The sequence below is a fragment of the Mesorhizobium sp. B2-3-10 genome (assembly GCF_006442275.1).
Taxonomy (GTDB): Bacteria; Pseudomonadota; Alphaproteobacteria; order Rhizobiales; family Rhizobiaceae; genus Mesorhizobium; species Mesorhizobium australicum.
In genome coordinates this window covers 274365-386163 of sequence record NZ_VFVT01000002.1, presented here as the reverse complement: position 1 = coordinate 386163, position 111799 = coordinate 274365, and the positions used below count along the sequence as shown (strand labels likewise).

Below are 111799 nucleotides of genomic sequence, written 5' to 3'. Positions count from 1 at the left end.
TAGCCGAAATGCTGCGCTCAACTTCTTGTCTTCGTAAGTCGATCCGCAACTATTTCGGCGATAGCGAGGGACGGCATAGACTGGGCCTTGCAGAGCGAATCCTCGAATGGGCTTTTGGAACACGTGCGCGAACAACCTACCACACCGCTTGCTGCGATAGCTGCGACGCCGCAACCATCAAAAAACATGGCGCGATAGCTTATGTTACGCACATCGTGGGAGGCGAATTTCGACGGGGCTAAAATTGAGCATGATTGCGCCCCCACCGGACTGACTTTATTGAATCTTCTCGCTTGCGCGAATTGTAGCAAGGCGGTCGAATTTCCATTCGTCCGGAATAAAACCGACTTGCTGATCCAATTCAACGACGAAATCCAAGAATCGCTTGTTGATCTGGAGAACACCAAACTTGTCTTGATACATTCGCCGCACGTCAGAATCGTCACGGGGGAAAACCGCGTACCACGGCACGTTACGCTTTCTGCGAAGCCTGAATAACTCCGAACAAATGTCCATGTCACCAAATGAATATCCTATAAATAATACGCAGCTCTGATCAAAATCTAATAGAAATTTCTCAATCATATCTCGGTAGTCGCCAATCATCTCGAAATAGTCAAACATACTTATGACAAGTCCACCAGACCCAATTGATCTATTTGCGTGCTGCAACGTTCCATGGGGCTTGAATAATGGTGTGTGAGGGGCGCTCGTATCCGCCTTCGAGTTATACCTAAGATTTAGTTCCTCAACCCCAAAGCTGCCGGATTGCAATCTCCAACCCTTCTCGACCAGTTCATCAAAGTTGACAGTAAAAACAGCTTTTGGACGTAAAAACGGAGTGACCGCGTGCTGCCAAAGTGGCCTTGCGCAATCGAATGTTGACACAACTTGCTCTATAACCGCACTCCGTCCCGTACGGGACTCGGCAATCGCAGCCGCGTGCTCAAGTGTCATGCCTTTGAGTGCTGTCGGGTCGAAAGACTCTTTGTCGGCATCATCCAACATGAATTGTCGCCAGACATCGTTGCGCAAATCAAAAGCGGTCGGCAAGTATTGGCCGTCTCGATTTTTTGCCCCTACTGACGCCCCCGCGCCTAGAAATATCGTCAATCTGGACCGAAGGCGCTTCCAATTGGAAACAAAGTTCTCGAAATTGGGGTCAGCAGCCGATGGGCTGCGGAGGTACGGGTCGACGGCGTCAGGCTTGGCTGCATGGTCTTGCGTCAAAAACATCCCCCCCGGTGGCGCTGGAACCTCAGTTATGAGTAATGATATTTAACTTAGATAGCTACAGCAACTTGCACAGTTTCTTACGGGAGGGGTCTCTGAATACCAACGCATCCAAAGCCGGACGCTACCGTCTTGAGCGACAGGTTATAAAGGGTAATCGCTCGGGGTTACTCCCGTCGCTGTGGGAAGCCTCCGATGAAAGCATGTATCTCTATGCGCGCACGTGGACCAAAAAGGGCGAATCTCGCGACCTTCGGGCATTGTGGAACCATGAAATACGCAGTCTGCTGCGGCTAAGTTCTTATCCTCGAGCGTCTGAGTACTTTGTTAGGCTACGTGATCTCGGTTCGGATAGTCGCCGGTACTACGTGATTCTGGATGCCGGAGAGCGAGTTTTGCTTTCCTCTCTTCTGCAGGAAAGAGGCAGGAACAGATGGCTGCAAGAGATTGCTTCTCCGTCGGTCCGTCGCCGTGTCTGGGACGGAATGACGCGCGTTGCCACCGCCTTAAGCATACTCCACGCTGAAGGTTCGATTCACAGGTCGCTCGGCCCCGAATCAATCTTCACGGATTCCAAGGGTGAATGCGATTTCAGGCTCAGCGGGTTCGAATGGTCCCTACAGATATCTGCATCTCCGCCGGTCGCAGGCAAGGCAGAACGAAGTGATGCGGCACGTCTGCGAGCTCCTGAGCTTTTTGGAAATGATGGTCGTTATTCCTTCGCTACCGACTGGTTCGACTTCGGATTGCTCGCCTGCGAAATTTTTGGATTGAGCGTAGCAGGCCGGACTAACAAGCACCTACTCAAGCTACGGGAGGCGATAGCAGAACACAGTCACTTGAGTCTCTCAGAACGAGCTCTTCTTCACGATTTGCTTGAAGCCGACCCAGACCAGAGAATGGCTCAGAGCGCTGCCGTCCTGCAGGGGTTAGCAGCGGCATCGGCCTCTGTTCACAATCGCAATCTTGCAAAAGGTAAGCCGCTTTACATCGGTTTCAACCTTGGTGTCGGTTCTCGGGTTTCCGAGGCGATCTATGAGCGTACTAAGCAAGGCGTCCCCATCCAGCCATCGGATATACCCGCGCAAATTGGCTTTTTGACACGTGATTTGTCTTCGGCGCCGCGGATTACGGCCCGATCTCAACCAGCGCCGCACTATATTGTATCTGGAAAATTACTTGATTATCACGTCACTCAATGGACCGGCAGGCAAACCGAAAAGACGTGGGATGCGGGATACTGCGCTAGAATTGCAAATCCGAGAACCGATCCAACGGACAAGTCGGCAACGCTCGAAGACCGGGTAATCGCTGTTCGCACGATGCGACAGATCGGTGACAACCTGAAGCGCATTCGGTCAGAAGGCATAGCATGGGACTCTGCCTGTCCATTTGACAAAATAGTGGAGCCCTTGGACGAAAGGCAACAGTCAGTTTTCGAGTTCTTTCACCTGTCCAACCAGCTTGATGCGCTTCTGGCCGCTGCACAACTTTGGCCGGTCCAAGTCGTGTCAGTGCAACGCTCAGGCGACCGGATTGACCTCAACGTCACCCCGGTGAGCGATCCAGATCGAAATGCGTTGGCACAAAACCTAGATCTTTCCCCGACAGATCAACAAATGAAGGATTTTCTCACAGGGGATCCCACCATTCGCTTGTCCGAAGACGCGGAGTTTTCATTTTCGGATGTTGGTTTTTTGAGCCGCAAGGAAGAGCAAACGTCAGCAGGTAGGTGGCGCTATAGAAGCTGTGTGCAGCACCCCAAGGGGGTTAAGTATCTGTTTTCGCAGGAAGACATTGGCCTACAACTGCCGTCGGTTGGTGCAAAACTATATCTGACGCCACGCGATCTAGGTGGAACTGTCGCTCAGTTGTACCGCCGCAATCAAGCCATCGACGCGCTGAGAAGCCACGCCGGTCTTCTTGACACCATTTCGGACCCAGCCCGCACGCGTCGAGACACCGAGAGCGGTCCCGACCCCAAAATAGCCGCCGCTGGGCTCGATGATTCCAAAAGCGACGCCCTTGCGGCAATTCTCGGGACCCAGCCTCTCTATGCGCTACAGGGGCCACCGGGAACCGGCAAGACTAGACTCATCGCTTCCCTCGCCAGCGGGCTGCTGGCACATGATCCAGCTGCTCAGATATTGATCACAGCACACTCTCACGAAGCCGTTAGAAACGCCCGGAGAGCACTCCCGAGATGGCTCAGAGACATTTCTGAGCTCGCCGAGCGGCCAATAATTATTCGCACGATGAAAACGACGACGACCACGTTGGCAGGTGGGCGTCAGAATATTCTCGATTGCTCGCGGAAAGTGAGTTAGCAGCGACTGCCCCGGAATACCTTCAGAGCCGAACCAGCAGCAGCGCGACATCAACAGCATCTTCGCTTGAGAGAAGAAGCTTCGAGACTTTGATCCGGCAGGCGGCAAACGTCGTTTTTGCGACATCTAATTCAGGTGAATTAGCAAGAATGCTTGAGGACGGTCGCCGGTTCGACTGGTCAATTATTGAAGAGGCTGGGAAGGCTCACGGATTTGACCTAGCTCTGGCATTGCAGGCCAGCCATCGGCTCCTGCTTATTGGCGATCAAAGCCAACTGCCTCCGTACAATTTCGAGCGATTTGAAACGCTGTTTAGAGAGCCGCCGCGAATTCTCAATGCGTTGAAAATGGGGGCGCAGTTTGCTCCGGGTCTCATTGACAGAGCATTCATGAACCTCGACGCCAATGGCCAGATCAAGTTCTCTGATAGCTGCTCAGAGTGGCTTCCAATGGTGCAATTCTTTGCCGAGCTCTTTTTACGTGCGACAAAGAGCACAGTGGCTGGGGTCTCTATCGCGCAGCAGCTTAAGTTTCAGCATCGGATGCACCCAGAGATAGCCAAGCTCGTGTCGGAGTGTTTCTATAAAGGACGACTTAAAACACACCCGGATGCAATCAAGCGCTTTTCTGAGGAACCGCCGCCTTATAGCATCGTGGCCGGAAGCTGGCTTCCCGCGGCGCCCGTAGTTTTCATAGACATGCCATGGGTTCAGCAAGAGAAATTTGCGGGGGGCGAAGAAGGAGGAGACGGCGCGCCTCGCTACTCCAATCCTACCGAAATTGAGGCTGTCGGAAGGGTGCTATCGACAATTCGCTCGGTAGACGGAGTGTCTTGTCATGTCCAAGTTATCTCGCCTTATCGGGCGCAGGTGCGACGGATCGCATCGGCTATCGGCGATAGGATGCGTTTGGGTGCTGACCTTGAGAATTTACTCGCACCTGAATTCGACATGGATGTTGGAAAGCGCAAGGGAGCCACGGTAGATGAATTTCAGGGTAGTGAAGCCGACATTATTATAGCTTCACTAGTAAGGAACAATGACGAGAAACCGGGGAAAGGGCTTGGCTTTCTGGCTGATCCTCGGCGCGTAAACGTCCTAGTAAGCCGAGCTCGACACAAGCTGGTCCTTATCGGAAGTTGGAACTTTATGGAGAGTCGAATTGACTGCTCCGTCGAGCCAAACGGTGAAGAAGAACTCGCTCACATAGCACGCCTGATTAGGTTCCTAAAACATGGCAGGCAGACCGGAAGCGTTGCGGTAGTACCCTACAGCTTGACTAAGGGATCTCTATTTTGACCAGCACTGTATGTATCCCCATCTTCAAAGTTTCCACAAAATACATGGTACGTCGTGGGAGAATCTGGACTCCGCTGGAGCATCTCGTTCTTTACCGTCTTGCGCAGTCGCCTACGACCTCTATCGGCCTCGCCCAATCCGCGAAGTTGCCGGTGAATCTAGTGATACAGGCGCTTATTGAACTCATGGGCGCAAGATGGGTTCAACTCAACTCCACGGCCGACGGTGTGATGTTCGAGGCCACCCATTCTGGAAAAGAGGTATTGAAGGACCCGGTACTCCCACAAGACTGGACTACATTGAAGCGCGGTACCATTCTATGTATGGACCGCATTGCGGCAGGCTTCTTCAAGCCAGATGATTTGACCCTTATCCACCGCGACAATATTCCTGCCAATGCGATAGTTTTGCCCTCGCGAGAGCACCGTTTGGCCATGTCTCCCGCGAGTAGCCTTGATAGGCTCTATATGCTCGAGGACGAAACGTTCGAAGAATGGGTGGATTATCGCATCACCTCTCAGAACCTACTTGCCGTCGCAACTGTGGCAGATGGTGGTAAAATCGAGGGACTCCCAAGTTATGCCCCGCCCTTGCTCATCGAAGCAATTCGTTCTGAGGTAAACTTAGCTCACCCTAATCGGCCGAGCGTGGTCGCCGACGATGGCGTCAATCCAAGGACGCAGCCGGACGACCGCCATTGCTTTGCCGACGTCTGCGAAGATGATTTGATAGTCGGTGGGAAAGAGCATTTCGAGGTCATTAAAGGCCTTCTTCGAGACGCAAAAACATTTGCGGTTGTGCACAGCTGCTTTTTAGGTCCGAGCGCAGTCGGTAATCTCATGCCGCACTTCAAGAAGGCCGCAGCCAGAGGTGTTGTGATCGAGGTTCTATGGGGCCAGCGAAGCAAGGAGCTTGCGGATTGGTCAAGGAAAGCTTTCTCCGATGTAAAGGCTATGTTTGATGCTCTGAGCCCGTCCCTCCAAACAAAGATACGGTTTGCGAAGAATGAGACCGGTTCGCACTGCAAGATATTGCTCTCCGATTGCGGGAAAGATGGCGCGGTGGAAGCCTATGTGGGGTCCTGCAATTGGCTTTCAACGCGCTATGATGCGGTCGAAGTTAGCATTCGCGTCCGAGAAATGTGGTTGATAGGATATCTAGCAGCCCAGTTGGCCTCTCTGCGAACTCCAGCTTCCGGGCCTTGGAGTGCTGACGTTCATAGGCTCGTTGAAATTTACAACCAATGTCGGGCTAGTGCGAAACGGGTAGACGGTCCCAACACCTTGTCGGTAATCATTGATCGCGAGCATTTGGCTATTGTTCGAGAGGCCCGAGATGAGGCTAAGCAGGACATCGTCGCTGGATGCGACCTGCTTGGTCCAGCAGGCGAAACATCGGTGTTTGTACCGATGAGAACATCTGCGTCGTCGGGAACAACTGTTTCCCTCTATTTTCAGAATCAAACCGATTCGATTTCGGACGCACAGAAAGACGCAGCTCTGAAAGAGCTACAGGAGAGGGGCGTCAAAGTATCTTCTGTTGATAAACTTCACGGGAAATTCCTTGTCTGGGACCGGGATACGATTGTGATCACAAGTTTCAATTGGCTGGCAACAACAGCTGATCCTTGGAAGCCAAGCGGAGCAGAAGTGGGTGTTGTCGCGCGAGGGAACGGCATCGGAGACGCTCTCAGGAAAAAGGTTACGACGGCCATCGACCTCGCTCGAAATAGAAACACCTTGGCAACGGCCGACCTGTGAGTTCTATGCGGTCTCACAAGATACTTCTCGAGAATTCCTGATCTCAGAATAGCATTGACCCGTGAGCGTCAACATTATGTGCTTGGCTTGCCGCAATGCGGTTTCTTCGTAAGGCGCCTGAAGGGGCTGACGGAACTTGCCTACTTGGCCGAAAGTGTCGACCCTCTTATGGGGTTTGGGGAACCTTCGCGTGCTTGGAGGGAGAGACGTACGTGTTACAGATAGGGGGCGGCCTAGTTAGTTCCCTCTTTGAATGAAGATATCGGCATAGCTATTGGCGTCGCAATATACCCACAGCCTGCTAAGCCGAGCGGCACGTCAGGGTATACCCTGAAGTGAGGTAACGAGGCTGTGGTTCCGAGACGTAACATCGGGCCGATGACCATTTTTTGTGACAAACGGCGAAAAGGTCTAAACCGTGATGTGACAAACCTATGCGCGAAATTGTCAGCAACCCTTGGCGCCCCGCCGCGAACCTTGGATATATCAGCGAGGGCGGATTAGTAGGTTCGCGCTGGCCAGACCGTATGCCTCGACTTAGACAGAAGACATTAATTCGCGATAAGGGCCACAGATTATAGGATTAGCGCTCAGGACAGCATGGCAGCGAGCGTCTCAATGCCATATCCACCATTCTATCGTCCCCTACCGCTTCTACTTTAGGCGTAAGGTATTTAAAGGCTAGCTGGTAGAGCGGCATTGGCACCGCAAAAGAGATTCTTCCTTCGCCCGCCTCTTTAACGAATGCCTCCAGAGTTCCTTCATCCCTCATTATATTAATGGCAGCAACAACTTCCTCAACACTGTACGGAAGTCTAACACGAGCAGCCATGAATCCCTCCCTTGTTTTCCTATCATTGCCTATTGAACGAATACCGTAGTTCTCTGCTCGAAGTTTCGCCGCTCGGTCTGGTCGAGATTGTCATCGGCTTGCTTCTTTGCAGCGGCGGCGGATTTTGGATCGATCAACCTGCCGAAATTGTCGTACACGGGTTGCCCTGTTTTGTCAGGCGGCAATGACAAGTCTACTATTATGGTGTGCTTGTCCGTTCGGTAGTTGTCGGCCTTGAGGCCCAAACTGATTACATCCCATCCCGGATTAAGAGGGGTGTATGTAGATGTGGGATTGAGATTCCCTGATACCTTGGTGGTCATCGTGATCGTGTCAGTCATGTTTGGCTGCTTCCAGCCTCCAGCCTTTGGGTCAGAGCCCAGATTCCCTTCAATGTCCTGTATGATAAAATCGTGAACTAGCGTCTCAATCCTCAACATGCCCGTGCTGGGATAGAGATAATGGTTCTTAGTCGTGAAGGATTTGTCCGGAAGCTTCGAGCTCTTGTCGAACATATTGAAGTTATGGCAGAACTTTTCAGTCATTCCCATAACGAGACTGTTAAAAGTATCGTAGACCCTATAGTGGCGACTAACCTCGCGTGTCCGGTCATTGCCTAAACCGAAACCAAGGTTGTGCTTTCGTGGCGAAAAATCACCTAACACAGTTCCCGAGAATCCGAGTGCGTTGTTCTCGGTTCCGTCCAAAGTGAAATCGTAGCTCACCATGGTCGATCCGAGATCTTCTAACGTCTCGCTAAAATCATCATGGCCTTCCCATTTAAACTTTTTCCATGATAGATTGTGAAATTGCGTTCGGTCGGAGTCGAGCGCAGCCGAGGCTGCTGAGCCAACCTTGCCATCGTAGTAAACGTTGTCGCCATCACTCGTAAGCATATCCAATATTTGCTGCTGCAGCGCGTACCGAGTCTCGCACCGAACTTGGGTGGCAATATCACGACTGCTGTAGGCCATGATGTCGTCGGGAAGAGGATAAATTGAGCAGCTCGCGAGTAAAATCGTCGGCAACAGAGTCAATTTCCGCATTCAAACCTCCAGACAATGACGAAGTAACTCTGGACGCATGGATTACGCGGAAGCGACATCATCAACGCTGTTCGGCGAAAATAAAGCTGGGACTAGGCGCTGCAGATGCTGATTTGTATAGCGGTGCACCTCCTCTGGGAATGCTGAACGAGGCGATTTCCACAACTTGCTGCGTGAAGCTCAAATACTCTATCGCGGCTCACTATGAATAGAACTTCGGTTGGCACTCAAAGGCAGGGTTGTCGCCATGTTGACAGCGCCTATTTGCGGCAGGGTAGCTTGGGCCTTTTCGACCTCAAGGTGACAGGCTATGGCTCGCATTGGTTACGCTCGCGTCAGCACCGCTGACCAAGACCTCGAAACACAGCTCGCAAAGCTGAAAGCTGAGGGCTGCAGCATCATCCGATCAGAGAAGGTCTCTGGGGCCAGCAGGGACGGTCGCGCCGAATTAGCAACCGTATTGGATTTCCTGCGTCCGGGCGACGAGCTAGTGACAACACGCCTCGACCGGCTTGGTCGCGACACGCGTGACGTTCTCAACCTAATCTACGAATGCGAGCAAAAGGGCGCATTCGTAACGGTGCTAGACCCGCACGTTTCGACACGGGGCGAGATGGGCCACATCGTGCTCACCGTGCTTGGCATGGTCGCGCAGATGGAGCGCCGGTTTATCAAGGAGCGTCAGCGTGAAGGAATTGAAAAGGCAAAGAGCTCGGGAGTATACGGCGGAGGCAAGCGTCGGATCGACCGAAACAGCATTGCAATTTTGCGCCACGACGGCGTGAGCCCTACCGAGATTGCGAGGCGTGTCGGCTGCTCGAGAATGCAGGTTTATCGCGTCCTAGCCGAGCTATCAGCCTAGCTAAGCTGCTTAGAGTGAATGCCCAGCTACTATTTGATCGGCTTTTTCTTCGCGACATCCAATCAGTTATAAAATAACAAAGTCGACGAGGTCAGGCCGCATTCCTCCGAAACCATCGTTTGAAGCCAAACGTTACCTGCATATAACCCTGATAATTGAATATCCACACTTGTTCCCGCCATATTTACTGGTCTCAACCAAATTGTGTTTTCCCGACATGCCAGACTGCTGACACAAATTTGTGGCCACCTTTTCAGGATCAACGTAACAGTATTGGTAGTTGTCGTGGGCCTTGCAATTTGCTTCGTACTCCCCAAAGCAAATTACATACACCTGCTGGGCCAAGCTTGGGACAGAGCCCGAAATCATAAGAAGCATCGTTAGTATTGCTATCCGAACACGCATTTTAGCACTCCTCCAGTGAAAGATTGTTGCAATACGCAAATAGCCAAACACAGCAGAAAGAGACAGCCATACTGTCTCTTTTTTCACAAAAATCGATACTGAACTCGCGATCTAGATCGGCGAGATCTCTTTCAACAACACTCAAGGCAATCAATTAGCTCTTGCTCATGATACGATAGATCACCATACTAGGCAAGTGGATACTACCGACTGGCTTCTCCAGAAGGAGCTTTGCTATGGCGAACTCGTCCCAGATTGACGCAATCCGTGCAAGAATTCGGGATACATACAATGTCGACTTGTCTGCTATAGTCGAAGACGACAATAAGATCAGGAGGAAGATAGGCGATGATACAGTAGTTCCTATCGAGATATATGAGGACGGTACCTCCTACTCTTACAATGGTAGCTCTGCAGTCGTACCCGACCTCGAGACTTTTTCATTCGGTGACGTGGCGCTTGACCAGAGGCTATACACTCGAAGAGTCGAACAAAACCTCGAGGAGGCGCTGCGCTTCAGCCAGTCATGTTTGGAGGTGCGCCAAACATATATGGAGCTTGCGAAACTTCGCAATGATACACGCTTTAAGCTCGAAGAGTTCATAAGACTTGATCTCATTCACCTCCAAGAGGTGGCGGCGAAGCTCTATGAGCTGCCGTGGCTGGAAGCCGTCGATGAAGTGGGTGCTCTTACATCTGCGTCTGCTGAAGGGCAGTCGCGCCAGGACGTAGTCACTTCAATGATGGCAGAAGGTGGAACCGGAACTGCATATTCGGGAATTTTGTCGAACAAAAGCGTTGACGCATACATCTCTACGGCCGCTCAGCTGGCACAGGACTCGGCAAGCTTCAATCAAGCTGCGATTGAGGCAGGAACCAAAGCCGAAACGACCTATCGCGCTGGATTCGACTTAGCTACTTGGATTGTAGCTCTCGCATCGACGAAGGGAGAGCTAGCGCAACTTCAAGGGCGGCTCGCCAGCGCCAAACGGAAGGCTGACTATCTTAAAAAGGATAAGGGCTTTCGCTCGCACCGCGCTGCCGTTAGCAGACAGATTGCTTATGCGCAGGCAGATGAACTTACTCGCTCCCATTCGATAATAAATTACAACGAGCGGCTGAATAGCAGTGGGGATCTCTTTCGCCGCTATTTGCGCTGTCTTATCGAGCGTGTTTTGGTCGTGAAAATGGGCCTGAAGGACAGCTATAAGCTCGATATTCCTTTGTCTAACCCGCCAACCGGTGACATATTGGATTTGCTATCCACGTGGCTTGTGGATGTTCAGAACGAGCTGTCGAAATACAAGAGGAGCCAACGAACGGTGGTTCGTTCGGTGAAAAGCAAAGCCATTACTGTGTCCGGAAAGGGTGGTTTTGGGGGGGCGTTGGACATTCTCCATACGGAGTTCACAATCGATACCTCGACCATCCCGGATCCAAACTCACTCTTAAGAGGCATAGCCTTTGAATACGTTGGCAACCAGCAGAACCCAATCTCGCTGACGGCGCTACCTCCGGCTGGTGCCTACATTCCTGTCGACCGAGGTGGCTCGCCGGATACACTTCAGTTTGGGCGCGTTTTTCCCCTGACAGCGGCATTGGACTTGAAACCTCAACATGCTGACGTCTTCTGGAATGGCAACCCAAGCGGCGATTGGAAGGTTGACGGTCTATTTGAACAAAATGCTGGGACCTTAGATGCGATTGTGATGCACCTCTGGCTCGCTGAGTTGTGAGGTGATGCAGACAGGTGGGACTATCATGAACAGAAACCTCAGTAACCTGTTCGGAAAGCGGCTTTATTGTTTGATATTCTTATTCGCAGCGATATCACTCACGGCGGGTTTAGAGCAAGCGAGCGCTAAGGAAGTGCGTGTCTTACAACTCAAGTACGCAGGTCAGGATGGCTCGGGCGATTTTACAGCTCATATGGTGTCCAAATGTAGAGGAAAGGAACTTTGCGAGTTTCGTTGTAACAACGGCGAATTTAGCGACGTTGACGAACATCATTCTAAATATTGCTATATACGATACTCTTGCGACAATGGCCCGTCGCAGGAACTAACTTATTCAGAAGGGGACGCCATTATTAAGCTAGATTGTAGGTAAGAAGGAAGGACTTTATGGATTACCCGTACAAAGTCACGCGCAGCTTTTTGACTCTGAATCGAAGGGACTTTGTAACCTTTCTTGCTGATACACTGATTTTAAGTATCCCTTCGTATGCTTGGTCTCAGGAAGGCGGGGAAATTGATACCGCTACGCCAAATAGCGTTCTGATTGATAGTGAAACCTACTACTATGATCGTAACGAAGTTTATATCAATGGTGAATTCTCGGGCGGATCTGAAGATATCGGGCCTCAGTTAGGAATTTCGAGCCGCGCTCCGGACAACTTCAGTACCATCGATGTTATTCAACGCATGGCGGTTGGCCAAGCACAGGTTGATGCGGCCCCGTCGGGTTCAGACCCTCGCTCGTATTCTTCTGCAACGTTTAGCAGGCAGATCCAAAGCGAGGCGGGCAGCCCACTCGAAAGAGCAGCCGATGGTTTGTCTAGGTCCAGTAGACAGTATCATTTGTATGACAGACCCATTGATTTACCGCCTGGACAGTCCGTTGAAGCAAATTTGCGGCGGCTAATTCCTGACCCATCATCGGTTCCGGCATCTGCGATGCGAGATGCTCAAATACTTCTGAGAAGGGGCGGTGATTGGGACTACAAGCGCAATGGTCACCCAGAATGGGAAGATGCTGGGAATTTTAATTTTGGGTATATCGCCGCTGGACTTGGAATTCCTGAGGACGCCGTTTTGAGATTCGCTGGTTGGTATCAACAATATTACGGGGCCAAAAACGAAAAATTCGGACATTGGTACGATGCGTCCGGCTCATATGGCGACGATCCGCATGATCAAGAGATGATAAAAAGAGGATATCGTCATCACGAAGTAGCAGACTGGATATACAGGAATGAGCCGCCGCAATACAGGTTGTTTCCAGGCAATTAATTATAGCGATCTGAAGGCAATTCATCCTAGATTTGTTTGATTCGCGAACACCCTACTGTCACTTAGGGGACACGGTTGCTCCACTTCAGCAGCTACGCGGCGACACCCTCGACATGACTGACCCTGAAGCGAAGGCCGGGGCGGTCCGTCCTGACGTAAACCGGAGGGTTGAACCAAAGGAGAGCCATGGCGGCTATTCGCGACCATCCAAACACAACGAAAGGGCTCAACGCGGTCACCACCGTCACACTTTGGCCTTCCGCCAACCGGCCCACCATGCTTCCCATTCGGAGCAAAACCATCTCTCGCCTCGGGCCGAGTTGACGCGTGTCGCCGAGTAATATTCTTGACCGGGCACGTGATAGATATGCTCGCCGCGATCATTGATGTTTCCCTTGATGTCACAGCCTACTCTGCGCACGGCGAGGGAGGTCGATGACGTGCCAGGATAGAGAATACTTGGAAGCACGTGTTGGGTATTTATCACGACATAAGCGAGGGACGTCGTGCCAAGCAGCGCCAGAGAAATAGGGAGGCGAGCTCGCAGAAGCGAACGCCACCAAGGCCTTCGCCGTCTAACCCACCGCTGAATAGGCTTCCCCATCACCCACGTCTCCCGGTCCGAGGATGCGTCGAGTTGAACAAAAACTCAAGAAGATGGGAGAAGGGGGCTGCGAGCGTCTGTTGTCTAAGCCGACTACGGGATTGGTATTTCAAGGCAAAGCGGGTAAAGGAATTTCATAAGCTACGCACCTTAGGAGCTATGAGTGGCAAGACATTTCAAATCCTAAAATCCATTTGATCGAGCTTACCGCAGATATTGTCTCTGCCTACGTCAGCAAGAATGCTGTGCCTGTCGCATCGCTGCCTGAGCTGATTCAAAGTGTGAATTCGTCACTGTCGAAGATCGGCGGCCCTGCTGAACCGGAGAGGCCAGCGCTTACGCCTGCAGTCAGCCCGAAGCGGTCGGTGTTTCCCGACTACATCATCTGTCTTGAAGATGGGAAGAAGTTCAAATCGCTTAAGCGCCACCTGAGTGTGCACTACGACCTGACGCCCGATGAGTACCGGGCCAAGTGGGGATTGAAGTCGGACTATCCTATGGTAGCGCCAAACTACGCGGCCCAGCGGTCGGCGATGGCCAAGTCCAGCGGGCTTGGACGAAAAGCAGCGGCTAAGCCAGCCAAGCGTCGAAGCAAGGCGCAGGTCTGATTGGGGGCAAAGGAAAATGCCAATCCTGCCATTAGTTCCGCACGTGAGTTCGAGCTCGCCCTCGACTATGGTGCGCCGCACCATTTCGTGTTGCGGATGCGAAGGGTCTCATCTAGAATTGCTTCTATGCGAGGCTGGAGCTCAACATGACCAATCGCGAGGTTTGGCTCGATGCTGCAAAAGGTGTGGGCATACTGCTTGTGGTGTCCGCCCACATTGCAGGGGCTGGTAGCAGTTGGTGGGACGGCGCTTTCGCAAACGCGGTATTGCTTTTTCACATGCCGCTATTTTTCGTGATATCCGGCTACGTCTATAAGCCTGCAGACCGCAGCCAGCTCTTTTGGAAGAAAGTCACGAGCCTTCTCGTCCCATACGTGGCTTTTTTGTCGTTTTTGACGATAGCAGTAATCGCTCGTAACATCTTACTGCACGAGGCTCCTGCGCCTTGGGAACTTCGAGAAATGGTGGTCAACGACCTCCTTGGCGGTATGCGCCTATGGCAGGACTTCGGCGTATTCTGGTTCGTGACCTGTTTGTTTCTTACCCAGATCGTCTACAATGAAGCTGCGACTTGGGCAAAGGGTCCAGGCACTTTGCGGATGGTCGGATTTATCGCGGTCTGCATCGTGCTTGGCTACGCAATTCAGACCCACTGGCCCATGAACCGTTCACCTTGGGCAGTCGCGGCGGTGCCCATAGCGTTGTGCTGCTACTGGTTTGGTGATCTGCTTCGAACGCACCAATTCCGTCTTCGCACCTTGTCCCTTTTCGTCGCAACGGTTGGCGTTGTCGCGCTCGCCGTAGCAGCGAACGGGGCCGACATTCAGTTCAACATGAAGTATTCAATCTTCGGCCCTCCTGTCGTGGGTCTCCTGATAGCGCTGGCCTTGTCGGTTACGGTACTCATGTTGGTGCGGAGAGCAGCGGCGATAGCTGCCATTTCAGCGCCAATGGCCAAGCTCGGAGAGGCGTCGTTGGTCATTATGTTCTTGCATCAATTTTTCCATTTCTCTCTTCGCAGCGTGGGAGTGGCCAACGAGGCCGTCATCTTGCTCGCGGCGGTATTTGGCCCTTACGTGATATACCTACTGTTAAAACGGTCTGCATGGCTTTCCCCTTGGTTCCTAGGGACCGGCACCGGTGCACCCGCCCGTGCTATCGCGTGGATCCGCAATGGGCTCGGCTGGCGGCTCGAACAATATCGAGCCGACGCGGTCCGTTCACTGAAGCCAGAAGTCGCGAAAGCTTTGATCGCCCTAAGATGGCCGCTCAGGCGTAAAGGGAGGCCCCATTCTCTGTCTGCGGATTTGATCGTCTCGCTAACGTCGTATCCGAAGCGCTTTTCGACCTTGCATTTGACGCTGCGTTGTCTTCTCACTCAGACGGTTGCACCGGACCGCATCATCCTTTGGGTTACTGCCGAGGATGCGGGCCAATTGCCCGCGTCAGTAACAGACCTGAAATCTCATGGGCTCGAAATTCGATTTTGCAGGGACATCCGATCTTACAAAAAGATCGTTCCAGCGCTGCTGGCTTTCCCGACGGCCTACATCGTCACGGCAGATGACGATGTCTATTATTCCGCAAAGTGGCTCGAGGAACTCGTTGAGCACGCGGACGAGCGAACTGTAGTCTTCCACCGAGGCCACGCAGTGGCGTTCGACGATGGCGGGCAAATTGCACCGTACAATAAGTGGAAGTATGACGTTGCCGACACGGCTGGGATGCTTTTCCCGACCGGCGTAGGGGGAGTGCTCTACGGGCCTAAATCGCTATCGCCAGAAGCCGTGGACGAAGAGATGTTCACGAAGCTCTGTCCCCAAGGCGACGATCTCTGGCTGTTCTGGATGGGGCGTCGCGTAGGGAGCACTTACGTCAAAACGCCGGGGCGATGGATTGAATTTCCGTGGAAAGGGTCGCAGGACTCGGCTCTGCACTTGAGCAATGTCGGCGCTGGCAGAAATGACCATCAGATCAGCGAACTCGCCAGCCACTTTGGTGTCCCTCATATCAATGGACTGTCTCGGGAGGATCTTGCGCGGCTACCCTTCAGCGGGGAGCAAATGCTCGCCACCATCCAAAAGGCTGTCGATAAAAAAGGCGTACTCACCCCAGAAGAAAGCAGGCAGTTGTGGACCACAGGCAGCTTGGATTCCCCTGAGGCTTAGCTAAGGCTGCGGTCTTTAACACGGCTCGACTCTCGCATTGGACGGCATAGGCGCTATGCAATCTACCTTGCGTCAAATTCGGATTCCATGCAACTCCAGACCGGTTCCGAATTGTTCGTAGGTTAGCCGGATTACATGTATTGATGAAGCAGGCAGCGAAACGCTTTATTGTGCGCCGCCAAACCGGCATACGTCGAACTCAGACCCACTAATGCGCAGCAACACCGTTAATCGATGAGGCGGGGTTCCCTTAGGCTGCGATTTGACTGATTTTCGATTGGCGATGGTGAGGGGTGGCCCGACGAACGCGTCGGCTCGACCGACCGAAGCAACCCCGCTTGGCGTGTTCGCCCGCTGGCGGCCCCTGTGCGGCCTGTAAAACAGCTATCGAGGCTTTACGCCGGGTTGATTTTTCGTACTTTCAGCACTTGCAACTTACGCGCGCTAAAAGTGCGAATTGCAACCTAGTTGTCAGCCGCCCGCGATGAGGTCGCGCAGGCGCTCGAACTGCGCCCTATCGATGGCCCCGTCGTCGAGAAGCTTTTTCAGTCGCTCAAGCTTTTCAACTGCGTCCTGCGGCGAGGACGGTGCGGATGGTGGTTGCAACAGGGCCGCTGGATTCTCAATCCGAATCCGCTGAACGTCATTGGCGAGAAGGTTCAGCCCAGACTCACCGCCGTTCGTTCCACCGGGATCGTTAGTAATGTGGATCGCCTTGAAGGACCAGACCAGACAGCCAAGCCAAACGATGCCGGTGCCAGAGAGCGTTGTGCAGAGGACTAGGATCAGCCACCTATTCGGGTGGCCCCGCACGAACGCGATGATCGCTGGTAGCTCATAAACGATTGCCAGTATGAGGAAGAAAATGACAAACGCGATTCCTGCATCGAGGTTGTCGGCGGCCGCGTAGACGGGGGTCGATGTTGCGACCGCTAGGACAACAGCGGGCAGGACTGCCTTGCGCGGGAAGATACCTCTGAAGTTCATGATCCCATCAGCGCCCTAGTGACGCCAAGCAAAACCACGAAACTGCCCAGCCAAATCCAAAGGGGTGTCCAAGACAGGCGCATCACGAAACTGCGATGAAGCAAATAGCCCGCTGGGATCAGGAGCAGAAATGGGACCATAACCTTGGTAGGGCTGACGATGTTGACCCCCCGCAGCTCTTTGGCGTCGAGGAAAACCAGAAGCAGCGACACTATCAAAATAGCAAATCGGACTACGTTGATCATCCTAGGCAGGTCACCGGAGCCACCTGCGACGGCCATCGCGGTGACTAGGACCGCGCCTAGGAGGGGAAGAAACGCCAAGAGGTAAGCATAGGCCTCGGATGGCTCTGGTATTGCCGATGCACTAGGCCCTGCACGTCTCTTTTCGGCCGTGCCCGGCAATTGAGGCGGCCTCGAGACCGGCGGGAGCGGCGGTGGCGGAGTCGGCTGGGGTGTCTGCAATTGCGTCTCATTCGCGGGCTTCCACTGCTGCCCAAAACTCGCCGTCCAAACTCTCGTACCTGCATCGATCAACCGGTTCGCAAGCATCAGGTTGAGGTCTGTCTCGCTCACCGGCCCAACATGAGTGCCGTCCTGCTCATAGTACCATTCAGTCATTCCCATCCCCGTACTGTGCCCTCGGTCCATTTACATATTATAATTGATAAACTCAACGCTCGAATTCCTCGATTGGTGGCCGCATGGAGATGCGAAAACTGGTCGGGGAGAATTTTGCGCGCCTGCGCGCAGCCAATGGCCTCACGCAGGAGCAGGTTGCTGAGCGCGCCAATGTCAGCCAGCAGTATGTGAGCGGCCTCGAACGGGGTGAGCGGAACCCGACCATCGAAACCCTGCAGGCCATCGCGAGCGCGCTTGGCGTTAGCCATGTCGAACTCGTCAGACCGATTGATCAGGCCGGTTCGTTGACCGAGCCGCCTCCCGAGTCATCGACCAAAGAATAGCCGTCACCAAGTCGGCCTCAGGCGCGTTGCCGTCGAAAACCCCGAGCAAGTATGTCGCCTTGTCGTGTTGCTCGGCGTCGTTACCAGCTGGATACCGACAAACTGCCAGCAACAGTTTTCCCTCAAGATCGCTTGCTGCATCCAAGCGCCGGATTTCATCCAAGGTGGCAGCGCGCCGGAGTTTGACAGGGTCGGTTTCACGGCTGACTCGGCCGAGGTCGGAGAAAGCGGCGCAGTGCTCGCACATGGCTTTCATTAGGGCCGGAGCCACATCTTGCCAGCGTTCCTCGAAGGTGCTGGTAGCAGCTTCGCTTGCTTGGCGGCGCATCAAGGGCAGAGCGGGCGCGAGCCCCAGTGCCGATAATGCTCTGATTAACGCCCGACGTGACAACAGGCGGCTGCGCATCAGTATTCCTCCGAGAGCATGATGGTCAAAACGCGAGTGGTGACTGCCGGGTCGGCTGGGTCATCCGAGCCGAACTGCATGGATTTATCGTAGTAGTCGATCTTCCAGATGACCGTCTTGCCGCCGACTTCGATCACGGCGCAGTCGTGCTCGCCGTGGGGGTCGTTGTCCTGGTCGAAGTGATCAAAGCTGGCGACCGCCGCGATGATGGCGGCACGGATCTCTGCGGGAAGGCCGGTGATGCCGACGGTCAACACGACGCGACCGCCTTGCCCTGTTTTACGCAGGCTGTCGTTCAAGCCAGCGATACGCTGTTGCCGGTTGCCCCGTCCACATGTCCCGCTGAAATTGCATTCCGCTGCCATCAAGCCAATCCTTCATCCTGGCCGCTGCCGCGACCGTGTTCCTGCCAATGAATGTTGGGAGGGTGGGCGGCAGCCTAAGCGATGCCGCCCGGTCGATAGCTCAATCCCGGTGATCTGGGTGAAGCAAGGCGATGTGGTTCAGCTTGCGGGTGAAGGCAGGCATTTCGAGCCAATCGCGCCAGCGCAGCGTGAGATCTTCGGGGCTGATCTTGGTGACGGTGGCCTCGTACCATCCCTGAAACGCGCCCTCGGTGGCTAGGACAAGGCTGCCGACCTCGATCTTGTCCCAGTCGGTCGGCCGATGCGGTTCGGGTCGCTTTGGGCCGCCCTCTGGCGCGGCTCCGCCGGAGGCCTTCTTCGATTTGCCGGGCGCGGGCCGATCATCGGCGGCGCGGGTTGGAAAGCGGTAGCCGGGCGGCAGGTGCGTAGCGATGGCGTCATACACCGTGCGCTTCACGAACGGCACAAAGGCTCGGCCGCTCTCGAACACGCGGCCCTGCGGCAAGCGCTCAGCCAGACCTTTCAGGTCGCTGGCCTCGGCGACAGGCAGCGCCGCCATGCCCATCATCCCCGCGGCCCTCTCTGCCACAACGACTTCTGCCTCGCCAAACCATGAGGCGTGCGCCTTGCCCCCATCATCGAGGCCTAGCACGATAAGGGCGGGCAAAGCGGCAGCGGGCGCGCCGGTGGAACCTGCGAAATGAGTCATTCAATTCTCCAAAATGAAAGAGGCCCCCGAAGGAGCCTCATGGTTTGATTTTCAGATGATGGTCGGCGGTGTCGGCGCAGGGCCGCTGGCGGCAACAACCGGGCATAACGCCCTATGACTAAAGTGCCCAACAGCTCACCTTTCGGCGGTTTTAAGGGTCAAAATTGCCCGACCGAATGCGGCATATCATATAGGACTATATACCTATTGTCAAGACCCCCGCTTTAAAACAGCCACCTGCGGCAGCGTGACGTCCCGCCGATGCCCCCATTTTCAAAAGCTAGAAAGCAGTGGGCTGCAGCCAGTGTCGATGCCCACCGAGCGTTCTTTGGCCGCTCGGTGGAGCCCTGAACGTCAGTGTCGCGCTCCTGGTCGAAGCGCTAAAGCTCCTGCAGCCAACGGGAAGTTATTTTAGCGGCGCGGGATTTGGGCTCCCTGACGATCACTCGAACTTTGAATCCGTGCTCAAGATCGAACATCTCAGAGCTCGAAACCTTGACCTGCCCGTTCTGCCTCGTGATATCGACTGCTCCCCTCGGCAGAACCTGCAATACCAACTCCTTTATAAAATAGTCGGGTTCGAGCCGTGCGCGGCGGTTGACGAGTTCTCCATAATACTCAGAGATCAACCAGCGGACCCTTTCTGAGCACCGCTCGCAGTTGGGGTCGTACATGGATGGCAGCACTTCTGCGAACCACTCTGCCCAACTCATCGGCGGGTATACCGCACCCCATTCTGCGAACTCGCCGATCAGAGCGTCGAATAGCCGGATCAGGCCCTTTGGAACGTCGCCCTGTGGGGAACTCTCTTTGGCTTCCTTCGCCAGCCATAGGACAAGGGCGCGTTGATCGGTAACGGTTTTGATCTTGTCGCGGGATATCTGGGGCGTCTTTTCAGTCATTGTCTTCTCCATCGAGGGTGTGTGACCGCTGGCCACATCACCCTTTACCCGCCGCTCCCTTGAATCATTTAGGCCGTGACCCGGAGCGCAGTCGCTCCGGGTCTACCGAAACGATGTCGCTGAGGTAGGCCTTCTCGGCTCGGCGTCCTTCCATTTCCGAATGTGTTCTAGGAAGGATGAACATCGCATCCACCCCGGCGCGAGGCGTCTTTATGCCTTTCACACCGTAGTCCACGACGAAGGGAAGATTGTCTTGGATGGGCCATGCATCGATGTGCCAAAGTGGGCGATCACGTCCGGTGTATCGAATTTGTTCGTGGTCGAAATGGTTGTCGAGCGTGGTTCTCATATTCGTACCCGGGGGCATGAGTGCGATAGCGTGGACATGTCGCCCGCCGTTGAGCGCGATGTCGCGAAAGTTTTGCTTGTGATATTTGTGAACGGGGTAGTCAGGAGTGCAGATCCATAGCGGCATCGCCGTGACCGGCACATTCCTCGGCTTTCGAAAACACCACCGTAGAATCTTCGCGTATACCGCCTCTATCGTCTCCTGCATCTGCTGCTCAACGTTGCTTGGCGATCCCCTGAGTTGGTTAAACATGAAGGTGAGCAGTGTCGGCTCCCAACCCCATTGCATGCGGTCTGTAGCCATTTGGGTGTAGCCGGTAATCAGGTCTCTGATCATTGAAGGTGGCACCGTGTTGTCCATAACCAAGGTTCTCCCGTAGTGCTGTGGGTTTGCTTTGAGTGGTTTAGGCGTGGCGGTGAGGGTGTTTGCCCTGTGGGAAGGTCTTCCCCGTCAGGGTGGGGTTGTGAGGTGGTCTCCTTCGTCACACCCTCGAAGGCTGCCCGGCCACTCCCACGCCCGAACCCGCCCATATGCGTTGCCTTCTGAGCAACGACACTGGCAGGCTCGAAGAACAGGTCACTCTGCGTGGCGACTCCACGGCAGGCGTTGCTGTTCGATGCTTTGAATTGGGATTGCGCCGAAGCGACCTCAGCCCTTTACGGGCGAGATGGCGACCAGAATCGAAGTAGGGTCACCATCTCGGCTGCATGTTGGCTAGTCGCTGAGAGTGCGGTCGCTCGTCTCGACCTCGGCGACCTTCACCGCGACAAACCTGCGAAATCCATCGTGAAGGGTACCGGCAGATTCGAACCAAAGAGACAGTAGCTGGTGCTCAGGCGACTCAAGGATCGTTGAGAGCTGCTCGTCGGTAACTTCAATATAAAGCACATTGGCCCCGTCACGCTTCAACTCAGATTTCGTTGAGGCAGAAATAGGCTCTGCTCCGTTTTTGCTGTTTGAGCCGTCATCAAGATCGGCGAAAGGATCGTCGGCGGCCGCTGGCTCGTAATCCATGCGCAAAAGAGCCTTCTCTTTGGCTGTCTTGCCAAGATATGGCAGTTCTTTGCATGCTGTGCGATAGAGCTTGTCGATGCCTTTGCGCTCGAGTTCCTGAAGGATGTTTTCGGGCCGGACCTTTCTGAGTTGACACAGTTCCAGACCGCGCGCGAGCTTGTAGGCGCGGTCATAGTCGTGGGACCAGCCAAAGACAAACCTCATGACCAAAAGCAGGGCCTTAGGGCGGTCTTTCCCTGTTCGGATAGAGTGCTTAGTAGCTTGCGACGCATTTGCTACCTCAACAAAGTCCTTCCAGAGGGCGTATCTGCGCTCAATTTCGTAGTAGGCTGCATACGCCGCTGCAGCGGTCGCGTGTAACTTTGCTCTGTATTTCTTCTCTCGGGGTGGGGTCTGAGCGCGGCACGTCAGCAGAACTGAGATAGGCGAAGTGCGTGCCTCTTCCACGGAAGGCACATCGATGGCTTTGATCCGATCTTTACCGCCTGCGTGCTCTTTGGAGATAGCGTGCAAAGTTTGCGTTACGCAAGGTTCTGAGGTGGATGAAGGCGGGGCGATCAAAACGTTATGGACTGAGTCGCCATCAACAGGCGCTGTGGCAAACGCACCAGCGGCAAGGGGCATCGCAGGCGAGATGATGCTCTCGCGAATAAGCTCCTCAAACCTACGTCTGCGTTCAGCTGGGTTGGGTACCCGAACTGAGTTGTTGCGGGTCGGAGCCTTCATGGTGCGCTCCTCTCGCTGGTGGAAGCGGACGTATTCTGCCGAACGAAGGCCAACAGATCGGCGTAGCGATAGCTGACTGAAGCGCCCACTTTCACGAACTTTGGGCCAACTCCTGTGACACGCCAATTCTGCAGGGTCTTTAAGCTAACATTCAGAACGACTGCCGCCTCCTTGGTGCGCAGCAGGTCGTCGAGGCGGTGCCGCCGGGAAGGCGTGGCAGTGCCATACTGCGGGAGGAATTCGCTCGCGTCAGTTCCCGCTTGGGTGGCCGCCACAAATGCTAGTCGCATGAGGCCCGCGCGGAATGCGGCGGTGGGGTCTTTCTTCGGGGATTTCATGCATGCAGCTCCTTGCGATAGGAGCCGAGCTGGGGGCAGCAACGTACAAAATGCCGTCCGCCAGCCCGACTCAATTTGAATTCGGACTTAGCGAGACGGCCGTCCGGTCATCCGGTGGTGCTAGTTAGGCACCATGACCTTGCCGCAGCTGACCGGGCTGTAGCGACAAGGCTCGCTGTCTCCAAGTTGCGCCACAAGGCCCAACAAATGCCCCGTAGGGCAAGCGGGATCCGATGGCGGACCCGTGTGGAGGTACTTAGGAAGGCCGGTTTTCAGTTTCAAGATCCACATTAGAAATGGCGCTTGAAACTGAGCGTTCGACAGGCTCAAGCTTGCGCTTCGCCGGATCGAGTAAGATGTTGATCTCTTCGCTCACCGCCTGTGCAGCGGAGGCCAACGCCTGATCGGGGCGATGAACATACCGGGAAGTCACCCCTCTGCCTTTGTGCCCGAGCAAACCGGCGATTGTACCGTCAGAATACCCAAGGCCCGACGCCGTGGAGGCAAAGGTGTGACGCAGCGTGTGGGGAGTCGCCCCGGCGATTCCTGCCGCTTTGAATATTCGTCGCGCCTCCTTGGCCATACCTTGATACGGGACTTTGCGCCTGCTTCCGGTAAAGGCAAACGGACTGCCAGCAACGCGGTTCTGAGCCCTCAAAACCATAACGGCTGAATCTCCGATTGGTCGAAGACTTTTCCCGATCTTGGTGTCTTCTAGGCGAAGGCACTTCAGTTCGAAGTCGATTTCCGTCCAGCGAAGCCCGGTGATTTCGCCGATCCGGCACCCAGTCAAGCAGAGCAGCCTCACTATGTTGACCGCGTGAGGGTGAAACGGCTTTTCTTTGTCGTCCTTGCCTGCGACGAGGACAGCCCCCAGTCGCCCTAGTTCTTCGTTGCTCAGAAATCGTTGGCGGGCTTCGCTTCGAAACCGGCGTACCCGATGAACGGGGTTGTGCTGGATTATCCCTTCATCAACTGCCCATGTCATGATTCCGGACAATAAGTCGGCAACGCGGGCAGCCGTCGCTGGGCCACCCCTGACATTGGCTCGGCCACGTAGCTTAGTCTTTACCACCTTGGCCGTCTTGCCGGTAGTGATGTCGCTGATGAGTCGTTTAACGGCTCTGCTGTCGATCTCCTCCACGGCCTTCTTGCCCATGAGCGGTTTTATGTGGCGGCTAATACGGCCTTTGTCTGTAGCGAGTGTCGATGCCTTCTTAGGCCGGTTGAAGCGGGTTAGAATCGCTCCAGCCTCTGCCGCCAACATGTAGCGGTCGCAAAGGTCCGAAACGTTCATCGGTGGCGGTCTGTCTCGCTCAATAGCGGGATCCTGCCCAGCGGCGACCAGTCCAAACAACCTCTTTGCCTCTGAACGGGCCGTCTCAACCGTCCACGGTGCTCCAAGGCGGCCGATAGTGAACCAGCGCTGCCTGCCTTTGGTAGAATACTTGATGCAAAAACTGGGGTGCTTGGATTGGCGGCGCACACCAAAACCGGGAACTGAACCGCGGCCAGAGTCCCAGATTGTCGAGTTCGGCTGCATTCGCTCGACATCAGTCTTGGTTAGGGGCATGACGATAATAGCTACAGATCAGCAACAGTGATGGCGGGAACTCTAAGGAACTGTAGGGTACCTGATAGCCGAAAAAAACAACAAAATCAATTGACCAGTGAAACCGACGGTGGTACCGGGAATGAGGCGTGGTTCGTTTACACCGAAGATGTCGGCGGTTCGAGCCCGTCATCGCCCACCATTCAAACTCACATTTCAAGTCAGCTGAGAGCCGGCCGCTGGCGCGTCGCGGTATCACGGCGGCACCATACGGAAATCCTTGCCCTCGGGCAGCAATTGCCCGCCATCGACCACGATGGTCGTTCCCGTGATGTAGCTCGCATCGTCCGAGGCGAGGAACAGGAAGGCGTTGGCCACGTCGCGTGGGCTGCCGAGCCGGCCGAGCGGGATCGAATCTTCCATGTTCTTGATATAGGCGGCGCCGCGATGTTCCTGGATGGCTTCGGTGAGGATATTGCCGGGTTCGACGCCGTTGACGGTGATGCCGTAGCCGGAGAATTCCAGCGCTGCGGCGCGAATGAAGCCGTTGATGCCTGCTTTCGTCGCCGAATAGTGGCCATGGCCGGGGCTGGTGACATGCGGGCCGGTGATGGAGGAGGTGTAGAGCATGCGGCCAAAGCGCTGCGCCTTCATCGGCACCAGGGCCGCGCGGCTGGCGTTGAAGGTGCCGCGCAAATTGACCGCCATGACGCGGTCCCAGTCGTCGGCGCTGGTGTTCTCGATCAACTGCCAGGGATAGATGCCGGCATTCTGGACGATGACGTCGAGGCGGCCATGGTGTTTCAGCGAAAGCGCCACGGCGGCCTCGGCGTCGCTCATTTGCGAGATGTCGGTGCGGATGAAGGGGACGCCAAGCTCATCCGCACTTGCCCGCCCGGCCTCGGTCTCGGAGTCGGCGAGCACCAGCCTTGCACCTTCCTCGGCGAAGCGCAGCGCGATGCCCTTGCCGATGCCGCGCGCGCCGCCGACGATCAGCGCCACCTTGCCTTCCAGTCGTCCTGTCATGCGAGCCGTCCTGTCACGCCAATCCCCGTCTCACGCCAATCTTTGGCGAATGGTTTGCTTGAATGCATCGAGCAGCACGGCCGCCAGCACCAGCAGGCCATGGATGACCTGGGTGAAGTTGGCGGGCAGGCCCATCAGGTTAATCGCCGTGTTGATGGCCGAAAGCAGGAGCACGCCGGCGTACACGCCGGGCAAGGTGCCGACGCCGCCCTTCAGGCTGACGCCGCCGATAACCACGGCCGCGAAGGCGTTGAACAGAAGGCCGACGCCCAGATTGGCGGTGGCGCCCGAGGTGCGGATCGCCAGCAGCCAGCCGGCCAGCCCTGCGATGGCGCCGGCGAGTACGAAGGCGATGATCAGGTTGCGGTTCACCCGGATGCCGGCACGGAAGGTCGCGGTTTCATTGCCGCCGATCATCACCAGGTGCCTGCCGAACGGGGTCTTGGCCATGATCAGCGAGAACACGACGAAACAGGCCACCGCGATCCAGGCGGTAAGCGGCAGACCGATCAGGCGCTGGATGCCGAACCAGCGGATGGCGGGTGCCAGATCCTGCGCCGAGCGGCCGCCCGAAATGACCAGCACCAGGCCGCGCACCCAGATGTAGGAGGCGAGCGTGATGATAAAGGCGCTCATCTTGACCTTGACCACGAGATAGCCGTTGAAGGCGCCGATGAGGCCGCCGACGGCCAGCGCCAGCAGCAGCGAGACCGGAACCATCAGCCATCCCGGGTGCAACTGCACGCCGAGGCCAATGCCCGAGGAACAAAACAGGATGCCCACCGCCATGGCGCTGAGAGCGGCGACGGATTCGACCGACAGGTCCATGTGCCCGGCAATGATGACCAGCGCCAGGCCGATCGACATCACGCCGAGCACGCTCGACGCCTCGATGATGTTTGCGAAGATGCCGAGCTGGAAATAGTTCGGGATGAACAGCGAGAAGACGACCAGGACAAAAAGCAGCATGAACCAGACGAGGTTGTCGAGGACGAACTCCAGGGCGTGGCGTGTGCGAGGGTTCATGTGTCGATCCGGTTGGCGTGCGGGATCAAGGCCGCGGCAGGTTGCCTGCGTCTCGTTTCATGCGGGCAGGGCAGGGCTCCGGGCCTGGTATGGCCCGGAGCGGTCGGGCCGTCTGTCTATTCGACCGGCTTGACGGTATCCGTCGGCGGCTTCTGGTTGCCCCAGAAAGCCGGGTTGTCGACGTTTTCCTTGGTGATGGCGGCACCCGGGATCTTGATGTTGGGGCCCCAGGCTTCCTTGGTGAGGGTCGATTTCAGGCCAAGCACATCGTATTCGCCGGGCTTGATCTCTTCCTTCTTGACGACCTTGTCCATGAACATGGCGACGGCGGCGGCCTGTGCGTAAAGCGGCTGCTCGACTTCGACGTTGAGCCAGCCCTTGCGGATCAGGTCGAGGCCGACCGGTGCGCCGTTCGAGCTCATCAGCATGACGTCGCCCGGCTTCTTGCCGGCGGCCTCGAGCGAGGCGACGGCGGCGACCGACAGGTGTGCGGCATGGCTGAAGATCAGGTCGATGTCGGGGTTGGCCAGCATCTGGTCGGCAACGATGGTGCCGGCGTTGCTGGCCTCCCACTGCATGGCCGGCAGCGAGATGATCTTGACGTCTGGGAACGCCTTCATCTTCTCCTCGAAACCCTTCTGGATGTCGAGCGTGTAGGGATCGCCGGGATCGCCAAGCACCTGCAGGACCTTGCCCTTCACCGAGCCGTTCTTGGCTTTCAGAAGCTTTTCGGCCTGCTCGGCGGCGACGTAGCCGATCTCGACGGTGCCCGCGACCGACGTGAAGTCGGACGGTGTCGACGTGATCTGGCGGTCGAACTCGACCACCGGAATGCCGGCCGCGCGCGCTGCCTCGATCGATGGTTTCAGCGCATTGAAATCGACGGCGGCCAGGATGATCGCCGCCGGCTTCAGCGCGATGACGTCGTTCATCTGCGATTGCTGCGCGTCGGTCTTGTTGTCGGCGTTCAGCGTCTTCATCTCGTAGCCGGTCTGTTTCAGGAACAGCTCCAGCGCGCTCACCGAGCCGGTCTGGAATTCGTCGAGCAATGTCGGCACCATGTAGTAGACGATACCCTTGGACTGGGCGAATGCCGGCGTAAGCGTGGCAAAGGCCAGTGCCAGGATACCGAAGACAGCAAGAAGTATTCGCTTCATGTCGTTGGCTCCCTGTTAAGCCGGACCCCTCTTTGTCCCTCAGCCCGCCGGTCCGGCACCGGCAAGCGTCTCTCCGGTGATCATGTTGATCACCGCATCGGGACTTGTCTTGTTGCGGGCGACATCGCCCGCCACGACGCCTTGCCGGATGACCACGATCCGGTCGGCGACCTGAAAAGCCTGCTGCATGATATGGGTGATGATGACGACGCCGATGCCCTGGCTCGCCACCTGGCGGATCATTTCGAGACCGCGCCGGGTTTGCTCGACGCCAAGTGCGGCGAACGGCTCGTCGAGAAGCACCAGCTTGCCGCCCCAATGCACGAAGCGGTTCAGCTCGATGGCCTGCCGCTGGCCGCCCGAGAGATGCTCGACATTGGTGCGCAGTGAAGGAATGCGGGTCCCGGCGCTGGCCAGCGCCTTGCCGACGACGGCTTCCATGGCGCGCTCGTCGAGCACCGGAATGCCGAGCACCTTCCTGGTGATCTCGCGGCCCATGAAGAAATTGGCCACCACATCGACATTGGTGCACAGCGACAGGTCCTGGTAGACGGTCTCGATGCCTGCCGCCTTGGCTTCCGCCGGGGACCGGGCCAGGAATTCCTTGCCCTCGAACAGCATGCGGCCGGAGGTCGGTTCGAGACCGCCAGCTATGATCTTGACCAGCGTCGACTTGCCGGCGCCGTTGTCGCCGAGCAGCGCCACCACTTCGCCTTTGCCGATGGAAAAGCTGATCCCCTTCAGCGCTTCGATCGCGCCGTAGTTCTTGGTCACGTTGTCGAGCACCAGCAGGGGTTCGCTCATGCGGCAATCTCCCTGCCCGAAAGTATGTCGCGGCCGCGCTCGCGTTCGGCGGCGAACATCTGCCCGAAGCGTGGCGACAACACCCCTGAAACGGCGAGCGCCGCCGCGCCGCGCAGCACGGCATGCTGGCCGCCGCTGGCGACGATGACGCGCGGCGTCTTGCGGTCCGCGCGGGCCGAAACCGAATTGTGCAGCGGTTCGGCCGCGTCCGCCAGGCGCTCGAGCAGTTCCGATGCCGCCAGGCCGCCGAGCACGACCGTCTCTGGATCGAAGAGGTTTTCGATGATGGCGATGGTGTTGCGGAAGATCGGGCCGACTTGCGCCACCCAATCGGCGTCGCTGCCGGCCCGGCGGCCCCGCGCCTCGAGCGAGAGATAGCGCTCGAGGCAGCCTCGGTTGCCGCAGGGGCAAAGCTCGCCATCGGGGACCACGGGAATGTGGCCGATCTCGCCCGCATTGCCCCAGGCGCCGCGCAGAACGCTGCCGTCATGCATCATCGCGCCGCCAAGCCCGACGCCGAAATAGAGATAGTAATAGTCGGAATGGCGGGCTCCGATGCCATAGAGCCGCTCGCCCATCGCGGCCGCGGCCATGTCGCTCTCGAAGAACGCCGGCAATCCTGTCGCGGCCGTCAGCCGCTCACGCAGCGCCACATGCTTCCAGCCGGTCATCGTGGTCGGGCCGACAAAGCTCATGGAGTCCACATCGAACGGGCCGGGAAGCGCCATGCCGACGCCGATGACGCGGCCGCCGGGCCGCTTGCCCGTCAGGTCGCGGACCATGGCGCCGATCTGGTCGAACGCGTGATCGGGCGTCGCGTTGGACGCTTCGCGGCGTGAACTCTCGATAACGTCGCCGCTGAGATTGATCAGCGCGGCGTCTATTCCAAGCGGCGTCAGGTGGATGCCGACGGCATAGCCGCCTTCCGGGTTGATGCGCAGCGTCGCCGGTGGCAGGCCACGCCCCTTCGGCTCTTCGCGCACGGACAGGATGTAGCCCTGTTCCTCCAGTTCGCGAACGATGGTCGACACGGTCTGCACGGTGAGCCCGACGTGCCTGGCGATGTCGCCACGTGCAATCGGGCCATGACGGCGGATGGACTCAAGCACGATGCGCCGGTTGTATGGCCGCCCGAACTCCTGATTGGTCCCCCGCAATGCCATGCCTTGCGCCCCCACTTGACGTAAGGTTCGCATCAAACATTTATTCAGTCAAATGGAATTCAAAAATAATCCGGAAGCTGAGGAGCCGCGATCCTATGGCGGTTTACGGGGTGCGGGATACCGCATGACGAGGAGAGGTGTGCTCGACCGGGACCGACGGCTCCGGATTCAGCAAGCGAGCGGCTGATCTTGCTAGAGATACTGGGCGACTTTCTTGCCGACGGTCAGGAAGCGCAGCGGATCGATCGCCTCGCCATTGTGACGCACTTCATAGTGCAGATGCGGGCCGGTCGAGCGCCCACTGCTGCCGGTCTTGCCGATGACGGCGCCGGCGTCCACTTTCTCGCCTACCGTCACGTCGATCTCGCTGAGATGTCCGTAGCGCGTGGCAAAGCCATTGCCATGGTCGATCTCGACCATGCGGCCATAGCCGCCATTCCAGCCGGCCTTGGTGACGATGCCGGGCGCGGTGACCTTGGCCGCCATGCCGATCGGCGCCCTGAAATCCATGCCCGAATGCAACGCGGCCGTGCCGAGAATGGGATCGGTGCGCACGCCGAACGGACTGGTGACGGAGTGGCCAGGGGCAGGGTTCGCAAGCGGTAACCGGCGCGCTTCCTTCTTGAGATGATCGAGCGTATCCAGCGCCTCGTCCAGTTCCTTGACCTTGCTGTCGAAGATCATCGACGAGTCGAGCGGAATCAGCGGTCCGCCGACATCGCTTTCGTTCTTGCCGAAATCACTGTCGACCGGCAGTCCGGCCGTCTGCAGCGCCTGCTGGATGGCATCGGCGCTTTTGTAGGCGTTGTCCGCGAGCGTGTTGATGCGGCTGAGCTGTTCATTCTCGATGGATTTCAGCGACTGGTTGATCGAGACGAACAACCTGTCGGCGCGATCGGCGGCTGAGTCGCTGGGCAGCGGATCGGTGCGGGTCGACCACAAGGAGAAGGGCCTTGTGTCGGCGGTGCCGAGGTCCGCGCCCAGGCTGGCAACCGCGTAGTTCCGCGCTGGCTGGCTGATGCCGCCGGTCACCTCGGCGCGCTTGTCCGGCTTGGCGGGCGCGGCCGGATCTTCGGCGGGCACCGTTCCAACGTCACTTTCGGCGCGTTCGAGCAGTGGGCCGAGACGGCCATGCCGCTGGCTGAGCTGCGTCTGGCGCTCGAGCAATTCGCTGACTTTGGTCTCCATCAGTTGCTGGTCGAGCAACTGCCTGCTGGTGATGCGGTCGACCTGGGCGCGAAGCGCCGAAATGCGGTCCTCGTAGGCCTGCTGCATGCGCGCCTGGCGCGCCGTGGTGGCGCCGATCAGGTCGTCGCGCAGCACGAGATAGGATGTGGCCAGGAGGTAGCCGATGGCAATGGCGGCGAGTGCTGAACCGATGAATGCCGCCAGCCAGGGACGGATCGTGAAGTGCCTGATCTCGTTGCCCCGGGCGATGATGATCGTGTGCGGTTCCTTGCGCCTGCCGAAGACTGCGGACTGACCGGTTGCGTTCACGGGACCAAGCTTTCGTTACGACACCACGACCGCCTGATTACACATTATTAGGGTTAACAAAGGCTTGCCGTATCGGCAGCGCGACGCCGAATGCACGCAATGCAGGCGAGAGGTTGCATGGAAATCGCCAGCTACGGCCGCTACGTCGCGAAATCGTTGGCCAGGAGCACCAATGTTCCGCCAGCAGCGGTCAGTCACGCGCTGAGCAAGCTCCAGGTTTCTTAACTGTATTCGATTGCATTTAATTGACTCTTTTCGAGTAAAGACCTGCTGGTATTTCGGATTCACCGTGGCGGTAGGAATGCTGGACGACCTGGTTGGCAAGATCCTCGACAAGATTTCGGGCACCAGTCTGCTGGCGACCGGGCTTTTGCTGCTGACGGCCCTTGTCAGCGCGCTCGTGGCTTATTGGCGCACGGTCGAGGAGAAGAGCTGGAAGGAATTTTTCGAGTTCGTCGTCCCCCATGAGGTCATCACCCATCCCTCCGCGAAGGCCGACCTGCTGTTCTGGATCACCAGGAAGGCCCTGATGCCTTTCCTGATGCTGCCCGCCGGAATTGTCTTCGTCACGGCGGTGGGCTACGGGACCAACTGGCTGTTTTCGACACTGTTCCAGTTTCAGCCGCCTCTGATCGAGGGGCCGGCAGGACCGGTGACGGTGCTGATCTTCACCATCAGCATGCTGCTCGCCTACGACATTTCCTATTATCTCTATCACGTCGCCCAGCATCGCTACCCCCTGCTTTGGGAACTGCACAAGGTGCATCACTCGGCCGAGGTGCTGGTCGGGATCACCAAGGACCGGGTCCATCCGCTCGACGAGTTGATGAACCGAGCCTGGGACGGGCTCATCGTGGGGCTGTGCTTCGGCATTTGGTCGCTGATTTCGCTGAACCTTGTCGAACTGACCGTCTTTGGCGTCAACGTCTATGTCATGCGGAACATCCTGATGATGGATTTCGTCAGGCACACGCATTTCAAGATCTCGTTTGGCCCGCTCAACAACTTGATCCTGTGTCCTCATTGGCACCAGCTGCATCACAGCGTCGATCCGCGCCACTACGACAAGAATTTCGGACTGCTCTTCTCGTTCTGGGACCGGCTCTTCGGAACATTGTGCGTGCCGAGGCCCGACGAGGACTTCAAGTTCGGACTGGTCGACCGCGATGTGCGCGACTACCAGTCGCTCGCCGGCCTTTATGTCATGCCGCTGAAGCGGATGTGGGGCCATGTTGCCAGGCGCATCCGGCCTGGAAAGCGACAGCCACGGACCGAGCGACCATCGGAAGGGACACGGCCATGAACGCTCCCGTCACGCTCTCCATCCCGCGGACACGCACCTTCGAAATCGTGACATCGGCGGTGCGCCTGGCCGAGATCGCACCGGCCTGGAGCGCGCTCTGGCAGCGGGCTGGCGGGCTTGTCTTCCAGCATCCCGACTGGATCGCGGCCTGGTGGCGCACCACCCCGCATCAGGAGCGGCGTGCCCTCAGGATTGGGCTTGCCTGGAACGGCGACCGGCTCGAGGGCGTGATAGCGCTCGCGACCTTCAGGCGCTCCGGCATCCGCATGCTCGAATGGGCGGCGAAGGATCACAGTGACTATGGCGACGCGCTGGTTGCACCCGACAGCGACCCGCAGGCGATCTCCCGCCTTTGGCAGCATGTCTTCGATCAGGGCGGCTTCGACCTGATCTACCTCAATCGTCTGCTGCCGGATGCCGGTGTTCATGCCCTGCTGTGCCCGACCCATGGCAAAGCGCTTCGGCCCAACCACCGCGGTGAAATCAGCTATCGTGTCACTGGTCCCTGGCAGAGTGGGGCGGAATGGTTCGAGACGTTGTCGAAAAAGGGTCGGCAGAACTATCGTCGTGGCCGCAAGTTCATGGAAGAGAGCGGCGCATTGCGTTTCCGCCTCCTGGATGCGGACGACCCGCGCGAGCCGGTGCTCGAGCGGGTCGCGACGCTGAAGCGGCTCTGGCTCGTTCGGCATGGCCGCGCTTCGGATCTGTTCGATGAGGGCTCGCCGGTTCTCGCCGCGCTTATTTCCGTGCTGGCCGACCTCGGGCTGTTGCGCATTTTCGTGCTGGAGCTTGACGACACGATCATCGGGGTCTCGATCAACTTCGAGCAGCACGGCACGATGATGGCTTTCGTCACCACCTACGATCCCGAACACGAGCGCGCCTCGCCGGGTATGGTGCTGATGATGGACTATATCCAGTGGTCGCTCGACCGTGGCCTTGCCACGATTGATTTTCTCTGCGGCGGCGAGGATTTCAAGCGCCGCTTCGCCACGCAATCAGTCGCGCTGTCGTCGATGATGGGCGCCCGCGGCTTGCGCGGTCATCTCGCCGCACTGGCCGATCATGTGGACCATGTTTCGAAATCCTGGAGGACGCGGCGGCAGCCGAAAGCCGACGCGGTGCCTGACGAATAACGCCACGATCGTCGTTCGCGTCGTGGGCTTTGGCGACGCTCAAAGCGCGCGAACGGCTTCCAGAACGGCCTCGGCATGGCCCTTGACCCGGACCTTGCGCCAGATCTTGGCGATCCGTCCGTCACGGCCGATCAAGAATGTCGCGCGCTCGACGCCCATGTATTTGCGGCCATACATCGATTTCTCGACCCACAGGCGGTAGGCCTCAATCACCTTGCGCTCCTCGTCGGCGGCAAGATCGATGGTTAGATCGTATTTCGATTTGAACTTGTCGTGTTTCTTGGCGCTGTCGGGCGACAGGCCGATGACGACAGCGCCGGCCTTCTCGAATTCCGGCTTCAGCCGCGAGAAGCTGATCGCCTCTTGCGTGCAGCTTGTCGTGTCATCCTGAGGATAGAAATAGAGCACGACTGGCTTGCCGGCGGATGCGGCCAGGCTGAGCGATCCGCCGCCGTCCCGCGGCAGATCGAATTGCGGCGCGGGATCGCCTACTTCGAGGTCAGCCATATCGATGCCCTTGTTTGAGGTTACGCGCGAAGCCACACCGATATAGTGTCGACCGGGGATTCGTCCACGAGCGAGTTTGTACAACGGAAGATTGCGTGGATCAGGAGCAACCGCAGCACGAGAAGATCCGGTTCAGGCGGGACGAAATCACCGACCTGGGGGCCCTGCCGTCCGCGTGCCGCGTCCCGCCTCTTGGCCAGGCGGCGATCGGCCGCGGCTTTCGCATCCTTTCGCGAGTGTTTGCCGGCGTGGTCGCGTTCATGCTGCTGGCCGCGACGGCGGTCTATCTCATCGGCCTTTCCGGCATTGGTTCTGACCGGCTGCGCGTCGAGGCGGAGAGCGCCATCGAGAGGCTGGCGGGCGTCGACGTCAATGTCGCGGTCGGGCCCGCCCGCATTACACTCGACAGTTCGAGCTTCGTGGCGCTGCAGGTGAGCGATGTCAGCCTGAAGACATCGGACGGCAAACCCATGGCCGATGCCGGGCGTGTGCGCTTCGGCATCCGCCTGGTGCCGCTTTTGTGGGGCGAGGTGCGGCTGACCAGCGCCAGGATCTCCGATGCCCGCATCGTCATGGCGGCGATGCCGTCCGGCGGCGACTGGACGGCGGCACTGCGCAACGAGAACGGCCTGGTCGATCCGGAGAAGCTGTCGGACGCGGTGTTCGGCTACATCCATCGTGCGCTCGACGCCGTGCGGGAAGATTCGATGCGCCGGATCGATCTCAGCAATGTCGAGTTCGTGTTGCCCGACGCTGGATCGATCAAGCTGGTCAAGATCGCCGACGCCACCGTGGTTCAGTCGGGGCCGGGCGGCATCGAGTTCACCTCCGACGCGGACGTCGACGGCAGGACAGTCACCGTTGTAGCTTCCGCCACCCGTAACATCGCGGCGCATCGGGTGACGGCGTTGGATGCCAGCATCAATCTGGCGGATGCCGGCGCCACCGCTGCCGGCTCCGGCAAGCTTGGTGCCGTCGCGCTGAAGTTGACAGGATCGGAAGGGTCAGGTGCCACCGCATCACGCTTGACCGCCGCCCTTTCGTCCACCGGGTCCGTGCTGGATCTTGGCACACGCGGGCTGCTGCCGGCGGATGCCGATCTCAATGCGACGCTTGTCTATGGCTCCAACAAGATCCAGGTGGACAGGCTGCTCTTGAAAACCGGCAGGTCTTCATTCGATTTCGGCGGCTCGATCGGGCCAAAACCAGCAACCGGGGTGGCTGGTGAGGAACCCTCCTACCGTTACGATCTGACCAGCGACGGTTCGACCCTGGCGCCATCGGAATCGCCTGAGCCCGCGCTGATGTTCCTGGCGCGCATCGCCGGCGTCTACCAGCCGCAAAGCCATAAACTGGTGGCCGAGCAGATCGCGGTTCGGTCCGCCGGGAGCAGCGAGGTGCTTGGCACCGCGGCTGTGGAATTCGTCGAGGGCAAGGCTCCCGGGATCAATCTGGCGCTCAACATCCATGACATGCCGGTCTCGCACGTCAAACAGCTGTGGCCGTGGTTTTCGGCGCGCAATGCGCGGCTCTGGGTGCTGAACAATCTGTTCGGCGGCCGCGTGGTCGATGCCAGCCTCCAGTTCCAGGTGGTGCCGGATCGCCTCGGCAATGGCGTGCCGCTTTCCGCCGACGAGGTCTTCGGCCGCTTCCAGATCGAAGGCGCGCGTTTCGACACTGCCGGCCGCATCCCGCCGATCCGCGACGCGGTGGGCGTGGTCGGATTCCACGGCAACGACGTCGACGTCTCCTTGTCGTCGGGCACCGTCTTCATGCCTAGCGGCCGCACGGTGGCGGCCAGCAATGGCACGCTGACGGTCAAGGCCGCCAACCGTCCGCCGGTCATCGGCGCACTCGACATCGATGTCGAGGGGGAGGCGCCGGCCGTCGCCGAGCTTGCCTCCTACGAACCGATCAACGCCATGCGCCATGTCGGCATCCTGCCTGAGGATCTTTCCGGCAGCGTCACCGGCCACGTCAAGGCGGACATTCCGCTGCAGTCGGGCGTCGATACGGCGAAGCTCGATTGGCTGGTGTCGCTCGACTACACCGGCCTGTCCCTGGCCAAGCCCTTCGAGGGGCAGGCCGTGACGGACGCGGACGGCTCGATCACGGTCGACCCGCAAAAGGCTGTCATTTCGGCCAAGGCATCGCTGAACGGCATTCCGGCCGAACTCGATCTCGTCGAGCCTTTGGCGGACGACGGGCCGGCGCGCAGCCGCAAAGTCGCCCTTGTGCTCGACGACAAGATCCGCGCTGCCGCCATGCCCGGCCTGACGCCGCTGCTTGGTGGAACGGTGAAGGTCGCGATCGACAAGAGTGGCAGCGGCAACCAGAACGTTTCGGTCGACCTGACCAATGCCCGGCTGGACATTCCCTGGGCTGGCTGGAGCAAGGGGGCGGGGGTTCCCGCCAGCGCCACCTTCGTCATGACCAAGGCCGGCGACACCACGACGCTGTCCGACTTCGACCTCGGTGGCAAGACATTCTCCATCGATGGCGGCATCGTACTGGTCAACGGCGCGCTGTCGTCGGCCAAATTCAGCAGGGTCACCCTGAACCGGGGCGATGATGTTTCCGTGTCGGTGAAGCGATCGGGCAAGGGCTATGCGGTCGGCATCAATGGCAATGCGCTTGATGCTCGTTCGCTGATCAAGCAGTTCACGTCCGATGTGGACACCGCGACCAAAACGACAGGAACAGACAATATTTCAGTCAGTGCGGACGTCAATCAGCTCACCGGTTTTCACGACGAGCAACTCTCCAACCTGAAGCTCGACTACAGTGCGGCCGGTTCGCGGGTGAACGGACTGAAGGTCAGCGCGACGGCGAGTTCGGGTGCCGCCATCGCCATCAGCAACACCACCGGCGACGGCAGGCGTTCGCTCAATGTGCAGTCGGCGGACGCCGGCGCCATCCTGCGGTTCCTCAACATCTATGAGCACATGGAAGGCGGATCGATCACGCTGGCGCTGACCGGGGCCAACGACGGGCCGATGAAGGGCAAGGTCGACACCAGCAACTTCTTCATCGTCAACGAACCCAAGCTCGCCTCCATCGTCTCGACCACGCCGGCCGGCGACAGCCGCAGCCTCAACCAGGCGGTGAAGGGCAAGCTCGACACGTCGCGGGTGAAGTTCGAGCGCGGCTACGCCGAAATCGACAAGGGCAGCGGTTATCTCCGGCTGACCAATGGCGTGCTGCGCGGTCCGCGCATCGGCACGACCTTCCAGGGCATCCTCTACGACCAGAACAACAATATGGATATGACCGGCACCTTCATGCCGGCCTACGGCCTCAATCGCATCTTTGGCGAACTGCCCATCGTCGGCGCGCTTCTGGGCAATGGCCGCGACCGCGGCCTGATCGGCGTCACCTACCGCCTCAGGGGCAATGCCAACAAGCCCGTGCTCGACGTCAATCCGCTGTCGGTGATCGCTCCGGGGATATTCAGGTCGATCTTCGAGTACCGCTAGAGCGAAACGGTTTTCCGCCCGGAATTGCCTCAAGACACATAGTTGGAGCCGTTTCCGGGAAACGGCTCCAAGGGCCTTAGGCCGGCCTGACCAGGATGTGTTTTTTCCTGCCCAATGAAAGCTTTATGACGTTTTCCGGACTCAAATCCTGAAGCGTCACCAGTCGGCGGTCGTCGCTGACCGGCTGGTCGTTCAGGCGCACGGCGCCGCCCTGGATGTGCCGCCGTGCCTCGCCATTGGATGATGCCAGCCCGGCGCTGACCAATAGCGACAGGATGCCGACACCGGCTTCGAGCGCGGCCTTGTCCGCCTCGACGGCCGGCAAAGTGTCGGCGAGAGCGCCTTCCTCGAAAGTCTTTCGCGCCGTCTCGCTGGCCTGTTCGGCGGCCGCGCGGCCATGCAGATGGGCGGTAATCTCGGTCGCGAGGATCTTCTTTGCCTCGTTGATCTCGGAGCCGCCCAGCCGCTCGAGCCGTGCGACCTCGTCCAGCGGCAATGTGGTGTAGAGTTTCAGGAACCGGGCAACGTCGGCATCCTCGGTGTTGCGCCAGTACTGCCAGAACTCGTAAGGGCTCAGCATCTGCGGATCGAGCCAGACCGCCCCCGACGCCGACTTGCCCATCTTGGCGCCGGACGAGGTGGTGAGCAGCGGCGTGGTCAGCGCATAGAGTTGCGCATCTTCCATACGGCGGCCGAGATCGATGCCGTTGATGATGTTGCCCCATTGGTCGGAGCCGCCCATCTGCAGGCGGCAGCCGAGGCGCTTGTAGAGTTCGACGAAATCATAGGCCTGCAGGATCATGTAGTTGAATTCGAGGAACGAAAGCGATTGCTCGCGATCGAGCCGCAACTTGACGGAATCGAACGCAAGCATGCGGTTGACGGAAAAGTGCCGGCCGACATCACGCAGGAAATTGACGTAGTTGATCTCCATCAGCCAGTCGGCATTGTTGACCATGACCGCGTCGTTCGGACCACTGCCGAATTTGAGGTAGGGCATGAAGTTGCGGCGGATGCCGGCAAGATTGCCGTCGATGTCTTGCGGCGTGAGCAGCTTGCGCGCCTCGTCCTTGAAGGAGGGGTCGCCGATCATCGAGGTGCCGCCGCCCATCAGCGCGATCGGCCGATGGCCGGTCTGCTGCAGCCAGTGCAGCATCATGATCTGGATCAGCGAGCCGGCATGCAGGCTCCTGGCGGTGGCGTCGAAGCCGATATAGGCCGTCACCGTCTCCTTGGCGAAGAGTTGATCGAGACCGGCATCATCCGAGGTCTGGTGGATGAAACCGCGCTCGCTCATCGTGCGCAGGAAATCGGATTTGAAGGCAGGCATGGTTTTTTCCCGAAAGCGTGTGCCCGTCCAGCGCGAGCAATGTGAACGCGCGCGTTTAGCACCCAAGGGCGATCAGCAAAAGTGGAATCCGGTTTTGCGCCTGATCGCGCGCCAACAAGGAGTCCGCGATCAGCAAAAGTGGAATCCGGTTTGCGCCCGATCGCGCGCCAAAGAGGAGTCTACGATCAGCAAAAGTGGAATCCGGTTTTGCGGCCGGCGCGGATGGCATTTGCGAATCCTTGCCTCATCCATGCCGCTGGCGTAATGAGGCGCCGCGCAAGGGCAGCGCCCGCACGCCGCGACGGGGTCGTCCCGCAGATCAGATCCGGAAAGCTCCCGCGATGAACAGAAACTACCTCTTCCTCTTTCTGTTCAGCTTGGTCATGAGTTTCAGCGGCTTGGCGAGCCTTCCGCCGATCGACCGCGACGAGTCCCGCTTTGTCCAGGCGACCAAGCAGATGGTCGAAACCGGCGACTATATCGACATCCGCTTCCAGGATGTCTCGCGCTACAAGAAGCCGATCGGCATCTACTGGCTGCAATCGGCTGCCGTCGCATTGAGCGGCGAGGGCGCGGCCGCACCGATCTGGGTGTACCGCCTTGTCTCGATGCTCGGAATCGCGCTCGCTGTCCTGGGCATCGGCTGGACGGGCACAAAATTGTTCGGCGCCAATGCCGGCCTTGCCGCCGGCCTGATGATGGCGGCGATCTTCGCAACCGCCTTCGAGGGACGCGACGCCAAAACCGACGCCATGCTTCTGGCCTGCTGCGTGGCCGCGCAGGGCGCGCTGGCGCAAGTCTACCTGGCGTCGCGCCGCAACGAGCCGGTGGCCGGCCATCTGCCGTGGATATTCTGGTTCGCGCAAGGCGTCGGGATCCTCATCAAGGGACCCGTGGCCCCGCTTCTGTCGCTGCTGACGGCGGCCGCGCTGTTTGCTTTCGAACGCGACTGGCGCTGGCTTTTGAAGCTGAAGCTCGTGCGCGGCGTCGCGCTCGTTTTGCTCATCGTGCTGCCCTGGGTCGCTTTTATCGGCTGGAAGAGCGGCGGCGCCTTTTTTCAGGAAGCCGTCGGCAAGGATATGCTGAACAAGGTCGCGTCCGGAGAGGAATCGCACGGCCTGCCGCCCGGCTTCTACATGCTGACCTATTCGCTGTTCATGTGGCCGTTCGGCCTGATCGCGGTCGGCGCCGGCCTGCAGGCCCTCAATCGTGTGCGCGACGATTTCAGGCTGCGCTTGTGCCTGGCATGGTACATTCCGTTCTGGCTGGTGTTCGAACTCATCCCGACCAAACTGCCGCATTACGTCCTGCCGGCCTATCCCGGCATGGCGCTGCTGATCGGCTGGCTGCTGACGTTGTCGCCGCAGGAGGCCAATGCGCCGCTCAAGCGCTGGCAGCAGTGGTTGTGGTGGTCGACCGCGTTCGGCCTGGTGGTGGTCAGCCTCGGGCTGGCGGCGGTCTGTATCGGGGCGCCGATCTACCTTACACACAGTTTCTCGTGGTGGAGCATTCCTGCGGCAGCGTCGGCGCTGGGCGCCGGCTATCTCGCATTCTCCAGGCAGTTGCAGGTGCCGCTGCCTCGCATTGGAGCCACCGCCGCCTGCGCGGGCATCACCTATGCCTTGCTGTTCGGGGTCATCGCGCCGTCGCTGAAGCCGATGTGGCTGAGCCCGACGATCAGGCAAGCCGTGCTTGCCAACCAGGCATGCGACACAACGGTGCTGGCCTCGGCGCGGTATCAGGAGCCGAGCCTGGTGTTTCTGGTCGGCACGAAAACGGTGCTGACCGATGTCGGAGGCGTGGCGGAGCACCTGCTCGCCGATCCTGCCTGTGCCTTGGGGCTGGCCCCGATCGGGGATGAGCAGAAGCTGAATGGCATGCTGTCGGCCCGAGGCAAATCGGTGAGCCGCGTCGCTGAAATCGATGGCCTCAACTATTCGTCGGGAGACAAACTGTCGCTCGGCCTTTATCGTGTGGCCCAATGACGGCTGGGTCGATGACAGAGTCCAGTTTCCAATGCTCGTGAAATCACGCCCGCCAGTTACCAGCTCCCCCCTCGGGATAGGACGCCGGTCCCTCGGCAATTTTCGCGACACCCTGCGGATCGCCAGGCGGCGCCTCGCCGTTCGGCCCGCTCGCTATCCCAACATCTCATGGTGGGCTTGGGGACTGGTCTGGGTCTTTCTGACGGCAGCCGCCTTTGTTCGTCTCGATACGCCGGCGGGGGTAGCTCATGGCCAATGGTCGGCGGGTGCTGCCAGGCTTGCCGAATTCTTCACGCAGTTCGGACTGGGCGGCTGGTATCTCATCCCGTCCGCGCTTCTGCTTGTCGCGGCCAATCTGACAGATTGGCGAAGCCTTTCACGGCGCGCGCTGATGCTGGTCTACAGTTGGACTTGTCTGGCTTTTCTGGTACTGAGCGCCGTTGGCCTGTCGGGCCTGACCGTCAATGTCTTGAAATACGCCATTGGCAGGGCGCGCCCGCTCTACTTCCAGGATTTTGGCGTCCTTGCACTGCACCCCTTTGCCTTCGATGCGCGCTTTGCCGGCTTTCCGTCCGGCCACGCCACGACGATGGGCGCCGTGTTCGGTATCCTGCTGCTTTTGTTTCCGCGGCGTTGGTATATCGCCCTTGTGGTGACGGGCTGCATCGCCTCGACCAGGGTCTTCGTCGGCGCGCACTATCCAAGCGACACCGTCGCCGGCTTCGGCCTTGGCTGTGCCTTCGCGCTGGCGTGCGGACTGGTCTTTGCCAGGCTCGGTTTCATCTTCCGGTCGGCAGCTTCAGGATTGCCGGTCCGCAAATCATCGTTCCGGCTTATCGCCCCGGAAAAATAAGCTGCCGGACCGTACCGCAGCATATGGCGAGGCGGACATTGCCCGCCCGCTCATAGCCCCGCGAACACGTCTGGCCTGATGTCTTAACGCAGCCGCTTCGGCCTCGGATCGGACAATTCTCCCGCCAGCCGTCGATCGAGATAATCGGAGCATTCCTCGATCAAGAGATCGGCGTCGTTGGCGAAAAAGTGGTTGGCGCCGGGCAGGGTCTTCTGCGTGATGGTGATGCCCTTCTGCGTATGCAGCTTGTCGACCAGGCCTTGCACATCCTTCGGCGGCGCCACCTTGTCGGCGTCGCCATGAATGATCAGGCCCGAAGACGGGCAGGGCGCCAGGAAGGAAAAATCATAGGTGTTGGGCTGCGGTGCGATCGAGATGAAGCCCTCGATCTCGGGCCGGCGCATCAGCAGCTGCATGCCGATCCACGAACCGAAGGAATAGCCGGCGACCCAGCAGCTCTTGGAATCCGGATGCAGCGACTGCACCCAGTCGAGTGCCGCCGCCGCGTCCGACAACTCGCCGGTTCCATGGTCGAACTCGCCCTGGCTGCGGCCGATGCCGCGAAAATTGAAGCGCAGCGTGGTGAAATCACGCTTCTGGAACATGTAGAAGAGGTCGTAGACGATCTTGTTGTTCATCGTGCCGCCGAACTGCGGGTGCGGATGCAACACGATGGCAATTGGCGCGCTCTTTTCCCGCGAGGGCTGGTAGCGTCCCTCCAGGCGGCCGGCCGGACCGGTGAAAATGACCTCAGGCATGAAATACTCCACGTGACATACAAGTGCGCGGTGCCCGGAAAACTGTTCCTCTGGCCCCGCTTCCACAGACCTTGACGCAGGGCGAGCGTCTTCATAGAAGCTAGTTTAGAATTGTTCAAAACTGGGTGACCGAAACGCAATCGCCCGGTCGCCCTCGCCGCAAGCCGCGTAAATAGGACGGCTTGCCTTGGAATTTCAAGGAAATAACGCCATACGTCGGCGGAATGGCTTCTGACGGGAAGAACTGGACAAAAATGGCCGCGAGACGCGCCTATCTCGACTATAATGCCAGTGCGCCGCTGCTTTCAGCGGCGCGCGAGGCCATGGTCGCGGCGTTTGATGCGGCCAACCCTTCTTCGGTCCATGCCGAGGGGCGCGCCGCGCGCAGGCTCGTCGACAATGCCAGGCGCGACGTGGCGGCACTGGTCAACGGCAAGGCCGAACATGTCGTCTTCACTTCGGGTGCGACCGAGGCCGCCTCGGCGCTTCTGACGCCGGACTGGCGGATGGGGCGCGGCGCCATTCGCATGAGCCGGCTCTACGTGTGCGAGGCCGACCATCCGTGCCTGCTGAATGGCGGACGTTTCCCGGCAAGCCAGGTAACGCGGATCGGTGTCGACGCCGATGGCATCGTCAACCTCGACGCCTTGACCGCGGCGCTCGCCGGCCACGACAAGGCCGACGGTCTGCCGCTGGTGGCGATCCATGCCGCCAACAACGAAACCGGCGTCATCCAGCCGATCGATCGCATTGCCGAAATCGTCAAGGCGGAGGGCGGCATTCTTGTCGTCGATGCCGTGCAGGCCGCTGGCCGCGTCTCGATCGACATGGCGGCTGGATACGCCGACTATGCAATTCTATCCTCACACAAGATCGGCGGCCCCCAGGGCGCCGGTGCCATCGTCGCCGCGGCCGACCTGATGATGCCGACGCCGCTGATCAATGGCGGCGGCCAGGAAAAAGGCCACCGTGGCGGCACCGAGAACCTGCCTGGCATTGCCGGGTTTGGCGCCGCTGCACGAGAAGCCCTGGCCGGACTGAAGGCCGTCGGTGCCGTGCGGCAGCGTCGCGATGAGGCCGAAGCCATCCTGAAGACGCTGGTGCCGGACGTGGAAATCTTCGGAACGGGCGCGCCAAGGCTTGCCAACACGACATTCTTCGCTATTCCCGGCGTGAAAGCCGAAACCGCCCAGATCGCCTTCGATCTGGCAGGCGTGGCGCTTTCCGCCGGATCCGCCTGCTCGTCGGGCAAGGTCGGGCCGAGCCATGTGCTGAAAGCCATGGGGCACGGCGACAGCCTTGGCGCCCTGCGCGTCTCGGTCGGTGCCGCGACCGCCGCCGAGGACATCGAACTGTTCCGCACCGCGCTGGCAAGCATTGCCGCGCGTCGGGCGAGTAGAGAGAAGGCCGCCTAGCGGTTGGAGCATCGGACCGGAGAATCCGATGCTTGAGAAAAACGGATTTGGGCCTTTCGGCCTGGTAGAGCCGTGCGTTTCATGCTGGCCGGGTGAATTTCCGGTGGAGGCGCACTATATTGAACTTACGCTGCCGCGGATGCTGCTCGGGCGTCCATTTGGCGGTGCCATAGTTTGAAAACTGTCGGGCCTTGACCCCGGCGTGGATGGAGAACGCTTATGCCTGCTGTGCAGGACACGATCGATCGGGTCCGAAAGATCGACGTCGACCAATACAAATACGGATTCCAGACCGAGATCGCCGTCGACAAGGCTCCCAAGGGCCTGAGCGAAGACATTATCCGTTTCATCTCGGCCAAGAAGGACGAACCGTCCTGGATGCTGGAATGGCGCCTCGAAGCCTATCGGCGCTGGCTGACGCTGGAAGAGCCGACCTGGGCGCGCGTCAACTACCCCAAGATCGACTTCCAGGACATCTACTATTACGCGGCGCCCAAGAGCACGCCCGGACCGACTTCGCTCAGCGACGTCGATCCTGAGATCTTGAAAGTCTACGAGAAACTCGGCATTCCGTTGAAGGAGCAGGAGATCCTCGCAGGCGTCCAGAAGACCGACGCCTCGGAGTTCCAGGAAGCCAGCGACAACGTCTACAAGTCGGGCCGCGTCGCCGTCGACGCCGTGTTCGATTCTGTGTCCGTCGTTACCACCTTCAAAAAGGAACTGGCGCAGGCCGGAGTCATCTTCTGCTCGATCTCCGAAGCCATCCGCGAGCATCCCGAACTGGTGCAGAAATATCTCGGTTCGGTCGTGCCGACCTCCGACAATTACTACGCCACACTGAATTCGGCCGTATTCACGGACGGGTCCTTCGTCTTCGTGCCGAAGGGGGTGCGCTGCCCGATGGAGCTGTCGACCTATTTCCGCATGAACGAGAAGAACACCGGACAGTTCGAGCGCACGCTGATCATCGCCGAGGAGGGGGCCTACGTCTCCTATCTCGAGGGCTGCACGGCGCCGCAACGCGACGAGAACCAGCTTCATGCGGCGGTGGTCGAACTGGTCGCGCTCGACGATGCCGAGATCAAATATTCGACGGTACAGAACTGGTACCCCGGCGACGCCGAGGGCAAGGGCGGCATCTACAATTTCGTGACCAAGCGCGGCGACTGCCGTGGCGACCGTTCGAAGATTTCGTGGACCCAGGTCGAGACCGGCTCGGCAATCACCTGGAAATATCCAAGCTGCATCCTGCGCGGCGACGATTCCTCTGGCGAGTTTTATTCGATCGCCGTCTCGAACGGCTATCAGCAGGTCGACAGCGGCACCAAGATGATCCATCTCGGCAAGAACACGTCGAGCCGCATCATCTCCAAGGGCATCGCCGCCGGATTCTCGCAGAACACCTATCGCGGCCAGGTCTCGGCGCACCGCAAGGCGACCAATGCCCGCAATTTCACCAACTGCGACAGCCTGCTGATCGGCGACCAGTGCGGCGCCCACACCGTGCCCTACATGGAAGCCAAGAACTCGACGGCGCAGTTCGAGCATGAGGCGACCACGTCGAAGATTTCCGAGGACCAGAAATTCTACGTCATGCAGCGCGGCATCCCCGAGGAGGAAGCCATCGCGCTGATCGTCAACGGCTTCGTCAAGGACGTCATCCAGCAACTGCCGATGGAGTTCGCCGTCGAGGCGCAGAAGCTGATCGGCATCTCGTTGGAAGGCTCGGTGGGCTGACCAGCCCAGATAAATATTCAGGAAACAAAGAATGCTTGAGATCAAGAACCTGCATGCCCGCATCGTCGATGACGGCACCGAGATCATCCGCGGCCTGAACCTGACGGTGAAAGCCGGCGAGGTCGCCGCGATCATGGGCCCGAACGGCTCGGGCAAGTCGACCCTGTCCTACATCCTTGCCGGCCGCGAGGACTATGAGGTGACCGAGGGCGACATCCTCTACAACGGCCAGTCGATCCTCGAAATGGATCCGGCCGAGCGCGCTACGTCAGGAATTTTCCTCGCTTTCCAGTATCCGATGGAGATACCGGGCGTCGCGACCATGGAATTTCTCAAGGTGGCCATGAACGAGCAGCGCAAGGCGCGTGGTGAAGAGCCGCTGAAAATCCCGGAATTCCTCAAGCGCGTGAAGGAAGCCGCCGCCTCGCTCAGCATGGACATGGCGATGCTGAAGCGGCCGCTCAATGTCGGTTTTTCCGGCGGCGAGAAGAAGCGTGCCGAGATCCTGCAGATGAAGCTTCTGGAGCCGAAACTCTGCGTGCTCGACGAGACCGATTCCGGCCTCGACATCGATGCGCTGAAGATCGTCTCCGACGGCGTCAACGCACTGCGGGCGCCGGACCGGGCATTCCTGGTCATCACCCACTATCAGCGCCTGCTCGAGCACATCGTGCCCGACAGCGTGCACGTGCTCTACAAGGGCCAGGTCATCAAGTCGGGCGACAAGTCCCTGGCGCTCGACCTTGAAGCCAATGGCTATGCCGGCGTGATCGGCGAAGCCGCGTGAGATGCCAGGTCATTTTGTGCCAAAAGACGGGGCAAAGCTGATGAATATGCACACACAACCGCAGCGCACACCGGCCGAGACCGCGTTGATCGACGCGTTCGGCGACCGGCTGTCGCTGTTGCCGGGCGACGGCGCGGTGATGCTGAAGCGCGACGATGCCATCGAAGCGATCAAGCACGGCTTGCCGACGCGACGCATCGAATCCTGGCATTATACCGACCTGCGCCGCCTTTTGAACGCGGTGCCGGAGTTCGACCCGGCCGCCGCGGCGAAAGCCATCGCGCCAATCGTCGACGGTTCGACGGTTCTGAGCCTGTTGAACGGCGTATCGAGTGCCAAGGCGCCGGTTGTCGAGGGCGTCAGCGTCCAGCGCCTGTCGGAAAAACTGACCGACGGCAGCATCGCGCCGGGGCTCGATCCCTATGGCAATGACGATGCCATCGGTGCGCTGAACACGGCTTTCGTTGCCGACGGCTACTTTGTCGACATCGCCGATGGCGCCGAACTGGAAAAGCCGATCGAGCTGCAGAATTTGCAGGCCGGCGGCCAGACCCATGTGCGCTTGGCCGTTCGCGTCGGCACCGGCGCCAAGGCGGTCATCGTCGAGCGTCAGGCGGGCGAGGGCGCGGCGCTGACCAGTTCGGTCAGCCAACTCGTGCTCGGCGAAGGTGCTGAGGTAACGTGGCTGATCGTGCAGGAGCAGCCGGAGACGGCGACCCATCTGGCACAGTTAAAGGCCCATATCGGCAAGAACGCGAAACTGACGCTGTTCGTCATGAACGCCGGCGGCAAGCTTGTGCGCCAGGAGATCATGGTCAGGACGACAGGTGAGGGCGCCGACTTCCAATTGCGCGGCATCAACCTGCTCGCCGGCGACACCCACACCGACGTGACCATGGTGCTCGACCACGCCGTGCCGCACACGACCTCGACGGAGATCGTCCGCAACGTGGTGACGGGCAAGGCACGTGGCGTGTTCCAGGGCCGCATCAACGTCCATCAATATGCGCAGAAGACCAACGCCAAGATGGCGTGCAACACGCTGTTGCTATCGGATGACGGCGAGTTCTCGACCAAGCCCGAGCTCGAAATCTTCGCCGACGATGTCGTCTGCGGCCACGGCGCGACGGTTACCGAGATCGACCACGACCATCTGTTCTACCTGATGGCGCGCGGTGTCGACGAAAAGAGCGCGCGCGGTCTGCTGGTCAAAGCCTTCGTCGCCGAGGTGATCGAGGAACTGGACGACGAGACGATTGTCGAGGCGCTGGAAGCGAAGCTCGACGAGTGGTTTGTGACGCACGGATGAAGCTGATGAACGCACCGGGCAAGATTGGAGATTTCTACGACGTCGAGGCGATCCGCCGCGATTTCCCGATCCTGTCGCGCGAAGTCTATGGCAACCCGCTGGTCTATTTCGACAATGGCGCCTCGGCGCAGAAGCCGCGGGTGGTGCTGGACACGATCCAGCACGCCTACAGCCAGGAATACGCCAACGTCCATCGTGGCCTGCATTTCCTTTCCAATGCCGCCACCGACGCTTACGAAAAGGCGCGGGAAACGGTGCGCCGTTTCCTCAACGCGCCAAGCACCGACAACATCGTCTTCACCTCCAACACCACCTCGGCGATCAACACCGTCGCCTATGGCTATGGCATGCCCAATATCGGCGAGGGCGACGAGATCGTGCTGTCGATCATGGAGCACCACTCCAACATCGTGCCCTGGCACTTCATCCGCGAGCGGCAGGGCGCCAAGCTGGTCTGGGTGCCGGTCGACGATCTCGGCGTCTTCCACATCGAGGAATTCGAAAAGCGGCTGACCGATCGCACTAAACTCGTGGCCATCACGCAAATGTCGAACGCGCTGGGCACGGTGACACCGATCAAGGAGATCGTGCGCATCGCGCATTCGCGTGGAATTCCCGTGCTCGTCGACGGCAGCCAGAGCGCGGTGCACATGCCGATCGACGTGCAGGATCTCGACTGCGATTTCTTCGTCTTCACCGGCCACAAGGTCTATGGTCCCTCGGGCATCGGTGTCCTCTACGGCAAGAAGGATAGTCTCGCCGGCATGCGGCCTTTCATGGGCGGCGGCGAGATGATCGAGGAGGTGACGGAAGACATCGTCACCTACAACGAGCCGCCGCATCGCTTCGAGGCCGGCACGCCGCCGATCGTCCAGGCGATCGGACTGGGCGCCGCGCTCGACTATATGGACTCTGTCGGTCGTGAGCGCATCGCCGCGCATGAGGAAGACTTGAAGACCTACGCCCACGAGCGCCTGCGCGCCATCAACTCGCTGCGCATCTTCGGCGATGCGCCCGGCAAGGGCGCCATCATCTCCTTCGAGCTGCAAGGCATTCATGCCCATGACGTGTCGATGGTGATAGACAGGCAAGGCGTGGCGGTCCGTGCCGGCACTCATTGCGCCCAGCCGCTGTTGAAACGTTTCGGCGTAACCTCCACATGCAGGGCATCGTTCGGCATGTATAATACCAGGGCAGAAGTCGACGCTTTGGCCGAGGCGCTTGAAAAAGCGCGCAAATTCTTCGGATGACGATTTTTTTCGGGTGACGACCATGGATGATGTGAGCACCACCACCGAAGCTACGCCGGAAAACTCCGGCAACAGCGTCGTTTCCGCCTCGGCCATCCCCGCCGATGAACTGGCGCGGCTGACCGACGATATCGTCTTGGCGCTGAAGACGGTCTACGATCCGGAAATCCCGGCCGATATCTACGAGCTTGGCCTCGTCTACAAGATCGACGTCGAGGACGACCGCTCGGTCAAGATCGACATGACGCTGACCGCGCCTGGCTGCCCGGTGGCCGGCGAAATGCCCGGCTGGGTGGAAAATGCCGTCGGCGCCGTCGAGGGCGTCTCCGGCGTCGAAGTCAACATGACTTTCGACCCACCCTGGACGCCCGACCGCATGTCGGAAGAGGCGCAGGTGGCGGTGGGCTGGTACTAGCGCCGCACCTGGCACACTTGCGCCGGTGGTAAAACTTCACCATTTTAGGTGAGGAATCATTCGGCAGGCCTTGAACCTGCATGGAATGGAGAAGGAAAAACATGGGACGCTTTGCCGTCATCACGATGACCGAAAAGGCCGCTGACCGGGTGCGCGAGATCGTCGCCACGCGCGAAAACGCGCATGGCATCCGCCTTGGCATTAAGAAGGGCGGCTGCGCCGGCATGGAATACACGGTCGATCTGGTGACCGAGCCCAACACCAAGGACGACCATATCGAGCGCGATGGCGCCCATGTCTATGTCGCGCCGGAAGCCGCCCTGTTCCTGTTCGGCACCGAGATGGATTTCGAGCAGACGACGCTGCGCACCGGTTTCACCTTCCACAACCCGAACCAGAGTTCGGCCTGCGGCTGCGGCGAATCCGTCGAACTGAAGCCGGCCGATCTCAAGGCGCTGGCCGAGGCGCGCGCCACGGCCTGATCTTCCTTCGCCCCGTTTACGGGGCGAAGAAAGCTAATCCACCCACATCCCCGTCCGCTTATGCCAATCGGCGATCGATTCCTCGGGATAGACGTCGAATGTCTTGTCGCCCTTGCCGATCTCAGGCTCGACCCAGTTGGCCTTGTATTTCAGCATCAGATGCACTTTTTCAGGCGGCGTTGGCAGATCGCTGTCGATCGCCGAGGCGAAGGGATGCACCAGGTCCGGCCAGGTTGGGTCGTAGAGCCAGAGCGCCGACCCGCATTTGCGGCAGAAATTGCGCTCCCCGGTCGAGATCTCGCAGTGGGGATGCTCGTCATCCTCGATCTCGGCGCGATAGACGCCGAGATTGCTCTTGCCCCTGATGTTCAGCGTCTCGTAGGCGGCGCCGAGATTGATGGCGAAACCGCCGCCGCCCTGCTGCTTGCGGCAGATCGAGCAGTAGCACAGCATGAACGGCACAGGCGTGTGGCTTTCCACCTCGAAACGCACGGCGTTGCAGCGACAGGACCCCTTGAGCAGCACAGGCATGGCAAAAACTCCGACAGGATAGCCACAACCTGTCAGCATGATTTTGGTTGCGGCGATGACAAGGCCAAATGCCGGTGACATGATCGCGGCATGGACAATGAGCGCATCGCGGAACTGTTCGAGGGCCTCGGTCCGGTCAGCATCCGAAAACTATTCGGCGGCAAAGGCATCTATTTCGATGGCGTCATCGTCGCCATCGTGCTGCGCGGCGAATTGCTGCTGAAAGCCGACGCGCAGAGCGCATCGGAGTTCGAAGCCGCGGGCTGCCGGCAATGGACCTACACCGGCTCTCGCCACGGCAAGCTTGTCGCCATGCCCTATTGGAGCATTCCCGACAGCGCTTTCGACGATCCCGACGAAATGACGGTGTGGGCGCGACGCGCCTACGAAGCTGGGCTGCGGGCGGGGAAGTAGGCTCCCGCCGGCGCGAGGCCACCCCTCATCCGGCCGCTTCGCGGCCGCCTTCTCCCCGGCGGGGAGAAGAGGTTTGCGTTGAGGCCGCAAGTTCCTCTCCCCTCGGGGAGAGGTCGGATTGCCCCGAATTGCTCTTTGCAATTCGGTCTTGGTAATCCGGGTGAGGGGGACTTTCTTGGCAGTCCCTACAGCGCCTTGGCGATCTCAGCCGCCAGCCTTGCATTGTTCTCGACCAGCGCGATGTTGGTCTTCAGGCTGCGGCCGCCGGTGAGTTCGAGGATTTTTCCCAGCAGGAACGGCGTCACGGCCTTGCCGGTGACGTTGAGGGCTTCGGCCGCCTTTTGGGCGGCTTCGATGTAGCCCGCCATTTCTTCAGCGGGGATTTCGTGGGATTCCGGCACGGGATTGGCAATCAGCATGCCGCCGCCCAAGCCCAGAGCCAGGCGTGTCCGGTAGAAATGCGCGATATCTTCCGGTCCGTGCAAGGTCAATGGCGCCCGGAACGGTGACTGCCGCGACCAGAAGGCCGGCATCGTCTCGCAGCCATGGCCGACCACGGGCACGCCGCGCGTCTCCAGCACTTCCAGCGTCTTTTCGATATCGAGGATCGCCTTGGCGCCGGCCGAGACGACGATCACCGGTGTACGCGCCAATTCATCGAGGTCGGCCGAGATGTCGAAGCTCTTTTCCGCCCCCTTGTGCACGCCGCCAATGCCGCCGGTGGCGAACACCTTTATCCCGACCATGTCAGCCGCGATCATGGTGGCGGCGACCGTGGTGCCACCGGTGCGGCCCTGCGCGACGGCGAAGCCGAGATCGGCGCGCGACAGCTTCATGGCGTCACCGGTCATCGCCAGCGATTCGCGTTCGCCGTCCGAAAGCCCGATCTTGATGCGGCCGTTGACCACCGCGATGGTTGCCGGCACGGCGCCGCCGTCAGCGATGATCTTTTCGACGTTGGCCGCCATGGCGCCATTGTCGGGATAGGGCATGCCATGGGTGATGATGGTGCTTTCGAGCGCCACCACCGGGCGCCCGGCGGCCAGGGCCTGCGCCACCGGTGCGTGGACATCGATGAAGGGGCGGGCGGTCTCTGGCGTCATCTCTGATCTCCAATCCGGAGTGCGGCGCATCCATCAGGAAAGCGTAGCTTCACCGCGCGTTATGAACTTGCCGGGTCTCATGCCACTTCCCTGGCATCCGGTACAAGGGCCAGCGCTTCCGCGAAGCTCGCCGCGGTGAATTCGGGCACCGCGTCGGCGCTTTCGATGGCCAGCGTTGCCGCGGCGACGCCCTCGCGCACGGCGTGGCGCAGCGGCTGGCCCCGCAGCAGTGCTGCGACCGTCGCACCTGCCAGCGCGTCGCCGGCGCCGGTGACATCGGCGACTTTTCTGGGGGCAGGCGGCAGGATCGAAAAGGCGCCTGTCTCATCGAAACCCAGCACAGGGCCGCTGCCGGCCGTGACCACGCCGCTGGCAAGGCCGCTGCACCGCAACCCGTCGACCATTTCCCGCTCGGCGGCCGCTGCATTGACACCGGCCAGCAGGACGGCCTCTCGCCGGTTCATGAAGAGCTGGGCCAGCCCGCCGAGAACCGGTATCAGCCGCGTTACCTTCGCCGGCGAAATCGCGATGGCGAAAACCGGTTTACCGGCGGCGAGCGACAGCAGCCGCTCCAGGGCGGCCGACGGCAGATTGGCGTCGCACAGGATGGCATCGGCGGCGGCCACCTCCTGGCGTATCTTGGAACGCCTGATCTGCTTGGGAAAAGCCAGGTCGTACAGTGCCATGTCGGCAAAGCCGACGATCAATTCGCCCTCGCGATCGATCAATGCCGTGTAGCTCGGCGTGGTACGGTCGAGGAACACCGCCGAAAGATCGGCGATGCCTGCCTCGGCGATGGCCCGTGAAACCGTATCGGCCGACGCATCGCCGCCCCGCATCGACACCAGGGAGGCCGACACGCCGCGCCGCACCATGCTGCGCAACGCATTGAAGACGCCCCCGCCGACATCCTCGCGCATCGTGCCGGGATTGGAGGCTGCCGGCACATAGGGACCGTACACCTGGCCACGCCGGTCGATATGGGCGCCGCCCATGGCCAGGATCTTCGGGGATTCCACCATGGTGGCGATATGACCTTTGTTGTTGCGGCCGCACAAGCGCTAGAGTGCGCGACAGAGCTTCGCATGCTGGTCGGCGATTCGGTCGGGCGATACGATCGAGCCGTCTGGCCCAATGCGGAGCCCGTTCGTGCCAGGGTTTGCGAGACAAAAAAAGAACAAATCGCGATATCGCTTGTTTTTCAGTTGGTTGTCACCCCTTGCCAAATGAGAACAAAAAAGGTACAAAATGGCAGGGATCACGGATTGTCCGGCCTTCATTGACGACCAAGGGGTGATGTATCATGGCTCAGAATTCTTTGCGGCTGGTAGAGGATAAGGCAGTGGACAAATCAAAGGCTCTGGATGCGGCGCTGTCGCAAATCGAGCGGGCTTTCGGCAAGGGCTCGATCATGCGGCTCGGCGCCAACGAGCAGGTCGTCGAGATCGAAACGGTGCCGACCGGCTCGCTCGGCCTCGACATCGCGCTCGGCGTCGGTGGCTTGCCGCGCGGCCGTATCATCGAGATCTATGGGCCGGAAAGCTCCGGTAAGACGACCCTGGCCCTGCACACCGTGGCTGAAGCCCAGAAGAAGGGCGGCATCTGCGCCTTCGTCGATGCCGAACACGCGCTCGATCCGGTCTACGCCCGCAAGCTCGGCGTCGATCTTGAAAACCTGCTGATCTCGCAGCCCGACACCGGCGAGCAGGCGCTCGAGATTTGCGACACGCTGGTGCGTTCCGGCGCCATCGACGTGCTGGTGGTCGATTCGGTGGCGGCGCTGACGCCGCGTGCCGAGATCGAGGGCGAGATGGGCGATTCGCTGCCGGGCCTGCAGGCCCGCCTGATGAGCCAGGCGCTGCGCAAGCTGACCGCGTCGATCTCGCGCTCCAACACCATGGTCATCTTCATCAACCAGATCCGCATGAAGATCGGCGTCATGTTCGGTTCGCCCGAAACCACGACCGGCGGCAACGCGCTGAAATTCTACGCTTCGGTTCGCCTCGACATCCGCCGTATCGGCTCGGTCAAGGATCGTGACGAGGTCGTCGGCAACCAGACCCGCGTCAAGGTGGTCAAGAACAAGTTGGCGCCGCCCTTCAAGGTGGTCGAGTTCGACATCATGTATGGCGAGGGCGTCTCCAAGACCGGCGAACTGGTCGACCTCGGCGTCAAGGCCGGCGTGGTCGAGAAATCGGGCGCCTGGTTCTCCTATAATTCGCAGCGTCTCGGCCAGGGCCGCGAGAATGCGAAACTGTTCCTGCGCGACAATCCCGATACCGCGCGCGAGATCGAGCTGGCGCTCAGGCAGAATGCCGGATTGATCGCCGAAAAGTTTCTCGAAAATGGTGGCTCCGAGGGCAATGGCGACGACGGTTTTGAGGACGAAGCCGGCGCGATGTAGGCAACGGTCAGAATTTGGCCATAAATCCAGACTATTAGTCAATGCTTAAGTAACAGAGTTCTGTAGTACCGCGTTCCAAACCGCCGGCCTTCGCGCCGGCGGTTTTCGTTTGGGCGGCCCCGCAAGTGCCGGTGCAAAGCGCGAATTGGCCCAATTCCGTGTTTCTGGACAGGGTCAAGAGCTACGGCTAAAAGGCCAGCTCCATCTTCTAGAAAATACAGAGCCATCTCCCGCCGGTCCGGCCGGCGGCTCTCTTGAAAAGGCAGTATCCATGAGTGGCGTCAACGAGATCCGGTCGACCTTTCTCGACTATTTCCGCAAGGAGGGCCACGAGGTCGTGGCCTCAAGCCCGCTCGTGCCGCGCAACGATCCGACATTGATGTTCACCAATGCCGGCATGGTGCAGTTCAAGAATGTCTTCACCGGTTTGGAGAAGCGGCCCTATTCGCGCGCCACCACAGCCCAGAAAAGCGTCCGCGCCGGCGGCAAGCACAACGATCTCGACAATGTCGGCTATACCGCGCGCCACCTGACCTTTTTCGAGATGCTCGGCAATTTCTCCTTCGGTGACTATTTCAAGGAGCGCGCCATCGAGCTTGCCTGGAACCTCATCACCAGGGAGTTCGGGCTGAAGAAGGACAAGCTGCTGGTCACCGTCTATCACACGGACGACGAGGCGGCTGGCTTCTGGAAGAAGATCGCCGGTTTCTCCGACGATCGCATCATCCGCATCCCGACCTCGGACAATTTCTGGGCGATGGGCGACACCGGTCCTTGCGGACCATGCTCGGAAATCTTCATCGATCGTGGCGAGCACATCTGGGGTGGACCTCCCGGCAGTCCCGAGGAAGACGGCGATCGCTTCCTCGAATTCTGGAACCTGGTGTTCATGCAGTATGAGCAGGTGACGAAAGAGGAGCGCGTCGACCTGCCGCGCCCGTCGATCGACACCGGCATGGGCCTGGAGCGCATGGCGTCCATCCTGCAAGGGGTGGAGAGCGTCTTCGAGACCGACCTGTTCCGTCATCTGATCGATGCGGCGTCCTCGGCACTTGGGCGCGCGCCCGACGCCGAAACGGTTGCGTCCTATCGCGTCATTGCCGATCATCTGCGCTCGTCCTCCTTCCTGGTCGCCGACGGCGTGCTGCCGTCGAACGAAGGCCGCGGCTATGTGCTGCGCCGCATCATGCGCCGCGCCATGCGTCATGCGCAGTTGCTGGGGGCGAACGAGCCGCTGATGTGGAAGCTGGTGCCGGCGCTGGTGCGCGAGATGGGCCAGGCCTATCCCGAACTGGCACGCGGCGAAACGATGATCGCCGAGACCCTGAAACTCGAGGAGACCCGTTTCCGCAAGACGCTGGTGCGCGGCCTCGGGCTGCTGTCCGAGGCGACGGAGAAGCTCGGCGCCGGCGACATGCTCGATGGCGAAACGGCATTCAAGCTCTACGACACCTATGGCTTCCCGCTCGACCTGACGCAGGACGCGCTGCGGCAGCGCAGCATCTCGGTCGACCTTGCCGGCTTCACCAATGCGATGGAGCAGCAGAAGGCGGAGGCGCGCAAGCACTGGGCCGGGTCCGGCGAGGCCGCCACCGAGACGGTTTGGTTCTCCGTGCGTGAAAAGACCGGCGCCACCGAATTCCTCGGCTACGAAACCGAGCAGGCGGAAGGCCTCATCGAGGCGCTGGTCAAGGACGGCAAGACCGTCGACAGCGCCGGCAAGGGCGATGCGGTCGCCGTGGTCGTCAACCAGACGCCGTTCTACGGCGAGTCCGGCGGCCAGATGGGTGACACCGGCATAATCTCGGGCGAGGGCTTCTCGATCGAGATTTCCGACACGCAGAAGAAGGCCGATGGCCTCTTCGTGCATCTCGGCAAGGTGGTCGCCGGCACGGTCAGGCCGGGTGCCGCGGTCGAACTTAAGGTCGATCATGCCAGGCGCTCCCGGCTGCGCGCCAACCACTCGGCGACGCACCTGATCCACGAGGCGTTGCGCGAGGTGCTGGGCACCCATGTCGCGCAGAAGGGTTCGCTGGTCGCCCCCGAGCGTCTGCGCTTCGACATCTCGCACAACAAGCCGATCTCCGCGCAGGAGCTCGAAGAGGTCGAGCGCATGGCCAACGAGATCGTCGTGCAGAACGGCCCGGTGACCACGCGCCTGATGTCGGTCGACGACGCCATTGCCGAGGGCGCGATGGCGCTGTTCGGCGAGAAATATGGCGATGAGGTGCGCGTCGTGTCGATGGGCACCGGCTTGCATGGCGCCAAGGCCAACCGGCCCTATTCGGTCGAGCTCTGCGGCGGCACGCATGTCAGGGCGACCGGCGATATCGGCCTGGTGCGCATCGTCTCGGATGGTGCTGTCGCCGCCGGCGTGCGCCGCATCGAGGCATTGACCGGCGAGGCCGCGCGCAGGCATCTCGATGAGCAGGACCGACGCCTGAAGACCACGGCGGCGACGCTTAAGATTTCGCCCGCAGATGTGCCAGCGCGCGTCGAAGCGCTGCTCGAAGAGCGCAAGAAGCTCGAAAAGGACCTGGCCGAAGCGCGCAAGAAACTGGCGCTGGGCGGTGGGTCGCCTGCTGATGCTCCTGCCGCCAACGAGATCGTCGCTGGCGTCGGCTTTCTCGGCAAGGCGGTGTCAGGTGTCTCGCCAAAGGACCTGAAGCCGCTGGCCGATGCCGGCAAGACTTCGTTGGGTTCTGGCGTCGTCGTGTTCGTTGGCGCCGGAGAAGACAACAAGGCGAGCGTCGTGGTCGCTGTCACCGATGATCTCGTCGGCCGTTTCAGCGCTGTCGACCTTGTTCGCGTGGCCTCCGCCGCATTGGGCGGGCAGGGCGGCGGCGGCCGCCCCGACATGGCGCAGGCCGGCGGCCCGGATGCGTCGAGGGCCGATGATGCGATCGCGGCAGTGAGGGCGGCGCTCGAGGCAGCGTAGCTACCATGCGTGGGGCCAGGCGGGATCCCTTCTCTTGGGGCAGCGCTGCCCCTCATCTGGCTGCCGCCATTTTCTCCCCGTAGAACGGGGAGAAATGCCCGCCAGGGCAGGGGCGGCGCGACGTCGAGGAAGCTCACCTCGAGTTATACGCTTTTTCGGTACGCAGGAAGCTCGGGCGGCCAGCCATTCGCAAATACAAATCCCAGATGCCTGCAAACTGCGCCAGCAATCCCCGTCCTTCTGGAACCTTGACGAAGTAGCCGATGATCGGCGCGGCGTGCAGATCGGCCAGGGTCAGCTGGTCGCCGAGCAGCCAGGGCCCATCTTGCTTCAGCGAAGTCAGCGCCTTCAGCACCGTCTCGGCCTGCCGCAGGCCATCCACGATCAAGCTCTCGTCGGGCACTTCTTTCTCCAGACGCTCGACCGCGACATCCCAGACCATCGCACGGTAGGCGTAGGCGTCTAGCATGCCGATGATCTGGTTCATCCTTGCGCGGCCGCGTGTGTCGGCGGGCTGCAGCGCCGGCCCGTCGAAAGCCTCGTCGACGTAGCGAGCGATCGCGCTCGCCTCGAACAGGCGGAAATTGTCATGCTCGAAGGCCGGGATGCGGCCGAAGGGATGGTGTTTGCCGTACCATGCCGGCGCGCCACCTTCTGTAAAGATGTCGACCGGGACGAGATCGTAGGCGATGCCTTTCTCCTCGAGCGCAAGCCGGACGATGCGTACATAGACGCTGTAATCCGCGCCGTAGACGACCGGCTTGCCCATTGTCCTCGAGGCGGGTTACGCCATCGCCTTCTGCAAATTCTCGTCGATCTTGTCGAGGAAGCCGGTGGTCGAGAGCCAGGGCTGGTCGGGGCCGATCAAGAGCGACAGGTCCTTGGTCATGAAGCCGCTCTCGACAGTCTGGATGCAGACCTTTTCCAGCGTCTCGGAAAAACGCTTCAGTTCGGCATTCTCGTCGAGCTTGGCACGGTGCGCGAGGCCTCGCGTCCAGGCGAAGATCGACGCGATCGAATTCGTCGAGGTTTCCTCGCCCTTCTGATGCTGGCGATAGTGGCGGGTGACGGTGCCGTGCGCGGCTTCCGCTTCGACGGTCTTGCCATCCGGCGTCATCAGCACCGAGGTCATCAGGCCGAGCGAACCGAACCCTTGCGCCACCGTGTCGGACTGGACGTCGCCGTCATAGTTCTTGCAGGCCCAGACATAGCCGCCCGACCATTTCAGGCTCGAGGCCACCATGTCGTCGATCAGGCGGTGCTCGTACCAAAGCTTCTTCGACTTGAACTCGGCCTCGAATTCAGCCTCGTAGACTTCCTGGAAAATATCCTTGAAGCGGCCGTCATAGGCCTTGAGGATGGTGTTCTTGGTCGACAGGTAGACCGGATAGTTGCGCAGCAGGCCGTAGTTCAGCGACGCCCGGGCGAATTCGCGGATGGACTCGTCGAGATTGTACATGGCCATGGCGACACCGGCGCCGGGCGCGTCGAACACGTCGTGCTCGATGACTTGGCCGTCCTCGCCGACGAACTTGATCGTCAGCTTGCCCTTGCCGGGAAAGCGGAAATCGGTGGCGCGATACTGGTCGCCGAAGGCGTGGCGACCGACGATGATTGGCTTGGTCCAGCCGGGCACCAGGCGCGGCACGTTCTTCATGATGATCGGCTCGCGAAAGATGGTGCCGCCCAAAATGTTGCGGATGGTGCCGTTCGGCGATTTCCACATCTTCTTCAGCTTGAATTCCTCGACGCGCTGCTCGTCGGGGGTGATGGTCGCGCATTTCACGCCAACACCGTATTTCTTGATGGCGTTGGCCGAATCGATGGTCACCTGGTCGTTGGTGGCGTCGCGATGCTCGATGCCCAGGTCGTAATATTCGAGCTTGAGGTCGAGATAAGGGTGGATCAGCTTGTCCTTGATGAACTGCCAGATGATGCGGGTCATCTCGTCGCCGTCGAGTTCGACGACCGGGTTCGCCACCTTGATCTTCGCCATGGAAAGAATGCCTCGTTGCTGGGAATGGGACGGCCTTGCCCGCGTGGCGTCGGCCGGGGATGCCGCCCGTATATCAAAGCGCTTTTGGCCACGCAAACGGCGATCGGTCACGAATGTGAGCCCACGGCGCCGTCATTTGCGAATGCTTCATTTTCGCGGCCGAATATGGCAGGGGACGCTGAAATGCCGCAAACAGCAGTTCATTGACAATCATGCCCATTACCAAAGATCCCGATAACACCGCAGCCGGCCCGGCGATCATCCTTGTCGAGCCGCAGCTCGGCGAGAATATCGGCATGGTCGCCCGCGCCATGGCCAATTTCGGACTGTCGGAACTGCGTCTGGTCAATCCGCGCGATGGCTGGCCGAGCGAGAAGGCGCGTGCCGCCGCCAGCCGTGCCGACCACGTCATCGATGCCGTCAAGGTTTTCGACGATCTGGCCTCGGCACTTGCCGACCTGAACTTCGTCTTCGCCACCACCGCAAGGCAGCGCGACGGTTTCAAATCCGTGCGTGGACCGGTGGAGGCGGGCAGGATGCTGCGCGCCCGTCACGCAATGGGGCAACGCACCGGTATCCTGTTCGGTCGCGAGCGCTTCGGCCTCTACAATGACGAGGTCGGCCTCGCCGACGAGATCGTCACTTTCCCGGTCGATCCTGATTTCTCCTCGCTCAACATCGCCCAGGCGGCCTTGCTGATGTCCTACGAGTGGATGAAGTCGGGCCTGGAGGACGAGACCAGGACCAATTTTTCGGGGCCGGAGATGAAGCCTGCAAGCAAGGAAGAATTGCACGGCCTGTTCACCTATCTCGAAGGCGCGCTCGAGGCGCGCGGCTATTTCAGGCCGGCGCCGAAGAAGCCGAAAATGGTCGACAATCTCCGCGCCGTGCTGACGCGGGCAGGCTTTGCAGAACCGGAGCTCAAGGTGCTGCGCGGCATCATCTCTTCGCTCGACCGGTTCTCGCCGGCGATGCCGCGCGGCGATGGGTCACCTGGCGATGACCCGAGGCGTTTGCCCGCGGCGGCGGCGCGCGCCCGCAAGGCGGAGGCGACTGGCCGGGCGCCGGACGCTAGCGGCGACGACACGGACACGCCACCGCTCGGCGGCAGGGGAACCGACAATGACTGACCAGCCGATCCTGATGTTCGATTCCGGCGTCGGCGGTCTGACCGTGTTGCGCGAGGCACGCGTCCTGATGCCCGACCGGCGCTTTATCTATGTCGCCGACGATGCCGCTTTTCCTTTTGGCGCCTGGGAGGAGCCGGCCCTAAGAGAGCATATACTAGGATTATTCGCCAAACTGCTCGACCGCTTCGCGCCGGCCATCTCCGTTATCGCCTGCAACACCGCCTCGACACTGGTGATCGACGCGCTGCGCGAAAGATTTCCCGGCCATCCCTTCGTCGGCACGGTGCCGGCGGTCAAGCCGGCGGCCGAGCGCACGCGCTCCGGGCTGGTCTCGGTGCTGGCGACGCCGGGCACGGTGAAGCGCCAGTACACGCGCGACCTGATCAGCAAATGGGCGCAGAAATGCCATGTCCGCCTGGTCGGCAGCGACAGGCTGGCTGGCCTGTCCGAAGCCTATATGCGCCAGGGCTTCGTCGACGAAGAGGCCGTGCGCGCCGAGATCGAGCCATGCTTCATCGAGCGCGACGGCATGCGCACCGACATCGTCGTGCTGGCCTGCACGCACTATCCCTTTCTGGTCAATCGCATGCGCAAGACCGCTCCCTGGCCGGTCGACTGGATCGATCCGGCCGAGGCGATCGCACGGCGCGCCCTTTCGCTGCTGCCGCCGATCAATGGGGCGCTGCCGCAAGCCGAGCCTGATATCGCGGTCTTCACCTCGGGCAAGGCGGATTTCGCCGTCAGCCGCCTGATGCAGGGGTTCGGGCTGACCGTTCACTTGGACAGCGGCAAAGCCGCCCGCCACTCAAACAGGTTCGAAGACGATGCTGCGTTGATCCGGATCGGCCAGGACTAGCCTAAGCGTCAGACCATCACCCTGTCTGAGCCCCGAGGCCTTCACGGTGGCAACGACAGCCATGTCGGCAAGCTGAATGCGCACGCCATGGTCGACGAAGTCGGTGACGACGGCTTTGAACGTCTCGCCCTCGCGCCCCTCCAGCATTACCGCCTCGGCAAGGTCGATGGCCGCGTGGTTGATCTGCGAAGCGCGGCTATCCGCGCGTCCCATCGCCTTCGGCAACCTGGCAAACGCGTCGGTAACAGCCTGGGGCACGGGCTGGCCGTTGGCGATAGCCAGCGCGCAGCGCACGACATAACGATCGGCAAGGCGCCTCAGTGGGGCGGTTGCATGGGCATAGGTCGCGGCCATCGCCTCATGCCATGGGACAACGCCGTCCTGATACGGTTGATAGGATGCGCCGGGGCTTGCATGGCGGATTTCCAGCATCAGCGCCGCCTGATGCGGATCGGTCGGATCGAGGGTTCGCTGATAGTCCCGCAAGCTGGTCGAGGCCGGCCAGGACAGTCCGAGAGCCTGTGCCGCGTTGCGCAGCCTTTGAACCTTGAAGGCATCCGGCCCCGACATCACCCGAAAAAGGCCGGTATGATGCGCAAGCATGGCATCGGCGATCGCCATGTTGGCGGCCAGCGAAAGCGCGGCGTTGTCCTGCTCGGATTGCAGAAGCGGCCTGAACGAAAGCCGGAATGTGCCGTCGGCAAGCCTTTCCACCTCCTGCTCGGGTGGGTCGACGCGGGAAGCCCCACGGCGCCGCTCATTCGCCGCCATGCGCCGCGCCATTTCGGCGAAGCCGGCCGGGACATCGGAGGCCTTCACGCTGTCATAGGCGAGCTTCGCGCGGCTTTGAATGATTGCCCGCTCCGCGCCGTCCAACTTCGTCGCGCCGTCCTGCGCAACCCGAACCGTGAAGATAGCAGCTGGACGGGGTCCATCCGGCAACAGGCTCGCCGCACCCTCGGCAATTACCGGCGGATAGAGCCCGGCCTTGCCGTCCGGCAAGTAAAGCGTCTCGCCCCGCGTCCAGGCTTCGCGATCGATCGCGTCGCCGTCCTCGACGAACCAGGCCACGTCGGCGATGGCGTAATGAAGCAGAAGATCGCCACCGCTGGCCTCGATCGAGAACGCCTGATCGAGATCGGTGGAAGCAGCCGGATCGAGCGTGACGAACGGCATATCAGTTCGATCGGCATGCTGGTTGGGCACACGTTTGGCCGCCGCCTCCGCCGCGGCAAGTACATCGGCCGGAAATCCGTCCGGCACGTGGAATTCGGCGCGGATTTTCGCCAGTCCCGCGGAGAGAACCTGTGAGGGATCGGTCAGGGATTTCATTCAGCCGTCCTACACTGGGGTTCCGGACACGAGAAGGCTGCCGACGAAAATCGCCGAGCGCGGCCAAGGGTTGGCACCAGGCGGACCGGGAGCCGCGCTACCGGCGCTGGAACCGGCGCCGAAGCGTGGCGTTTCTCCTGACAGCAAAGGAGACCCGCCATGCCAGCCACTTCTAAAGCCCAGCAGAAAGCCGCCGGCGCCGCACTCTCCGCCAAACGCGGCGAGACCAAGAAAAGCGAACTCAAGGGCGCCTCCAAGGGCATGTATGAATCGATGAATGAAAAGCAGCTCGAGGAATTCGCCGAGACGAAGCGCAAGGGATTGCCGGAGAAAAAATCCTAAGGATTGAGCGCTCGAGCCAGACTACCTTGGAATGAAAAAGGGCCAGCGACGTTCGCTGGCCCGGGAATTGTGGCGTTGAACAGTCTTACCAGCGGCAGCGCCGTACTCTCTCGACGATCACCCTGCGATGGCCATGCCGCCACACCACTCGCTTCTTCACGACGATGCGGCAGACCTGCTTGTGGCCGTGCCAATGACGCGCCATGGCCGGCTCAGGGGCCACCGCCATCGACCCGGCAAGCACCGCGGCCCCTGCCAGGGTAAGGAAAAACTTCTTCATGCAATTAAGCTCCTCTAGCTCCAGTCCCTTCCTGGTGCCGCTGGCGCAAACCTCCCGCCACATCGGCATCGCATCAACGCCTTGGACGCTATACGGTTGCGTTGCGCCGCGCCACTCACAAGCTTGACACCGGTTAAATCTCGGTTTAACCAGCCGCCAACGCCGGGCAGCGATGTCCGGTGTTTGTTTTATATACGCAAGATCTGTCACGACAATCGTTTCCGATCTTGTTTGAACTGACGTGTCCCGTGGGTTTTCCGCCGCGTTGCGTGGGAAAACCCTGTCAGGTCTCGAAAACGGAGGCCAGAGGAGGGCGCGTTTCCTTCACCCGGACCAAGAGGTGCCGGGTGTGTTGTCTTTGAAAGGGAATGCGATGAGCAAGCGCGAATCCGCGAAATACAAGATCGACCGCCGTCTCGGCGAAAATATCTGGGGCCGCCCTAAGTCCCCGGTCAACAAGCGTGAATACGGCCCCGGCCAGCATGGCCAGCGCCGCAAGGGCAAGCTTTCCGACTTCGGCCTGCAGCTCCGTGCCAAGCAGAAGCTGAAGGGCCACTACGGCGACGTGTCGGAAAAGCAGTTCCGCAAGGTCTATGAAGAGGCCGATCGCCGCAAGGGCGACACCTCGGAGAACCTGATCGGCCTGCTCGAATCGCGTCTCGACGCGGTTGTCTACCGCTCCAAGTTCGTGCCGACCATTTTCGCCGCCCGTCAGTTCGTCAACCACGGCCACGTCAACGTCAACGGCAAGCGCGTCAACATCGGCTCGTATCGCTGCAAGCCGGGCGATGTCGTCGAAGTGCGCGAAAAGTCGAAGCAGCTGGTGATCGTCCTGGAATCGGTTGGCCTCGCCGAGCGCGACGTGCCCGACTACATCGAAGCCGATCACAACAAGATGACCGCGACCTTCTCGCGCATCCCGGGCCTGGCGGACGTTCCGTTCGCCGTGCAGATGGAACCGAACCTGGTCGTCGAATTCTACTCGCGCTAAGCGAACGCTTTTTTTGCGATACCGGAAAGGCCGCCCTCGAGGCGGCCTTTTTTGTTTCGGGCACCCGTTTTGCGGCGTGTCGCTAAAATCAATTTCGATTTTCCAGACAATGCGCTAAGCCGGGCGGAAGTCACATCCGGGGCCGTCGCGCCATGAACATGCAGCCAGACATCGAAACACTAGAACCGGCCGCCGAAGGCGGCTCTCACCCGCTGTTCGCCGATGTACCGTCCTCGGTCGAGTTCAACAAGCTGCGCAAGCGACTGCTACGGCTGACCCGCCAGGCGATCGAGGATTTTTCGATGGTGAAGCCGGGCGAGCGCTGGCTGGTCGCGCTATCGGGCGGCAAGGATTCCTACGGTCTGCTGGCCATGTTGCTTGATCTCAAATGGCGCGGGATGCTGCCAGTCGAGTTGCTGGCCTGCAATCTCGACCAGGGCCAGCCGAATTTCCCCAAACATATCCTGCCCGACTATCTCGACACCAACGGCATAGCGCACCGTATCGAATACCGGGACACCTATTCGGTCGTCACCGACAAGCTCCCCGAAGGCAGCACCTATTGCTCACTCTGCTCGCGGCTGCGGCGCGGCCATCTCTACAGGATCGCGCGCGAGGAAGGCTGCTCGGCCCTGGTCCTCGGCCATCATCGCGAGGACATCCTCGAAACCTTCTTCATGAACCTGTTCCACGGCGGGCGGCTTGCCGCCATGCCGCCAAAACTGCTCAACGACGAAGGCGACGTCATGGTGTTGCGGCCGCTGAGCTACTGTGCCGAAATCGATCTGGAGAAATTCGCTGCCGCGATGCGGTTCCCGATCATCCCTTGCGATCTCTGCGGCAGCCAGGAAGGGCTGCAGCGCAACGCCATGAAAGCGATGCTCGAGGACATCGAAAAGCGCATGCCCGGCCGCAAGGACACCATGATTCGCGCTCTGTCCAACACCAGGCCGTCGCATTTGCTCGACCGAAAGCTGTTCGATTTCGCCGCCCTCAATGAAACCCTCGCGATCAGGCAAGACATTTCCGATGACATTTGACGACACCGCGATCGACTGGCTGGCCGGCATTCTGGCCGAGGCAGCCCAAGCCGAAATCATGCCGCGCTTTCGCCGACTGGGCGAGGGCGACGTCAGGCAGAAGACTTCCGCCGCCGACCTGGTGACGGAGGCCGATGTCAACGCCGAGCGGCTGATCGCCGCCAGGCTGCGCGAGCGCTATCCCTCTGCCATGGTGGTGGGCGAGGAGGCCTGCTCCGAAAATCCGGCGCTGCTCGACGGCTTGGGCGATGCCGAACTGGCGTTCACCGTCGATCCGGCAAGGACTGGCTCATCGCCGCCAGGGGTGCCGGCAGTCATATCAGGCATGCCCATGGCAGCCTGGAGAAAGTGCGTGTGGCGGCGCCAGTGCCGATCTCGCAGATGACCGGCGCGGTGTCCTGGCAATATCTCGACGAACCGGAGCGCTCACGCTTGGCGCGCAACCAGACCAAGGCACTGTCGCAGTTCGCCTATCGCTGCGCTGCTCACGAATATCGCCTGCTGGCGAGCGGGCATGCGCATTTTGTCGTCTACAACAAGCTGATGCCCTGGGATCATCTGCCCGGCGTGCTGATCCATCAGGAGGCCGGCGGCCATGCCGCTCGGATCGACGGCAGCGCCTATCTGCCTTCGCATGTCGATGGCGGCCTGCTTGTCGCGCCGGACCAGGACAGCTGGCAGGAACTGCGCCGCGAGCTGTGGGCGGAATAGGACCAATTCCTGTGGCTTGAACCGTTGTATGATCGAGTCGGGCGTTTTGGCGGAGGCTCTCGGATGAAACCTCGGTTCGCAATTTTTGCGGCGGCTCTTGCCGTGGTGCCGTTTGCGAACGCGGCAATCGCGCAAGAACGCCCCTGTCACAGTCCCGATCCTATCGACACCATCAAGGAGATGTCGGACGCTATCTATGCCTGCTGGAAGCCGCCACCCGGAACCGCGGGCATGTCCTTGACCATCCAGTTCTCGCTTCGTCGCAACGGGACGCTGATCGGGACGCCTCGCGCCACCTATTCCGATCTGGGGGTCGATCCGCGGCTCAGCCGAGCCTTCGTGGCGTCCATTCTCAAGGCGCTCGACGACGCTCTTCCATTGCCCTTTTCAAATGGCATGGGCGGAGCGATCGCGGGGCGGATGCTCTCTCCTCGCTTCACGGCGGCGCTTGAACGCGCATCCTGACGCCACCAGCAGACGACAATCAATGCAGGTCGGTGACGTGGCCTGAAACGGGGGCGTTCTGCGGCTGGAACATCTTGCCGCGTTCCGCAAACAGGATCATCAGCAGCGCGGCCACCGAGACGCTGCAGAAACCGGCGGCTAGCGGCGTCACCGTGCCGTTGAAAGCCTGACCGATCAGCGTGCCGAGAATGCCGCCGAGAAAAGTCTGCATGAAACCCAGGATGGACGACGCCGTGCCGGCCAGCTGGCCAAGCGGCTCCATGGCCAACGCATTGAAATTGGCTCCAAGACAGCCAAACGGCAGCATGGCACTGGCAAAGAAGGTGATGAACAGCCAGAGCGGCATCTTCGTTTCCAGTGAAACCACCAGCCAAGCCAGGCTGATCACCAGAAACAGCAACAGCGCGCTTTGCGACAGGCGGCGCATGCCGACGCGGCCGACGAGGCGCGAGTTCAGATAGTTGGAGAAGGCGAGTACGCCCGCGACACCGGCGAAAATGACGGGAAACATCTCGCCGACGTCGAAGATGTTGACGTAGATTTGCTGCGCCGAGGCGATGAAGCCGAACATGGCGCCGAAGATGAAGGTGCTGGCGAAGGCATAGCAGAGCGCGATGCGGTTGGTGAGCACGATGCGGAAGCCGCCGAGGATGGATGAAAACGTCAGTGGCCGGCGATATTCGGGATGCAGCGTCTCGGGCAGGCGCAGCAGCGACCACGCCGAGACGATCATGGCTCCGACGGCCATGGTGACGAATATCCAATGCCAGGTCGCGAACAGCATGATGAACTGGCCGATGCCTGGAGCCACGACCGGGATCGCCATGAACACCATGAAGATCAGCGACATGACTTCGGCCATACGCCGGCCGTCGAATGTATCGCGCACGATCGAGACCGCTATGACGCGCGTGGCAGCCGCGCCAAGGCCTTGCACGGCGCGGCATATCAAGAGCGTTTCAAAGCTCGGCGCGATAGCGGCCGCGGCGGCCGCCGCCACATAGATGATCAGGCCGGCGACGAGCGGCGATCGGCGCCCGAACCGGTCCGAGATCGGCCCGAAGAACAGTTGGCCGCCGCCGAAACCCAGTATGTAGGCGGTGACCACATATTGCCGATGATTTTCGTTCTCGACCCCGAGCGAGGCACCGATCTGCTGCAGCGCCGGCAGCATGATGTCGATGGCCAGCGAATTGAGCGCCATCAGCGCCGCGCAGAGCGCGATGAACTCCCAGCGCGGAATCGGCAATTGGCTTGCCCGAGGCGAGTTGCTTGCCCCTTGCGGCGCTGATTTCTGCTGGTCCACGGCAAGTCCGATCTCTCAAACGAAAACGCGCCGGCGGGCCGGCGCATTTGGCTCGTCCTGGTCCCGGGATCCGGGCTTGTAAAATTGCCGAGGTGGGGCCGCCCCGGTGGCTTGGGCATGTCGATACCGACACGCCCAAAACTGAAGTCAAGCGGCGCCTTTGACGCTCACGCCCTTCTCGACCAGAAAGGTCTGCAATTCGCCGGCCTGGAACATTTCGCGGATGATATCGCAGCCGCCGACGAATTCGCCCTTGACGTAGAGCTGCGGGATCGTCGGCCAGTTGGAATAGTCCTTGATGCCCTGGCGCAGTTCGGCGGAGTCCAGAACGTCCACGCCTTTGTAGTCGGCGCCGATATAGTCGAGGATCTGGACGACCTGGCCGGAAAATCCGCATTGCGGGAAGCCGGGCGTGCCCTTCATGAAAAGGACGACGTCGTTGCCCTTCACTTCATTGTCGATGTAGTCGTTGATGCCGCTCATGGAATATCCTTTCACGCCTGTGGGAGTCAGGCTCGAAACATGTCCCTCAAATAAACCCATAGGTTGCCCGAAACAAGACTTTAGCCATGCCATCACCCGATGGCGCAAAGAATGGGCGGCTTTGGGCCAAGCGTGTCGGGTGGAATGCCTCAGTCGGGAACGCTGGTCTGCAGCGCCAGCGCGTGCAGCACGCCGCCCATATTGCCCTTCAGCGCGTCATAGACCATCTGATGCTGCTGGACCCGGCTTTTTCCGCGAAAGCTCTCGGCCACGACCTCAGCGGCGTAGTGGTCGCCGTCACCGGCGAGGTCGCGAATCGTCACACGGGCATCCGGTATGCCGTCCTTGATCAGTTTTTCGATGTCGTGGGCGTCCATTGCCATTGTGGAAATTCCTGTTTCGGAAGGGCGGCGGCGCGGCAGCCTATGTGATGAGAGTCGGGCAAGCCTAAAGCCTTTCCAATCCGGATTGAAGCGGTTCTGTCCAGTGTCCTTTCTGTTGGTGTTCAGGCGATGGGTTCACCCGGCCCCTGCGCCGGCTCATCCTCGCGCATCGAGAAGGCGCGGCCAAGGCTGAAGATCAGCACGTAGAGCGGGAGGTTGATCGCCATGTTGGCGATCGGCAGATAGCTGGTCATTCGCCAGGCGGGCGAGAAGAACGGCTGGCCGTAACCATCGCAGACAAGCGAAGAGCCGTACTCCCAAAAGGCCCCCAAGACGGCCGAGACGGCGAAAAGCTTGATGCAGGTGACGACGTGTCTTGTCCGCGCCTGGTCCGGCAGAAGCCGGTTCCAGAGCACCACGCAGACGATCGGAACCGCATAGATGAGGTTCTGCAGGACAAGCATGGGAAGCGTGCCGTTGGCCGCGGCGAGGAACTCTCCGCGCGTTTCCAGCCTGGGGCAAACCTCGCTCGATGTCGTCGAGAGCAGGAAGAAGACGAACGGCCCGAGGCACCAGAAGAAGAACAGCGACGGCCAGAAGACGACTGCAAGCAGCGCCCGGACGGCCAGTTTCTTATGATTGAGCAGGATCTCTGGACAAAACGGTTTTCCCTTTGTCCAAGAAAACCGGTTTCCACCTTTCAGGATCATGCCCTGGTCAACTGGCCTGATCCATGAAGCGCGGGAACCAGCCTTCATGGGCGGCGGTCAAGTCGCTGACCGGGATTGCCCTGGCATCGCCGAGCTTCAACGCGGCGCCGCCGGTCGAGCCGATCCACGGCGCGAAAATGCCGAGTTCGCCCTGCTGCTTGCGGATGGCGTCCCATTCATCGCCATGCGGATCGATCGACAACGTCAGGAGATAGCGGCCCTGGTCTTCGCCGAACCAGACCGGGATCGGATCGGTACCGACAAGCCCGGGAACGGTCGCGCCGATGCCCGACGCCATCGCCATTTCGGCCAGCGCCACCGCAATGCCGCCATCGGAGACGTCATGCGCGGCCGTGACGATGCCGGCAGCGATCAACGAGCGTACGTGGTCGCCGACGCGCTTCTCGTGGTCGAGGTCGACCGGCGGCGGCGGGCCGTCGCTGCGGCCGTGGATATCCCTGAAATAGACGGACTGGCCAAGATGCGTTCCCCAGGAAGCCGGTGCGCCGACCAGCAGGATCATCTGGCCTTCCGCGGCGAAACCGATCCGCGCCATCTTCGACCAGTCTGATATCAGGCCGACGCCGCCGATGGTCGGTGTCGGCAGGATGCCCCGGCCGTTGGTCTCGTTGTAGAGCGAGACATTGCCCGACACGATCGGGAAACCAAGCGCCCGGCAGGCGTCGCCGATGCCTTTCACCGCGCCGACCAGTTGGCCCATGATCTCTGGCCGTTCGGGATTGCCGAAATTGAGATTGTCGGTAGCGGCGAGCGGCAGCGCGCCGGTGGCAGTCAGGTTGCGCCAGCATTCGGCCACCGCCTGCTTGCCGCCCTCGTAGGGGTCGGCTTCGCAATAGCGCGGCGTCACATCGGAGGAGAAGGCCAGCGCCTTGGTCGGATGGCCCTCGACCCGCACCACGCCGGCATCACCGCCCGGAAGCTGCAGCGAATTACCCTGGATCAGCGTGTCGTACTGTTCCCACACCCAGCGGCGCGAAGACAGGTCCGGTCCGCCAAGCAGCTTCAGCAGCGCATCGGCGAGGTCGGCCTGCGGGATATCGTTGGCGGCAAGCGGCGCCGGCTTCTTCGGCTCGACCCAAGGGCGATCGTATTCGGGAGCCTTGTCGCCGAGATCCTTGATCGGCAGGTTGGCGACCTCGTTCCCCTGGTGCCGCACGCGGAAGCGCAGATCGTCGGTGGTCTTGCCGACGATGGCGAAGTCGAGGCCCCATTTGTGAAAGATCGCCTCGGCCTCCTTCTCTTTTTCAGGGCGCAGCACCATCAGCATGCGCTCCTGGCTTTCCGACAGCATCATCTCGTAGGCGCTCATGCGCTCCTCGCGCACCGGCACCTTGTCGAGGTCGAGTTCGATGCCGAGGTCGCCCTTGGCGCCCATTTCGACCGCCGAACAGGTGAGGCCGGCAGCACCCATGTCCTGGATGGCGATCACGGCGCCCGAAGCCATCAGTTCGAGAGAGGCCTCCAGCAGGCATTTTTCGGTGAAGGGATCGCCGACCTGCACGGTCGGGCGCTTCTCGTCGATCTTGTCGTCGAATTCGGCCGAGGCCATGGTGGCGCCGCCGACGCCGTCGCGGCCGGTCTTGGCGCCCAGATAGACGACCGGCAGGCCGACGCCCTTTGCCTCGGACAGGAAGATGGCATCGGTCTTGGCAAGGCCCGCGGCAAAGGCATTGACCAGGATGTTGCCGTTGTAGCGGGCGTCGAAATTGACCTCGCCGCCGACCGTCGGCACGCCGAAGGCATTGCCGTAGCCGCCGACGCCGGAAACCACGCCCGCGACCAGATGCCTGGTCTTGGGATGGTCGGGCGCGCCGAAGCGCAGCGCGTTCATCGCCGCGATCGGCCGCGCGCCCATGGTGAAGACGTCGCGCAAGATGCCGCCGACGCCCGTCGCCGCACCCTGGTAGGGCTCGATGAAGGAGGGATGGTTGTGGCTTTCCATCTTGAAGACGACGCAGTCGCCGTCACCGATGTCGACCACGCCGGCATTCTCGCCCGGGCCCTGGATGACTTGCGGGCCGGTGGTCGGCAAGGTGCGCAGCCATTTCTTCGAGGATTTGTAGGAGCAGTGCTCGTTCCACATCGCCGAGAAGATGCCGAGTTCGGTGAAGCTCGGCTCGCGACCGACCAGGTCCAATATGCGCTGATACTCATCGGGCTTCAGCCCATGCGAGGCGATGAGGTCTGATGTGATCGGGACGGAATTGGAAGTGGTCATGGGCGGCGATTTATGTCCATGGAGCAGGGATTTTGAGTCTCCTCTTATCGCAAGCCTTGCGGTCGATACACCCGCCGGCTGAGGAAAAAGGCAGAAAGCAACAGGGCGATAGATCGCGGCAGGCCTTTTGGTGAGCAGCGAAAGGCGTCCACCCAGCTTTCAAGTCCCCGCAAAACCAAAATGGGGAACGCTCCGATGCCCCGGTCGTTAGGTCCCTATCACCGAGGAGACAGAATCATGGCTACCAAGCAAGGCAAGAACGACAATCGCCTCTCGGACAAGGAAGCTCTCCATATCGCGGAGACCACCGACGTTTCGCCGCGGCAGGCCAAGGAATTGGCTGAGAAGCACGGCAAGGAAAAAGCCGAGAAGGAAGCCAAGAACTTCAAGGCCGAAGGTTGATCCGGGTCTGGTTCTGACAAGTCCAGTGTCGCAAGTCGACGTCTCGAGGCAGCAGGGCGGGTGGCCGCGAACGGTTCAGGAAAAGCTGTCGTAGCCCGCGCGGCCCTCGTCCAGCAGCCGCCTGATCACCGCGACGCCGCCGGCAACATCCTCGCGCCCGCTCGGCTGCGAAACACCGAAGCGCACCCCATGGAAAACCCGCTCCGAGCGCCCCGCCTTGAATTCATCCTCATCGTCGATCAGCACGCCATGCTCCAGGCAGGCATTCTTGAACGTGCCGGAAAGCCAGGGATCGGGCAGGGTGAGCCAGACGAACGGCACCTTGTCGTGCGATCTGAATGAGAAGCCCGCCAAACTTTCGCGCACTATGGACATGCGGGCGCTGATCTCCGCGATGCTGCGCTTGCGGATTTCGCTGGCCTGGCCGGAAAGCACCAGCCGGGCATTCACCTCCGCCAGCAGGAATGGCATGCCGCCGGTCATCATCTTGTGGGCGACCCGGATGCGATGGCGATAGGCGGGCGGGCAGGAGAGCCAGCCGCCGCGCAGTCCGGCGGCGACCGACTTCGACAGGCCGCCGGCGATGATGGTGCGCTCGGGCGCGAATTCGGCAAGCAGCGGTGTCGGGTCGTCGGTCAAATGGCCGTAGAGGTCATCCTCGATCAGGATGACGTTGTAATCACGGGCGATACGCGCGATCGCCTCGCGTCGCGCCGACGACAAGGTCACCAGGGTCGGATTCTGCGCCGTCGGTATCAGGAAGATCATCTTGGGGTGCTTTTGCGCGCAGACGCGTTCGAAATCCGCCGGATCGAGGCCTTCATCGTCCGAGGCAACCAGCGCGGTGCGCCGGCCGATCAGGCCGGCGCTGCGGGAAATCTGGGAGTAGGTGAGGTGCTCGAAGGCGACATAGTCGCCGGGCGTGGTCAGGGCCGCGATCGCGGCCATCACCGCGGCGTGGGTACCGAGGGTAGGCACAATTGTATCGATCGTTGGCCGGAAGGCATTCCGGGACAGCCAACGGGCGCCGGCTTCGTACCAGCGATCCGGGAAGTCGCGCGTGTAACTTGAGATCTCATGCGGATGGTCCTGTGCGGTGCGCGACAGGACGTCGGCTACAACGGCGCCCTGGCCGATATCAGGGGCTGCCGTGCTGTCGAACCGCAACTTGCCCTTGGGAGCATCGACATAGCGCGTGCCCTCCACGCTGGTGTCGGGCGCCTCCGGCTTCGTAACCCCGATGTTCTGGCTAAGCACATAGGTCCCGCGTCCGACTTCGCCGCTGACGAGACCGCGCTCGCGCAGCAATTGATAGGCCCGCCCGACGGTGCCGACCGTGGCACCGATGTCGTAGGCAAGGTCGCGCTGTGGCGGCAGTTTTGCCCCCGCGCCGATCACTCCTCGGTCGATATCCGCCTCGATGGAATCCGCGAGACGCTGATACAGCGGGCCTGAGCCGGTGAGATCTGGAACCCAATTTGTCATGGTGACAATTTTCTATATTGCACCGTTTTGGGAGTCAATACATATCGGCAGTGCACCAACCAAGGGTGCAATTGACATTTGGCAGAAAGAAAATGAATACAATCGGAACATTCCGCCACTCGGCAACCCAATTGCTCGGTCAGCCTGCTCGCCCGTCCGGGCAGCGCGGCTTCGCCGGCCGAATTGTGCATGTGGTCAGTTCGCTGGCGAAATGGATCGACCGCCTGCTGGAGCGCCGGCGCGGCCGACTGGCGCTGCTGGAGATGACCGACGATCAACTCAAGGACATCGGCATCTCACGCTGCGACGCTCACCGCGAAGGCATCAAGCCGCTCTGGGAATAGCGGCCCGTCTACCGGGTGCCTTTGCTCCCGAGGCGCCCGATAGCGTGGTCGACGAAAACGGCGACGACGCATATCACCAGGAAAAGTGTGGTTATGGCGAGCGCGGCCACGGCGACGCTCTCAACGCCGTTCCTGGCGACATCGAGGAAGGGATAGGGCACTTCGCCCGCCAGCGGCGCGCGCGCCAGCGCATAGGCCAGATAGGCGATGGGATAGAGCACCCACCAGGAGATGTCGCTCCATCGCGTCCTGCCATCGGCGCCCGATATCAGCCACCACAGCACGAACAGCACCGGCGTCACGTAGTGCAGCAGGATGTCGCAGAGCAGGAACAGGCCTTGCGGCTGCCAGAGCCGCGCCAGAACCGTGGCATAGACGATGAACACCAGGGTGATCGAAGCCGCGACGCCCGCGCGCATCCGTGGTCCGGCAAAGGCCGGCAGCCACGCATAGAAGCTGGATGACAACAGCGAGGCGTGGACCAGCACGGCGCCAATGTTGGTCAGGATGGTGAAGAAGCTGAAATAGAACACGATCGAGCCGAGCAGGCCGCGGCCCGCTACCATCGAAGCCGGAATGGTGATCGAGAACTGCAAAGCGAGCGCTATCAGGCCAACAACCAATCCCGCGATCTGCAGGAACCGGCCCATGGCTGGCTCAGGCGGTGGCTGCGCAGGCCGGATTGCCCGCTTGCCAGCGCGCGACATCGGAGCTGATGCGTGCGCCAAGCGGGTCGTTCATCAACGGTCCGAAGACGTCGACACGGCTTGAATTGCCCTGTGCCTGCACGACCAGCAACGGTTTGCCGCCATAGTGCTTGGCCGGCACCAGAAGGAAGCGCGGCGTGCCGCTGAACGAGTTCAGTTCATTGGCCATCTGATACTGCCTGAAGGCCGGATCCTTGCTGGCGATCCAGCATTTGTGGGCCGATATCGCCACCTGTTCCATGGAGAGCAGCGCGGCGCTCTTGCCCGACGGCACGGGCGTGCTCTTGGGGCTCGATTGGCAAGATGCCAAGGCAAAGCCTGACACGGCGATCAGGGCGATCGTCCTGTTCTTGATCAAGCGGCACCCATTTCGAGTTCGGACAGAGAGATCTTCAGGCCATCGGCCATCTCGCCCCACACCCTGGACAATGCCGGATGCTGCGAAGCGATCTGCTCATAGGCATCGAATCTGGGATAGGCGTCGAGCAGGTCGTGGCGGCCGGTCATGGCGCGGAAATTGTTGAAGATGAACCGCGTCGGCGTCAGCCAGGCATCGGCGAAACTGATGTCGCTGCCGAGCGCGAAGGGGCCTTGCGCCATGCGTGCCTCGATGGCGGCCAGCCCATGGTGCAGACGGGCGAATTGGGCGTCGATCTCGGCAGTGTCGCGCTTCGGCACGAAATGCAGTTCGAAAAGCTTCATCGTCGGTGTGAGTACGTCGAGATCGACGATGCGGGCAAACATGCGCACCAGCGCGCGGTCCTTCGAATCGGGCGGCAACAGAGCCGGTTCGGGAAACCGTTCCTCGAGATATTCGGCGATCACCACCGATTCGACGATCGTTTCGCCCGAGCCGGTGATCAGAACCGGAATCCGGTTCATCGGCGAGATGGCGCGAAACGCCTCGGGGATCGGAAAACCGGGCGGCGGCGCGATGATCTTGATCGGCACGTCCTTGATATAGGCCAGCGCCCGCACGATCGAAGAGTAGGGCGACAACGGCCGCGAATAGAGTTTCATGACCGTCTCTCCCTCACGCTATGATCTTGAATTGCCGCAATTCTTAAGGTTGCGGTTGCAAACTTCAAGCGGCAATGCCCAAGGCGCCTTCGAACAGCGCTCTGCCGTCATTGCCGCCATGCGCTGCTTCTATCAGATTCTCGGGATGCGGCATCAGGCCGAGCACATTGCCTTGTTCGTTGACGATGCCGGCAATGTCGTTGATCGAGCCGTTCGGGTTGGTGCCTTCGGCATAGCGGAACACCACCTGGCCTTCGCCCTCGAGACGGGCAAGTGTGTCGGCGTCGGCAAAGTAATTCCCGTCGTGATGCGCCACCGGCGAGCGGATGATCTGGCCCGGCTGGTAGCGACGCGTGAACATGGTGTTGGCGTTGGCGATCTCGAGCTTGACCTGCCGGCAGACGAATTTCAGCGAGGTGTTGCGCATCAGCGCACCTGGCAGCAGACCGGCCTCGACGAGAATCTGGAAACCGTTGCAAACGCCGATGACCATGACGCCCTTGGCCGCCTTTTCGGCGACCGCCCGCATGACCGGCATGCGTGCCGCGATCGCGCCGCAGCGCAGATAGTCGCCAAAGGAAAAACCGCCTGGGATGGCGATCAGGTCGACATCGGGAATTTCGGTGTCGGTCTGCCAGACGGTTGCCGGCGCCTGTCCGGAAATCTTGGTCAGCGCCGCGATCATGTCGCGGTCGCGGTTGAGGCCAGGGAGAAGGACGACGGCTGATTTCATTTTGGTTCGTAAGGCCTTTGTGCTTCGGCAAGTTCGCGCGGGTCGAGACGGCGCTCGATATGTTCTAGCCAATCATCCCGGCGAGCGAGCACGCCATAGATGTTCTTCACGTCACTCTCGGTGGCTATCAGATGACCGCGGATGGAGCCAAGCTCGGATTTTACCTCTCCGAGCGTCAAATCCATCCTGTCCAACCGTGATTGAATGGACTTGCGGCCTTCAAATATCAAGCTTCCATCGCGCTCGGCCATCAGTTCCTCCGGCACAACTTCAGGTAAGCGTCACACTATAATTCTCAATTACAGTGTTCGCCAGCAGCTTGTCGCACATGGCCTTGAGATCGGCCTCGGCCTTGCCCTTGTCGCTTTCCGAAAGCTCGACGTCGAACACCTTGCCCTGCCGCACTTGGCCGACGCCATCGAAGCCCAGCCCCGACAGCGCGTGTTCGATCGCCTTGCCTTGCGGGTCGAGCACACCATTCTTGAGGGTGACGGTAATGCGGGCCTTGATCACGCTGGACATGCTCCTGTTCTGAACGTTGGGCGCAAGCCGCTGTCAGTGCGGCTTGCCTTTGAGGCCATCGGTCGAGGCGACAAGCACCGGACCGGTAGGACGCGGCGGCTCGTTCTCGTTCATGATGCCGAGGCGGCGGGCGACTTCCTGATAGGCCTCGACGAGGCCGCCCATGTCGCGGCGGAAACGGTCCTTATCGAGCTTGTCCTGCGTCGCCACGTCCCACAGGCGGCAGGAATCCGGCGAAATCTCGTCGGCCACGACGATGCGCATCATGTCGCCCTCGAACAGGCGACCGCACTCGATCTTGAAGTCGACGAGCTGGATGCCGACCCCCATGAACAGGCCGGAGAGGAAATCGTTGACGCGGATGGCCAGCGCCATGACGTCGTCGATCTCCTGCGGGCTTGCCCAGCCGAACGCCGTGATGTGCTCTTCCGAAACCATCGGATCGTCGAGTGCGTCGGCCTTGTAATAGAATTCGATGATCGAGCGCGGCAGGACGGTGCCTTCCTCGATGCCGAGCCGCTTGGACAGCGAACCGGCGGCGACATTGCGCACCACCACCTCGAGCGGGATGATCTCGACTTCCTTGATCAGCTGCTCGCGCATGTTGAGCCGGCGGATGAAGTGGGTCGGGATGCCCATGCGGTTCAAATGATTGAAGATGTATTCGGAAATGCGGTTGTTGAGCACACCCTTGCCGTCGATGACCTCGTGCTTCTTCTTGTTGAACGCGGTTGCGTCGTCCTTGAAGAACTGGATCAGCGTGCCCGGCTCGGGTCCCTCATAGAGGATCTTGGCCTTGCCTTCATAAATGCGGCGGCGATTTTTCATTTGAATTTTTCTCTGGATTTGCGGACAGGCGGCAAGCGACCACTTCCTGTCCGTCCGCCTGAATTAATGCGGCGACGGTGACGTTCAATGCCGGGTCTATCCCAATCACACCGTTTGCTCAATCGGCAAATCCTTTCAATCAACCGCTTTCGAGACTGAAATGCCGCAGCGCAGCATATGACGAAGCATATTGACCGGCCCGCGACCTTTTGGTTTGTGCTTCGGCAACACACATATCCATTGCCAACGAATCGGATTTGACCGGAGGGACGCCATGAGCAGCATGAAAGACCGCGAAGAGGGCTTCGAGCGCAAATTCGCATTCGACGAGGAGCTTCGGTTCAAGGCTTCGGCGCGGCGCAACAAGGCGCTTGGTCTGTGGGCAGCCGAAAAGCTCGGAAAGTCCGGCGCCGATGCCGACGCCTACGCCAAGGAAGTCGTTGTTTCCGACATCGAGGAAGCCGGCGACCACGACGTGTTCCGCAAGATCCGCAAGGATTTCGATGCCGCCGGCGTCGAGCAGTCCGATCACCAGATCCGCCGCACCATGGACGAAATGATGGCGCAGGCGATCGAGCAGATCAAGAACACCTGATCCGGCCGCTTTCTGGCCCAATCGACCGCCCGGCCGATCCGGGCGGTTTTTCTTTGCCTTTGCGGCGGTTTCCGGCTGAAACTGCCGACGTTAACGAGGAAAGAGATTAGATGTCCCTGAAGTCCCGTCTTGCCGCAGATGAAACGCTGGTAACCGCCTGGTCGGGCGTGCCGGACGCCTTGACCGTGGAGATCCTCGCCAGGCAGGACTTCGATGCCGTGACACTCGACATGCAGCATGGCGGCCATCACGAGGACAGCGTCCTGCGCGGCCTGGCACCCGTGCTGGCCCTGGGCAAGCCGGCGCTGGTGCGCATTCCCGTTGGCCGTTTCGACATGGCCAGCCGTGCTCTCGATTTTGGCGCCGAAGCAGTCATTGCGCCGATGGTCAACTCGGTGGCCGATGCAAAGCTGTTCGCCGCGGCCATGAAGTATCCCCCGCTCGGCGAGCGCTCGTGGGGTCCGACCTATGCCTTTCCCCGCTATGGCAAGGGCGACTATGCCGAATGGCTGCGCGACACCAATCAGCGCACCATGGCTTTTGCCATGGTCGAGACGCGCGCCGCGCTCGATGCGCTTGACGGTATCCTCGACACGCCGGGCATCGACGGCATTTTCCTCGGGCCGTCCGACTTCTCGATCGCCTGGACCAACGGCACCACGGTCAATTCGACGCTGGAAAGCATGATGGAGACGGTGGCTTCGGTTGCCGAGCGCACCCGCAAGGCCGGCAAGCATGCGGCGATCTATGTCGTCGAACCGGCTATCGCCGGCCGCGTCGTGTCGATGGGCTATCGCCTGCTCGCCACGGGTTCCGAGCACGCGCTGATTTCATTGGGAGCAAGGACCTTGCTCAAGGACATGCGGGACTCGATCGGATCCTGAACCAGCGGACTGCTGTCGCCAGCGTGTTGCTCAGGCCTTTGCACCGCGAGCGCCGTGGCGGCCGATCCGCCGCGTCTGATCCTGTCGAACAAAGCGCCGAGCGCCTGGACCCACCAGTTGTTGAAAGCCATCAGCGGCAATGCCGCGAGGATCGACCCAGATATCGCGGCGGCAGCGCCGAGTGCGGCGGAGTCGCTTGCCAACAGCGCCCATGATCCCAACGAGCAGATAACGGGTACATGCACGAGGTAGAGCGGGAAAGACAGGTCGCCCAGGAAACGTGCGGCCTTGCCGGAGAGCCATGACGGTGGGTCATCCATGCTCAGCACGGCGTAAACCAGCGTGATGCTTGCCGGGATGGCCACGCAAGCTTGCCGCAAACCGATATCGGAAGCTGCAATATCGAGCACGGCGAAGGGCCGGTATATTCCGACAGCATCTCCTGCATAACCCAGCAGCACCAGCGAAATAATCGCCATGGCCCCTCTCACCCATCGATTCGGGCGAAATCCCATGGCGAGAAGCGGATAGAGTAGGAGGCTGGCCGGAAAGGCACAAAAAAAGAAGCTGACTTGCACCGCCAAGAATACGCCTGTTGCTATGCAAAGCCAGGACAATAGCGCCCAGCGGCCTTGGAAGAAAAAGGCGATCGGGGCGAGGGCGAAGGTCAGCATGCTGCCCCAGAACTCGATCGTCATGGTCCACAGGCTGCTGTCGTAATATTTGTCGCCGTAAATGAATGTCCGCCACGCTCCTTGCAGGAATGCGTCGGAGAAACTCGCTGTCTCCCGCGACAGTACCTTTGAAGCATTGCCGAATCTGCCGAGCCACTCAGATTGAGCGACCGCCGCTGCATCCTCGAAGAAATACAGATCGAGCTTGAAGATGACACAGGACGATAGAACCACAACAAGCACGGGTCCAGCCAGACGAGGCAAACGTTTGATCGCACCCAGCCGAAGGTCTTGTGCGTCGCGGGACTGGAAATAACGCTTCACAAGCACATAGGAAGAGAGGACGAAAAACAAGTAGACGGCAGAGCCGCCATTGAAAGCGATGAAAGCCAGACTTGTCTTGAGCGATTGCGCAGCCTCCTCTTCGCCCGCCGCGGACGGCGCAAAAGCACACAAGATATGCCAATTGAGAACGATAAGCGCTGCGGCACCTCTCAAGAATTCGAGTGAAGCGTCCTTGCGCAAGCATTGACCTCTGTTTCAAGGGCGAAGAATTGGCAGCCCGGTTCAAGCACGGATGATCATCCAGAAAGCAATTTCCACTGCTTCTGAATAGTTAACGCTGGCCCTCTTAAATTATTATTTATTCGAGTCCTGCAGTTTGATCGAATGCCATCGTGCGTTGATTTTGGCGCGCCTCAGAGGTCCGTCAGGAACTTGGCGAAGGTCATCGATCCCTCGGGCCAGGGGCCAAAGCCTGAATCCTCGCTGAGATGGCCGGTTTCTCCGGCATCGATGAACAGCGAGCCCCAGGCGCCGGCGATGTCCTCGGCGACATCGAAAGGGCAGAAGGGGTCGTTGCGGCTGGCGATCACGATGGAGGGAAACGGCAGCGGTTCGCGAGGATAAGGGCCGAAGGTCATCAGATGTCTTGGCTTGATCTTGGGATTCGCGACGTCCGGCGGTGCCACGAAGAAGGCGCCGGCGACCGGCTTCCGGAACTGCGGAATGGCTTGTACGGCCGCGGCCACTCCAAGTGAGTGAGCGACGAGAACGACAGGTCTCTCGGCCTCGTTGACCGCCTTGGCCACACTCGCCGTCCAGTCCTCGCGCACCGGCTTCGACCATTCCGCTTGCTCGACGCGGCGCGCCGTCGACAGTTTCGATTGCCAGCGGGTCTGCCAATGCTCAGGCCCCGAATTGGTGTATCCGGGAATGATCAGAATATCTGCGTCCTTGACTTTCATGGCGCTCAGATAGCGAGCGCGATTGCCTCATGCAACCGTTGATGGACAGGCTTCCGGTCGCAACGGTGAACACCATGTTCGCTTTTCGCTGTCTTGTGTGAACGATGAAGATCGACGATCTCTGTCGGGAGAGAAACAGCCGTGGAGGACCGGGATTTTGGCGCTGACACGACGTAGAGTGATCGGCGCCGCCGGACTCCTTGCTTTGGGAGCTTCGCGAGACGTCGCCGCAACGGAGACAATGATGAGCGAATTGCCATTTGCCGCCACCACGCCGGTGAGCGTCGCCCGCGTCGGCCTGAAGGCGCGTGATGCAGAGAGTCTTGCCGCCTATTATCGTAAAGTCGTCGGACTGCAGGAATTGAGCCGCGCCGACGGCGCGATCACGCTCGGCGCCGGCAGCCGTCCGCTGATGGTGCTTGAGCCGGACAGCTCCGCCAAACCGGACGATCCGCGCAGCGCCGGCCTGTTCCATACGGCTTTCCTGCTGCCCAGCCGTGCCGATCTCGGACGCTGGATCAACCACGCCATCTCAGACAAGATCGCTATCGAGGGCGCTTCGGACCATCTGGTCAGCGAAGCGCTCTACCTGACCGACCCCGAGGGCAACGGCATCGAAATCTATGCCGACCGCCGCCCGCAGGATTGGAAATGGAACGGCGACAAGATCGCCATGGCGACCGAGCGGATGAACATTCCGTCTGTCGTTGCCGAAGTGCCGGCCGGCGATGCGGGATGGCAAGGCGCGCCGGAAAACAGCGTTGTCGGCCATGTCCACCTGCGCGTCGGCAGACCGGAAGAGGCCGAAGCCTGGTGGAACCAGGAATTCGGCTTCGACACGGTCGCCAAATATGGCGGCCAGGCGGTGTTCCTGTCGTCGGGGCATTATCACCACCACATCGGCGCCAATGCCTGGCAAAGCGCCGGCGCCGGCCGCCGCGACCCCTCCCGCTCGGGCCTTGCCTGGGTCGAGATGCGTTCGGACAATGTGAGCAGCGAAACGACCCGTGAGGATCCTTGGGGCACGGTGATCAGGACCGTGCCAGGTAAGGCTTGACTGGACGTCACCACGGCTTTTTCTCCGTAAACGGGGGAAGGAAAGCTCATGCCCCTCCGAAAACCCGCTTGAAGATCGTGTCGACGTGCTTGGTGTGGTAGCCCAAGTCGAATTTCTCGCGGATTTGCGCCTCCGGCAGCGCGGCTGTCACTTCCTTGTCGGCCAGAAGTTCCTCAAGAAAATCAGCGCCTTGTTCCCACACCTTCATGGCGTTGCGCTGCACCAGCCGGTAGGAATCCTCGCGTGACAGGCCGGCCTGCGTCAGCGCCAGCATGACGCGTTGCGAATGCACAAGGCCGCGAAACTTGTTCATGTTGTTCAGCATGTTGTCGGGATAGACGACCAGCTTGTCGACGACGCTGGTCAGGCGTGACAGCGCGAAATCAAGCGTCACGGTGGCGTCCGGGCCGATCATGCGCTCGACCGAGGAGTGCGAGATGTCGCGCTCATGCCAGAGCGCCACGTTCTCCATCGCCGGCAGCGCCATGGAACGCACCATGCGGGCAAGGCCGGTGAGGTTTTCGGTCAGCACCGGGTTGCGTTTGTGCGGCATCGCCGACGAGCCTTTCTGGCCCGGCGAAAAATACTCTTCCGCTTCCAGCACTTCGGTGCGCTGCAGATGCCGGACCTCGATCGCCAGCCGCTCGATCGAGGAGGCGATAACGCCGAGGGTCGCGAAGAACATGGCGTGGCGGTCGCGCGGAATCACCTGCGTCGACACCGGTTCCGGCTTCAGTCCGAGCTTTGCCGCCACATGTTCCTCGACATAGGGCTCGATGTTGGCGAAGGTGCCGACCGCGCCCGAAATCGCACAGGTGGCAATGTCTTCGCGCGCGTGCACCAGCCGCTCGCGGCAGCGCGAGAATTCGGCATAAGCCTGCGAAAGCTTTATGCCGAAGGTCGTCGGCTCGGCATGGATACCGTGGCTGCGGCCGATGGTGACGGTGTCCTTGTGCTCGAAGGCGCGGCGCTTGAGCGCTGCAAGCAACGTATCGATGTCGGCCAGCAGAATGTCGCTGGCGCGGGTGAGTTGCACCGCAAAGCAGGTGTCGAGCACGTCCGAAGACGTCATGCCCTGATGGATGAAGCGCGCGTCGGGCCCGACGAATTCGGCAAGATGGGTGAGGAAGGCGATAACGTCATGCTTGGTGACGCGCTCGATCGCGTCGATCTTCTCGACGTCGAATTCGGCCGCGCTTCCCTTTTCCCAGATGGTTTTGGCCGCTTCCTTGGGGATGACCCCCAGTTCGGCCAGCGCGTCGCAGGCATGGGCCTCGATTTCGAACCAGATGCGAAACCGGGTTTCGGGCGACCAGATGGCGACCATTTCCGGCCGGGAATAGCGAGGGATCATCGGTCATTCCTGATGTGTCGGAGGGATTTGTCCGCGTCCTAACAGAGGCGGCCCAAATGCTCAACGCTGCTGCCGTGCAAACCAGAGGCTGACGGCGAACAAGGCGACGAAACCAAGCGGGAAATAGAGCCGGATGCCCAGCACCACGAACTGGTAGGACGCCACCGCCATCGTGAAGGCGAGCTGAAAGCCCCAGGTGAAGGTGAATACGGGCGCATGCCATTCGGCATAGTAGGAGCGGTATTGCAGGGCATACAGCAGGGCGGTGAGGCCGATCGTTGCGGCAGCAAGCCCTACGAATATCGCCGCGAAGGCGACCTCCCGGCCCCTTCCGAGCGAAACCAGCCGTGCGGCAAAGAGGCCAACCGGAAAGGCCAGGGCGCCGCCGACGGCAAACAGCAGGGACACGGTGCGGATCTTGCCCGGCGTCACCCAATTGTCCAGCAACAGGTTGACGAGTGCGCTGGCGCCCATGGCGGCGGCCCACAGCAGCGCACCGAGAAGCGCTGCACGCAGTGTCGGCATGGCGCCGCGAAGGTGGTGCAGGGCGCGATTGCGCCTGACGGGTTGGACAAGCTCTGTCACAGGTGGCCGGTCACGGCGATCCAGCGAAAGTCCGGCCCTTCGAAGCCATACTGGCGCACCGCGATCAGCACCGCATAAGCGCTGAGGCTGTCCATCGAGAACGTCTGCACCGCGCCGATGCGGTAGCCGTTCGGGCAGCCCCGGCTCTTGGGGATCGCTTTGTCCTCGTGCAGCAATTTGGTGGCGCCGCCATCCCGCGCCTCGATACGCAGCAACCGGAAGCCATTGATCTCGCCCTGGCTGGCGCAACTTTCGGTGTCATTCATGCCGATCTCGTCGAGCCGGAACTCGAGCGGCTGGTCGACAGGGGAAAAGATCGGTCGCGGATTGACCACTATGCGATGTGGATCGGCCGAAAGCTCGGTCACCGGGTTGGAGCCGGCGGTGATGCCGCGGTTGGCACTCAGCTCGGCCTGGCTGACAATGGCCTCGCCCTTTTGCCGGGCCTGAAGGCGGGCAGCGTCGAGCGTTGCCTTCTCGTCGTCGAGCCGGACCCTGACCGGCGTGCCCTTGAGAAAGCTGTCGTTGCTCGTGTCGATGTAATACCGGTTGGCATAGGGAAAGCCCGACCCGTCCTGGATGCCGTACTCCTCGAAGGCGAACACGCCGCCATCCCGGGTGAAGCCCAGGATTTCGAGCTCCGCGACATCGCCGGCCTGGGCAATCGACGCCGCGAACTGCGTGGCCAGGCAAACGGCAAACAGGAAAAGCGTCCGCATTGTCATCGCTCCTTCGGCCTGATCGCTTCAATCCCTAGCACGACGAGATCAAAACGTCATGCGGACCAGGGCCGATGCATCCAAACCGCTCGTCATTTGTTATTGTCGGCAGTCCCAAGGGAAACCCACCCCAATGGAGAAGCTAACATGACCGACACCAGCAAAATTCGTGAGCACATGGAAGTCGTCGGCGCCGACGGCGTGCATATCGGCACCGTCGACAAGGTCGATGGTCAGCGCATCAAGCTGACCAAGGCCGACAGTGGCGAGGGGGCTCACAAGGGCCATCACCACTATATTTCCCTGGCCCTGGTTGCCGAAGTCGATGGCAAGAAGGTGTGGCTGTCCGCGAATTCCGATGTCGCGGTGACGTTCGAGGAAGAAAAATCCGATCCGGTTTGATCGACGGCTTTAGCCAGCCTAGTGACGTGACGACCAGACGGGAAACAGGTCGTTGTCGGCTGGCGTCGCGGTAAACACGCCACGGCTGATGGCGCGCGCCATAGTGGCGCCGGCGGCGGCGTAGAGGTCGATTGCCGCGTCGGCGGTCAGTTCGACCCCGCTCTTGCCGGTGGCCAGCGCGAACACCAGGTCGCCGTCGGCCGGCGTATGGGTCGGCCAGATGGCGCGTACGAAGCCGTCATGCGCCGAAATTGCCAGGCGTTTGGCGGCGGCCTTGGTGAGAACCGCGTCCGTGGCAATGACCGCGATGGTCGTGTTGCCGCCGCTGTCCATCTGCCGTCCGTGATCCTTGTCCCGGTATTTCAGCAAAATCCGCTTCGCGTCCTCGGGCATGGGCGAGGGATAACCAAGCCCGCCGAATTCATCGCCGATTTCGAAGGGTGCCGCCCAGAAATGGCGGGTGCGGCCGACGGTCACCGAGCCGGTCGGGTTGACGGCGGCCAGCGCGCCGATGGTGATCCCATTGTCCAGCAGTGTCGAGGCGGAACCCAGGCCACCCTTCAGCCCCGACGTCAGTGCACCGGTTCCGGCGCCCGCCGTGCCAAATTGGAAATCGACAGCGGCAGTCTGCACCGACTCGTAGCCGAGGTCGCGATAGGGGGGATAGCGGCCCCAGTCCTTGTCGCCGCCATTGCGCAGATCGAAGAGGATCGCCGCCGGCACGATCGGTACGCGGAAGCCGCCAACCTCGAAGCCGATGCCGCGTTCGCGCAATGCGGCCTGCACGCCGGAGGCAGCATCGAGGCCGAAAGCCGAACCGCCTGACAGCACCACGGCATGGATCGTCTCCACCAAATTGTGCGGTTCCAGCAGATCCGTCTCGCGGGTGCCAGGCGCGCCGCCAAGAATCTGGACTCCCGCGACCGGCGGCTCGTCGCAAAGGACGGTCGTCACGCCGGACTTCAGCCTGGCGTCGGAAGCATTGCCGACGCGCAGGCCCATGACATCGGTGATGAGATTGCGTGGACCGGTGCGGAACATCAGTTGTTTTCCAAGGGCACGAAGCGGGTGCCGTCGAAGCGGAAGACACGGTAGAGGCTCTGGCTGAGGTCGCCCTTCTCGTCGAAGCGGACCGGTCCGATCGCCGTGGTGAAATCACGCCCGGTGAGTGCCTCGGCCAGCGGCCCGCCGGAGCCTGCTGCGTCCGACGATGCGGCCTTGGCGATCTCGACCGCAGCATAAGCCGGCAGGGCGTAGCCGTCCGGCACGATCTTGTGCGCGGAGAAGCTTTCCAGCACTTTGGGATCCGCGACATCGGCCCATTCGGGTGGCGCGATCATCAGCGTGCCGGTCGCGTAAGGCACGTCGCCGGGCGGCGTGCGCAGGTTTTCGCCGCCGGCAAAGACGATGCCCGTCTGGAGCTGGGCGGCATCGCGCCCCATGATGGCGATGTCGTCGCCGTCGCCGCCGGCAAAGACATGCGTGGCGCCGGCCTTTTTCAGCCGTCCCACCAGGCCGATCTGGTTGTCGAGCTGCGGCCGGAACGTGTCGACGAAGACCGGTTTCAGTGCCGCCTGCTCGGCAGCAGCACGAAATGTCTGCGCCATCTCACGGCCATAGATGGTGCCGTCGTCGATGATCGCGAACAGCTCGTTCCGCCATAGCCGGGTGAGGTTAGCGGCAACGGCGTTGCGCTCGTCGTCGCCGCGCGGGCCGAGGCGATAAACCGGCCAGCCGGTCTTGGCGCGGCGGTCGGTCAGGCTTTCGGTTCGCACACCAACGGTGATGACAGGAATATTGGCGTCCTTAAGGACAGGCATCGCCGCCTCGATCGCCTCCGTGCAGAGGAAGCCGATCACGACATTGACCTTGGCTGCCACGAATTCCCTGGCCGCCGCGGCGCCGCCATCGCCGGTGCAGGCGTCATCAACAGTCTTGAGTTGGATGCCGTCCACCTCTGCCGCGAGCCCGGCGCCAGCCTCGATCTGCCTGCCGAGGATGGCCGATGGTCCCGACAGGGGTGCTGCGACACCAATCGTGAGCGTCTGTGCGCTGGCGGCGCCGGCCATGAACAGCCAGGCCAGCGCTGCGGTTATGGTTGCCCCGGATCGCATGCTGCCGAAGAATTCCTCCAAGCCCGCGACGTCGCGCAGGCGTCAAATTCCCGCCAAGACCTAAAGGCTGCCCGGCCTTGGTGCAACACGCGAATTCGGGATATGGGCCAAGCACTTCGCTTGTGGCATGTGATGTCTGGCCATATATGTCAGGTGAACAATGGCCATGGAATCTTCCAGTGCTGAAGAAGAACGATATTGGACCGCAGGCCTATCGCGACGCGATGAGTCATTTTGCCGGTCATGTCCATGTGGTGACCACCGACGGACCCGCCGGAAAGCGGGGGACGACGGTGATCGCGGCATGTTCTGTGTCGGATACGCCGCCGACCATCCTGGTCTGCCTCAATCGTGAAAATGCCAAGAATGAGCTGTTCGTGAAGAACGGCAAATTTGCCCTGAACACGCTGGCTTCGCACCAGGAGCCGCTGTCGATTGGATTTTCCGGCATGACTGGCCTGCCGGTCGAAGAGCGCTTCGCGCTCGGCGAATGGGATGTGATTTCCACCGGCGCGCCGACGCTGAAGGGCGCGCTAGCCGTGTTCGACTGCGAACTGATCGACACCAAGGACCTGGCCACCCATCGTGTGCTTTTTGGCAAGGTGACAGGTCTGCGTATGGGCGATAATTTGCGGCCGCTGATCTATCACGCCCGCGGCTACCACGTCCTGGAAAGTGGGGCCGCCGCACCCGCGGAGAAGGAATGAGCGACTTGAAACCGCGCCCCGTGCCGCGGACGATCGACGAAACGCTCGATCTCCTGACCGGCGCGGACTATGTCGCGGACCGGTCGCTGGCAACGGTGCTTTTCCTGTCTCTGCGCATGAGGCGGCCGCTTTTCCTCGAAGGCGAGGCCGGCGTCGGCAAGACCGAGATCGCCAAGGTGTTGGCCGAGGCGCTTGGCCGCCGGCTGATCCGCCTGCAGTGTTATGAGGGGCTCGACGTCTCCTCGGCCGTTTATGAGTGGAATTACGCCGCGCAGATGATCGAAATCCGCATGGAGGAGGCCGCCGGCAAGGTCGACCGCTCCGCCATGGAGCGTAACGTTTTCTCCGAAAAGTACCTGATCCGCCGGCCGGTGCTCGATGCGCTGACCGGCAAGACGGGCGCAGCCCCGGTTTTCCTGATCGACGAACTCGACCGCACCGATGAAGCCTTCGAAGCCTTCCTGCTCGAAATCCTCTCCGACTTCCAGGTGACTGTGCCTGAACTCGGCACGATCAAGGCGGAAGAGCCGCCGATCGTCATCATCACCACCAACCGCACCCGCGAAATCCACGATGCGCTGAAGCGGCGCTGCCTTTATCACTGGGTCGACTATCCCAGTGCCGAGCGCGAACTGGAGATCGTGCGCCGCAAGGTGCCTCGGGCCAACCAGCGGCTTTCGGCCGAAGTGGTGTCCTTCATCCAGAAGCTGCGCCAGATCGAGCTGTTCAAGGTGCCGGGCGTCGCCGAAACCATCGACTGGGCCGGCGCGCTGACCGAACTCGACAAGGTGGCGCTCGATCCGGAGACGGTGTCCGACACGGTCGGGGTGCTGCTGAAATACCAGGACGACATTGCCCGCATCGGCGCGGGCGAGGGCCGGCGCATCCTCGATGAGGTCAAGGCCGAGCTCGCGGCGGCGGAGTAGGGTGGTGAAGGCATCCCGACCCGACCCTGGAGAGGCGACGGCGGACGGCCGGATCGCAGACAACATCGTCTATTTCGCCCGCACCTTGCGCAAGGCCGGCATGCGGGTCGGGCCCGCTTCGGTCAAGGACGCGATCGAGGCGGTGCTCGTCGCCGGCATCGGCTCGCGTGATGACTTTTACTGGACCCTGCACGCCGTTCTGGTCTCGCGGCATGAGGATCATGCCACCTTCGACGAAGCTTTCCGACTGTTCTGGAAATCGCGCGAATTGATCGAGAAGCTGCTGGCGATGTTTTCGCCGGTGGCGCCTGACGTCAGGCAGAAGCAGAAACCGCGCGCGGCTGAAAATCGCGTCAGCCAGGCGATGTTCGAGGGTCATCGGAAAAACCAGACGCCTCAGGAAGTCCCTGAGATCGAGGTCGACGCCCGCTTCACCTTTTCCGGCAACGAGCTGTTGCGGGGCAAGGATTTCGCGCAGATGAACGCAGTCGAGATGGCTGACGCCAGGAAGGCGATCGCGGCGTTGCGGCTGCCTGTCGACATGGTGCGGACCAGACGCTTCAAGGCCGATGCGCATGGCCGCCGCATCGATCCACGTGCCATGATGCGCTCGTCGGCGCGCACCGGCGGTGAATTGATCCTGCCGAAATTCCGCTCGGTCCGCGAAGTTCATCCGCCCCTGGTGGTGCTGGCCGATATTTCCGGTTCGATGAGCCAATACACGCGCATCTTCCTGCATTTCCTGCATGCGCTGACGGAAAAGCGCCGGCGCGTGCACACTTTCGTCTTCGGCACGCGGCTGACCAACCTGACCCGGCAGATGCGCCACCGCGATCCCGATGCCGCCCTTGCCGATTGCTCGGCGGCGGTCAAGGACTGGTCGGGTGGCACGCGCATCGGCGATACGCTAGCCGAGTTCAACCTTGTATGGTCGCGACGTGTGCTGGGACAGGGCGCGGTGGTGCTTCTGATCACCGACGGGCTGGAGCGCGACGATATAGGGGGCTTGGCGGAAGAAATGGAACGGCTGCACAAATCCTGCCGGCGGCTGATCTGGCTCAATCCGTTGTTGCGCTTCGATGGTTTTCAGGCGCGCGCCCGCGGCGTCAAGGCGATGCTGCCGCATGTCGACGAATTCCGCTCGGTGCACAATCTCGACGCGCTCGCCGATCTCTGCGCCTCGCTGGACAAGAAATCGGTTCTTTCCGTCGATCCACGGCGGTGGATGGATGCTGGCGCAAGGCGCGCAGCATAGCCATATATTTCCCGGCTTTTGGAAAAACAGACCCTGAGAGAAGCAACGATGAGTGACAGTCTTTATCTCGATGAGGCCCGCGACCCGCTGATCATCGCGGAAGCCTGGATGAAGGACGGCAAGGATGTCGCGGTCGCGACCGTGGTCGAGACCTGGGGTTCAGCGCCGCGCCCGGTCGGCAGCCACCTTGTCATCGATGCCGATGGCAATTTCCACGGCTCTGTTTCGGGCGGTTGCGTCGAGGGCGCTGTCGTGACCGAGGCGGTCGACGTCATCGGCTCCGGCAAAGCCAGGATGCTGGAGTTCGGTGTTGCCGATGAGACCGCCTGGCAAGTCGGCCTGTCCTGCGGCGGCCGCATCAAGGTTTATGTTGAGCGATTGGGCTGACCTCCGATGGATCCTTATGCGCTGAAGACGCTCAATGCCGAGCGGCGCGCCCGCCGCGCGGCGATCCTCGTCACTGATCTCGGTGATGGTCGCGACCGTATCGTGCGGGAGGGCGATCAGGTCGCCGGCGATCTCGGTGCGGCGATCGCCAAGGCGTTTCGATCCGGCAATTCGGGGTCCGTCGAGGCGGAAGGGCGGACCTTCTTCCTCAATGCGCATCTGCCGCGGCCGCGTCTGGTGGTGATCGGCGCCGTGCATATCAGTCAGGCGCTCGCGCCGATGGCCCGGATCGCAGGCTATCCCTTGGAGATCATCGATCCGCGCACCGCCTTTGCCACATCGGACCGCTTTCCCGATGTCGCCTTGCATGCCGACTGGCCGCAGGATGTGCTGGAACGCCAGCCGCTCGACGCTTACACCGCGCTCGCCGCCGTCACCCATGACCCGAAGATCGACGATTTCGCGCTGAAGGCGGCACTCGACGCCAACTGTTTCTATGTCGGAGCGCTCGGCAGCCGAAAGACGCATGCCAGGCGCGTCGAGCGCCTGCTGGCGCTGGGCGCGAGTGCGGACCAGATCGCGCGTATCCACGCGCCGATCGGGCTGGACATCGGGGCGGCAAGCCCCGCCGAGATCGCCGTCGCCATTCTCGCGCAGACCATTCTTGCCTTCCGCTCGCGCGGCCTCGACGCGAAGGGCGCGCTGGCGTGAAATTCGGTCCGATCCTGATCGACGCGGCCGAAGGGGCGGTGCTGGCGCATGCGACCGCGGCCGGCGAAAAGCGATTTCGCAAGGCGCACAGGCTGAGCGCCGAAGATGTCTCCACGCTCAAGGGGGCAGGTGTTTCGCAGGTCGTTGCGGCCGTGCTGGCGCCGGACGATCTCGGCGAGGACGCCGCGGCGCAAAAAATTGCCGAAGGCATGACCCTAGGCGGCATCGAGGCGAAGCCCGCCGCTACCGGCCGGGTCAATCTCCACGCCAAGGCGGCTGGCATCTTCACCGTCAATGCCGCTGTCATCGATGCGATCAATGCGGTCGATCCCGCTATCACCATCGCCACGCTTGGCCAGCACGCGCCGGTCGAAAAGGGCCAGATGGTCGCGACGGTGAAGATCATCCCCTTCGCGGTCTCTTCCTCGTTGGTGGCCGCCGTGACGGAAATCTGTACCAGCGGCGAAATTTTTGCCGTCAACGCCTATCGGCCGATGCGTGTCGGCGTCGTCCAGACGGTGCTGCCGGGCACCAAACCAACCGTGCTCGACAAGACGCTGCGCGTCACCGAAGCCCGGCTGGCGCGCTCCGGCGGCAGGCTGACGGCGGAGCGCCGTACGCCGCATGAGATCGCCCCTGTCGCCGAGGCTGCCATCGCGCTTGCGCGCGACAACGACATGGTGGTGATCTTCGGGGCTTCCGCGATGAGCGATTTCGCCGACGTCGTTCCGGCGGCGATCGAGAGGGCGGGCGGTACCGTCATCCGCGCGGGCATGCCGGTCGATCCCGGCAATCTGCTGGTGCTCGGCACACTCGGCGGCAAGCGCATCATCGGCGCGCCTGGCTGCGCCCGCAGCCCCAAGGAGAACGGCTTCGACTGGGTGCTCGACCGATTGATTGCCGGCCTGGACGTCACCGCGCGCGACATCGCCGGCATGGGCGTCGGCGGCCTGCTGATGGAGATACCGACGCGGCCGCAGCCGCGCGAGCCGCTGCCGGCCAAAAGTCGGCTCAAGGTCGGGATCGTGCTTCTGGCGGCGGGCCGGTCGAGCCGCATGGGCGGGCCGAACAAGCTGATGGCGCTGTTCGACGGCCAGCCGCTGGTGCGCCGCACCGCCGAACGCGCTCTCGCCTCGAAGGCTTCGGGCACGATCGTCGTCACCGGTCATCAGCGCGAGCGGGTGCGCGCGGCATTGTCGGGCCTCGACGTCACCCTCGCCGACAATCCCGATTTTGCCGATGGCCTGTCGACCTCGCTTAGGGCCGGCACTGCTTATCTGCCCGAAGACGCCGCTGGTGCGATGATCGTTCTGGGGGACATGCCGGGTGTCGCATCCGACGATCTCGACAGGCTTATCGATGCCTTCCGCAGGGCCGGCGGCAACTCGGTGGTCCGTGCCACGCACCAAGGCAAACGCGGCAACCCGGTGCTTTTGCCGCGCTCGTTATTCGCGGCAATCGCCCATCTCGAAGGCGACACCGGCGCTCGCCATCTGGTCGAGGCCGAAGGGCTCGATGTCATCGATGTCGAGATCGGGGAGGGCGCGTCCGTCGATGTCGACACCCGAGAGGCACTGGAAGGCGCGGGCGGCGTGCTGCAGGATTGACAAACAGAGGCGGCATTAGCATGCCTGCGGTATGGCTATTCGTACCGTCGCGTGCCGCGCTTTCGTCACGGCAATGCTTTTCTTGTTTTCCTCGGCCGCCAGTGCCGACACATTGTCCCTGAAACCCTTCAAGGACGATCTCTTCGCCTATCCGGCGACGCTGTCATCCGACAGCAACGGCGCCTACACGGTCCTCGACTACCGCGAGATGCGCGACATCAACCAGCGCGACGAGGTGCCGGAAAAGCGCGTGCATGCCCAGTACACCGACACCGGCGTACGCAAGGTGCAGCAGGATCTGATGCTGAAGACCGACGCCGGCGATGTCAGGCATGTCGCCGTCGGCAAGACGCAAGGAGCCGCCATCATCGTGCTTTACCTGCATGGGCAGGGCGGCAGCCGCAAGCAAGGCGTCGACGATTTCACCTTCGGCGGCAATTTCAACCGGCTTAAGAACCTGATGGCCGGCAATGGCGGGCTCTATATTTCTCCGGATTTTCCTGATTTCGGCGACAAGGGCGCGGCACTGGTCGCGGCCCTGATCGACCATTATGCCGAACAGTCTCCGGGCGCGAAAATCTTCGTCGCCTGCGGCTCGATGGGCGGCGCGCTGTGCTGGAAACTTGCCGCACGCAGGGATACTGGTGGCCGCGTGAATGGACTGCTGCTGCTCGGATCGCTGTGGGACGAGGGCTTTCTCGGCAGTCCAGCCTTCAAGCGTCGCGTGCCAGTGTTCTTCGGCCAGGGCAGCCACGACGTGGTCTTTCCGGTGGCCAACCAGGAAGCGTTCTTCCGCTCCATCCTTGCCAAATCAAAAAACTATCCGACCCGCTTCGTGCGCTTCGAGACCGGCACGCACGGCACGCCGATCCGCATGGTAGACTGGCGCGGCACGCTCGACTGGATGCTGTCGAAGGCACCATAAGCCTGATGCGCTAGAGGATCTAAGGCGCGGTGTTGTAGTCGACGACCGTCTGCGGGTTCTCCTCGCCGTCATAGGACGCGTCGACGTCATACTGGACCAGCGAGAAATCGCCGTTCCGGAACAGATATGTCCCGGCATCCGAAGCATCGCCGACGCCGCGCCATTTGTTGAACGTGGTGATGGTGTGAGCGTTCTGGTCATAGTCGGAATTGACCGCCCACCCTGTGGTCCGGAAGCCGACCACCGTTACACTCAACAGCTTGCCGTCGCTGTCGTTGTTCTCGTAGCGTATATCGGTCTCCGGCTCGGCGAACTCCAATTGCCTGACACCGTCCACCTCGTCGGTCATGTAGTAGACCGAGCTTTCATTGTAGGCGGCGGCCGAGCAGGAGAAGTGGAACAGCCGGGTCTCCTTGTCAGGATCGTTCGGCTGAGCATTCCTGTCCTTGTATTTGATCGAAAAGACCTCTGGCTCATTGGCCAGGCGGTCCTTGTCGCATTGGTCGCCATAGGTCGCCAGGAAGGCCTTCTTGGCCTGTTCCAGTGCGGTGTCCTTTTTCGGCGGCGGCGGGCCGTCGCCGCAGCTTGGCGGCAAAGCCTCCCCGAAGTCGGCTGTGGAGGGCTTCAGCGCTCCCTTGTCGATGAAGATAGGCTGGAACGGCGGCGCCTGGATCTGGGCGTTGACCTGGCGCAGCGTATAGCAGCCGGCGAAAACCTTCGCCTCGCCCTTCTTGTCGGTTGCCTGGATGGCGACCGGGACGTTGTAATAGATGCTGCCCGCCGCGCCCTCGTCCGAAATCGGACCGGTCTTGACCTCCACCTTGTCGGTGCCGTCATAGCCTTTGACGAATGTGTCGAAATCCTTTGCCGGCTTTGTATCACCGAAGTAGCCCCAGGCGCGGGCGAATTCATGCCGGTTGATGGCGCTGTAGAGTGAGCGCACGACCGCATCCGCGCTCGACCGATCATCGACGTAAGGCGCTTCGGGCGTATCGGCTGCGGCCAATGCCGCGTGGCCTGTCGTGGCAAGGGAGAGAAGGGCAGTCGCTGCGAAAAGGGCGCGTCTCATCGGGAATCTCCGCTCGATAACGAAGATTCTACCACGGCGATTGCGGCGACGTGGTGACGCCATGCGCCCGCCGCTTGAAGAATCGCGCCTGAGAGCGCTACGTCCTCCCGCCGGCGTTCCTGCCGGACAGGAGATCCGACGTGACGATATCGATGTATGAGGCATCCGTGCCCGTGTTTTCAGCCAGGCTGAAAGCACTTTCCAGTGTGCTGGCTGCAGCCGAACAGAATGCGCTTGACCGCAAGATCGACCCGCAGGTGTTTTTGACGGCGCGGCTGGCGCCCGACATGTTCGCACTTGCCAGGCAGGTGCAGATCGCAACCGACCATGCCAAGGGCGCGCCTTCACGGCTGGCCGGCCGCGAAGTGCCTAAATATGAGGACAATGAAGCAAGCTTCGCCGATCTCGAAGCGAGGCTCGCCAAGACGGTCGCCTACCTGGCGACTTTTTCCGCAGCCGATATCGACGGGTCGGATGACCGGATGATCGAACTGAAGCTGGGGGGCCGGGAAACGACGCTGAGCGGCATGCAATATCTGCTGCATGTGGCCATGCCCAATTTCTATTTCCACCTGACCACCGCCTACGACATCCTGCGCCACAATGGCGTGCCGTTGGGCAAGGCGACATTCCTCGGATCGCGTTGAGAAATCGGACTTTGAGATGTCCCGGGTCGATCCGGGACATCTCGCACCTGCTTAGCGGATGGACATTTCGCGGGCGATGCGCGGGAAATCGGCGGGCTTGATGCCGATGTCGGCGCGCTCGGCATTGCTCATCGAATAAAGGAGCGCGAGCGCCGCGCGATATCTCAGATGTTCCTGCGGGCGCGGCCGGGCGAACATTTCCGTGAAGAAACCCATGATTCAGGCTCCTGGTTGGTCCTCCACGTCAGGCAATATAGGTGAATCGTGAAGATTGTGCAGTGCAGCATACGCATGCCTGCCATGTCCGGATGGTTTGTAAAATTTTTTTGCAGCAAGGTGAAACTCTTGCGCCGCGCCCAACGTAGGCTTCGAAGCTGGTACATGGCCAGTTTTCCTCGCCGCTCCTGGCGAATTTCCGGACTGCATGAACATGCGGGCCGGCTTTTGCCGGCGCCTCCGGCAACGATCCCCTGAAGGGAAATTAGTTAAGACCGGCGGCATTTATTTTTAACGAGCTGGTTCTATGGTCTGAAACTCGAACTGTCGGGCATGGGGGAGGCTGATATCGCTACTGGCGCCAAGCGGGATTTTGCGTCACTGCTCGACGACCTCTTCGTTGCCACCGACAAGGGCAACGGCGGTGAGGGCGTAGAGACCGGCGCGCGCCCATCCATCCCGTTCGACTATCTCTCGGTCGCCGATGAACTCCATTCCGGCCGCATCAAGGTATCCGCCGCGGAATATCGCGAGGCCGGCGCTGATCTGGCCAGCGAATTTGCCGCCGTGCTTGAACAGGCAAGGCTGGCGCTGGCTGGCGAAGAGCCGAAGCCGGAAGAAACATTGCCGCCAATCGATCCTGAATCGATTGCGGTCGAACTGGGTCTGGAGCAGTCCAAGAGCGCCGCCGACTTCGGCCGCATGCGCCGCAGCTTTGCTTTCGCCAACCATCCCGATCGCGTCGCCCCGCATTTGCGCCAGCGCGCCATGATCCGCATGCAGGTGGCCAACATGCTGATCGACGAGGCCAAGCGCCGCGCCGTGGCCGCCGCACGACGCTAACCCCGCTTTGCTCACGCAAAAGTCGGCCTGGCAAGGCTTGGAGAGCGCTTCTGCTTTTCCTATAAGATGCGAACTCCTCCCCGCGCAGCCGCGCATACATGCCCTCCGGAGCAGAATTCCATGCACAAACGCCGTCTCGGTCGGACCGATCTTCTTGTTACCCAGATCTGCCTTGGTTCGATGACCTGGGGCCAGCAGAACACCGAGGCCGAGGGCCATGCCCAGATGGACCTGGCCTTCTCGCGCGGCGTCAATTTCATCGACACCGCCGAACTCTATCCGATCCCGCCCAAGGCGGAGACGCAAGGACGGACCGAGAAGATCATCGGCAGTTGGATGAAGGCCAAGGGCAACCGCGACAAGGTGATCCTGGCCTCCAAGGTCGTCGGCCGCACGGCCAACAGCTGGTTTCGCGGAGACCGGCCCTCGCAATTGGTGCGGGCCGATATCTTCGATGCCATCGACAAGTCGCTGGCCAAGCTTGGCACTGATTATCTCGACCTTTATCAAATCCATTGGCCGGAACGGGACATCCCCTGGGGCGCCAACCCGACGCGCGTCGGCGCCGTGGCGCGGCGTGCCGATTCTGTCGGCGCACCGGTCGGTGAAACGCCGATCGCCGAGACGCTCGCGGTGTTCGATGACCTGGTGAAGGCAGGAAAAATCCGCCATTTCGGTCTCTCCAACGAGAGTTCCTGGGGCGTGATGCGCTTCCTTGCAGAGGCCGATAAAGGGATTGGCCCCCGCGTCGCTTCGATCCAGAACGCCTACAATCTCGTCAACCGTACTTTTGAGGTGAACCTCGCCGAGGTCTGCGAGCGCGAAGGGGTGTCGCTGCTTGCCTATTCGCCGTTGGCCCAGGGTTATCTGACCGGCAAATACGATCATGGCGCCCGCCCGCAGGGCTCGCGCTCGCAGCTGTTCAACCGCGGCCAGCGTTACGAGACGCCCAATGCCGCCGAAGCGCAGCTCGAATACAATGAGCTGGCGCGCTCTTTCGGCCTGGAGCCGGCGCTGTTTGCCAATGCCTATGTCTCGAGCCGGTCCTTCGTGACCTCCAGCATCATCGGTGCGACAACCATTTCCCAACTGGAGATGGCGCTGTCTTCGGTGGATGTCGTCTGGACTGAAGAAATGCAGAAGGCGGTGGATGCCGTTCACCAGAGGGTCGGCAATCCCTGCCCGTGACCGAGCCCGGAATTGTCGTGTAGCAGCAAAGGGATGGAGACGATGGTGGATTTTTCGATCGAGGCCGTGCGTGGAAAATTCCCCGCTCTCTCGCTGACAGACAACGGACGCCGGCGCATCTATCTCGACAATCCTGCCGGCACGCAGGTGCCGCAGGCCGTGGCCGACGCGGTGTCGCGCTGCCTGCTTACGACCAACGCCAATCTGGGCGGTTATTTTGAAACGACGATCGCGGCGCAGCAGGTCGTTGACGAGGCGCACCTGGCGATGGCCGACTTCCTCGGCGCGGCGAGCCGGCACGAGATTGTCATCGGCGCCAACATGACGACGTTGACCTATCATATGTCACGTACGCTCGGCCGCACGATGAAATCAGGCGACGAGATCATCCTCACCCGCATGGATCATGAGGGCAATGTGTCGCCCTGGCTGCAACTGGCCGAGGACCTCGGCCTCGTCGTGCGCTGGCTGCCGTTCGACGAAAAGACCTGGCAGGTCGAGGAGGCGACGCTCGCCGGTCTGCTGTCCGGGAAGACAAGGCTGGTGGCATTGAACTACGCCAGCAATCTCACCGGCTCGATCAACCGGGTCAGGTCCTTGACCCAACTTGCAAAACGGGCCGGCGCGCTGGTTTATGTCGATGCGGTGCAATTCGCACCGCATGGGCTGATCGATGTGCAGGAGCTCGGCTGCGATTTCCTGATCTGCTCGGCCTATAAATTCTTCGGTCCGCATATGGGTATCTTGTGGGGCCGGCGCGACGTCATCGACGGTCTGCAAGCCTATAAGTGCCGTTGCTCCTCGAACGGCTTGCCCGAGCGGTTCGAACTCGGCACGCCGCAGATCGAACTGATGGCCGGCTTGACCGCCGCGGTCGACTATTTCGCCGAGCTCGGCGCGGCGGCAGGTGAGGGTGGTTCAAGAAGGCAGAAGATCGCCAAGGCGTTCCAGGTCTCCATTGCCCATGAAAACCCGCTGGCGCAAAGGCTGATCGATGGCTTGTCCGACATTTCCGGGCTGACGGTCCGAGGCATCACCGATCCGAAACGGCTCGGCGATCGTGTGCCGACTGTCTCCTTCACCGTCGATGGCATTGTCCCCGAAACGATCGTGCGGCAGATGAACGCCGAGAACATCTTCGTGTGGTCGGGCCACAACTATGCCTGGGAGATCGTCCATCAGCTCGGCATTCCGGCCGAGCAAGGCGTCGTGCGCATCGGCATCGCCCATTACAACACCGCGTCCGAAATCGACGAGACGCTGGAGAGCGTGCACCGGGTGATTGCCATGCTCAGGCAGCAACGCTCCTGACTTGGGTTTGAACTCTCACCGCGCCTTGCCGCCAAAGCCGGTGAGGAATGCGGTGAGATTGTCGCCGAGTTCGTCGCAGAGATAGCCGCCTTCCTGGACGATGACCGCCGGTAGGCCGAGCCCGGCGATGGCCTCGCTGATGCGCGAGAAGCCCGGCGTCGTCACCGAAAGCCCGCCGAACGGATCGCCCTCGAACGCGTCGAGGCCGAGCGCCACGACCAGCGCATCGGGGGAGAAGGCGCGGATACGCTGGAACGCCACGCCGAGCGCTTCCAGAAACGCCGCATCCGCGGATTTGCGCGGCAGCGGCAGGTTGAAATTATAGCCAAGCCCGGGACCTTCGCCGCGCTCGTCGGCATGGCCCCAGAAGAACGGGTAGAACCGCACCGGATCGGCGTGCAGCGACACCGTCAGCACGTCAGGTCGCGCATAGAAAATGCCTTGCGTCCCGTTGCCGTGATGCAGGTCGACATCGAGGATCGCCACGCGGGCCGCCTGCCTGCGCAGCACTTGCGCCGCCACGGCTGAGTTGTTGATGAAGCAGAAGCCGCCGGCGACATCGGCGAAGGCGTGGTGGCCGGGCGGGCGGCACAGCGCATAGGCGGCCGACGCTCCGGCCATGACGGTTTCGGCGGCCTCGACCGCGCTCCAGGCGCTCCACAGCGCGCTCTGCCATGTCTCGCCCGAGATCGGGCAGGCGGTGTCGGCCATGTGGTAGCCGGCTTGGCCCACTGCTGAGGCCGGATAGGAGCCGTTGCGGGCGATCGGGTGGATGTTGGGAATGACCTCGGCCGACGCCCCTTCGATCCGTTGCCAGCGTTCGAAAATATGTTCGAGGAAGTCGAGATACTCGGGTGTGTGCACCGCCGAGATCGGACCGAGGCCGTGATCGCGCGGTCGCTCGACCGTGCAACCAGCTGATTTTGCGCCGGCTAACAATCTTTCGACGCGCTCCGGCTGTTCAGGGTTGGGCTGCGCCGCGCCACTGGAAAGAAAGGCCCTGGGATCGTGGCGCTTCTGCTCCTGCGCATAGAAGGCCTTCATTGCTGCTCCCCATTTTCCGGCGCGTCGGCGAAGGCGAAAAATGCCTCACCGATGATTTTCTGCGTCTGCTCGTAGCTCGACCAGGCAATGCCCAGCCGTTCGTAAAAGGACTTGGCACCCTCATTGTCGGTGTCGACCGACAGCCTCAGATACACGCCGCCCTCTTTGCGGCACTCGGCAGCCACGCGTCGCAGCAGGCGTTCGCCGATCTTGCGGCCGCGAAACCGGTCCTCGACATAGAGGTCCTGCACATAGACGCCAGGCCGTCCCATCCAGGTCGAGAAGATCGGGAAATGCAGGCACAGCCCGGCGAATTCGCCGTCGACTTCTGCGATGAGGGTCGAGAAGGCGGGTTTTTCGCCAAAGCCCCAGCTTCTGAGATCGTCCGCCGTCGAGATGATTTCCTCGGGCGCCCCGATATGAGTGCCAAGCTTCAGGATCGCCGCGTGAATGGTTTCGACGTCATCGATGGTGCCGGGGCGAAGGATAACCGCACGCGTGACAGGTACAGTGGCAGGAGCGGGCGCTGTCATCTCGTCAAAAAGCCACCCTGTCGCCGCCCTTGAGCGCCAGCATGTCACGCGCTTCGGCCGGCGTGGCGACCTCCAGCGACAGTCCATCGAGAATGCCACGGATGCGCCGCACCTGGTCGGCGTTGGACTTCGCCAGCTGGCGGCCATCATAGAGGCTGTCCTCCAGTCCGACCCGGACATTGCCGCCCATGGCTGCGGCGATCGAGATCAGCGGCATCTGGTTGCGGCCGGCGGCCAGCACCGAAAACTGGTAGCTGTCGCCGAACAATTTGTCGGCGATGCGCTTCATATGGATGAGGTTGTCCGGGTCGGCGCCGATGCCGCCCAGGATGCCCAGCACGAATTGGATGAACAGCGGCCCCGAAACCAGCCCCCGATCGCGGAAATGCGCCAGCGAATAGAGGTGGCCGACATCGTAGCACTCGAACTCGAAGCGGGTGCCGCAGCCCTTGCCCAGCCGCTCGATCACGCCTTCCATGTCGGCGAAGGTGTTCTTGAAGATAGTGTCGCGGGTGGCTTCGAGCAGCTTCGGTTCCCACTCGTGCTGCCAGTCCCTTGGCTTGTCGAGCATCGGGAACAGCGCGAAATTCATCGAGCCCATATTGAGCGAGCACATTTCGGGCTGGGCCCGAAGCGGCGCCGCCAGCCGCTGGTCCAGCGTCATCAGCGAGGAGCCGCCTGTCGTGATGTTGATCACCGCATCGGTCGCCTGCTTGATGCGCGGCAGGAACTGCATGAACACTTCGGGATCGGCGGTCGGGCGGCCATCTTTGGGATCGCGGGCGTGCAGATGCAGGATCGAGGCGCCGGCCTCGGCCGCGGCGATAGCGTCCGCGGCGATCTGGTCCGGCGTCACCGGCAGATAGGGCGACATCGACGGCGTGTGTACCGAGCCTGTAACGGCGCAGGTGATGATGACTTTTCGCGGCGCCATTTCCGCTACCCCCGGCCTTCGACCGGCAGGTCGAATTCGCCCGCCAGAGCCTCAAGCGAGTCGCCGATGATGGAGATGATCTCGCCGACCTGCTCGCCGGTGACGATCATCGGCGGCGCGACCATGAAATTGTCGCCGTCAACGCCGCCCTTGACCCTGCGGCCATAGATGATCAGCCCGCGCTCATAGGCGAGATCAAGCAGGCGCTGCGTGGCTTTTTTGCCCTGCTCGATCGGTTTCAGCGTATCGGGATCGGCGACCATTTCGGCGCCCGTAAGCAGCCCCTTGCCACGCACATCGGCAATGAAGGGGAACCGCTTCGCAAGTTCCTTCAATCCGTCCATCAGCACGTTGCCCATGGCAGCCGCATTGGCAATCAGGTCGAGCCGGTCCATTTCGCCCAGCACTGCAAGCCCGGCGGCGCAGGCGAGCGGATTGCCGGCATAGGTGTGGCCATGCTGGAAGCCGCCGGAAGCGAGCAGCGGCTCGACCAGTCGCATCGGTGCGGCCAGCGCGCCGAGCGGCGCATAGCCCGAGCCGAGCCCCTTCGACAGCGCGACGATATCAGGCTTGCAGTTCCAGTGGTCGCCGCCGAGGAATTTGCCGGTGCGGCCGGCACCGCTCATCACCTCGTCGTGGATGAGCAGAATGCCGTAGCGATCGCAGATCTCGCGAATGCGCGCATAATAGCTGTCGGGTGCCACCAGGGCCGCGGTCGCAGCACCCCCGATCGGCTCCATGATGAAGGCGACGACGCTTTCGGGACCTTCGGCGAGGATCTTCTCCTCCAGCATGTCGGCGTAGCGGACGCCGCGCTGCTCCATCGAGAGATTGTCGCGGTCGCGCCAGGCGGTCGGTGCCGGCACGGTCGGCATCACCCGCATCATCGGCGTAAAAGTTTCGGCCAGCGCGTCGTCGCCGGTGATCGAAAGCGAACCGAGCGTGCCGCCGTGGTAGGAAGGAAACCGCGTGATCACCTTCCAGCGGCTGGCCTGGCCGGTGGCCACGGCCCATTGCCGCGCCAGCTTGATGCAGGATTCCGTCGCTTCCGAGCCGCCGGACACGAAAAAGATGCGGTCCATGCCTTCCGGCAACTTTCCAGCCAGTTCGCGCGCCAATTCTTCCGCCGGCTCGTTCTCGAAATGCAGCCGGTAGGCGAAGGTGGCGCGGTCCATCTGCCGCTTCATCGCATCGAGCACATTGCGGTTGGAATGGCCGATATTGGCGACCATTGGGCCGCTCGATCCGTCGATGAAACGGCGGCCGTCCTGCGTCCACATGTAAATGCCTTCGGCGCGGTCGATCAGCGGCCGGCGCAGGCTGGAGAGGTAGAACAAATGCGATTGGCGCCGGGCATCAGTGTCTTGAACGGCGGTCTGGGCTTTCGACATGTCAGGACTTTCCGATATAGCGGTCGAGGACATTCTGAGTGACCCGTTCGACCATCGGGTCTTGTCTTAGCAGGCCGGCGACCCATTCGCAGCTTCCGGCATGGAACACCTCGCCCTTGCCGCGCGGGAAGTTGACGATCATGCCATTGCCGCGTTTGACCTTTTCGAGATTGGCGTCGCTTGCCTCGCCAAACAAGGTCTCGGCGGTGAAGCGGCCATCCTCGTCGGTTAGGAACTGGTCCTCGATCGGAATGTCGGCGCTTTCCTCGACCTGGCTAGCCATGCCGACGGCCAGCACTTGCAGGCCGTCAGGCGCGCCGCTGTCTGGCGTGGGGTAGGGCAGCCCGCCACGGATCTCGAAATCGAGCCCGTCGACCTCATAGCCATAGACATGGCTGTCGGCGCCCAGCAGGTCACCATAGTAGATGCCGGTGCCGGCAAAGGCCCAGTGCTCCGGCCGATAGACCGGAAAGCCGCGTACGCCACGTGGCGCGCAGCCACCCCAGCCGGCATAGACGCCCCGTGTCGCATTGAGCCCGAAGGTCGCCGAACCCGGCCGGCCGATTTCCGGTGCTTCCCAGGAATTGGTGGCGCGGGTCACGTCGCCGCCGCGATAGGCCGGGTCCTCGGTGCGGGCGCGATATTTGTAGCAGACCTGCCGGCGGCCCTCATCTTCCAGCCGCGTCTGCCACATGAAATTGCCGGCAAAACGCGCCGCATGGCCGCCGCGTTCGACATAGAAGTCGACCGCGTCGCGCATCTCCCAAGTCCAGTATTCGTCATGGCCGACGAAGACCGCGCAGTCATAACCGTCGAGAATCTCGGGCGAGAAGTGGAGGTCATGCTGACTGGCGAGGTCGACGCCGTAGCCTGATCGTTCGGCGAAGCGAAAAAAATGACTGTCGTAGCTGGCCCAGCCCGACGAGGCGTATTTCTTCGAATGGCCGGTGGCGAGCGCCCATTCCATGTGCGGATAACGCGGCACGGTCTTCGGCGGCACCGCCACCTCCAACGGCACGCGCGGTGCATCCCCGGGCAACACGACGAAGCCGCGGCACCAGGGGCGCTGCGTTGACACGATGGGCGAGTACTGGTCGCGGTCGGGCCCGGTGATGCCCTGATAATGGTTGGAGCCGCCCCAGGTGTTGTAGGCAAGCCAGGTGCCCGTCGCCGCCACCTGCAGCACACGGCCAGGTTTCTTGCCGGGCTGGGGAGAGACGATGAAAATGTGGTGACTTTGGATCGGCTTGCCGTCGCGTCCGTCGGCGGTCAGCGTTATCAGGTAGGCGCCGGAGGGCCAGTCGCTCTCCACGCGAAATTCGAAGGAGGCTTCCCAGCCGCAGCCTTCGACCGAGCATTGCTCCGGACTCTCCTGCCAGCGCGCCGCAATGTCCGATTTCTCGAATACTCTCGTTTCGGTGCCGCCATCGCGGATGATCCTCATGCCGAAGGACGGAGCGGTCGAGCTGACATGCAGCGTAACTGTCTCGCCGGCGCGATAGGAAAACCGGTCGCTGTAGCACCAGATTTCGCCGCGCTCGCCATCCATGCCCGGCCACTCGTAATAGTGGCCGCGCACCGCGTGGCGGCGCTGCTCGGCTGTCAGCCCGAAATCGGGAAATTCGGTCGGCGGATTGATCATGAAGCCCTGGCCCATCTGAGGCGCCATTTCGGCGATCCGCCCGCCAGGCGTCAAATGGAAACGATCATGCCAGCATTCGTTAGCCGCACCCTTGGCCGCCTTCGCCAAACCGACTATCTCAGGAAGACGGCGGCAGTTCCGCCATGGGGACAGGGCATGCTCAGGGTTCAACAGGTCAAGGTCGACGACATCTACGTGCCCACGGCGCGGAAGAAGACGCTGCACCCCGAGACCGTCCGGCATCTGGCCGAGGACATACTCGAGAACGGCATGAAGACGCCGATCCAGGTCCGCCACGATGGCAAGCGGCACATACTTGTCGAAGGCCTGCACCGGCTCGAAGCCGCCAAATGGCTGGGCGAGACCGTAATCGACGCCTACCTGGTGCAAGCCAAGCGCCACTGACACGCGCTCCGCTCGCGGTTTTCAGCCTGCGTTTCCAGAATTTTTCGCGGGCGATGTCGGTTTGCTTTACGTCGGCTCGTCCTTGGGACGGAAGCCAGATCAAACCGAGGAGACCACCGTGGCCACCAAGCTCGACATCGCCCCCGCCGACCGCGAACTGGTTCTCGCCCGCATCATCGATGCACCGCGCGGGGAGGTCTATCGCTGCTGGACCGAACCGAAATTGATCACGCAATGGTTCGCGCCAAAGCCGTGGACGACGCCACGTGCCGAGATGGATGTGCGCACCGGTGGCAACAGCCTGGTCGTCATGGCAGGGCCCGACGGCAATGAGTTCCCCAACCCCGGCGTCTTCCTCGAGGTCGTTCCCGGCGAGAAGATCGTCTTGACCGATGCTTATACCCAGTCATGGGTGCCATCGGAAAAACCGTTCATGACAGTCGTACTGACCTTCGAGGACGAGGGCGAGGGCAAGACCCGCTACATCGCGCGCGTCCGGCACTGGAGCGTCGCCGACCGCGAGCAGCACGAGGCCATGGGCTTTCACGCCGGTTGGGGCCAGTGCACCGATCAGCTCGAAGATCTCGCCAGGACGCTCTGACAGAGCCACACCGGAGGAGTTCGATATGTCCAAAGTTCTGTTTTTTGCCATTTTTGCCTCGGCCGCTGCGTTTCTCGCTTGCCTGGGCACCATCAATGCAGAGGAGACAAAGCCTGCCATGACGACCGAAACGAAAACACTGCCGAAGCCGCAAAAGTCCGGCCTGCTGCCGATCAATGGCGTGAATTACTATTACGCCGTCTATGGCAAGGGTGAGCCGCTGCTTCTGCTGCATGGCGGCCTCGGTTCCACCGACATGTTCGCGCCGATCCTGCCCAAGCTAGCCGAAAACCGCACCGTCATCGGGGTCGACCTGCAGGGGCATGGCCGCACCGCCCTTGGCGACCGGCCATTCAGCCTGCAGGCGATCGGCGACGACATGGCTGGTATCGTCAAGACACTCGGCTACGACAAGGTCGACGTCATGGGCTATTCGCTGGGCGGCGGGGTTGCCTTCCGCATGGCGGTCCAGCATCCCGAGGCCGTGCGCCGGCTGGTCCTTGTTTCGACCGGTTATGCCGCCGACGGCTTCTACGACGAGATGCGTCCGCAGCAGGCACAGGTGAGTGCCGCCGCCGCGACGTACATGAAAGACACGCCGATGTACAAATCCTACGTCGCCGTCGCCCCGCATCCGGAGGACTTCCCGAAACTGCTCGACGCGCTCGGCAATTTCATGCGCCAGAACTACGACTTCTCGGCCGACGTTCCCAAGCTGAAGATGCCCGTGATGCTCGCCTATGGCGACAGCGACATGTACAAGCCCGAGCACGAGATCAAGTTCTACCAGATGCTCGGCGGCGGCCTGAAAGATGCCGGCTGGATGCGCGAGAACCTGTCGCGGAACCGGCTGGCCATCCTGCCCAACCGCACCCACTACGATGTCTTCTTCGCTCCGGAACTGACGGCCGCCGCATTGCCGTTCCTCGACGGCGAGACCAGGGTGAAGAGCTGGGACGAGGTGGTCGGCGAAGCCGAATGACCCCTGCCTTCTCCGCCGGCCGTCTCCTGCGAGACAGCCGGCGTGCTGTTTAGGAAGCCTTGGCCCGGCGCGGCTGCCTCAGATGCTTGATGCCGCTCATTTCGACGAAGTTCGTCGCCGACTCCCAGAGATAGTCGCCGTAAAGAAACGGCGCGAAGGGTTCGGCGCCGTCCAGCGGCAAAGGCGAGATTTCCGCGTCGACGCGTGGCTCGTAGAAGAACGGGATCGAGAACCGCACCGTTTTTGGCGCAATGACCCGGTGCCGTGTCGCCCGCACGCGGCCGCCGGTCCAGCGTTCCAGCAACTGGCCGAAATTGACCGCCAGCGTGCCATCGGCTGGAGGCACGTCGATCCATTCGCCGGCGAGGTTCTTCGCCTGCAAGCCCTCGACGCCGTCCTGCGCCAGCAAGGTGACGAAGCCTGAATCTGCATGTTCGCGGCCGATGATGGTGCGCGTCTCGCCTTTGTGGGTCACCGAATACTCCGGTCCGCTGGTGTCGACGCCGGCATTGGCGTCGCGCAGGGGATAGCGGATCAGGCGCAGCGTCGAGATGCCACCGTCGAAATAGGTATCGAAGGTCATCTCAGGCAGGCCAAGCCCGCGGGCGATCGACCGCATCAGCATGGTGCCGACCATTTCCATCACGCGATAGTAGTCGGCTGCGGCAGCGCGCCAGCCCGGCAGGGCATGCTCGTCCGGCAAGGGTGTCGGCTCGCACAAGGGATCGTCGGAAGCCGTGACCCGCGCCCCATCGGCAAGATCCGGCCCCATGTCGATGCCTTCCTTGTAGGAAACGGCTTGCGGCTGCAGCGGAAACCAGCCGCGGTAGAAATTTTTCTTGGTGTGATCGAAATTCCAGCGCAGCAATTCCTGCTTCTTGGCGTCAGGAAGCGCGAAGATGCGCAGCAATTGCGCGCGCTTGTCGGGCGTCAGCCAGTCATCGCCGGGAAAATCCCGGACCGCCAGGAAGCCGATGCCGGCCGCCGCGGCCATGATCCCGGCGTCGGCGCGGTCGCGCGCGGGCGAGGGCGACCCGAACAGGGCCGCGATGCCGATCGTTTCGATGTCGGGTGTCATGACAATCCTGCTGCATCACGATAATCGATGACCTTGTATCAAAGCTTTTCAATTGACCCAATCGACCTCGCCGTTACTTTTGCCGCCTGTTCACTCCACCAATGGATCCAGGCGATGGCAAAATACGAGGGCGGATGCCTGTGCAGGGCCGTGCGCTATCGCACCGATGCCGCCCCCATCAACGAGCGCATCTGCCATTGCCGGCTTTGCCAGAAGGCGATCGGCGCGGCGTTCAATGCGCGTGTTCTTTTCCGCATCGACGATGTGACGGTCGAGGGCCCGTCGGCCACGGTCAACACCTCGCCGGACCTCAAGCGCGGGTTTTGTCCGGCCTGCGGCACGACGCTGTTTTCGCGGCGCGATTCCGCCGGCATCATCGGCGTGACGACCGGTTCGCTTGACGACCCGTCGCTGTTCAGGCCCCAGATGCACATCTGGACCGTCTCGAAACAGCCCTGGGTGATGCTGGATGACGGCCTGCCGCAATTTGAAGGCGCTCCGCCGGCCTAGCTTCCTTCTTCCCCGTGAAGGGAAAGGACGTGCCCCAGGATGACCAAAAATTAATCCAAAGAGACACGTGATAGCCGGCAAAGCGTCATTGGCGGGCCATCTTTGTCTCCCTATCTAAGCGTCGCGGGCCGGCATTCGAGGAGACGACGGATGAACGACAGCATCAGCACCCTGGACGAGCTTTTGAGCGATCCTATGGTCCTGCTCGTGATGGAACGTGACCGTGTGCGCCCGGAACAGGTGCGCATGCTGCTCGAGCGGGCTCGCCGGCCCTCCGCAGGGGAGCCTGTCGTGCCGCCCGCGCATGTTATTGCCAGGACCTGCCAGAAACTTTGGCTTTGCCCGTAGTCGTCTTGCCACCCTCCACCCATGGGAGCATCGCCGGCCCTTCGGGCCGGTTTGAACCGTGCGCGTCCGACGCGGCGGTGCCAGCTTACAAATCCGTAAATTGATTATCCGCCGCATGACGGTATGCCTTGCCGGGCACCGATCTCCTCCGATGGTGCCTTCGCAACTCCGATCTCTCCCGGATGGAACCCGACATGGCTGATATCTGCACGCAAGGCGTCGACACGGGCTTTGTCGGCCTTGGATTTGCCAAGGTCGCATTCCTCGGCCTGGTGCAAGGCATAACCGAACTGCTGCCGATCTCCTCGACCGCCCATATGCGCATCGTGCCGGCGGTGCTTGGCTGGCAGGATCCGGGTTCCGCCTTCTCCGCCGCCATGCAGCTTGCCGCCCTTGCCGCCGTGGTCAGCTATTTCTGGGGCGATGTCAGGGATCTCCTGTTCGGTTCGATCGACGCTCTCACACGGCGCGATTTCGCCGATCGGCATTTCCAACTGGCTTCCTGGATCGTGCTGGCGACAATCCCGATTGTGATCGCCGGCGTGGCACTTTCGGGTGTTCTCAACACCTGCAATTCGCCGTTGCGCAGCTTGAGCGTGATTGGCTGGGCCTGCATAGGCATGGCTATCCTGCTGGCCCTGGCCGAGATTTTCGCCCGCCACAAGCGCACCATCGGCGAAGCGTCGCTCGCCGACGCGCTTCTTGTCGGTGTCGCCCAGGTCGGCGCGCTGATCCCGGGCGTCTCTCGCTCCGGTTCGACGCTGACGGCGGCACTGGGGCTCGGCTTCAAGCGGGCCGAGGCGGCACGCTTCTCGTTCCTGCTCGGGCTGCCGGCCATCGCGCTCGCCGGCCTCAAGGAATTGTGGGAACTGCACAAGGTGCATCTCGATGCCCATGGATGGTCGGTTCTTGGCCTGGGGCTGCTCGTCGCCTCGATTTCGGCCTTCTTCGCCATTTGGGGCCTGATGCGTGTGCTGGAACGCTTCTCCGCCTGGCCCTTTGTCATCTACCGTGGCCTGCTTGGCGTCGTCCTGCTGCTGGGGGTGGCGATGGGATGGCTCGTCTAGCTCCCTAGCCCGAACCTCGGTGTTGCGCTGCTGCAACCCTCGAAGGGGCATGCGGCGTCCCTCCAAGATGTGATCGGCCGGTTTGGTTGACTTCGGGATACAACCGCCCTTAACGTTCTGTTAACAAAACAGATGGGCGGGGCCGGATGGCATCCTCGATGGGTTGGCGCCGGAAGGCGAAGGGGCTGGGGCTTGCGATTGCCCTGATTGCTTTCTGTTCGGCGGCGAATTCCGCTTACACGGCTCCCGTTTCCATGGCTATCGGCGGCTCGACGTCCCAGCCGATTGGCCACTATGATTTTTGCAAGATTCATGCCGCCGAGTGCTCGATCCGTTCATCCGACAGCGAGCCGGAACAGATGACTGGCAAGCTGTTGCGGGAGATCAGCGCCGTAAACCTCTCGGTCAACGCGCGCGTCAAGCCGATGAGCGACATGGACAATTACGGCAAGGAGGAATGGTGGGCCTATCCGGACAATGGCTTCGGCGATTGCGAGGATTACGCGCTGGAAAAGCGGCGTGAGCTCAACAGCCTGGGCATCGCCATAGCCAATCTCCTGATGACGGTGGTTCGCAAGCCGGACGGCGAAGGCCATGCCGTGCTGACGGTGCGCACCGACAAGGGCGACTTCATCCTCGACAATCTCGTCGACAAGGTTCGCCTCTGGAACCAGACCCCGTATCGCTATCTCAAAAGACAGGCGAGCGACAATACCGGGCGCTGGGTCTCCATTCTTGCCGGCGAGGAGAAGCTGGTTAGCGCGGTCAAATAATCGCTGCCCGAAGCCCGGGTTATAATCCATACTTCTTTCAGCAAATCCTTCATCGTGCCGGCAAGCGGTGCTATCCACGACAGTTCGTTGGAATGGCAATCCGGAACGCGCATGGATTTTTTGACCGTCCTTTATTCGGCGCCCTTGCTGCTGAGCTTGTTCAAGGCCGCGTTGCCGTACGCGGTCGCCACGACAGCGGCATTCGGCCAGTGGTTCGCTTCGGTGCCGCCGTGCCGCGACGTCTCCTTCGAGGCTACGAGCTTCCTCGTCTGCGAGGTCGATCCGAAGCTCTATTCGATCGAACTGTTCTGGAAAGACCCGGCAGGCAAGCCTTTTCAGTCGCTGCACAATCTCGACAACGCCCAGCGCATGGCGGGCCGGACCATGCTGTTTGCCATCAATGCCGGCATGTACCACCCCGATCTCAGGCCGGTCGGCCTTTACGTCGAACGCGGCCAGGAAATGGTCGGTGTGAAAACGGGATCGGGAAGCGGCAATTTTTCGCTGCAGCCGAATGGCATTTTCTATATCAGCCGCGGCAAGGCCGTGGTGCGGGCGACCAAGGACTTCGTCAGGCAGCGGCCAGCCACCGACTATGCGACACAATCAGGGCCAATGCTGGTAATCGACGGCCAGCTTCACCCGAAATTCCAGGCCGACGGCACCTCGCGCAAGAGCCGCGACGGCGTCGGAGTGCGAAAGGACGGTGTTGCCGTCTTTGCCATCTCGAACGGCACGGTGACGTTCCATGCCTTCGCCCGCCTGTTTCGCGACGCGCTCGGCTGCGACAACGCGCTCTTTCTCGACGGCACGATATCGAGCCTGCTCGCTCCGGCCATCGGTCGCAACGACGACTACTGGAATCTGGGGCCGATGATCGGCGTCTTCAGGAAGCGCGGCGGCTGATGCAAGGCGCCTTCAATCGCGAGACGCACTCCCTGCATTGCGCCTGCCACGCAGTCTGACGACAAGCACGGCGACGATGATCGCCACCACCATGGCCGCGATCACCGCCAGGCCGAACAGGCTGGTCGCGTCGAGTTCGGGCAGATTGTCGGCTCCTTTCGCCACCAGCCATCCAGGCGACAGCACGACCGGCGCCCAGATGATCGCCGACAGGATGTTGGCGGCCTGGAAGCGCCGCCTGTTCATGCCCATCATGCCGGCGACCAGCGGCACGGTGGCACGCACCGGACCGAAGAAGCGGCCGACGAAAACGGCGGCGACACCGTAGCGATGGAAGAACAGGCGCGCCCTGGCGATCTCGCGGCGATAGCGGTTGAGCGGCCATTTGTGGACGACGCCACGCCCCAGCCATTTGCCGAGAAAATAGGAAATGGTGTCGCCAAGCGCCGCGCCGAGCATCGCGGCGAGGAGAACGGGCAGGGGCTGGACGATACCGGCGCCCACCAGCCCGCCGACGATGATCAGCACCGTGGTGCCAGGCAACAGGATGCCGACCAGCACCAGCGATTCGCCGAAGGCCAGCAA

At 61.1% G+C, this 111799-nt stretch carries 115 protein-coding genes and 1 pseudogene (2 of these 116 only partly in view); 58 read left to right on the top strand and 58 right to left on the bottom strand.

From position 1 onward, the window contains the following. Nucleotides 1-242: the 3' portion of a RecQ family ATP-dependent DNA helicase gene (locus FJ943_RS08525; protein WP_246671847.1), read on the top strand. Its footprint begins 1435 nt before the window's first position; the window shows 242 of its 1677 coding nt (coding positions 1436-1677); its start codon lies beyond the left edge, outside the window; its stop codon occupies nt 240-242. 34 nt (nt 243-276) lie between these two features. On the opposite strand, the gene FJ943_RS08520 is transcribed toward FJ943_RS08525, so the two are convergent. Further along, nucleotides 277-1230, bottom strand: coding sequence for an SIR2 family protein (locus FJ943_RS08520; RefSeq protein ID WP_246671846.1), 954 nt, complete (start codon nt 1228-1230; stop codon nt 277-279). Nucleotides 1231-1271: 41 nt separating this feature from the next. Here FJ943_RS08520 and FJ943_RS08515 point away from each other — a divergent pair, with 41 nt between their 5' ends. Genes FJ943_RS08515 through FJ943_RS08505 form a run of 3 tightly spaced genes read left to right on the top strand, consistent with a single transcriptional unit; the run spans nt 1272 to nt 6618 of the window. Next, nucleotides 1272-3560, top strand: coding sequence for an AAA domain-containing protein (locus tag FJ943_RS08515; RefSeq protein ID WP_140720717.1), 2289 nt, complete (start codon nt 1272-1274; stop codon nt 3558-3560). Then, nucleotides 3539-4858 (top strand): DEAD/DEAH box helicase family protein, encoded by a 1320-nt coding sequence (locus FJ943_RS08510; protein WP_140720715.1) that lies wholly within the window; start codon nt 3539-3541, stop codon nt 4856-4858. The genes FJ943_RS08515 and FJ943_RS08510 overlap by 22 nt, the downstream gene beginning before the upstream one ends. Next, on the top strand, nt 4855-6618 hold the full coding sequence (locus FJ943_RS08505; RefSeq protein ID WP_140720713.1) for a hypothetical protein: 1764 nt from the start codon (nt 4855-4857) through the stop codon (nt 6616-6618). The genes FJ943_RS08510 and FJ943_RS08505 overlap by 4 nt, the downstream gene beginning before the upstream one ends. A 583-nt stretch (nt 6619-7201) precedes the next feature. On the opposite strand, the gene FJ943_RS08500 is transcribed toward FJ943_RS08505, so the two are convergent. Together FJ943_RS08500 and FJ943_RS08495 are read right to left on the bottom strand one after the other, a co-directional pair. Next, nucleotides 7202-7450, bottom strand: a complete 249-nt coding sequence (locus tag FJ943_RS08500) for a hypothetical protein (RefSeq protein ID WP_140720711.1) — start codon at nt 7448-7450, stop codon at nt 7202-7204. Between the two features lie 29 nt (nt 7451-7479). Then, on the bottom strand, nt 7480-8496 hold the full coding sequence (locus tag FJ943_RS08495) for a hypothetical protein (protein ID WP_140720709.1): 1017 nt from the start codon (nt 8494-8496) through the stop codon (nt 7480-7482). A gap of 310 nt (nt 8497-8806) precedes the next feature. Between FJ943_RS08495 and FJ943_RS08490 the strand changes: the two genes are divergently transcribed. The 3 genes from FJ943_RS08490 (at nt 8807) to FJ943_RS08480 (ending at nt 12774) form a co-directional block, all read left to right on the top strand. Continuing rightward, nucleotides 8807-9358, top strand: a complete 552-nt coding sequence (locus FJ943_RS08490) for a recombinase family protein (RefSeq protein ID WP_140720707.1) — start codon at nt 8807-8809, stop codon at nt 9356-9358. Between the two features lie 641 nt (nt 9359-9999). Beyond that, a complete protein-coding gene (locus tag FJ943_RS08485; RefSeq protein WP_140720705.1) occupies nt 10000-11499 on the top strand; it encodes a hypothetical protein in 1500 nt (499 codons plus the stop codon). 387 nt (nt 11500-11886) lie between these two features. Further along, complete coding sequence (locus tag FJ943_RS08480) at nt 11887-12774, top strand: polymorphic toxin type 44 domain-containing protein (protein ID WP_140720703.1); 888 nt, start codon at nt 11887-11889, stop codon at nt 12772-12774. 244 nt (nt 12775-13018) lie between these two features. Here the strand turns inward: FJ943_RS08480 and FJ943_RS29905 are convergent, their stop codons facing one another. Further along, nucleotides 13019-13378 (bottom strand): hypothetical protein, encoded by a 360-nt coding sequence (locus FJ943_RS29905; protein WP_140720701.1) that lies wholly within the window; start codon nt 13376-13378, stop codon nt 13019-13021. Nucleotides 13379-13572: 194 nt separating this feature from the next. Here FJ943_RS29905 and FJ943_RS08470 point away from each other — a divergent pair, with 194 nt between their 5' ends. Continuing rightward, the gene (locus FJ943_RS08470; RefSeq protein ID WP_281406163.1) at nt 13573-13986 is read left to right on the top strand and encodes a MucR family transcriptional regulator; all 414 of its coding nucleotides are present in this window, start codon (nt 13573-13575) and stop codon (nt 13984-13986) included. 146 nt (nt 13987-14132) lie between these two features. Beyond that, a complete protein-coding gene (locus tag FJ943_RS08465) occupies nt 14133-16154 on the top strand; it encodes an acyltransferase family protein (protein ID WP_140720697.1) in 2022 nt (673 codons plus the stop codon). Nucleotides 16155-16625: 471 nt separating this feature from the next. Here the strand turns inward: FJ943_RS08465 and FJ943_RS08460 are convergent, their stop codons facing one another. Together FJ943_RS08460 and FJ943_RS08455 are read right to left on the bottom strand one after the other, a co-directional pair. Then, a complete protein-coding gene (locus FJ943_RS08460; protein WP_140661992.1) occupies nt 16626-17141 on the bottom strand; it encodes a superinfection immunity protein in 516 nt (171 codons plus the stop codon). Next, the gene (locus tag FJ943_RS08455; protein WP_181174519.1) at nt 17138-17761 is read right to left on the bottom strand and encodes a DUF4339 domain-containing protein; all 624 of its coding nucleotides are present in this window, start codon (nt 17759-17761) and stop codon (nt 17138-17140) included. The genes FJ943_RS08460 and FJ943_RS08455 overlap by 4 nt, the downstream gene beginning before the upstream one ends. Nucleotides 17762-17844: 83 nt before the next feature. Between FJ943_RS08455 and FJ943_RS08450 the strand changes: the two genes are divergently transcribed. Next, entirely contained in the window at nt 17845-18105 is a 261-nt protein-coding gene (locus FJ943_RS08450; protein WP_140661994.1) for a helix-turn-helix transcriptional regulator, read from the top strand. 405 nt (nt 18106-18510) lie between these two features. Here FJ943_RS08450 and FJ943_RS08445 read toward each other — a convergent pair whose 3' ends face one another. The 13 genes from FJ943_RS08445 to FJ943_RS08385 all read right to left on the bottom strand — a co-directional run bounded on the left by FJ943_RS08445 (nt 18511) and on the right by FJ943_RS08385 (nt 31139). Then, nucleotides 18511-18876, bottom strand: coding sequence for a DUF3768 domain-containing protein (locus tag FJ943_RS08445; RefSeq protein ID WP_140661995.1), 366 nt, complete (start codon nt 18874-18876; stop codon nt 18511-18513). 100 nt (nt 18877-18976) lie between these two features. Further along, nucleotides 18977-19585 carry a hypothetical protein gene (locus FJ943_RS08440; protein WP_140720694.1) on the bottom strand — a complete coding sequence of 203 codons (609 nt, stop codon included), beginning with the start codon at nt 19583-19585 and terminating at the stop codon, nt 18977-18979. A 380-nt stretch (nt 19586-19965) separates the two neighbouring features. Beyond that, on the bottom strand, nt 19966-20487 hold the full coding sequence (locus FJ943_RS08435; protein WP_140720692.1) for a hypothetical protein: 522 nt from the start codon (nt 20485-20487) through the stop codon (nt 19966-19968). 64 nt (nt 20488-20551) lie between these two features. Next, the gene (locus FJ943_RS08430) at nt 20552-21196 is read right to left on the bottom strand and encodes a hypothetical protein (protein ID WP_140720691.1); all 645 of its coding nucleotides are present in this window, start codon (nt 21194-21196) and stop codon (nt 20552-20554) included. A gap of 354 nt (nt 21197-21550) precedes the next feature. Continuing rightward, the gene (locus tag FJ943_RS08425) at nt 21551-22576 is read right to left on the bottom strand and encodes a hypothetical protein (RefSeq protein WP_140720689.1); all 1026 of its coding nucleotides are present in this window, start codon (nt 22574-22576) and stop codon (nt 21551-21553) included. Then, a complete protein-coding gene (locus FJ943_RS08420; RefSeq protein WP_210242401.1) occupies nt 22573-22914 on the bottom strand; it encodes a helix-turn-helix domain-containing protein in 342 nt (113 codons plus the stop codon). The genes FJ943_RS08425 and FJ943_RS08420 overlap by 4 nt, the downstream gene beginning before the upstream one ends. 256 nt (nt 22915-23170) lie before the next feature. Further along, nucleotides 23171-24211, bottom strand: coding sequence for a site-specific integrase (locus FJ943_RS08415; protein ID WP_246671845.1), 1041 nt, complete (start codon nt 24209-24211; stop codon nt 23171-23173). Between the two features lie 510 nt (nt 24212-24721). Beyond that, entirely contained in the window at nt 24722-25492 is a 771-nt protein-coding gene (locus FJ943_RS08410; protein ID WP_140720685.1) for an SDR family NAD(P)-dependent oxidoreductase, read from the bottom strand. A 30-nt stretch (nt 25493-25522) separates the two neighbouring features. After that, nucleotides 25523-26518, bottom strand: coding sequence for an ABC transporter permease (locus FJ943_RS08405; protein ID WP_140617016.1), 996 nt, complete (start codon nt 26516-26518; stop codon nt 25523-25525). Between the two features lie 116 nt (nt 26519-26634). Then, a complete protein-coding gene (locus FJ943_RS08400) occupies nt 26635-27675 on the bottom strand; it encodes a sugar ABC transporter substrate-binding protein (protein ID WP_015318183.1) in 1041 nt (346 codons plus the stop codon). Nucleotides 27676-27714: 39 nt separating this feature from the next. Then, entirely contained in the window at nt 27715-28479 is a 765-nt protein-coding gene (locus FJ943_RS08395; protein ID WP_015318182.1) for an ATP-binding cassette domain-containing protein, read from the bottom strand. Then, nucleotides 28476-29642, bottom strand: a complete 1167-nt coding sequence (locus FJ943_RS08390; RefSeq protein WP_140717488.1) for an ROK family transcriptional regulator — start codon at nt 29640-29642, stop codon at nt 28476-28478. Before FJ943_RS08390 ends, FJ943_RS08395 begins: the two co-directional genes overlap by 4 nt. A 192-nt stretch (nt 29643-29834) precedes the next feature. Next, the gene (locus FJ943_RS08385; protein WP_140720683.1) at nt 29835-31139 is read right to left on the bottom strand and encodes a M23 family metallopeptidase; all 1305 of its coding nucleotides are present in this window, start codon (nt 31137-31139) and stop codon (nt 29835-29837) included. A gap of 301 nt (nt 31140-31440) precedes the next feature. Between FJ943_RS08385 and FJ943_RS08380 the strand changes: the two genes are divergently transcribed. Then, nucleotides 31441-32442 (top strand): sterol desaturase family protein, encoded by a 1002-nt coding sequence (locus FJ943_RS08380; protein ID WP_140617013.1) that lies wholly within the window; start codon nt 31441-31443, stop codon nt 32440-32442. Continuing rightward, nucleotides 32439-33578 carry a GNAT family N-acetyltransferase gene (locus FJ943_RS08375; RefSeq protein ID WP_140720681.1) on the top strand — a complete coding sequence of 380 codons (1140 nt, stop codon included), beginning with the start codon at nt 32439-32441 and terminating at the stop codon, nt 33576-33578. The genes FJ943_RS08380 and FJ943_RS08375 overlap by 4 nt, the downstream gene beginning before the upstream one ends. Nucleotides 33579-33617: 39 nt before the next feature. Here FJ943_RS08375 and FJ943_RS08370 read toward each other — a convergent pair whose 3' ends face one another. Beyond that, nucleotides 33618-34085, bottom strand: coding sequence for a peroxiredoxin (locus FJ943_RS08370; RefSeq protein WP_015318177.1), 468 nt, complete (start codon nt 34083-34085; stop codon nt 33618-33620). Nucleotides 34086-34180: 95 nt separating this feature from the next. Here FJ943_RS08370 and FJ943_RS08365 point away from each other — a divergent pair, with 95 nt between their 5' ends. Further along, the gene (locus FJ943_RS08365) at nt 34181-37561 is read left to right on the top strand and encodes a DUF3971 domain-containing protein (protein ID WP_140720679.1); all 3381 of its coding nucleotides are present in this window, start codon (nt 34181-34183) and stop codon (nt 37559-37561) included. Nucleotides 37562-37637: 76 nt separating this feature from the next. On the opposite strand, the gene tyrS is transcribed toward FJ943_RS08365, so the two are convergent. Beyond that, nucleotides 37638-38891, bottom strand: a complete 1254-nt coding sequence (gene tyrS / locus FJ943_RS08360; RefSeq protein ID WP_140720678.1) for a tyrosine--tRNA ligase — start codon at nt 38889-38891, stop codon at nt 37638-37640. Nucleotides 38892-39232: 341 nt separating this feature from the next. Here tyrS and FJ943_RS08355 point away from each other — a divergent pair, with 341 nt between their 5' ends. Next, entirely contained in the window at nt 39233-40876 is a 1644-nt protein-coding gene (locus FJ943_RS08355) for a glycosyltransferase family 39 protein (RefSeq protein ID WP_140720676.1), read from the top strand. Between the two features lie 31 nt (nt 40877-40907). Next, the gene (locus FJ943_RS08350; protein ID WP_140720674.1) at nt 40908-41729 is read left to right on the top strand and encodes a phosphatase PAP2 family protein; all 822 of its coding nucleotides are present in this window, start codon (nt 40908-40910) and stop codon (nt 41727-41729) included. 83 nt (nt 41730-41812) lie between these two features. Here FJ943_RS08350 and FJ943_RS08345 read toward each other — a convergent pair whose 3' ends face one another. Then, nucleotides 41813-42487 (bottom strand): alpha/beta hydrolase, encoded by a 675-nt coding sequence (locus tag FJ943_RS08345; protein ID WP_015318172.1) that lies wholly within the window; start codon nt 42485-42487, stop codon nt 41813-41815. 254 nt (nt 42488-42741) lie between these two features. Between FJ943_RS08345 and FJ943_RS08340 the strand changes: the two genes are divergently transcribed. The 8 genes from FJ943_RS08340 to sufA all read left to right on the top strand — a co-directional run bounded on the left by FJ943_RS08340 (nt 42742) and on the right by sufA (nt 49882). Beyond that, nucleotides 42742-43902, top strand: coding sequence for a cysteine desulfurase family protein (locus FJ943_RS08340; protein ID WP_140662011.1), 1161 nt, complete (start codon nt 42742-42744; stop codon nt 43900-43902). Between the two features lie 28 nt (nt 43903-43930). Continuing rightward, nucleotides 43931-44080: a hypothetical protein gene (locus FJ943_RS29570; protein WP_181171053.1), complete on the top strand. Its 150-nt coding sequence runs from the start codon at nt 43931-43933 to the stop codon at nt 44078-44080. Nucleotides 44081-44121: 41 nt separating this feature from the next. Continuing rightward, nucleotides 44122-45639 carry a Fe-S cluster assembly protein SufB gene (gene sufB / locus FJ943_RS08335; RefSeq protein ID WP_140662012.1) on the top strand — a complete coding sequence of 506 codons (1518 nt, stop codon included), beginning with the start codon at nt 44122-44124 and terminating at the stop codon, nt 45637-45639. A 31-nt stretch (nt 45640-45670) separates the two neighbouring features. After that, nucleotides 45671-46426 carry a Fe-S cluster assembly ATPase SufC gene (sufC, locus tag FJ943_RS08330; protein WP_015318168.1) on the top strand — a complete coding sequence of 252 codons (756 nt, stop codon included), beginning with the start codon at nt 45671-45673 and terminating at the stop codon, nt 46424-46426. A 40-nt stretch (nt 46427-46466) separates the two neighbouring features. Further along, nucleotides 46467-47735: a Fe-S cluster assembly protein SufD gene (gene sufD, locus FJ943_RS08325; protein WP_140720672.1), complete on the top strand. Its 1269-nt coding sequence runs from the start codon at nt 46467-46469 to the stop codon at nt 47733-47735. Nucleotides 47736-47740: 5 nt separating this feature from the next. Further along, nucleotides 47741-48985 (top strand): cysteine desulfurase, encoded by a 1245-nt coding sequence (locus FJ943_RS08320; RefSeq protein WP_140720670.1) that lies wholly within the window; start codon nt 47741-47743, stop codon nt 48983-48985. Nucleotides 48986-49007: 22 nt separating this feature from the next. Continuing rightward, nucleotides 49008-49400 carry an SUF system Fe-S cluster assembly protein gene (locus FJ943_RS08315; protein WP_140720668.1) on the top strand — a complete coding sequence of 131 codons (393 nt, stop codon included), beginning with the start codon at nt 49008-49010 and terminating at the stop codon, nt 49398-49400. Between the two features lie 101 nt (nt 49401-49501). Further along, nucleotides 49502-49882: a Fe-S cluster assembly scaffold SufA gene (gene sufA / locus FJ943_RS08310; protein ID WP_015318164.1), complete on the top strand. Its 381-nt coding sequence runs from the start codon at nt 49502-49504 to the stop codon at nt 49880-49882. A gap of 33 nt (nt 49883-49915) precedes the next feature. On the opposite strand, the gene FJ943_RS08305 is transcribed toward sufA, so the two are convergent. Then, entirely contained in the window at nt 49916-50413 is a 498-nt protein-coding gene (locus FJ943_RS08305) for a GFA family protein (protein ID WP_140662017.1), read from the bottom strand. A gap of 90 nt (nt 50414-50503) precedes the next feature. Between FJ943_RS08305 and FJ943_RS08300 the strand changes: the two genes are divergently transcribed. Beyond that, nucleotides 50504-50827 (top strand): TfoX/Sxy family protein, encoded by a 324-nt coding sequence (locus FJ943_RS08300; protein WP_140662018.1) that lies wholly within the window; start codon nt 50504-50506, stop codon nt 50825-50827. Nucleotides 50828-51012: 185 nt separating this feature from the next. Here the strand turns inward: FJ943_RS08300 and FJ943_RS08295 are convergent, their stop codons facing one another. Continuing rightward, entirely contained in the window at nt 51013-51930 is a 918-nt protein-coding gene (locus FJ943_RS08295; protein ID WP_015318161.1) for a pseudouridine-5'-phosphate glycosidase, read from the bottom strand. 77 nt (nt 51931-52007) lie between these two features. Beyond that, nucleotides 52008-52952 carry a carbohydrate kinase family protein gene (locus FJ943_RS08290; RefSeq protein ID WP_140720666.1) on the bottom strand — a complete coding sequence of 315 codons (945 nt, stop codon included), beginning with the start codon at nt 52950-52952 and terminating at the stop codon, nt 52008-52010. Nucleotides 52953-53233: 281 nt separating this feature from the next. On the opposite strand from FJ943_RS08290, the gene recA reads away from it, so the two are divergent. Continuing rightward, nucleotides 53234-54334 carry a recombinase RecA gene (gene recA, locus FJ943_RS08285; RefSeq protein ID WP_013895892.1) on the top strand — a complete coding sequence of 367 codons (1101 nt, stop codon included), beginning with the start codon at nt 53234-53236 and terminating at the stop codon, nt 54332-54334. 271 nt (nt 54335-54605) lie between these two features. Continuing rightward, a complete protein-coding gene (alaS, locus tag FJ943_RS08280; RefSeq protein ID WP_140720664.1) occupies nt 54606-57272 on the top strand; it encodes an alanine--tRNA ligase in 2667 nt (888 codons plus the stop codon). Between the two features lie 133 nt (nt 57273-57405). Here the strand turns inward: alaS and FJ943_RS08275 are convergent, their stop codons facing one another. Together FJ943_RS08275 and FJ943_RS08270 are read right to left on the bottom strand one after the other, a co-directional pair. Continuing rightward, nucleotides 57406-58041: a glutathione S-transferase family protein gene (locus FJ943_RS08275; RefSeq protein WP_140720662.1), complete on the bottom strand. Its 636-nt coding sequence runs from the start codon at nt 58039-58041 to the stop codon at nt 57406-57408. A 15-nt stretch (nt 58042-58056) separates the two neighbouring features. Continuing rightward, on the bottom strand, nt 58057-59268 hold the full coding sequence (locus FJ943_RS08270; RefSeq protein WP_140720660.1) for an NADP-dependent isocitrate dehydrogenase: 1212 nt from the start codon (nt 59266-59268) through the stop codon (nt 58057-58059). Nucleotides 59269-59480: 212 nt separating this feature from the next. Between FJ943_RS08270 and FJ943_RS08265 the strand changes: the two genes are divergently transcribed. Next, on the top strand, nt 59481-60398 hold the full coding sequence (locus tag FJ943_RS08265; RefSeq protein ID WP_140720658.1) for an RNA methyltransferase: 918 nt from the start codon (nt 59481-59483) through the stop codon (nt 60396-60398). Beyond that, a complete protein-coding gene (gene murI, locus FJ943_RS08260; protein WP_140617000.1) occupies nt 60391-61254 on the top strand; it encodes a glutamate racemase in 864 nt (287 codons plus the stop codon). The genes FJ943_RS08265 and murI overlap by 8 nt, the downstream gene beginning before the upstream one ends. On the opposite strand, the gene FJ943_RS08255 is transcribed toward murI, so the two are convergent. Then, nucleotides 61204-62586 (bottom strand): RNB domain-containing ribonuclease, encoded by a 1383-nt coding sequence (locus FJ943_RS08255; protein ID WP_140720657.1) that lies wholly within the window; start codon nt 62584-62586, stop codon nt 61204-61206. The two genes, murI and FJ943_RS08255, sit on opposite strands and share 51 nt — an antisense overlap. A gap of 159 nt (nt 62587-62745) precedes the next feature. Here FJ943_RS08255 and FJ943_RS08250 point away from each other — a divergent pair, with 159 nt between their 5' ends. Then, nucleotides 62746-62928, top strand: a complete 183-nt coding sequence (locus FJ943_RS08250) for a DUF3008 family protein (RefSeq protein WP_015318153.1) — start codon at nt 62746-62748, stop codon at nt 62926-62928. An 85-nt stretch (nt 62929-63013) separates the two neighbouring features. On the opposite strand, the gene FJ943_RS08245 is transcribed toward FJ943_RS08250, so the two are convergent. After that, on the bottom strand, nt 63014-63208 hold the full coding sequence (locus FJ943_RS08245) for a hypothetical protein (RefSeq protein WP_041163853.1): 195 nt from the start codon (nt 63206-63208) through the stop codon (nt 63014-63016). A gap of 373 nt (nt 63209-63581) precedes the next feature. On the opposite strand from FJ943_RS08245, the gene rpsD reads away from it, so the two are divergent. The 4 genes and pseudogenes from rpsD to FJ943_RS29900 all read left to right on the top strand — a co-directional run bounded on the left by rpsD (nt 63582) and on the right by FJ943_RS29900 (nt 66415). Further along, a complete protein-coding gene (gene rpsD, locus FJ943_RS08240; RefSeq protein ID WP_015318151.1) occupies nt 63582-64199 on the top strand; it encodes a 30S ribosomal protein S4 in 618 nt (205 codons plus the stop codon). A 152-nt stretch (nt 64200-64351) separates the two neighbouring features. Continuing rightward, nucleotides 64352-65239, top strand: a complete 888-nt coding sequence (gene ttcA, locus FJ943_RS08235) for a tRNA 2-thiocytidine(32) synthetase TtcA (RefSeq protein WP_140662024.1) — start codon at nt 64352-64354, stop codon at nt 65237-65239. Then, a pseudogene (locus FJ943_RS08230) lies at nt 65229-65950 on the top strand (inositol monophosphatase family protein). The gene ttcA and the pseudogene FJ943_RS08230 overlap by 11 nt, the downstream one beginning before the upstream one ends. 231 nt (nt 65951-66181) lie before the next feature. Further along, the gene (locus FJ943_RS29900) at nt 66182-66415 is read left to right on the top strand and encodes a hypothetical protein (RefSeq protein WP_224582991.1); all 234 of its coding nucleotides are present in this window, start codon (nt 66182-66184) and stop codon (nt 66413-66415) included. 19 nt (nt 66416-66434) lie between these two features. Here FJ943_RS29900 and FJ943_RS08220 read toward each other — a convergent pair whose 3' ends face one another. The 5 genes from FJ943_RS08220 to purL all read right to left on the bottom strand — a co-directional run bounded on the left by FJ943_RS08220 (nt 66435) and on the right by purL (nt 71536). Continuing rightward, a complete protein-coding gene (locus FJ943_RS08220; RefSeq protein ID WP_181174530.1) occupies nt 66435-67658 on the bottom strand; it encodes a multidrug effflux MFS transporter in 1224 nt (407 codons plus the stop codon). A 210-nt stretch (nt 67659-67868) separates the two neighbouring features. Beyond that, nucleotides 67869-68204 carry a Grx4 family monothiol glutaredoxin gene (gene grxD, locus FJ943_RS08215; RefSeq protein WP_140720653.1) on the bottom strand — a complete coding sequence of 112 codons (336 nt, stop codon included), beginning with the start codon at nt 68202-68204 and terminating at the stop codon, nt 67869-67871. A 149-nt stretch (nt 68205-68353) separates the two neighbouring features. Beyond that, nucleotides 68354-68587, bottom strand: coding sequence for a BolA family transcriptional regulator (locus FJ943_RS08210; protein WP_015318146.1), 234 nt, complete (start codon nt 68585-68587; stop codon nt 68354-68356). Between the two features lie 122 nt (nt 68588-68709). After that, on the bottom strand, nt 68710-69297 hold the full coding sequence (locus FJ943_RS08205; protein WP_246671844.1) for a hypothetical protein: 588 nt from the start codon (nt 69295-69297) through the stop codon (nt 68710-68712). Nucleotides 69298-69304: 7 nt separating this feature from the next. Beyond that, complete coding sequence (gene purL / locus FJ943_RS08200; RefSeq protein WP_015318144.1) at nt 69305-71536, bottom strand: phosphoribosylformylglycinamidine synthase subunit PurL; 2232 nt, start codon at nt 71534-71536, stop codon at nt 69305-69307. A gap of 237 nt (nt 71537-71773) precedes the next feature. On the opposite strand from purL, the gene FJ943_RS29565 reads away from it, so the two are divergent. Continuing rightward, nucleotides 71774-71938, top strand: coding sequence for a hypothetical protein (locus FJ943_RS29565; protein ID WP_015318143.1), 165 nt, complete (start codon nt 71774-71776; stop codon nt 71936-71938). A gap of 75 nt (nt 71939-72013) precedes the next feature. Here the strand turns inward: FJ943_RS29565 and FJ943_RS08195 are convergent, their stop codons facing one another. After that, nucleotides 72014-73423, bottom strand: a complete 1410-nt coding sequence (locus FJ943_RS08195; RefSeq protein ID WP_140720652.1) for a PLP-dependent aminotransferase family protein — start codon at nt 73421-73423, stop codon at nt 72014-72016. A 92-nt stretch (nt 73424-73515) separates the two neighbouring features. On the opposite strand from FJ943_RS08195, the gene FJ943_RS08190 reads away from it, so the two are divergent. Beyond that, entirely contained in the window at nt 73516-73767 is a 252-nt protein-coding gene (locus FJ943_RS08190; protein WP_140717444.1) for a DUF1127 domain-containing protein, read from the top strand. A gap of 8 nt (nt 73768-73775) precedes the next feature. Here FJ943_RS08190 and FJ943_RS08185 read toward each other — a convergent pair whose 3' ends face one another. The 7 genes from FJ943_RS08185 to purC all read right to left on the bottom strand — a co-directional run bounded on the left by FJ943_RS08185 (nt 73776) and on the right by purC (nt 77577). Further along, nucleotides 73776-74417 carry a Pr6Pr family membrane protein gene (locus FJ943_RS08185; RefSeq protein ID WP_140720650.1) on the bottom strand — a complete coding sequence of 214 codons (642 nt, stop codon included), beginning with the start codon at nt 74415-74417 and terminating at the stop codon, nt 73776-73778. Nucleotides 74418-74424: 7 nt separating this feature from the next. After that, on the bottom strand, nt 74425-74832 hold the full coding sequence (locus FJ943_RS08180; RefSeq protein WP_015318139.1) for a hypothetical protein: 408 nt from the start codon (nt 74830-74832) through the stop codon (nt 74425-74427). Further along, complete coding sequence (locus tag FJ943_RS08175) at nt 74829-75494, bottom strand: glutathione S-transferase family protein (RefSeq protein ID WP_140720648.1); 666 nt, start codon at nt 75492-75494, stop codon at nt 74829-74831. The genes FJ943_RS08180 and FJ943_RS08175 overlap by 4 nt, the downstream gene beginning before the upstream one ends. Nucleotides 75495-75558: 64 nt before the next feature. Further along, nucleotides 75559-76227, bottom strand: coding sequence for a phosphoribosylformylglycinamidine synthase subunit PurQ (gene purQ / locus FJ943_RS08170; protein WP_015318137.1), 669 nt, complete (start codon nt 76225-76227; stop codon nt 75559-75561). Beyond that, the gene (locus FJ943_RS08165; RefSeq protein ID WP_140720646.1) at nt 76224-76478 is read right to left on the bottom strand and encodes a hypothetical protein; all 255 of its coding nucleotides are present in this window, start codon (nt 76476-76478) and stop codon (nt 76224-76226) included. The genes purQ and FJ943_RS08165 overlap by 4 nt, the downstream gene beginning before the upstream one ends. Before the next feature lie 19 nt (nt 76479-76497). Continuing rightward, nucleotides 76498-76740: a phosphoribosylformylglycinamidine synthase subunit PurS gene (purS, locus tag FJ943_RS08160; RefSeq protein WP_015318135.1), complete on the bottom strand. Its 243-nt coding sequence runs from the start codon at nt 76738-76740 to the stop codon at nt 76498-76500. Between the two features lie 42 nt (nt 76741-76782). Beyond that, nucleotides 76783-77577, bottom strand: coding sequence for a phosphoribosylaminoimidazolesuccinocarboxamide synthase (gene purC, locus FJ943_RS08155; protein ID WP_013532127.1), 795 nt, complete (start codon nt 77575-77577; stop codon nt 76783-76785). Nucleotides 77578-77851: 274 nt separating this feature from the next. On the opposite strand from purC, the gene FJ943_RS08150 reads away from it, so the two are divergent. Both FJ943_RS08150 and FJ943_RS08145 read left to right on the top strand, forming a co-directional pair. Next, on the top strand, nt 77852-78172 hold the full coding sequence (locus tag FJ943_RS08150) for a DUF1476 domain-containing protein (RefSeq protein WP_015318134.1): 321 nt from the start codon (nt 77852-77854) through the stop codon (nt 78170-78172). A gap of 110 nt (nt 78173-78282) precedes the next feature. Continuing rightward, on the top strand, nt 78283-79056 hold the full coding sequence (locus FJ943_RS08145) for an HpcH/HpaI aldolase/citrate lyase family protein (protein WP_015318133.1): 774 nt from the start codon (nt 78283-78285) through the stop codon (nt 79054-79056). On the opposite strand, the gene FJ943_RS08140 is transcribed toward FJ943_RS08145, so the two are convergent. Together FJ943_RS08140 and FJ943_RS08135 are read right to left on the bottom strand one after the other, a co-directional pair. Then, nucleotides 78963-80255 (bottom strand): acyltransferase, encoded by a 1293-nt coding sequence (locus FJ943_RS08140; RefSeq protein WP_140720644.1) that lies wholly within the window; start codon nt 80253-80255, stop codon nt 78963-78965. The genes FJ943_RS08145 and FJ943_RS08140 overlap by 94 nt on opposite strands. 173 nt (nt 80256-80428) lie before the next feature. Then, nucleotides 80429-80977 carry an alpha/beta hydrolase gene (locus FJ943_RS08135; RefSeq protein ID WP_140616988.1) on the bottom strand — a complete coding sequence of 183 codons (549 nt, stop codon included), beginning with the start codon at nt 80975-80977 and terminating at the stop codon, nt 80429-80431. 244 nt (nt 80978-81221) lie between these two features. On the opposite strand from FJ943_RS08135, the gene FJ943_RS08130 reads away from it, so the two are divergent. Then, nucleotides 81222-82034 (top strand): VOC family protein, encoded by an 813-nt coding sequence (locus FJ943_RS08130; RefSeq protein WP_140720642.1) that lies wholly within the window; start codon nt 81222-81224, stop codon nt 82032-82034. Nucleotides 82035-82080: 46 nt separating this feature from the next. On the opposite strand, the gene purB is transcribed toward FJ943_RS08130, so the two are convergent. The 3 genes from purB to FJ943_RS08115 are packed head-to-tail and all read right to left on the bottom strand — an operon-like array spanning nt 82081 to nt 84692. Then, nucleotides 82081-83388 carry an adenylosuccinate lyase gene (purB, locus tag FJ943_RS08125; protein WP_140720640.1) on the bottom strand — a complete coding sequence of 436 codons (1308 nt, stop codon included), beginning with the start codon at nt 83386-83388 and terminating at the stop codon, nt 82081-82083. Nucleotides 83389-83448: 60 nt separating this feature from the next. Continuing rightward, nucleotides 83449-83913 carry a hypothetical protein gene (locus FJ943_RS08120; RefSeq protein ID WP_140720639.1) on the bottom strand — a complete coding sequence of 155 codons (465 nt, stop codon included), beginning with the start codon at nt 83911-83913 and terminating at the stop codon, nt 83449-83451. Nucleotides 83914-83969: 56 nt separating this feature from the next. Continuing rightward, nucleotides 83970-84692, bottom strand: a complete 723-nt coding sequence (locus FJ943_RS08115) for a DUF2259 domain-containing protein (protein ID WP_140720637.1) — start codon at nt 84690-84692, stop codon at nt 83970-83972. A 147-nt stretch (nt 84693-84839) separates the two neighbouring features. Between FJ943_RS08115 and FJ943_RS08110 the strand changes: the two genes are divergently transcribed. Then, nucleotides 84840-85094, top strand: a complete 255-nt coding sequence (locus FJ943_RS08110) for a DUF2171 domain-containing protein (protein WP_023773164.1) — start codon at nt 84840-84842, stop codon at nt 85092-85094. Nucleotides 85095-85112: 18 nt separating this feature from the next. Here FJ943_RS08110 and FJ943_RS08105 read toward each other — a convergent pair whose 3' ends face one another. Together FJ943_RS08105 and FJ943_RS08100 are read right to left on the bottom strand one after the other, a co-directional pair. After that, nucleotides 85113-86135: a P1 family peptidase gene (locus FJ943_RS08105; RefSeq protein WP_140720635.1), complete on the bottom strand. Its 1023-nt coding sequence runs from the start codon at nt 86133-86135 to the stop codon at nt 85113-85115. Next, complete coding sequence (locus FJ943_RS08100) at nt 86135-87208, bottom strand: ABC transporter substrate-binding protein (protein WP_140720633.1); 1074 nt, start codon at nt 87206-87208, stop codon at nt 86135-86137. The genes FJ943_RS08105 and FJ943_RS08100 overlap by 1 nt, the downstream gene beginning before the upstream one ends. A 179-nt stretch (nt 87209-87387) precedes the next feature. On the opposite strand from FJ943_RS08100, the gene FJ943_RS08095 reads away from it, so the two are divergent. From FJ943_RS08095 to FJ943_RS08065, 7 genes are read left to right on the top strand one after another with little or no spacing between them, the layout of a single operon-like run. Next, the gene (locus FJ943_RS08095; RefSeq protein ID WP_015318123.1) at nt 87388-87915 is read left to right on the top strand and encodes a flavin reductase; all 528 of its coding nucleotides are present in this window, start codon (nt 87388-87390) and stop codon (nt 87913-87915) included. Then, the gene (locus tag FJ943_RS08090; protein WP_140720631.1) at nt 87912-88841 is read left to right on the top strand and encodes a MoxR family ATPase; all 930 of its coding nucleotides are present in this window, start codon (nt 87912-87914) and stop codon (nt 88839-88841) included. The genes FJ943_RS08095 and FJ943_RS08090 overlap by 4 nt, the downstream gene beginning before the upstream one ends. Nucleotides 88842-88845: 4 nt before the next feature. Continuing rightward, the gene (locus tag FJ943_RS08085) at nt 88846-90096 is read left to right on the top strand and encodes a VWA domain-containing protein (RefSeq protein WP_181174517.1); all 1251 of its coding nucleotides are present in this window, start codon (nt 88846-88848) and stop codon (nt 90094-90096) included. Between the two features lie 48 nt (nt 90097-90144). After that, the gene (locus FJ943_RS08080; protein ID WP_015318120.1) at nt 90145-90483 is read left to right on the top strand and encodes an XdhC family protein; all 339 of its coding nucleotides are present in this window, start codon (nt 90145-90147) and stop codon (nt 90481-90483) included. Between the two features lie 6 nt (nt 90484-90489). After that, entirely contained in the window at nt 90490-91194 is a 705-nt protein-coding gene (locus FJ943_RS08075; protein WP_140720627.1) for an XdhC family protein, read from the top strand. Then, nucleotides 91191-92801 carry a molybdopterin-binding/glycosyltransferase family 2 protein gene (locus FJ943_RS08070; RefSeq protein WP_140720625.1) on the top strand — a complete coding sequence of 537 codons (1611 nt, stop codon included), beginning with the start codon at nt 91191-91193 and terminating at the stop codon, nt 92799-92801. Before FJ943_RS08075 ends, FJ943_RS08070 begins: the two co-directional genes overlap by 4 nt. 31 nt (nt 92802-92832) lie before the next feature. Next, nucleotides 92833-93726, top strand: coding sequence for an alpha/beta fold hydrolase (locus tag FJ943_RS08065; RefSeq protein WP_181174516.1), 894 nt, complete (start codon nt 92833-92835; stop codon nt 93724-93726). A gap of 19 nt (nt 93727-93745) precedes the next feature. Here the strand turns inward: FJ943_RS08065 and FJ943_RS08060 are convergent, their stop codons facing one another. Continuing rightward, complete coding sequence (locus FJ943_RS08060) at nt 93746-94795, bottom strand: DUF1176 domain-containing protein (protein ID WP_140720624.1); 1050 nt, start codon at nt 94793-94795, stop codon at nt 93746-93748. 140 nt (nt 94796-94935) lie between these two features. On the opposite strand from FJ943_RS08060, the gene FJ943_RS08055 reads away from it, so the two are divergent. After that, on the top strand, nt 94936-95442 hold the full coding sequence (locus FJ943_RS08055; protein ID WP_015318115.1) for a DUF1993 family protein: 507 nt from the start codon (nt 94936-94938) through the stop codon (nt 95440-95442). A 51-nt stretch (nt 95443-95493) separates the two neighbouring features. Here FJ943_RS08055 and FJ943_RS08050 read toward each other — a convergent pair whose 3' ends face one another. Next, entirely contained in the window at nt 95494-95658 is a 165-nt protein-coding gene (locus FJ943_RS08050; RefSeq protein WP_015318114.1) for a hypothetical protein, read from the bottom strand. A 333-nt stretch (nt 95659-95991) separates the two neighbouring features. Here FJ943_RS08050 and FJ943_RS08045 point away from each other — a divergent pair, with 333 nt between their 5' ends. The 3 genes from FJ943_RS08045 (at nt 95992) to FJ943_RS08035 (ending at nt 99000) form a co-directional block, all read left to right on the top strand. After that, nucleotides 95992-96501 carry a hypothetical protein gene (locus FJ943_RS08045; protein ID WP_015318113.1) on the top strand — a complete coding sequence of 170 codons (510 nt, stop codon included), beginning with the start codon at nt 95992-95994 and terminating at the stop codon, nt 96499-96501. A gap of 120 nt (nt 96502-96621) precedes the next feature. Continuing rightward, the gene (locus FJ943_RS08040) at nt 96622-97689 is read left to right on the top strand and encodes an aldo/keto reductase (RefSeq protein WP_140720622.1); all 1068 of its coding nucleotides are present in this window, start codon (nt 96622-96624) and stop codon (nt 97687-97689) included. Nucleotides 97690-97731: 42 nt separating this feature from the next. Beyond that, on the top strand, nt 97732-99000 hold the full coding sequence (locus tag FJ943_RS08035; protein ID WP_181174515.1) for a cysteine desulfurase-like protein: 1269 nt from the start codon (nt 97732-97734) through the stop codon (nt 98998-99000). Nucleotides 99001-99015: 15 nt separating this feature from the next. Here FJ943_RS08035 and FJ943_RS08030 read toward each other — a convergent pair whose 3' ends face one another. From FJ943_RS08030 to FJ943_RS08010, 5 genes are read right to left on the bottom strand one after another with little or no spacing between them, the layout of a single operon-like run. Continuing rightward, entirely contained in the window at nt 99016-100044 is a 1029-nt protein-coding gene (locus FJ943_RS08030) for a histone deacetylase family protein (protein WP_140720620.1), read from the bottom strand. Further along, a complete protein-coding gene (locus FJ943_RS08025; protein WP_015318109.1) occupies nt 100041-100577 on the bottom strand; it encodes a GNAT family N-acetyltransferase in 537 nt (178 codons plus the stop codon). Before FJ943_RS08025 ends, FJ943_RS08030 begins: the two co-directional genes overlap by 4 nt. 4 nt (nt 100578-100581) lie before the next feature. Beyond that, nucleotides 100582-101511, bottom strand: coding sequence for a 3-keto-5-aminohexanoate cleavage protein (locus FJ943_RS08020; protein ID WP_140717409.1), 930 nt, complete (start codon nt 101509-101511; stop codon nt 100582-100584). Nucleotides 101512-101516: 5 nt separating this feature from the next. Further along, nucleotides 101517-102902, bottom strand: a complete 1386-nt coding sequence (locus FJ943_RS08015; protein ID WP_140720618.1) for an aspartate aminotransferase family protein — start codon at nt 102900-102902, stop codon at nt 101517-101519. A gap of 1 nt (nt 102903) precedes the next feature. Beyond that, a complete protein-coding gene (locus FJ943_RS08010) occupies nt 102904-104544 on the bottom strand; it encodes a N,N-dimethylformamidase beta subunit family domain-containing protein (RefSeq protein ID WP_140720995.1) in 1641 nt (546 codons plus the stop codon). 156 nt (nt 104545-104700) lie between these two features. On the opposite strand from FJ943_RS08010, the gene FJ943_RS08005 reads away from it, so the two are divergent. From FJ943_RS08005 to FJ943_RS07995, 3 genes are all read left to right on the top strand, one after another. Beyond that, complete coding sequence (locus FJ943_RS08005) at nt 104701-104949, top strand: ParB N-terminal domain-containing protein (protein WP_140617245.1); 249 nt, start codon at nt 104701-104703, stop codon at nt 104947-104949. A 118-nt stretch (nt 104950-105067) separates the two neighbouring features. Continuing rightward, nucleotides 105068-105550, top strand: a complete 483-nt coding sequence (locus FJ943_RS08000) for an SRPBCC family protein (protein WP_140720617.1) — start codon at nt 105068-105070, stop codon at nt 105548-105550. A gap of 25 nt (nt 105551-105575) precedes the next feature. Further along, the gene (locus FJ943_RS07995) at nt 105576-106532 is read left to right on the top strand and encodes an alpha/beta hydrolase (protein WP_140720615.1); all 957 of its coding nucleotides are present in this window, start codon (nt 105576-105578) and stop codon (nt 106530-106532) included. Nucleotides 106533-106581: 49 nt separating this feature from the next. On the opposite strand, the gene FJ943_RS07990 is transcribed toward FJ943_RS07995, so the two are convergent. After that, complete coding sequence (locus FJ943_RS07990; RefSeq protein WP_140720614.1) at nt 106582-107610, bottom strand: 2OG-Fe(II) oxygenase family protein; 1029 nt, start codon at nt 107608-107610, stop codon at nt 106582-106584. Between the two features lie 114 nt (nt 107611-107724). On the opposite strand from FJ943_RS07990, the gene FJ943_RS07985 reads away from it, so the two are divergent. The 5 genes from FJ943_RS07985 (at nt 107725) to FJ943_RS07965 (ending at nt 111214) form a co-directional block, all read left to right on the top strand. Beyond that, on the top strand, nt 107725-108120 hold the full coding sequence (locus tag FJ943_RS07985; RefSeq protein WP_140720612.1) for a GFA family protein: 396 nt from the start codon (nt 107725-107727) through the stop codon (nt 108118-108120). 150 nt (nt 108121-108270) lie between these two features. Next, nucleotides 108271-108468 carry a hypothetical protein gene (locus tag FJ943_RS07980; protein ID WP_140662054.1) on the top strand — a complete coding sequence of 66 codons (198 nt, stop codon included), beginning with the start codon at nt 108271-108273 and terminating at the stop codon, nt 108466-108468. 194 nt (nt 108469-108662) lie between these two features. Further along, nucleotides 108663-109535 carry an undecaprenyl-diphosphate phosphatase gene (locus FJ943_RS07975; protein ID WP_140720610.1) on the top strand — a complete coding sequence of 291 codons (873 nt, stop codon included), beginning with the start codon at nt 108663-108665 and terminating at the stop codon, nt 109533-109535. Nucleotides 109536-109681: 146 nt separating this feature from the next. Further along, nucleotides 109682-110308 (top strand): transglutaminase-like cysteine peptidase, encoded by a 627-nt coding sequence (locus FJ943_RS07970; protein ID WP_015318098.1) that lies wholly within the window; start codon nt 109682-109684, stop codon nt 110306-110308. A 111-nt stretch (nt 110309-110419) separates the two neighbouring features. Continuing rightward, complete coding sequence (locus tag FJ943_RS07965) at nt 110420-111214, top strand: phosphodiester glycosidase family protein (protein ID WP_140720608.1); 795 nt, start codon at nt 110420-110422, stop codon at nt 111212-111214. Nucleotides 111215-111226: 12 nt separating this feature from the next. Here FJ943_RS07965 and FJ943_RS07960 read toward each other — a convergent pair whose 3' ends face one another. After that, nucleotides 111227-111799, bottom strand: partial view of a DedA family protein gene (locus FJ943_RS07960; protein WP_318011724.1) — the 3' portion only. The gene runs 72 nt beyond the window's last position; 573 of the gene's 645 nt are visible here — the last part of the coding sequence; its start codon lies off the right edge, out of view — the gene reads right to left on this strand; it ends in the stop codon at nt 111227-111229.

Excerpts from the sequence above, each read along its gene's own strand:
- FJ943_RS08515 (WP_140720717.1), top strand. The coding sequence starts at position 1,272 with ATGATATTTAACTTAGATAGCTACAGCAACTTGCACAGTTTCTTACGG.
- FJ943_RS08500 (WP_140720711.1), bottom strand. The coding sequence starts at position 7,450 with ATGGCTGCTCGTGTTAGACTTCCGTACAGTGTTGAGGAAGTTGTTGCT.
- FJ943_RS08495 (WP_140720709.1), bottom strand. The coding sequence starts at position 8,496 with ATGCGGAAATTGACTCTGTTGCCGACGATTTTACTCGCGAGCTGCTCA.
- FJ943_RS08490 (WP_140720707.1), top strand. The coding sequence starts at position 8,807 with ATGGCTCGCATTGGTTACGCTCGCGTCAGCACCGCTGACCAAGACCTC.
- FJ943_RS08485 (WP_140720705.1), top strand. The coding sequence starts at position 10,000 with ATGGCGAACTCGTCCCAGATTGACGCAATCCGTGCAAGAATTCGGGAT.
- FJ943_RS08480 (WP_140720703.1), top strand. The coding sequence starts at position 11,887 with ATGGATTACCCGTACAAAGTCACGCGCAGCTTTTTGACTCTGAATCGA.
- FJ943_RS29905 (WP_140720701.1), bottom strand. The coding sequence starts at position 13,378 with ATGGGGAAGCCTATTCAGCGGTGGGTTAGACGGCGAAGGCCTTGGTGG.
- FJ943_RS08465 (WP_140720697.1), top strand. The coding sequence starts at position 14,133 with ATGACCAATCGCGAGGTTTGGCTCGATGCTGCAAAAGGTGTGGGCATA.
- FJ943_RS08460 (WP_140661992.1), bottom strand. The coding sequence starts at position 17,141 with ATGAACTTCAGAGGTATCTTCCCGCGCAAGGCAGTCCTGCCCGCTGTT.
- FJ943_RS08455 (WP_181174519.1), bottom strand. The coding sequence starts at position 17,761 with ATGACTGAATGGTACTATGAGCAGGACGGCACTCATGTTGGGCCGGTG.
- FJ943_RS08450 (WP_140661994.1), top strand. The coding sequence starts at position 17,845 with ATGGAGATGCGAAAACTGGTCGGGGAGAATTTTGCGCGCCTGCGCGCA.
- FJ943_RS08445 (WP_140661995.1), bottom strand. The coding sequence starts at position 18,876 with ATGGCAGCGGAATGCAATTTCAGCGGGACATGTGGACGGGGCAACCGG.
- FJ943_RS08440 (WP_140720694.1), bottom strand. The coding sequence starts at position 19,585 with ATGACTCATTTCGCAGGTTCCACCGGCGCGCCCGCTGCCGCTTTGCCC.
- FJ943_RS08435 (WP_140720692.1), bottom strand. The coding sequence starts at position 20,487 with ATGACTGAAAAGACGCCCCAGATATCCCGCGACAAGATCAAAACCGTT.
- FJ943_RS08430 (WP_140720691.1), bottom strand. The coding sequence starts at position 21,196 with ATGGACAACACGGTGCCACCTTCAATGATCAGAGACCTGATTACCGGC.
- FJ943_RS08425 (WP_140720689.1), bottom strand. The coding sequence starts at position 22,576 with ATGAAGGCTCCGACCCGCAACAACTCAGTTCGGGTACCCAACCCAGCT.
- FJ943_RS08420 (WP_210242401.1), bottom strand. The coding sequence starts at position 22,914 with ATGAAATCCCCGAAGAAAGACCCCACCGCCGCATTCCGCGCGGGCCTC.
- FJ943_RS08415 (WP_246671845.1), bottom strand. The coding sequence starts at position 24,211 with ATGAACGTTTCGGACCTTTGCGACCGCTACATGTTGGCGGCAGAGGCT.
- FJ943_RS08410 (WP_140720685.1), bottom strand. The coding sequence starts at position 25,492 with ATGACAGGACGACTGGAAGGCAAGGTGGCGCTGATCGTCGGCGGCGCG.
- FJ943_RS08405 (WP_140617016.1), bottom strand. The coding sequence starts at position 26,518 with ATGAACCCTCGCACACGCCACGCCCTGGAGTTCGTCCTCGACAACCTC.
- FJ943_RS08400 (WP_015318183.1), bottom strand. The coding sequence starts at position 27,675 with ATGAAGCGAATACTTCTTGCTGTCTTCGGTATCCTGGCACTGGCCTTT.
- FJ943_RS08395 (WP_015318182.1), bottom strand. The coding sequence starts at position 28,479 with ATGAGCGAACCCCTGCTGGTGCTCGACAACGTGACCAAGAACTACGGC.
- FJ943_RS08390 (WP_140717488.1), bottom strand. The coding sequence starts at position 29,642 with ATGGCATTGCGGGGGACCAATCAGGAGTTCGGGCGGCCATACAACCGG.
- FJ943_RS08380 (WP_140617013.1), top strand. The coding sequence starts at position 31,441 with ATGCTGGACGACCTGGTTGGCAAGATCCTCGACAAGATTTCGGGCACC.
- FJ943_RS08375 (WP_140720681.1), top strand. The coding sequence starts at position 32,439 with ATGAACGCTCCCGTCACGCTCTCCATCCCGCGGACACGCACCTTCGAA.
- FJ943_RS08370 (WP_015318177.1), bottom strand. The coding sequence starts at position 34,085 with ATGGCTGACCTCGAAGTAGGCGATCCCGCGCCGCAATTCGATCTGCCG.
- tyrS (WP_140720678.1), bottom strand. The coding sequence starts at position 38,891 with ATGCCTGCCTTCAAATCCGATTTCCTGCGCACGATGAGCGAGCGCGGT.
- FJ943_RS08355 (WP_140720676.1), top strand. The coding sequence starts at position 39,233 with ATGAACAGAAACTACCTCTTCCTCTTTCTGTTCAGCTTGGTCATGAGT.
- FJ943_RS08350 (WP_140720674.1), top strand. The coding sequence starts at position 40,908 with ATGCTCGTGAAATCACGCCCGCCAGTTACCAGCTCCCCCCTCGGGATA.
- FJ943_RS08345 (WP_015318172.1), bottom strand. The coding sequence starts at position 42,487 with ATGCCTGAGGTCATTTTCACCGGTCCGGCCGGCCGCCTGGAGGGACGC.
- FJ943_RS08340 (WP_140662011.1), top strand. The coding sequence starts at position 42,742 with ATGGCCGCGAGACGCGCCTATCTCGACTATAATGCCAGTGCGCCGCTG.
- FJ943_RS29570 (WP_181171053.1), top strand. The coding sequence starts at position 43,931 with ATGCTTGAGAAAAACGGATTTGGGCCTTTCGGCCTGGTAGAGCCGTGC.
- sufB (WP_140662012.1), top strand. The coding sequence starts at position 44,122 with ATGCCTGCTGTGCAGGACACGATCGATCGGGTCCGAAAGATCGACGTC.
- sufC (WP_015318168.1), top strand. The coding sequence starts at position 45,671 with ATGCTTGAGATCAAGAACCTGCATGCCCGCATCGTCGATGACGGCACC.
- sufD (WP_140720672.1), top strand. The coding sequence starts at position 46,467 with ATGAATATGCACACACAACCGCAGCGCACACCGGCCGAGACCGCGTTG.
- FJ943_RS08320 (WP_140720670.1), top strand. The coding sequence starts at position 47,741 with ATGAACGCACCGGGCAAGATTGGAGATTTCTACGACGTCGAGGCGATC.
- FJ943_RS08315 (WP_140720668.1), top strand. The coding sequence starts at position 49,008 with ATGGATGATGTGAGCACCACCACCGAAGCTACGCCGGAAAACTCCGGC.
- sufA (WP_015318164.1), top strand. The coding sequence starts at position 49,502 with ATGGGACGCTTTGCCGTCATCACGATGACCGAAAAGGCCGCTGACCGG.
- FJ943_RS08305 (WP_140662017.1), bottom strand. The coding sequence starts at position 50,413 with ATGCCTGTGCTGCTCAAGGGGTCCTGTCGCTGCAACGCCGTGCGTTTC.
- FJ943_RS08300 (WP_140662018.1), top strand. The coding sequence starts at position 50,504 with ATGGACAATGAGCGCATCGCGGAACTGTTCGAGGGCCTCGGTCCGGTC.
- FJ943_RS08295 (WP_015318161.1), bottom strand. The coding sequence starts at position 51,930 with ATGACGCCAGAGACCGCCCGCCCCTTCATCGATGTCCACGCACCGGTG.
- FJ943_RS08290 (WP_140720666.1), bottom strand. The coding sequence starts at position 52,952 with ATGGTGGAATCCCCGAAGATCCTGGCCATGGGCGGCGCCCATATCGAC.
- recA (WP_013895892.1), top strand. The coding sequence starts at position 53,234 with ATGGCTCAGAATTCTTTGCGGCTGGTAGAGGATAAGGCAGTGGACAAA.
- alaS (WP_140720664.1), top strand. The coding sequence starts at position 54,606 with ATGAGTGGCGTCAACGAGATCCGGTCGACCTTTCTCGACTATTTCCGC.
- FJ943_RS08275 (WP_140720662.1), bottom strand. The coding sequence starts at position 58,041 with ATGGGCAAGCCGGTCGTCTACGGCGCGGATTACAGCGTCTATGTACGC.
- FJ943_RS08270 (WP_140720660.1), bottom strand. The coding sequence starts at position 59,268 with ATGGCGAAGATCAAGGTGGCGAACCCGGTCGTCGAACTCGACGGCGAC.
- FJ943_RS08265 (WP_140720658.1), top strand. The coding sequence starts at position 59,481 with ATGCCCATTACCAAAGATCCCGATAACACCGCAGCCGGCCCGGCGATC.
- murI (WP_140617000.1), top strand. The coding sequence starts at position 60,391 with ATGACTGACCAGCCGATCCTGATGTTCGATTCCGGCGTCGGCGGTCTG.
- FJ943_RS08255 (WP_140720657.1), bottom strand. The coding sequence starts at position 62,586 with ATGAAATCCCTGACCGATCCCTCACAGGTTCTCTCCGCGGGACTGGCG.
- FJ943_RS08250 (WP_015318153.1), top strand. The coding sequence starts at position 62,746 with ATGCCAGCCACTTCTAAAGCCCAGCAGAAAGCCGCCGGCGCCGCACTC.
- FJ943_RS08245 (WP_041163853.1), bottom strand. The coding sequence starts at position 63,208 with ATGAAGAAGTTTTTCCTTACCCTGGCAGGGGCCGCGGTGCTTGCCGGG.
- rpsD (WP_015318151.1), top strand. The coding sequence starts at position 63,582 with ATGAGCAAGCGCGAATCCGCGAAATACAAGATCGACCGCCGTCTCGGC.
- ttcA (WP_140662024.1), top strand. The coding sequence starts at position 64,352 with ATGAACATGCAGCCAGACATCGAAACACTAGAACCGGCCGCCGAAGGC.
- FJ943_RS29900 (WP_224582991.1), top strand. The coding sequence starts at position 66,182 with ATGTCCTTGACCATCCAGTTCTCGCTTCGTCGCAACGGGACGCTGATC.
- grxD (WP_140720653.1), bottom strand. The coding sequence starts at position 68,204 with ATGAGCGGCATCAACGACTACATCGACAATGAAGTGAAGGGCAACGAC.
- FJ943_RS08210 (WP_015318146.1), bottom strand. The coding sequence starts at position 68,587 with ATGGCAATGGACGCCCACGACATCGAAAAACTGATCAAGGACGGCATA.
- FJ943_RS08205 (WP_246671844.1), bottom strand. The coding sequence starts at position 69,297 with ATGATCCTGAAAGGTGGAAACCGGTTTTCTTGGACAAAGGGAAAACCG.
- purL (WP_015318144.1), bottom strand. The coding sequence starts at position 71,536 with ATGACCACTTCCAATTCCGTCCCGATCACATCAGACCTCATCGCCTCG.
- FJ943_RS29565 (WP_015318143.1), top strand. The coding sequence starts at position 71,774 with ATGGCTACCAAGCAAGGCAAGAACGACAATCGCCTCTCGGACAAGGAA.
- FJ943_RS08195 (WP_140720652.1), bottom strand. The coding sequence starts at position 73,423 with ATGACAAATTGGGTTCCAGATCTCACCGGCTCAGGCCCGCTGTATCAG.
- FJ943_RS08190 (WP_140717444.1), top strand. The coding sequence starts at position 73,516 with ATGAATACAATCGGAACATTCCGCCACTCGGCAACCCAATTGCTCGGT.
- FJ943_RS08185 (WP_140720650.1), bottom strand. The coding sequence starts at position 74,417 with ATGGGCCGGTTCCTGCAGATCGCGGGATTGGTTGTTGGCCTGATAGCG.
- FJ943_RS08175 (WP_140720648.1), bottom strand. The coding sequence starts at position 75,494 with ATGAAACTCTATTCGCGGCCGTTGTCGCCCTACTCTTCGATCGTGCGG.
- purQ (WP_015318137.1), bottom strand. The coding sequence starts at position 76,227 with ATGAAATCAGCCGTCGTCCTTCTCCCTGGCCTCAACCGCGACCGCGAC.
- FJ943_RS08165 (WP_140720646.1), bottom strand. The coding sequence starts at position 76,478 with ATGGCCGAGCGCGATGGAAGCTTGATATTTGAAGGCCGCAAGTCCATT.
- purC (WP_013532127.1), bottom strand. The coding sequence starts at position 77,577 with ATGAAAAATCGCCGCCGCATTTATGAAGGCAAGGCCAAGATCCTCTAT.
- FJ943_RS08150 (WP_015318134.1), top strand. The coding sequence starts at position 77,852 with ATGAGCAGCATGAAAGACCGCGAAGAGGGCTTCGAGCGCAAATTCGCA.
- FJ943_RS08145 (WP_015318133.1), top strand. The coding sequence starts at position 78,283 with ATGTCCCTGAAGTCCCGTCTTGCCGCAGATGAAACGCTGGTAACCGCC.
- FJ943_RS08135 (WP_140616988.1), bottom strand. The coding sequence starts at position 80,977 with ATGAAAGTCAAGGACGCAGATATTCTGATCATTCCCGGATACACCAAT.
- FJ943_RS08130 (WP_140720642.1), top strand. The coding sequence starts at position 81,222 with ATGAGCGAATTGCCATTTGCCGCCACCACGCCGGTGAGCGTCGCCCGC.
- purB (WP_140720640.1), bottom strand. The coding sequence starts at position 83,388 with ATGATCCCTCGCTATTCCCGGCCGGAAATGGTCGCCATCTGGTCGCCC.
- FJ943_RS08120 (WP_140720639.1), bottom strand. The coding sequence starts at position 83,913 with ATGCCGACACTGCGTGCAGCGCTTCTCGGTGCGCTGCTGTGGGCCGCC.
- FJ943_RS08115 (WP_140720637.1), bottom strand. The coding sequence starts at position 84,692 with ATGCGGACGCTTTTCCTGTTTGCCGTTTGCCTGGCCACGCAGTTCGCG.
- FJ943_RS08110 (WP_023773164.1), top strand. The coding sequence starts at position 84,840 with ATGACCGACACCAGCAAAATTCGTGAGCACATGGAAGTCGTCGGCGCC.
- FJ943_RS08105 (WP_140720635.1), bottom strand. The coding sequence starts at position 86,135 with ATGTTCCGCACCGGTCCACGCAATCTCATCACCGATGTCATGGGCCTG.
- FJ943_RS08100 (WP_140720633.1), bottom strand. The coding sequence starts at position 87,208 with ATGCGATCCGGGGCAACCATAACCGCAGCGCTGGCCTGGCTGTTCATG.
- FJ943_RS08090 (WP_140720631.1), top strand. The coding sequence starts at position 87,912 with ATGAGCGACTTGAAACCGCGCCCCGTGCCGCGGACGATCGACGAAACG.
- FJ943_RS08080 (WP_015318120.1), top strand. The coding sequence starts at position 90,145 with ATGAGTGACAGTCTTTATCTCGATGAGGCCCGCGACCCGCTGATCATC.
- FJ943_RS08075 (WP_140720627.1), top strand. The coding sequence starts at position 90,490 with ATGGATCCTTATGCGCTGAAGACGCTCAATGCCGAGCGGCGCGCCCGC.
- FJ943_RS08065 (WP_181174516.1), top strand. The coding sequence starts at position 92,833 with ATGGCTATTCGTACCGTCGCGTGCCGCGCTTTCGTCACGGCAATGCTT.
- FJ943_RS08060 (WP_140720624.1), bottom strand. The coding sequence starts at position 94,795 with ATGAGACGCGCCCTTTTCGCAGCGACTGCCCTTCTCTCCCTTGCCACG.
- FJ943_RS08050 (WP_015318114.1), bottom strand. The coding sequence starts at position 95,658 with ATGGGTTTCTTCACGGAAATGTTCGCCCGGCCGCGCCCGCAGGAACAT.
- FJ943_RS08045 (WP_015318113.1), top strand. The coding sequence starts at position 95,992 with ATGGGGGAGGCTGATATCGCTACTGGCGCCAAGCGGGATTTTGCGTCA.
- FJ943_RS08040 (WP_140720622.1), top strand. The coding sequence starts at position 96,622 with ATGCACAAACGCCGTCTCGGTCGGACCGATCTTCTTGTTACCCAGATC.
- FJ943_RS08035 (WP_181174515.1), top strand. The coding sequence starts at position 97,732 with ATGGTGGATTTTTCGATCGAGGCCGTGCGTGGAAAATTCCCCGCTCTC.
- FJ943_RS08030 (WP_140720620.1), bottom strand. The coding sequence starts at position 100,044 with ATGAAGGCCTTCTATGCGCAGGAGCAGAAGCGCCACGATCCCAGGGCC.
- FJ943_RS08025 (WP_015318109.1), bottom strand. The coding sequence starts at position 100,577 with ATGACAGCGCCCGCTCCTGCCACTGTACCTGTCACGCGTGCGGTTATC.
- FJ943_RS08020 (WP_140717409.1), bottom strand. The coding sequence starts at position 101,511 with ATGGCGCCGCGAAAAGTCATCATCACCTGCGCCGTTACAGGCTCGGTA.
- FJ943_RS08015 (WP_140720618.1), bottom strand. The coding sequence starts at position 102,902 with ATGTCGAAAGCCCAGACCGCCGTTCAAGACACTGATGCCCGGCGCCAA.
- FJ943_RS08010 (WP_140720995.1), bottom strand. The coding sequence starts at position 104,544 with ATGATCAATCCGCCGACCGAATTTCCCGATTTCGGGCTGACAGCCGAG.
- FJ943_RS08005 (WP_140617245.1), top strand. The coding sequence starts at position 104,701 with ATGCTCAGGGTTCAACAGGTCAAGGTCGACGACATCTACGTGCCCACG.
- FJ943_RS07995 (WP_140720615.1), top strand. The coding sequence starts at position 105,576 with ATGTCCAAAGTTCTGTTTTTTGCCATTTTTGCCTCGGCCGCTGCGTTT.
- FJ943_RS07990 (WP_140720614.1), bottom strand. The coding sequence starts at position 107,610 with ATGACACCCGACATCGAAACGATCGGCATCGCGGCCCTGTTCGGGTCG.
- FJ943_RS07985 (WP_140720612.1), top strand. The coding sequence starts at position 107,725 with ATGGCAAAATACGAGGGCGGATGCCTGTGCAGGGCCGTGCGCTATCGC.
- FJ943_RS07980 (WP_140662054.1), top strand. The coding sequence starts at position 108,271 with ATGAACGACAGCATCAGCACCCTGGACGAGCTTTTGAGCGATCCTATG.
- FJ943_RS07975 (WP_140720610.1), top strand. The coding sequence starts at position 108,663 with ATGGCTGATATCTGCACGCAAGGCGTCGACACGGGCTTTGTCGGCCTT.
- FJ943_RS07970 (WP_015318098.1), top strand. The coding sequence starts at position 109,682 with ATGGCATCCTCGATGGGTTGGCGCCGGAAGGCGAAGGGGCTGGGGCTT.
- FJ943_RS07965 (WP_140720608.1), top strand. The coding sequence starts at position 110,420 with ATGGATTTTTTGACCGTCCTTTATTCGGCGCCCTTGCTGCTGAGCTTG.